The following is a 115,343-nucleotide window of genomic DNA, read 5'->3' on the forward strand; positions in this document are numbered from 1 at the left end:
ATACTTTATAGAATAACGTTTGCTTCGTCTATTTTTTCGCTATCTATATTTTATAGGCAGTTTAACATGAGCGGCTATCACGAGCGATACCGAATATCGCTGGCAGGAACAAATATACAGTAAATTACAGCAATGTTATGTTCTAGAGAGCTAAGCAGTAAAGCTTGGCACCTCAGAAGCGCTCAAAAATTCACAGATAGTATGCACTTTTATAGGGCTTGGACGCGTGACATGATACACTAGGGCGGTATTGTCTCCGCTTTTTTGACCTGCATAGCTTTTATTATTTGCTAGAAGTCGAAAAACGACAATTTTTTATTATTTTATCTTTGAATGAAGTCACCTAACAAAATATAGTTAGTAACTTTACATAGTTAGCAACTTTGCTAGGTATCAATCCGCTATGAATAATGATGCCATGACTACCCATTTATCACCGAATCAATCGCTAGAGACTGATTCATCAGCACAAGAGTCACCAATGCCAAATAACGTTTTAAATAATGACGAGCTTGACAATCAAGAAATGATGGATGAGCAGGAAATAATGGACGAGCACACTGATGCTTTTGATAACGACGACTTGCTCGAAGAAGATAGCGATATTGATGAAGCACTTGACGATGGCGACATGGATGAAGGCGACGACGATGAAGCGCCAGTAGCTGGCCAAGCAGTGCCAGTAGTGGTCGATATGACGCATATCGTCACAGAAGATGAGTCTGGCTTACGTATCGATAAAGTCGCTTCACAGGTGTTTGCAGACTTTTCGCGCGTGCAACTACAAGGTTGGATCACGGACGGTAGCTTACTTTATAACGGCAGTGTGCAAAAACCAAAGGTTCGTGTCAAAGCAGGTGATGTCCTACATCTATCAACGACGTTGCAGCAGCATAGTGAAGATCAACCAGAAAATATCGATATCGATGTGGTCTATGAAGATGATGATGTATTGGTGATCAACAAACCTGTCGGTATGGTGGTGCATCCAGGTGCGGGTAACCAGACAGGCACATTGGTCAATGCCTTGCTGTACCATTATCCACAGCAGCATCATTTGCCGCGTGCAGGATTGGTACACCGTATTGACAAAGACACCTCTGGACTACTGCTCATCGGTAAAACCAAACCGGCTCAAATGGCGCTGATGGAGCAGCTAAAAGACAAATCTGTTTATCGTCATTATCAGTGTGTGGTAGCAGGCGATCAAGCAAGCTTGCTGCGTCATCGCCGTATTGATGCGCCGATAGGGCGACATCGTACTCAGCGTACCAAAATGACAGTCATGACTGCCGGCCGTGAAGCGGTAACCCATCTATTAAATGTCACGCCACTGAATGACAACTACTGTCTGTTAGATGTCGGGCTTGAGACGGGTCGTACGCACCAGATTCGCGTGCATCTGAGCCATGTGACCTATCCGCTCGTAGGGGATCGCATCTACGGTGGTCGTCGTCAACTGCGTGCAGGTTTGACAGAAGCACAGCGCCAAGCCATTAACAACTTCCCGCGCCAAGCATTGCATGCTTATACTCTTGGGTTTGTGCATCCGGTAACTGGTGAGGATATTGAAGTGACAACACCTTTGCCAGAAGACATGCAACAGCTAATAGCCGTATTAAGCGACGGCTATGATGACGAGTAAACGCTATTGAGAAAAGCGGCTGTCTAAAGGTGTTTACGACAATTGCCAAGTTTGTAGTGATTTAGTGATGCCAATTTTTAAACAGTCAGTAGATAAAAGGATGGGGCAGTCGTGACAAACAAGCTTCCGATAATAGATAATTTTCCAATGACCATGCTCGCGCAAATGGATGACGTGGCTGTTTTCCAAACGGCTGCTTTTGCGCCGAATAATATTGACGAACCTGCTACCGTAAGCCAGCAAAGAGGGCTTGACAGTCAAGCAAACCATCAAGCAAATTATGGCGCGCTAAATCTAGGCCTGCATGTTAACGATGATGCGACAAAAGTATTGGGCAATCGCATGAGCCTGCTGACGGCTATCAATAAGCAATTAGCCTGTGCACCATCACAAAACGAGCAGAATACGGCTATCAGCAGCTTACATTGGGTCAGTCAGATTCATGGTAAACAGATCCATGATATTGATACGACGCCTTTGAGCATGGCACCAATGGCGGCTGACGCCATAATCAGCAAGCAAAGTGGTCGTGGACTGGCGATCATGACGGCAGATTGTGTGCCGATTGTCTTATACCAACCCGCCAGCGGTAAAATCGCCGCCATTCATGCAGGTTGGCAAGGATTGGCGTGCGGCGTGATTCGAGAGACTGCTCAGCGCTTTACCGATTCAGGGGCTATACAGGCTTGGATAGGGGTGTGTATCAGTCAGGCCAATTATGAAGTGGGTCATCAAGTTCGTGACCAATTACTGGCTGGTTGCTTAGATAATCAATTACTCACTGCGTCAGATAGTGATAATTTTGATGGTCTATATGTGATGCGCTCAGATAGTGGTCTTGAAAATCATAGCGATACTCAGCATTTACATAAGACAGTTGATAAACTATCGAATTGCGCTACAGTACACACGGATAAAGTTAAGCTAAACTTACCAAAACTGGCCGCTGATCAATTAACAGCCGCTGGCGTGTCGATAGATAGTAAAGAACCTATCAGCTGTAGCTATGCAGATCGGCATTACTATTCTTATCGTCGTCAAACGCATATGCAGCAGCCTGCAACGGGAAGAATGGCGCTTGTGATTGTGCGCCGCGCTGCTACGTAAATGTCAGATCACAACTAACAAACCTATTGAGTGCGCTGAGTCGTCTTGCACTCGTACACTATATTATTTTTATTTAACCATTATTGTCATTATTAGAGTCTGTATGAATACAACTAGCGAATCCTCAAAAATATCTCCTGATAGTACGCCTAACGTATCGATTGCTGTTATTTTTCATAGCAACTACGGTCATACTAAGCGTGTCGCTGAAGCGATTGTACAAGGCGCGCATCAGCAATTACCAGAGGCCCAAGCAAAAGCTGTCGATATTTATGATATTGACTGGGATTACTTAGATCAGGCAGATCTATTGGTTTTCGGTAGCGCGGTATATATGGGCAGTGTCACCGCTGAATTCAAAACCTTTATGGATGAAACCTCAAAGCGTTGGTATAACAGAAGCTGGGAAGGCAAATGGGCAGCCGCGTTTGCCAATTCAGGCGGTCTGAGCGGTGATAAACTTGCCGTGTTGCAGCAAATTTCTCTATATGCCATGCAGCATGGTATGAATTGGATTGGTCTGCCGCTTATGCCGACGGGTCATGAGGCGCACGATCTCAACCGTCTATCTAGCTTCTTAGGTTTGATGACGCAATCTCTTGACGGACCACCTGAAGAAACGCCAGGGAAAGGAGATATTGATACCGCTATTTGGTTTGGTGATCATTTGGCTAAAACCATCATTAAACATCAGCCAGCGGATAGTAAGCGTTAGATAACACAGTGGGTGACAGGCTACTCCAGTAAAAAAGCAGACACTATTGATGTCTGCTTTTTTTATGTCAATGTTATGGAGTAACCATTTTATGGAGCAACCAAATTAGTCGGTACAGGCTTAACAGGAATAGGGCTATCAACAAATTGGAAATGTTGACAACCAGTCAGCATTAGCGACGCTATCAGCAGACAAATAGAGGTAAGTGACTTCATAATAGTATCTCAGAGACGATATATTACCCAATAATATATCTTGTATGTCTATCTATCGTTAGAAGCGATGACAGTTAAAAGTAAGGTTTACTTTTAGGTATTATATATAAAAACAGGTCGGTTATATAACCTTAAAAAGGTACAAAGACTTGGCTTTGTTTTTAAAGAAATTATTTATTCAGTCATGACGTAACTTGTCTACTATGCGTTTGTATTAGCTATATCAATGACTAACATGACGAGTATTATAAACTATCTCTGCTGTTAGGATTGATAGCGGTTATCAGATAGCGGCTTGAGGGTCAATCATTTAGCAGTATCGACAGATGTTTGAATGGGTTGTGTTATAAATAAGAATAGTGATAATATGTTGAAAGCTGACCAAATAGTCAGGTATATAGCAGTACTAATTCTTGGCAAAAGCTCCTGATAATTACTGCTATTTATGGTCGATTTATTCGCTATAAAAGAATGTGCGATATCCTACTCATCGACATCCTGCAAATGCGACATAGAATAAATAGTAAGTATATTAAAAACTAAAAACGTACTTGCCGATAAACTTACTTGAGCGGTTGCAGCAAAATATAGATTAAGCGTTTACCTTTCGTACTCAAACCACTAATGCTTCTCAGTCTTATACTCACTTTCATTATTTTAGCCGAGCCTTGCTATGATTAGTTTTTATCTCAATGGAAAATACCATGAGCTAACCCAGCTTAACCCCAATACGACAGTGCTTGAGTATCTACGATTGCATGAAGGCCAAACGGATACGAAGGAAGGCTGCGGCAGTGGTGACTGCGGTGCTTGTACGGTAATGGCTCAACGCCTGCCTAGCACTAACCAGCAAACGCTTAATGATGAAAATGGCAACGAAAAAAATGCTACGCCTCCATTCTATACGATTAACTCCTGTATTACGCTAGTGTCGCTGATGGATGGTCATCACCTGATGACAGCGTCCTACTTGGCGGACAATCCTGGGCATCATCCAGAACGTGCTTTGCTGCATCCAGCACAGCAAGCACTGGTTGAATGTCACGGTTCACAGTGTGGTTTTTGTACCCCTGGGTTTGTCATGTCACTGGCTTGCGTTTACGAAAACAATCGTATGCAGACAAGTTCAGAAGCAGCAAGTCAGAGTGATGCTAAGAAGTTGAGCTATGATGAAGTGGTTGCGTCAATATCGGGTAATCTCTGCCGCTGTACAGGCTACAGGCCGATTATCGAGGCGGGCCTACGAATGAGTGACATCGGTCAACAAAGAGAAACAGAACAGTCAGCGGTGAAAGATTTAACCATCAGTCTAGCGACCGATGCGATGGCAACTAAAAAAGCAGCAGTGGTATCTAAAAATCCATCAGATGAAGCTGAGTCGGACAGTGTAGAGCCAAACGCTCTCAAGCCAGCATTGATGGATGCGGATCGACAGCTATATGCCCCAAAAACATTGGATGCACTCAACGAGCTATTGGCAGCTAATCCGCAGGCGACGATCTGGGCAGGTGGTACAGATTTAGGACTGAGTGTGACGCAGCATCTAATCGATCATGATGTCATTATTCAGCTCTCAGGTATTGAGGCGCTAAAGTCTTGGTCGCTATCAGATGCAAATAGTAACACATCGACTGACGAACAAACTCAAAGTCAGTCACTAGTGCTAGGGGCTGGTATGAGTTACAAGCAAATGCTCCCTGTGCTTGAGCAGTATTTTCCAAGTTTTGCGCAAGTGTTTGAGCGCATTGCCTCTCCGCAAATTCGCAATATGGGCACCATCGGCGGTAATATCGCCAACGCATCCCCGATTGGTGATTTGCCACCGATTCTCTTGGCATTAGATGCGTCAATTCATTTGCGTCATTGCGCGCCGAATCGTGAAGAGCCAAGTCATGCGTCTTATACGGATGAAATCATACCGTTATCAGCATTCTTCTTAGATTATAAAAAAACCAAGTTGCAAGCAGGCAGTTATATTGTCGCTATTCATATTCCTTTGATGCAAGATCATCAGCATTTATTTATCCATAAGATTAGCAAACGCTACGAAGATGATATCTCAGCGTGCTTGCTTGCGGCGCGGCTTGATGTGTCAGCAGATGGTGCAATTATCGACAATGTAAAGCTTGGGCTCGGCGGCATGGCAGCGATACCACTGCTTGCGGTGCACTGTCAGCAAGCGCTTATTGGTCAAGCTACTGATGTTGCAAGTTTTGAGCAGGCGGCACAGGTGTTATCTGCAGATGTCACACCGATGACGGATGTCAGAGCCAGCCGTGAATATCGCATGCATGTGGTGCAGCGTCTACTCGTGAAGTGCGGCAAACAATTAGTAGCAGAGATGCAGGCTGAGAGCGCTTGACTATCAGCGTAATTGAGTATCAATACTGCTTCATGAGTGTATTTGTCAGAAATAAAAAAGCGCATCAGTAAATGCGTACTAATAGAAGAGATTTGCTATGAGCCATCATTCGTCCTTATTTGACAGTTATAGTATCCGCCGCGTGCGTCCGCCAAAAAACAAGATCGGCACGTCAGCCAAACACGACAGTGCGATCACCCATGTCATGGGGACGGCAACTTATGTGGATGATATTACCAAACCACAAGGTACGCTACATCTGGCAGTGGGCAAAAGTAGTCACGCCCATGCACGGGTATTGAGTATGGATTTGAGTGCTGTCAGAGAGGCTAATGGGGTTGTTGATGTTTTAAGTTTTAAAGATTTACCGGCGCAGACGGATATCGGTGCGGTGTTTGATGGTGAGCCACTGATGGTGAACGACATCACAGAGTATGTGGGTCAGACACTCTTTTTGGTGGTGGCGACCAGTCATCGCGCTGCCAAAAAAGCCGCCACCAAGGCAGTAGTAGAATATGAGCCATTGCCAGCGGTACTTAGTATTGATAAAGCGCTAGAGCAAGAGTTATTTGTGCGTCCGAGTCATTTTATGAAGCGTGGTGATGCGGCGACGGCACTTGAGAATGCACCCGTTCGTATTGAAGGTCATATTCATATGCGCGGGCAAGAGCATTTTTATCTCGAAGGGCAAGTGTCTTATGTGGTGCCGTGTGACGATGGCGGGCTGGAAGTGTATACGTCGTCACAGCATCCAAGTGAAGTGCAGCAGCTCGTCGCCGAAGTGACGGATTTGCCCTTTCATGCGGTCAATACCGTGGTGCGCCGTATGGGTGGTGGTTTTGGTGGTAAAGAAACGCAAGCGGCGGCATGGGCGTGTCTGTGCGGTATCGTTGCCAAGCGCCATAACGTTCCTGTCAGTATGCGGTTAGATCGCCAAGATGACATGGTCGTGACCGGTAAGCGTCATGAGTTTGCCAATCGTTATGAGGTTGGCTTAGATAAGTCTGGGCGTATATTGGGCGTCGATATGCAACTGGCAGGTCTGTGCGGTTATGCGCCAGACCTGTCTGATGCTATCGTCGATAGAGCGATGTTCCACTGTGATAATGCCTATTACTATCCAGCGGCTCGTGTGGCGGGTCATCGCTGTAAGACGCATACCGTATCCAATACGGCCTATCGAGGATTTGGTGGTCCACAAGGGCTAATGACCGCTGAATATATGATGGATCATATTGCCTATACCTTGGGCCAAGATCCATTACAAGTGCGCCTAGCAAACTTATATCAAGATGGTCAAAGCACCCATTACGGTCAGACCATTGAGCATTTCGATTTAGCAAACATCATGAGCACACTGGCAGCGGATTGCGATTACGACAAGCGCCGTCAGCAAATTATAGAATTCAATCAAGAAGCCGCCGCTGAAGGTAGTGACAAGCGTTTGGGTCTTGCGTTAACACCAGTAAAATTCGGCATCTCATTTACGGTGCAGACGCTCAATCAGGCGGGTGCATTGGTACATATTTATACCGATGGCAGTATCCACCTCAATCATGGTGGGACGGAGATGGGGCAAGGGCTATATATCAAAATTGCCCAGATTGTCGCCAATGAGTTCGATGTGGATCTAGATACAGTAAAAGTATCAGCGACTCGTACGGATAAAGTACCTAATACCTCACCAACTGCCGCGTCATCAGGTACCGATATCAACGGTAAAGCAGCGCAAAATGCTTGCTTAAGTATTAAAGCGCGCATTGTTGAATTTGCTGCTGAGCATTTTGAGGTGTCACAAGAAGACATACGCTTTGAAAAAAACCATGTTTATATCGGTGATAAAAAGACACTAACCTTTGCCGAAATGATTCAGCTGTCGTATCAAAACCGTATCAGCCTATCGTCTACTGGCTACTATAAAACGCCGAAGATATTTTACGATCGCTCCAAAGCATGGGGACGTCCGTTCTTCTACTTTGCCTTGGGTGCTGCTTGTGCTGAGGTTGAGATTGATACGCTGACAGGTGAGTACAAAGTGCTGCGCTGTGATGTGCTGCATGATGCAGGACAATCGATCAACCCTGCCATTGACATCGGTCAGATTGAGGGCGGTTTTGTGCAAGGCATGGGCTGGCTCACAGCAGAAGAGCTGATCTGGAATGATAAAGGAAAGCTTGCATCCGATAGTCCTGCCAATTATAAAATTCCAACAGCGCATGACTTGCCTAAGCAGTGGAATGTCAAATTATACGACCGCAAAAACGAAGAACAAACGATTTATAACTCTAAAGCCGTTGGTGAGCCGCCGTTTATGCTGGCAGCTAGTGTCTGGTGCGCTCTCAATAACGCGGTGGCTAGCCTTGGAGACTACAAAAAAAATCCAGAGCTGACCATGCCTGCGACCCCAGAAGCCGTATTAAAAGCAGTTATGCGTATGGAAGGTTCGTCTTGGGATCTAGAGACCAAAGCGGACAAGGATACGATGGATAGCCTTGCCAAAGGCGTAGAAGAAAAGGGCGGTCTCTATAACGACAAAGTCATGCCGCAAGATGTGCGTCATGCCAAAGATATCGATCCAAAAGAGGTGGTAGGCAAGCAGACCGATGAGCAGCCAGAGGCGATAGAGCACCCAAATGTCGCAGGGGCAAGAGGTCCTGCGCACAGTGAGTGATTCATTAGCCCCGCCAGACATCTGGTATGAAGGTCTAGCGCGATATCAGCAGCGAGGTATCGCTCATGTGTTGGCAACGGTTGTGGCTGTGAATGGCTCGGCCCCGCGTGCGCTACAGGCAAAGATGATCGTCACGCAGGATGGTATCGTAGATACGCTGGGCGGCGGTGGTCTAGAGCACGATGTGATTACCACTGCTCGTCAGCTATTAAGTGGCGAGATATCCGCCACGGTATCCAAACAAGTCAAACCAAAAGTTTCTGAAGCTAATGAGACAAGCGCGTCAGCTCCTTCTAAAGCAGTACGCCGTGACGCGGTTTATACTAAGCATTACCCACTGGGTGCGAAATTGGCCCAATGCTGCGGCGGTAGCGTCACTGTTATGTTCGAATGCTTTAATGTGACACCGCCAATGTCAGTACTGGTATTTGGAGCAGGTCATGTGGCCTCAGCACTTATGACCATCCTTGCTGAACTACCATGTCAGGTAGATTGGGTAGACAGTCGCCCAGAGATGTTTGAGCGTTACTTAATGGATAAAACCAGCTCCAGTGAAACGGGCCAAGCAGGCAACAGTGCCTACCAAAACCCCACACCGAATCAATCACAACTCTATCAGCTACCAGTGCATATCCGTCCGCATATCGATGACGATCCTGTCGATTTTGTGCGTCCATTTATCGAGCAGGGTGGTCAGCGTTTTATTTTGGTTATGACGCATGACCATAGTGTGGATTTTGAGCTGGTGCGCGCAGCATTAGATACTATTTCTGATATCTGCTTAGCTGATGATAAGCGCTCAGATATCTCATTACCTTATGTTGGCTGTATTGCCTCATCCACCAAAGCCAAGCGTTTTAGAGACCGTTTGATTCAGCGTGGCTATAGTGAGCAACTAGTCAATCAGCTCACCATGCCAATCGGATTACCCATCAGCGGCAAAGAGCCAATGGCGGTGGCCGTGTCTATCGTAGCGCAGCTCTTACAACGTTATCATCAGGTTGCTCTTTGAAGGGACTAATTACTTCATGAAACCGTGTCATTTTTCATTAAATAATCAAAACGCTCAGTACTACTACGCCATTGTGAGACTACCAAATGACCCTACATATTTATCAAGCTCATTTATTACATTATATTAGCGAAGATGACCTTGCTAAGCGTACGGCTGCTGAATTATCCGATACTAGAATTCCTGAATTTTTCGTAAATCTGACCGTTGATAAAGATACAACGTTGCTTCCAGTAATTGCAGGCGTGCGTGTTTACCCTGAGTATATTGCCGACGGTGCACTTGTTATTGATGATGAGACTGGACTGATTATTAATTATGGCAGTCGAGAGGCGATGCTAGCAAATTATGTGCTGACCGCTACTAATGACAGTCAAGAACCAGTACAGATTCATGACCATCGGCACAAACTCATCATGCCGGGTTTTATCGATACCCATGTTCACTATCCGCAGATAGATATGATCGCCGCTTATGGTGAGCAACTGCTCGACTGGCTCAATAATTATACCTTTGTGACGGAAGCCAACTTTGGTGATCCAAAAATAGCGCATGATACCGCGCAGTTTTTTTTGAACCAACTACTTGCCAATGGCACGACCAGTGCGATGGTTTTTGCGACCAGTCATCCATTATCTGCCGAGGCGTTTTTTGCTGAAAGCCATAGGCTCAATACGCGTATGATCACGGGTAATGTCTTGATGGACCAAAATGCGCCTGAGGCGCTATGTGTGCCTGCTGAGCAAAGTATCCGTGACACTCAAAATATCATTGATAATTGGCATGAGCGCGGGCGTCAGCATGTGGCCATCACGCCGCGCTTTGCGATTACGTCGAGCCCTACACAATTACGTCTGGCAGGTGAGTTGTATGCCAGCCATGACAGTGTGTATTTGCAAACGCATCTGGCAGAAAACCGTGATGAGGTGGCTTTTGTGCAGGAGCTGTATCCCAACCATAAAGGCTACCTCGACGTCTATGATGATATGGGATTACTGGGCCGCCGTACCACTTTGGCACATGGTATTTATCTTGAGACACCAGAATACGAGCGTCTACGCGCGACTGGTACGCAAATATCACATTGTCCAACGTCCAATCTGTTTTTGGGTAGTGGGCTGTTCGATTTACCAAAGACGTTAAGTTATACCGGTGTTAGTATCGCCACCGACGTTGGAGCAGGGACGAGCTTATCGATGCTCACGACGTTATCAGAGGCGTACAAAGTCCAGCAACTACAAAGTAATCAATTATCAGCACACCAAGGGTTGTATCAGATCACTTTGGGCAATGCGCAGTCGCTACTATTGGATGATAAGATTGGTAACTTTATGCCCAGTAAAGAAGCGGACTTTGTCGTGATTGACATGAAGGCCACAGCATTGTTAGAGCGGCGTATGGCGCAGACCAAAACCCTTGAAGAGCAGTTATTTGTGCTGATGATGCTGGGTGATGATAGAGTGATTGAGGAGACGATAATTGCTGGTCAGAGCCGCTATCGAAAATCTGCAGTCTGATAAACTGGCGAAAAACATGAGTCACAAAAAAGCCCCGTTTATATATCATAAACGGGGCTTTTATCGGTTTGATCTGTTTCTTTTGTTATGTGCTTATGAGATAGCTTGGCGGCTTTTTTTAACTGACATTTTCTAATTGACGTCTTCTAATTCAATAGACACACCCCAGTCCGTAATGTGTATCTCATGGCAGTTGTTGCCTTCGCCATTGATACGATCAATCACCAAAAAATCACTATCGCGTCCAAGCGCCAATAAGGGATGATGCCAGACGTTGGCAGCATACTGTACGCCTTGATGCGACTTGGCATAAAACACGGCCAGATCATCAGGCGACTGCGGCGGCGTGCCTGCTTTGGCAACGACGATGACATAGTCCTGACCTTCCATCGACACAAATGCTTGTGTGCCAAACGGATGATACTCCATGACGGAGAGGGCAATCGGATTCTCACGTTTTTTGGCTCGAAAGATACTCATACCGACAGTGCCACCCTCAAGCTGACTCGCAGCAAGCGCATGATGGCGAACCGCATAGCCATTATTGATCTCGTAAGTGTTGTCAGCGGTTTGCTCCTCCTCACTATAGCGCTCGATAACCGAGCCGTAAGGGGCAAAGTCGGCTTTGGTCAGAGGCTGAGCGGTTAAGATAACACTCATTATTTGACCTCTGCATCAGCAGTAGTACCCGCCTGATCTGCTACTTTGCCAAACACGCGCACGCGGCTGATACCACCATCGGGGAAGATATTGACGCGAATGTGCGTGATAGGCTGGTCTATTAATAGCTTGTCGTGACCGAAGGTATGGACATCATCCGCATTGGTTTTTTGCGGCTCAAGCAACGTATCCCAAAACATACTTTGAGTGACCAAGGTTTGCTCTGGGGTGTCTGGCGAGTAGACGGCTTGAATGGATACTTTATCAGGGTAGTTGCCTTTAAAATGAGCGGTATCGATTTCGATAGAATCCACGATACCTGCTTGACCTAAGGCAATAATGCACCAGTCATTGCCTGGCTCACGGCGGCGACGCGTCTCCCAGCCATCCCCCATATTGGGCGCTTTGGTCGGTAACAGTAAGTTGCTGGCAGCGCCAAAATGTGCGTCGTTACTGGCGATTGCACGACCGCCATTTAACGCGCCTGCCAAGTCGAGCATTTCACCTTGATTGTTTAGGCTGGCATCAAGTTGGATATCACCATAGACACGCAATCGAGCCACGCCGCCATCTGGGTAAATATTCAAACGGATATGTGTGACCGTTTGCTCATCATTAATCTCAACAAACTCATGGTGATTGCCCTGTAGTGGAGTCATGCCGACAAGGGGCTGCCAGTTTTTACTGTCCCAGTCTTTTTTACTGAGACTAGTAAGCTCAGTTTCATCTTGCTGTAGTAGCTCTGGCGCGTATAAGCTATCGACACTGGCAGAAGAGGGGAAGTTACCCGTAAAGTGACTGGTATCGATATCGAGACCTGCGATTTTGGTCGGACGCGCCAGTTGGATGATTAAATAATCATATCCCAAATGACGCTTGCGGCGCGTCTCCCAGCCGTCCATCCATTTACCGTTATCATCAAATTTGCCGACCACAAAAATAGGCGCATCAGGATTTAGGATGCGGCTTTTATCCGCAAAAAAGTCATCAGTCGCAAATAGCGCTTTGGCACCCAAGCGACTGTCGGCTACGTTAGATCTTTTAGTAAAGGCTGGCAGGCTCTCAGGTAGATTATTTGCTGAGATGATTTGTCCCACTTCTGAAGTGTTTTGACTCATCATGATTCCTTTTGTTTAATATTAGGTTTGATTGATTGAGTGTCGCTTGTTTTATTTATTCGACACACTGCGATGTATTCAATGAGCGAGGCAATGGCAAAAGCTACATCCAGTTGGCAGTGTTGTCTGGTGTTGCTGGATGGTTGTCGTACCAGTGCTTCGCGATCTCATCACGGCGGCATATCCACACGTCAGGCTTATTGGTGATGTATTGCAAAAACTGCTTTAACGCTTTGATACGTCCTGCCCGTCCGATAATGCGACAATGTAAGCCAATGGTCAGCATTTTGGGGGTTTCTGCGCCTTCTTCATAAAGGGTGTCAAAGCTGTCTTTGAGGTATTGATAAAATGGCTCGGCATGGGTAAACCCTGGACTCGAAGAAAAGCGCATGTCATTGGTCTCTAAGCTATAAGGGATGACCAAATGCGGCTTGCGTGTGATTGTATTGCCATCTTGGGCTTTGACATTGAGCCAGTAAGGCAGCTCATCGCCATAGGAGTCAGAGTCATAGTGATAGCCACCTTGTTCGACGACCAACTCACGTGTGTTTGGGCTATCGCGTCCCGTATACCAGCCGAGTGGCTGCTTGCCGAGCATGCGCTCAAATATGTTGGTTGCACGGCGAATGTGCTTACGTTCCGTCTCGCGGTACATATATTGATAAGTAATCCAGCGTAGACCGTGACTGGCAATCTCATGACCGTCTTCTAATACGCGCTCGATAATATGCGGGGTTTTTTCGGCAGCGGCAGCACAAGTAAAAGTGGTGATAGGAGCGCCGTACTCTTTAAAAACATCCAACACCCGCCACACACCAACACGGCTACCGTATTCAAATGCAGACTCAATAGACTGGTGACGGTTGTTAAACTCGGGCGTACCCAAGATATCCGACAAGAAGCGCTCGGACTGTCCATCGCCGTGGATGACGCTATTTTCTGCCCCTTCTTCGATATTCAAGACAAACTGTACGGCGATTCTTGCACCGCCCGGCCAATTGGCTTTTGGTGGCTTGCCACCGTAGCCTTTTAGGTCGCGTGGGTATGTATTTTGATCAAAATCACTGATGATTTTTTTGCTCATTGTTTATGTTCCTATATCTCGTAGAGCCTTAAATATTTAATTGAATATTGCTCGCCAAGGAAAGTTTTCTATTGATAACAAACTACAGGGATGATGCGTACGCTACAAGCTGCTGACGTTCTATATCTGTTAACTGAGTGATATTACCAAGTGGCATATAGCCAGTTTGTACCGCAGTGACGATTTTTGCTTTATGGATTTTTAGATCTTCTGGTGTTTGCAAAATAATACCTGCTGGCGGGGCAGCAAAGCCTTGCTGTGTGGGCTGCGCTGCATGGCAAGTGCTACAGCGCGTATGTACAACATCCATCATAGCGTCATCTGCTGATGCGCTCACTGGTACTACTTCAGCAGCAGTGGCGGCATTATTGCTAACACTGCTATTATTAACGTTATCAGTATTAGTATTAGTATTAGTATTAGTATTAGTATTAGTATTAGTATTAGTAGTCGCGCTTGTAGCTGTTGGGGTGCTATTAGTTGTCGTAGGTGTTACGGAGGCAGTAGCAGGCATTGCAGGCGCTGGATCAATTGGTTCAGGTCGCATCCAAATAATCAACAATACGGTCAGTATGGCTGGGATAACCAAGTAGCGTGGTTTTTTATGCCCTAAATGTTTTTGATTAAAGTAATGACGTGCCGTTGCAGTAATAACGCCAACAAACACCAATACCAACCAACCTTTTTCATGAGCATACATCATCGGATAGTGGTTGCTAATCATGGTAAAGATGAGCGGCAGGGTAAAGTAGTTATTCATCAGTGAGCGGTTTTTGGCTTGCAGTGCCAATTCAGCGACTTCTTTGCCCGGTTTTTCACCGCGCCGCACACAGTCTACGAGCGCTCGCTGCGCTGGCATAATACCGAAGAATACGTTACCGACCATCACCGTGCCCAAAATCGCCCCGATATGAATGAATGAGGCGCGATCACTAAACAGCTGATAAGAGCCCCAGCTCGCGATGACCAGTAAAATAAAAATCAGGGTGCTAAAGATAAAGGCGTTTTTACCCAAATGACTGCGCACAATGACTTCGTAAATAAAGTAACTACCAAATAAAAACAGCAAGCTTGTCGCAATGGCACCGATACTGGTAAAAGGCACTTTGCTTGGATCGATCAGATAGGCAGTTGCATTGGCATAATAGACGATCGACATCATCGCCGCACCCGTCAGCCACGTGGTATAAGCTTCCCACTTAAACCAATGTAGCGTCTTTGGCATTTCCTCTGGTTCGAGTTTGTATTTGGCAATCTCATAAAACCCACCGCCATGGACAGCCCAAAGATCACCTGAGATGCCTTTGTCTGCTTTCCACTGTGGCGGCTTGCGTAGGCTCAGATCCAGCCACACAAAATAAAACGATGCACCAATCCATGCCACCCCTGCGATAACATGAAACCAGCGAAAAAATAAACTCAACCATTCGAGAAGATAGGCGCCCATGTGGTAAGTGTCCTTTAATATGACAGTGTCTTGATAAAATATTTGTGAGCGGATAACGATTTTCGCTCACAGTTTTTTGATAATAAGGTTCGGTTATGATCCGCGGTAGGTACTATAACCATGCGCACTCAGAAGTAATGGCACGTGATAGTGGCTTGCGTCTTTTATCACAAAGTCGATGACAACCTGCGGATAAAATGTCGTCAACTGCTGGGCGTCAAAATATGCCTGAGTATCAAACGTCACAGTATAGCGCCCCGTATCTAGCTGACGCTCAGTGCCATCAATGCTTGACTCAAACTGCCAAGCATCTGGTGTCACGCGGCCATCGTGATTGGTCGTCCCATGCGCAAGCAGTATCGTGTCACCTCTGTCTGGTACGCGGTGTAGGCGGACGGCGATATCAGCTGCAGGCGTGCCCAAATGAGTGTCTAAGATATGTGATGATAAGGTGGCAGACATAAGGCTTCCTTTGTATTTAGTAAAGACGTAAATAGAGTAATGATGCTAGCGTATTTGATAAGTAGAACGTCGGACAAACATTGATAGTAATAATGTGGTTTGATAGCTGTTGATCATCTAAGCATTACCTAATAGTTTGCTTAGACGTAAACGTGTGATTTTATTTTGTTCTGCGGCGGCATTGGCCAGCTCTGTGGCACGGTCGTTTGGCAGGCGCGCTAATAGCAGATCGAGCATTTGCGACGCGCTTTTGCCGGTTGCAAAGACAATAAAAATAAAACCAAATTTATCAAGATAATCTTGATTGCCTTTAGCGAGCGCTTCGAGTACATCGTCTGCCGCATCGTTAGCGCCAGACTGCTCATGTGCAGCGCTATCTTGTGTATTGCGATATTTCTCTTTTAAAGAAGCCACATTACCGATTTGTGGATGTCCATCGAACGCTTCTAGCAAGTTGGCCTCATTGGTTTGCACGTCATGCCAGATAGCATCGCTATTCGCTAAGAGCGCATCGAAATCTGCAAAAGGACGCGCATTGGCAAGCTTATTTGCCCAAACGCTACTGGTACAGCAGATTAAAAGCTGAGCAATGGCTACTTCCTGAGACAAATTATTAAATTGCGCTAAGGTTAAGCTCATGGTGATATCCTTTTTGTTGATATGACAGCCCATTATGTGGACTGGATAACTATTGTTTAATAAAGGTTTATACATGGTGGTTTTTTGCTTAGACTTAGCGATAGCAATCGATGTTTTTATGGTTCATTTTTTAGTTTTTCGACGTTTGCATTGTTATTTAAGCAAACCCACAGTGCGTATTTAAGTTGCTAGCTTTCTAATCATGATAAATTGACGATACAGAACGTATTTTTTGAGGAAATACTAATAGTTGAGCCGCAAAATGACATGGCAGTATAGTTTTGGTCGTAATACGTGTGATTTATAATCACCATTCTGCTAAAACCTGACTAATTGGTCAACTGTTTTATGAGAATTTTTTTATTTGGTGGTTCTTACTGCGAAAATCTGTGCATTGATATATAAAAACATTCAAAAATATAGCGACTATTTTGTCGAACCAGCCACTTGGAGTGAGATACCATTGTTATGACTCAAGATAATCAGCAAGAAGAAACCCTGACTACTGATGCGCCTTCGCATCGTAGTCAACAAGTTACGCGCGCGCACAATCAAGCGTTGATACTGGCAGCCGCTGAAGAGGAGTTCGTGCTCCAAAGCTATCGCGGTGCTACGATGCAAGGCATCGCTGATCGAGCAGGACTGCCTAAAGCCAACGTTCACTATTATTTTAAAAACAAAAAAAACCTATATATGGCTGTGCTACGCTCGATTATTGAAGAATGGAATGACGGCTTGGTGACCATGACAGTGGACAGCGATCCAAAAACCGTCATTGAAAAGTTTGTCCGTACCAAGCTGCATCAAGCTTTTGTCAATCCGAGTCGTCATAAGTTGTTTGCCATTGAGGTCATCGGCGGTGCGCCTCACTTGCACGAATTTATGTCAACAACGATGAAAGATTGGGTAAATGATAAAGCGCAAGTCATGAAAGAGTGGCATAAGCAAGGCAAGATTGGGATTACAGATCCCTTGCAACTACTAATTTTGATATGGGCGACGACCCAGCGTTACGCTGAATTTGAGATTGAAATTGTCGGCCTGATGGACAAAACAGCTTATGACGCAGAAGATGAAGCACGCGCAGCAGATTTTCTAGTGCCTTTTATTTTACGAGGCTGTGGACTTGAATGATTATATACAGTTAAGTCATTGTGATTAAGCGATCACAGTGGACGAGGTGCATAAACAAATTTTATGGCACCTCGTTTTACTTTTAGATAGGGCTAAATATTCAAATTTATACCACTTTTTGCGCTGTTTTTAAGCCATCTTCGGCATGTTGTTCCGCAGTATCAAATTCCACACCGTAGTTTTTTGGTAGGATCATATCAAGCGTGATTGCCACAATACCGGACATCGTCACCGCTGAGCCAAAGATGTTTTGGAAAAATTGCGGCGTCTGTGAGAGTACATCAGGAACGAATGCAATACCCGTTGCTAATCCTAGTGATGTGGCGATAATCAAGACATTACGATGGGTAAAATCCACGGTGGATAGTATACGAATACCCGCAGTTGCGACAGTGGCAAACATCAGTAGCGTGACCCCGCCTACGACAGGCTTGGGCAGCTGCGTGAAAATCGCACCGAGGATAGGAAATAGACCCATCAGGCACAAGATACCGCCAACATAAAAACCAACATAGCGACTGGCAATACCTGTCATTTGAATCACGCCATTATTTTGGCTAAAGGTTGTCACAGGAAAAGTGTTGAATACAGCCGCAATCAGCGAGTTGACACCATCACCCAACACACCACCTTTGATGCGCTTCTCATAGAGCGGGCCTTTGATCGGTTCGCCTGAAATCATAGAGGTAGCGGTCAAGTCGCCCGAGGTCTCAATACTGGTAATGATGTACATAAAGGCAATGGGAATAAATGCCTGCCAATCAAAACCAAAACCATATTTAAAGGGAATGGGAACGGTGAAAAACGCCGCTTCAGACACCAATGAAAAATCAATGCGCCCCATAAATACGGCAGCGAGCAAGCCTAACATCAGACCGATAAAGATAGCACTTGAGCGAATAACCTTATTGTTAATAATGCTAATGAGCACCACACTGACGAGTACGCCACCACCTAAGAGTAGGTTTGGAATACTACCGAAATCCTCAGCACCAAACCCACCTGCCAAATCAGTGAGACCTACCTTTGTTAGGGACAAACCAATCGTGACAATCACACAGCCAGTAACAATAGGGCTCATAAATGATTTGAGTTTGGTGATAAATTGACTCAAAAATATCTCAACAAATGCACCGAGAAACGACACGCCAAAGATAACGGATAAAATCTCTTCAGGACTACCACCGCGGTTTTTTACTACAAATCCTGCTGTCAATACTGCCGCCAAAAAACCAAAACTGGTGCCTTGCAGTGCCATAAGACCAGAGCCAATTGGCCCTACTTTTCTAGTTTGAATAAAAGTCGCTACCCCAGATACGATCAACGACATGCTAAGAAGATAAGGAATATGTTCCCCTAGGCCTAAAGTGCCACCGATGATTAATGAAGGGGTAATAATGCCAACGAAAGCAGCAAGTACGTGCTGTATGGCACCTAAGAATGCTTTGATAGGGTTGGGGCGGTCGTGCAGTCTATATAATAAATCAGTATTTGCTGGAACGTTTTCACTCATGGTGGTTTCCTCCTAGAATAACTGCTTAGCACCCAATTAACTGTATATATCAGACAACGTAACAAATCATTAGATAAAAATTAAAACCCAATCCTTGACCTGTTTTTTATCGATTCAAATAATAGGGGTAAGTTCCCGACCTTAAAATAGACAACAGCAATAGTTTATATTTGTTGGCCAATATCTAAATAACCTGACCAATTAGTCAGACCTATTTAGGATATAGGTAAAATGAAAGTTAATGCAATGTTTTTTTTGGTACTAACCGGTTTACGGGTATATTACTAACAATAAGGAAGAAAAATGAGTTCGAATGAAGGGTGCCTAAGAAGAGTGCATAAGACGGCGGGCAGGTTTTACTAAGTAGGCTTTATCACTTTTCTTCTAGCAGCTTATGACACAAAAAAGCCTTAATCATAATGAATATGATTGAGGCTTTTTGTATGAGTAAATTCTAACGTTGTGATTCAGTTGCCTAAATTACTTTGGACTTGATGACCATACGGGTGAGCGAATGATGCCTTGTCCTGATTTGCCGAACGCTTCGCCACCATTCAATGATTTAATCGTTAGTACACCTTTGCCGCCTTGGGTTGACGCATAGACCACGCGCTTGCCATTGGGTGAGAAGCTTGGGGCTTCATCGATACCTGTGTTACCAAGGTTGGTCGTTACTGCACCATTGCTATTCATAATCGCGGCTGATCGACCACTCAAAAAAGCAATTTGTGTACCGTCGCTGCTAAACTGCGGACTGGTTGCATAGCCACCATTAGATACTTTGGTGGTGCGTCCCGAGCCAAACTCATAACGATAGACTTGTGGTTTATTGAATCCAGTTTTGTCACTGACAAATACAAATGACTTGCCATCAGGAGCGTAGCTTGGCTGCACCTCACTGCTTGGCAAATTAGTGAGGCGTCTAGGCGTACCGCCACTGGCGCTTATCTCATAGATATCGGCGCTACCCTCAAAGCTACTAGAAAATAGGATTTTGCTGCCATCAGGGGAGAATGACGGACTCAAGTTACTACCAGAAAAAGGCGTTAGCACACTGGCGCCGCCGCCACTGACGTTTTGAATGTAGATGACGGGATATGATTTTTCACGTTGTACCGAGTAGGCAATGCGATTGCCGTCAGGTGACCATGCTGGTGAGAAGATAGACCCTGCTACCTCAGTGATGGTTTTGGCGTTTTCACCATCAGCATCCATCACTTTTAGACGAGAGACTTTTTGTTTGCCAGTGCCTGTTTCTTCTATATAAGCAATACGCCCTGAGAAATCCCCTGGAATGCCTGTAATCAGCTCATAGACTTTATCTGCGATGACGTGACCGGCGTAGCGCATGCTTTCTCTGTTATTGTCAGCGGTTAGGCTTTGCTTGCCTTCTATCACGCGACCAGATTTGACATCGATGACCTCGTAATCGGTGACGATTTTGCCGCGATTGGTACGAGTGCTGCCGACGACCAAATAAGGTATGCCCATACTTTGCCATACTGGCAGTGTGCCTGCCAGCTCGCTACTGCTGCGTGGCTGCTGCGGTAGGTTTTGGCTGGTGACTTTTAGTTCTGTATTATTCAAATCATTTAAAATAATAGGGGACAAAACAGAATCGCCTGCGAATGGTACAAACGCGACTTGGTTTTGTTGGACAGGAATCTCATAGTCCAATTCTAATACGACAGGGGCTGCGAGCACGCTTTGCGAGATAAGTAATGCTGAACTACCCGCAAGTAAAGAGGCTAGTAGTTTTTTATGAGTATACATGGGTCAATGGCGCTCCTAAAATTAATATGATAGTCATTTTTATAGTCGATGAGGCAAGTATTTAGATGAAAAAACGATGCGATAAAAGCCGCTTAACATCACGTTATCAATAATACAAGACGCTAGCAACTGATTAATTGCTACCTTTAAACTGTATGGTAAAGGTGGGGTATTTAGGGTCATCAGCATCGATTGGTAGGCTACCTGTGTTGAGCACTGCTTGTTTGGCAGCTTCATTGACGACGTTATCAGGACCAGACGCGCTAACATTGACCACGTCACCATTGGCATTGACGGTGATGGTTAAGGTGGCACGCTGGGTAGAGCCTTTCGCTGCGGTAGGCGGCGTATAGTTGCGCTTGATTAGATTGATGATTTCACTATTGCTGGCTCCGCGACTACCACTTGAGGCAGAGCGACTACTACCTTTGGAGGTGCTAGAGGTTGAGGTGTCGCCGGAGATGGTTGATTGACCATCTGAGAGACTAAAGGTTCGGCCTGCATTGCCAGAGCCATCTGTATCAATCTGTATATTGCGATCGTTAGCCGTGGGGCGTCTGATCTTGGGTGGGTTGTTTTGCTTTTGACGAAAATCTCCAAGCCTTTTTTGCTCTTCGATCATCTGCTCTCTTTTGTCTTGCTCTACTTGATCAAGCTCCTCTATCGCGGATTCGTCTAGCTGCGCTGCCCACTCAGCCATTCTGCGCTCATATTCTTGGTTTTGCTCGCGCAGGCGTTGATGTTGCTCTTCACTCATAAGCATAGGCTGACTGGCAGGCTCGTCAGATCGCGTAAACACAGGGACACGCTGGGAGTTCGGCTGGCTTGGATTTTGAGCGCTTGAGCTGCTACTATTTGAGGTTTCTTGTTGAGCGCTACTGGCTGAATCGCTGGTACTGCTGTCCATTTGCATGGCGCTGGCTGCTGCACGATTGGCCAATATCTGTCCTTGCATTTCAGCGAGCTGCTCAGGAGTTACCATGACCGTCTCGATGCTACCAGCAGTCTCAACCTCAGTGGTCTGATAGTTATAAACCAGTATGCCGATTATAAGACCATGTGCTAGCAAACTGAGTAACGTAGGCAGTGTTAGCCCGTTGCCTTCAGGTTCGGTGGGGACATAGACGGCGGGCGCATTATGCATGATATGGATACTCATGAACGTGGTTTATCGGATTGGCTGCTATGATGTGACATACCTATATAGAAGGTATAGCTATTGGAGTGATGGCGTCGGTAAAGGCGCACCAGTCAATAACCCTACTTTTTCAATACCTGCCTGCTGCAAAGTTGCCATGAGCGTCATGATAGCGCCATATTGGTTATTTTGATCAGCATTAATCATCACTTGCAATGGCTCAGTGTTGGTATTACCGCTCTGAGACTGTAAGTTGGATAAAGTGTTAATTAGCTCAGGCTCACTAATAGGCAAGTCGATATTATTTTCATAACTGATAAAAATCTCGCCCTTGTCAGTCAATGAGACAATGACGGGCAACTGGCTCTGACTCATGGTATTGGTTTGCTCTTTTGGCAAATCAACATCGACACCCGTAATGAGCATGGGTGCGGTCACCATAAATATCACCAATAGCACCAGCATAACGTCGATGTAGGGAACGACATTCATCTCTGCATTCAGCGCTTTTTTCTCACGGCGATAGGGGTTTGGTTTCATAGCCCATTCACCTGAGTGGCATTCACTTGCGTCTCTCTAGCAACGGGGATTTGCACACTGGTCTCGCGCTGTAGCATGCCTGTCATCTCGTCACAGAACAGTGCTCGTGAATCATAAAGACGGCTAGATTTTGCCGTAAAGTGATTGTATGCCAATACAGCAGGAATAGCGGCAAACAAGCCCATGGCTGTCGCAATCAGCGCCTCAGCAATACCAGGCGCGACAGAGGCTAGGGTGGCTTGCTCGGTTTGCGACAGTCCCAAAAACGCGTTCATGATGCCCCAAACGGTTCCAAACAGTCCAATGTAAGGAGCCACCGAGCCGATACTTGCTAGCGTCGTCAGTCCTGACTCGAGTAATTGCTGCTGACGGCCCAAGCCGACGCGCAGTTTACGTTCAACACCGTCGATGATGTCATCTTTAGGTTGACGCTTTTTATGCATTCTCAGGTACTCTGAAAATCCCACATAAAAAATCTGCTCAAGTCCTTGGCGATCAGGTGAGCCTTGTACGCCTTGATACAGCTTTGCTAAATCTTCGCCTGACCAAAACCAAGTCTCAAATTGTTGATCAAAGTTTTTGGCTGTACCGAGCCGCGCACTCATACGGAAAATAATGACCCAACTGAACAAAGAGGCTAATAGCAATAACGCCATCACAATCTGTACCAATAGACTGGCTTGGGTAATAAGATCAATAATATTTAATGATTCAGGCATGTAATGGACTCACGGATAATTGACAACAGCTGGTTTAAATAAAGACATCCAAACCAAACGAACCCTAAAAATAATACTCACGCTTTCTTGCTCAATTCTCAAGATAGTACTGATATCAAAAATCTTGTTTGATAAAGATCCTCTGATCATAAGTCCAACCACTGAGACATCAACATAATAACCTGTTAGTTTACTTCTAAATGAAAGAAACGTCATTATTAATGTGTTAACCAGACAAAAAGTACGATACATCAAATATTTTAACAATATGGTGGCAACTCATTACTAATATACATAAATGATTTGAGCTAGAGACTATAAGAAAATTCAAATTTGTATAGACTTTTTATCGTTATAAAAGTGGTGTTTTTAATTGTTTTTTTATACGAGTTAGACATTATCAGCGATTGAGTTTGTAAGATAACTCGTCTAATATGTTACGCTTTGTTACTACATTATTCTTACTGCGGCATCGCCATTTTGCTGAGGTCATGTTTAGTTTTAGGTAGTGGTGACTTTTTATTAGCCAGTCGGGGGCGACACTTATGAATGCAATTGAACGCTATTTTGGGATTAATGGTGACAATACCACAATCAAAACAGAAATCGTCGCTGGTATAACCACGTTTTTAACGATGGCTTATATCATCTTTGTTAACCCTAATGTCTTAGCCGATGCAGGTATGGATAAAGGGGCTGTATTTGTCGCAACCTGTGTGGCCGCAGCAGTCGGTTGTTTCATCATGGGTATCTATGCCCGACTACCAGTGGCATTAGCGCCAGGCATGGGACTTAATGCCTTCTTCACCTATGGCGTGGTCTTAGGTATGGGGTATGCATGGCAAACCGCGCTGGGTGCGGTGTTTTTGTCAGGTTGTATCTTTGTTCTATTAAGCCTCTTTAAGATTCGTGAGGCAATCATCAATGCGATTCCAAACTCTCTCAAAAACGGCGTGGTCGCTGGTATTGGTGCATTCTTGGCTTTTATTGCTTTGCAGAGTGCAGGTATCATCGTCAATCATGATGCGACCTTGGTTGCTCTTGGTGATATGACGTCATTTGGTCCTGTATTGGCATCTCTAGGTTTTGTCGTCATTATTGGTCTGTCTTATAAAAGAGTCCCAGGTGCGGTAACCATTGGTATTTTGCTGGTTGCTCTGATTAGTTTGCTAATGGGCTATACACAGTTTACCGGTATCATATCTGCACCACCTTCAATCGCGCCGACACTGATGCAGCTCGATATCGCTGGCGCATTTGATGTTGGTATGATCAGTGTGATCTTCGCTTTCTTATTTGTGGACTTATTTGATACTGCAGGTACGCTAATTGCGACCACTAGCCAAGCCAAGTTGACTGACAAAGATGGCAATATTCCTAATATGGGCAAGGCGCTATTAGCAGACTCAACAGCGACAGTTGCAGGCTCTTTACTTGGTACGTCATCGACAACCAGTTATATCGAAAGTATCTCTGGTATTGCCTCAGGTGGCCGTACAGGATTGATGGCAGTCACTGTTGGTGTGTTATTTTTACTAAGCATTTTCTTTTCTCCATTAGCCGGTATGATCCCAGCCTACGCGACGGCCGGTGCCATATTTTATGTTGCCGTACTGATGATGGGCACCCTAAAAGACATCGACTGGAGCGACTTAACAGAAGCGGCGCCTGTTGTGGTTGTATTGCTGTTCACGCCGCTGACATACTCTATCGCTGATGGCATTGCACTTGGTTTCATCACCTTTACCGCGGTCAAAGCAATCGCTGGCAAGTTCGCTGATATCAGCATTGCTGTATGGCTTTTGACTCTTGTGCTATTGGTTAAAATTATCTTCTTATAAGGCGTATTGCGCTAGGTATGAGACCTAATAATACAACCCTCTTTATCACTTGATGGTAAAGAGGGTTTTTATTATTTGGAGATGGTACTTAGCTTACTAGTGAGCCCAAAATTGGTACGATTAAAACCCAAAATTTTGGTAATAATTAATCAGTAATAGTAAACTAAAAAATATAACCAAAGCGTCATGACTGAAAAATTGCTTGTAAATATTTGTTTTTTAAAGAAAATTTAATTTTCAAAAATAAAAAAAGCGTTAGTTTGAATTTTTTTTTCATGATATTATAGCTGAGTTAAGCGCATCACCTCAATCAACGCCGTAGAGGTTTTTCTTACAGTGAATTTGCACATTTAAGATGGTATGTTTGGGCTTGTTTAAGTGATTTTTTATCACTTCATTCAAGCGATATTTGTCCATCACACTCCTTTCACTACTAACAAGAAGAAGGCACTAATGCCGCTTAATTTTTCGTTGTTGCCTTTGTATTGTTAACGTAGCCCGTTTAACAGTGGAACGACCTACTTAACCATCTCCAGCATGTGCTGGATTTTCTAGTTTTGTGATGGCGCCGTTTGGTCTTTTGATTATTGCTGTGAATATCCCTCCATAACCTCTATTTTGATAGCGGTTACGAGCAGTTATGCAGGACGATCAGACTTCCTAAAGCACCATTTATTATGGTTTTTAAACGATAGTTATGGAGTTGTTATGAACCCAGTAGACCAGTTTACCCCGCAAGAGCCGATTTTGTTCAATCCTGTTGATATGCTGTCGCCAGAGTATCTTGCCCAGCCAATAGAAGAGTTATATAAGCGTATTTCGCCACTATATAGCGTTGATGAACAGCGTTGGTTGGCTGATTTATTGCCACTTGCCAAGCCTAGTACCCAAGAGCGTGATGCTGCCGCTGAGCAGACACGCAGGCTAGTTGAGCATGTGCGTAACGATGGCAAAGCAGTCAAGATGGTTGACTCATTATTGCTTGAGTATAGCCTTGATACCCAAGAAGGTATCTTGCTCATGAGCTTGGCAGAAGCGTTGATTCGAGTGCCGGATAATTATACTGCTGATGCATTGATTCATGACAAAATGAGTGTGGCAGATTGGAAAAAGCACATCAAAAATGACAATGGTTTCATGGTTAATGCCTCTACTTGGGGCATGATGATGACAGGCCGTGTCGTCAGTATTGATAGCAGCACTACTGCATCAGGTTTCTTGGATCGCATGACCAAAAAGATGGGTGAGCCTGTCATTCGTAGTGCCATGCAAAAAGCCATGCGCATCATGGGCCATCAGTTTGTATTGGGCGAAACCATCGAAGACGCCAATAAAAACAGCCAGCCATATCGTAATAAAGGTTATACCTATTCATTCGATATGCTAGGTGAAGCGGCTATCACGCATAGAGATGCTGAAAAATACTTTAATGACTACTTGCATGCGATCAAAGCGACGGCCAACGTCAAAGTCAAAGAAGGTATGCCTAAGCCATCAGTATCTATCAAATTGTCTGCGCTGCATCCTCGCTATGAAGCGACACAAGAAGCTCAGGTCATGGGTCTATTGCGTCAACGCTGCTTGCTCCTTATTGAAGCGGCACGCGAGGTCAATGTTGATCTTAGTATTGATGCCGAAGAAGCGGATCGTCTTGAGATTTCTTTAAAACTGTTTGAGTCTCTATACCGTGATAACTCAACAGCTGGATGGGATGGCCTAGGTATCGTTGTACAAGGTTATTCTAAACGTGCTATTGCTGTATTGGCTTGGCTTGCTCGTTTGTCTTCTGAAGTAGGCGATCGCATTCCAGTACGTCTAGTAAAAGGCGCTTATTGGGATACTGAGATCAAACTTGCTCAGCAAAAAGGTCTATCAGGCTATCCAGTTTGGACACGCAAAGAAGGTACAGATACCGCATATCTTGCCAGTGCGCGTTTCTTATTATCAGACCATCTGCGCGGTCTTATTTGGCCACAGTTTGCGACGCATAATGCGCACACACTGTCTTCAATCATGACCATGAGTCAGCATAAAGAGTTTGAATTCCAGCGTTTGCACGGTATGGGTGATGCACTTTATGACCATATTTTGCAAGCTTATGAGATTCCTGTACGTATCTATGCACCAGTTGGCGCGCACAAAGACTTGCTACCATATTTGGTACGTCGTTTGTTAGAGAACGGTGCCAACAGCTCTTTTGTCCATCAGTTATTAGACAAGTCGTATCCGATTGAAAAACTAACTGTGCATCCATATGACAAGCTACTTGCCAACCCAACCTTGCACAACCCAGACATCCCGCTACCATTAGAGATTTATGGTTCGCGCCGTGCAAGTTTTGGCCCTAACATATTTGTAGAGTCACAGTGGTTGCCGTTTAAAGCAGCTATTGATAGCCATCTCAATAAAAAATGGTCAGCGACACCTATTATCAACGGCCAAGCAATTAATGAATATGAAGTAGATGGCGTCACCCATCAGCTTGATGCTCAGCCTGTACGTGCGCCTTGGAATCATGACGTAAGCGCTGGTGAAGTCAAATATGCCAATGCAGAATTGGCTCGTCAAGCAATTGATGTCGCTGTCGCTGGTCAAAGTACGTGGCAGAACGTGACAGTGGCCAAACGTGCGGCAATACTGCGTAAAATCGCTGAGCTATTTGAAGAAAACTACGCTGAGCTAATGGCACTATGCCAAGTCGAAGCTGGTAAGACTATGCAAGACAGCATCGATGAAATCAAAGAAGCCGTTGATTTCTGTCGTTTTTATGCTGATGAAGCAGAGCGTCTAGACGATGTTGTGCATGAGTTTACAGATTTGTCTGGTAAGCAATCGCGTCAAGTTTATAAACCACGTGGCACTTTTGTGTGTATTAGCCCATGGAACTTCCCATTGGCTATCTATACGGGTCAAATCGTGGCGGCACTGGCAGCAGGTAATACGGTAGTCGCTAAGCCTGCTGAACAAACCAGCTTGATTGCTCATTTTGGTGCGCAACTCATGTATCAAGCGGGTGTACCAGCAGAAGCACTACAATTGGTGACAGGTGCCGGTGATGTGGGCGGAGCGCTAACGGCTGCTGATAACATAGCAGGTGTGATATTTACTGGCTCAACCCAAACTGCTCAGCGTATCAATCAAAGCTTGAATGATCATGCACAAGCGAGTGGCGAGCTGCCTGTATTTATCGCTGAGACTGGCGGTCAGAACGCGATGATTGTTGATTCAACAGCACTGCCAGAGCAAGTCGTTAAAGACGCTGTTCTATCTGCATTTGGTTCAGCAGGTCAGCGTTGTTCAGCTTGCCGTATACTATGTGTACAGGAAGAGATGGCTGATGATTTGATCGAGCTATTGCAAGGCAATATGGCTGAGCTGTCTGTTGGCAACCCGCTATACGCAGCTACAGATGTAGGTCCAGTCATTGATGCTGATGCCAAAAATGGTCTTGAGGCGCATATCGCGCGTATGGATGCTGAGCCAACCGCTACTATCTTGGCTCAAACACCAATGAGCTCAAGCTCGGTTGTCAGCCAAGAAAACTCTACCTTTGTATTGCCAACCGCAATCGAGGTAAGTAGTATTGATGTGATTGGTGGTGAGCATTTTGGCCCAATTCTACATGTATTGCGCTATAAAGCACGTGATCTGAATAAGCTCATTGATTCTATCAATAACACAGGCTTTGGTTTGACGATGGGTATTCATAGCCGTATCGAAAAAACTGTTGAGCATATCGAGCGCCGTGCTTTTGTAGGTAACACTTATATCAACCGTAACCAAATCGGTGCGGTCGTAAACGTCCAGCCATTCGGTGGTTGTGGCCTGTCTGGTACTGGCCCGAAAGCAGGTGGCCCGCACTATGTTGCACGTCTGATGCAGCTTGAATCAGCATCAACAAGCAGCCAAACAAACAGCACTACCCAAACAACCACTCAAACAGAACTCGCATAAGGAGTAGCAACATGGCGACTGAATTCAAAAAAAATCATGCCCAGGTTTGTGAATCTTGGCGACTACTTGGCGCGGTCAATCGCGCAACGTACCTAGAGGCGGCAATTCCAAAGCTGTCTCTATTGACTGGTGATGCTAACAAAGCAAAGCGTTTATTCAATCATCTATTGAGCGCGGCTCCTAGTTTGGATGAGACGCATCGTATGACTGGTGCGACAGGTGAGTCAAACGACTTGTACGTCACTGGTCGTGGTAAGACAATGGTCGTTGGTGGCGAATCAGCCAGAGCAATGGCCGTACTAGGTCAGCTTGTGGCTGCATTATTGACTGGTAATGAAGTCATACTGCATTGCCCAAGCCAAAATGAGATGTGCAATGAAGCCGCTAAAATCCTGTACGATACGGGTATTAACGAAGATGTATTGAGCGTGGCTAATGACTCGCAAACCATCACGCTTTTATACATTGATCGTCTTGCCCAAGTAGCCGTTTCTGGTAACCACAGCGAAGTACAAGCCATCAGTCAAGAGCTTGCTAAGACAGACGGTATCTTGACGCAAGTGATTAGTGTCACTGATATGGAAGGCTTATCAGAAATGTTAACGCCTGATTATCTGCATCGTTTTGTTACTGAGCGTGTTAAGACGATTAACACCACAGCAATCGGTGGTAACGCGAGCTTGCTTGAGCTTGGTACAGAGTAATAGTATTAACGACCAACACGTTTAGTGTTTATAGTGGTTTTAATAAATACTAAGCGGCGTTTGATACATCATCATGAGTATTGAACGAGTAATTGTATAATATGCATAAGAAAAAACCGCTATCTGAGTAATTATCAGATAGCGGTTTTTTTATTTGCGTGATTTAACTGAAAACAATGACGCGGTCTCATTCAGCCATTTCAATCCATACCCAACCGTTCTCTAACCATTCGCTTAAATCATCTGCATCGATATCCTTCACATCATAATGTTGTAATGACTCTCCATCAGCCAAACGTACCAACACTGCTATTGCTGCATCATCAAGTCCATCGAGACGCTGCCCATTGGCATATAGCACAATGCCATTACCAGTTTTGTTATAGAGTAGGCGATTGCTATAATCTGCTTGTAGTGTCGCACCCTCAGACAATGCTTGCATGAGCGCTTCAGTATCCAATGTTTCCTCTGGCATCAGCGCATCATATTGACGCTTACCAACCACTTCAGAGACAGCTTGACGAATCATCTCGTCACCGCGCTCAGATTGCAGCATTTCTAGCAATTGCGCTTTGATCGCAGCGATGCTGTCCGCTTGCAGCTCCCCTGAGTTTTGCAACGCTTGTGGCAGTAGCATCGGGATAAATAACTGGCTGTCATTGGTTGCAATATCCGCCACACTGTCGATGATTTGCATCAGGTTTGGACGACGACAGCCAAAAGAGAAAGTCAGACAGTCATCTTGTGCTACCCCAAAGTGTGACAGCTTTGGTGGTACATAAAGCACATCACCCGCTTCTAGTATCTCATCGAAGATAAGCTCTCCCATATCATCGAATAAGCGTAAAGGCTCATCAGCGACAAACTCTGTCTGCTCATCACAAAACTTACCCAATTGCCAGCGCCTAGAACCATAGCCTTGTGCTAAAAACACATCGTAGTCGTCATAATGTTTACCGACCGATCCACCTGCTGGCGCATAAGAAACCATGATGTCATCGCGCTGCCACTGCGGAATAAAGTCAAACGCTTGCCACAACTGACCGAGCTCTGGCGACCACTGTTCTAGGTTTTGCACCAGTACAGTCCATTGTTCTGGCAGATTGTCAAAGTCCGTTTCATTCAAAGGGCTTTTTTTAAGTTGCCACTGTGCCTGACCTTCTTTTTTGCTGGCTGCTTGGGTCAGCAGTCTTGCGCTAGCATCTTCTTCAAGGGCAAGACCAATCATGTCATCTGGCTCAAACATGTCGATCAATTGTGGTAAGCCTTGCTTGATAAGTAAGGGTTTCTTTTGCCAGTATTCAGCCAAAAACTGCTCAGGCGTGATAGAGTCGGGTAGACAAAGAGGAATAGAAGTCATGGGTAAGTCCATATTTTAAATGCGTATGAGATTGATAGTAAGAGAGGCTTTATAGAAAGGTTTTAATCGTTTATGATGATCCTCTATCTGATGGCTATCATCAGAGCAGCCACCGAATCGTAGGAAAGTTATGAAAAAATTGCACTTTATCGTCATTATCGCTAGCGTGTTTTTATTGCAAGCCTGTGTCCATAAAATTGTCACCGTACCTGCCAAAATCGCTTACAAAACCACCAAAGGTGTGGTCAAAGGCACTGTTGCTGTTGGTAAAGCCATCATACCGGGCGACAGCGACGATGATAAAAAAGACGATTAATCACTTAATTAGATACCACTTGGTTTTGACGAGTTTTAAATAGCATAATACCTGCCGCAATTAGCCCACCGAGTAATGCTAAAGCCATATCTTTGTGGGCGTCCCATATATCACCCTGCTGACCGTTATACGCTTCAGCAGCTTCTGGTGATAACGTCATTGCAATGCTCCATTCGAGTAATTCGTAGAGCAGACTTGATGACATATTAATCATGAGAGCAAGTGCGATGAGTAGTTTGACAGATTGAACGTTAAAGATAGATTTTGAGACATCTACCATCGCATGGAACAGTAAAAGCCCGTAGCTAAAATGGACAAGACGATCGTACATATTGCGCTGCCAACCAAACAATTCGTCTAAACGTATACCGAATAGTTGCTGTGTCCAATCATTGTAGGGCACGTAAGAGTATAGATAACGCGCCCCTATGATGTGAATGACTAAAAATAGTGATGCGAGCACATAAGAGCGTGAGCTAACATAGTTATAGCGATAAGCGCCTAGCATTAATGCCAAGAAAAGTAGCGTACCGAGTTGATGTAACAGGTAGTTCGACCACTCTAGTGGGTTAATGCTTGCCAGTACCATGACGACAAATACCGCAATTGTACTAGCAAGCACAGACTTATTATCCTGACGCATAGTGCTCGATGGCTGCTATTAATCGTTAAAATTACAGCTTGGCAATCCACTCTTTAATAGCGCGTGCTTGTTCAGCGGCATTACCGATATAAGTAGCAGGCGTCAATGCACGTAGGCGTTCTTTATCCGCATCGCTAACAGCCGATAGCTCATCGCTTTCAACAAAGGTTAGCATGGCTTCACGAGTCATGGCATTACCGCGAGTCAAGGCTTTTAGTTTTTCATACGGGTTTTCAACGCGGTAGCGACGCATGACCGTTTGAATCGGCTCTGCCAACACTTCTTGCGCTTGATTCAAATCATCATTTAAACGCTGCGCATTTAGCTCAAGTTTACCCACGCCTTTTAGGCACGCATCAAACGCAATCATGCTCTGTGCTAAACCAACACCGATATTACGCAACACCGTTGAATCCGATAGGTCACGCTGCATACGTGAAATTGGTAACTTCTCACCCAAATGTGCCAGCATCGCATTGGCAACGCCTAAGTTACCTTCAGAGTTTTCAAAGTCAATTGGATTAACTTTATGCGGCATGGTAGAAGAGCCAACTTCACCGTCTTTTAGGCGCTGTTTAAAATAGCCTAAGCTAATATATTGCCAAATATCACGGTTAAAATCGATCAAGATGGTATTGAAGCGCTTAACAGCATCAAACAACTCAGCGATATAGTCGTGTGGCTCGATTTGAGTGGTATAAGGGTTAAATGTTAGCTCTAGACGCTGATTGATAAATGCTTCAGCATGGCTCTGCCAGTCGACGTCAGGATACGCTGAAAAATGCGCATTATAATTACCGACTGCACCGTTGATTTTACCTAACAGCTCTACTTGATTGATTTGCTTGATTTGACGGGCTAGGCGGTAGGCCACGTTTGCCATCTCTTTACCAAGTGTCGTTGGACTGGCTGTTTGACCATGTGTGCGTGATAACATTGGCTGATCAGCGTGAGCAATAGATAAGTCAACGATGCTATCAGTCACTTGCTGCATTTTGGCAACGACTAGCTCGCGGCTGTCTTTGAGCATCAACGCATACGATAGGTTATTGATGTCTTCACTGGTACAGGCAAAGTGAATAAACTCAAGTGAGTCAATCAAGGCATCCTGACCACGGAACTTGTCTTTGATAAAGTACTCAACCGCTTTTACATCATGATTGGTCGTCGCTTCGATATCTTTGATAGCTTGAGCATCTGCTTCGCTAAAATCATCAACGATTGCATTCAAAAAAGCGTTGGTCTGGTCATCAAATGCTGCTAATTCACCAATTGCGCTGTTGTCAGCCAAAGACTGCAACCAGCGAATCTCTACCGTAACGCGAGCTTTGATTAGACCAAATTCAGATAAATAAGGACGTAAGCTATCAGCTTTGCTGGCATAACGGCCATCGATTGGGGAGAGTGCGGTAAGTGGGGTCATGATATCGCCTTTGAGTGAACAGAAAGTGAATGAATGCTTACTACAGTAGTAAATTTTGGTGGCGCAATTATAGCAAAAACTGATAAAAAAAGTGAATGTTTACCCTATTTCGCGTTTATTGCTGGGAATAAAAAGGTAAGGCTAAAGGACAAACAGGGCATTGTTGATATTGCTAGAGGAATAATAATAATGTGATATACATATTTTTTATAAAAACCAATAATTTATATTTGTAACGGTATTGTTTTTCTAATGTAAAAGTGATTTAATGTTTCTTTTGTCGTCAATAGTTTACTAAATGGAAGTCAAAGTATGAATAAGTTCGTTAGCGTTCTAGTGTTAGGCTCGGCATTGGCGCTTAGCGCTTGCGGCGGTGATAGTGATAGCAGTGGTTCATATGGATCTTCTGAGCCTGTTCAGTTTCAAGGCTTATCAAATTGTGCAATCAGTGGCAATACCATTACAGTCAATGAGATTGGTAGAGGTTGTTTAGTTAAGAAATCTAATATCAACAATGGTAAGAAATTCTCATTAAGCTGTCAGATTGTAGGTACGCCACCTCGTGGCTATGCAAACTTTAGTATCATAACTACGAAAGATGGTGATGGTGATGAGATTAAGCGCGATATAGAAAGTGCTAATGGTAAATATGATTATGTTTGTAAACCTATGAGCAGTCAGTTTCCAACGAGTGGGCTCTCTGGTTAAAACAGGTGTTTTAAAATAAAAAAGCCGTTTTTATTAAAGATAAAAATGGCTTTTTTCATAAAAAATGAAAACATCTTAAAAGTAAAGGCTGTCCATATTAATAGCGCTTATTGAACCAAACTCTATTACTCAAGTATCTTATCTCTAGAATATAACTATGAAAGACAAAACTTTATTTTTCTCATCCATCCTTATTTCTTTTATCCTTGGTAGTCTAGGCACTTACTTATTGATGACTAAGCAACAGATGGATCAAGTTATGCAGGGCAGGCAGCAGCCTATATCATCGCTGCAAGATAATACTGATTCAGGGTTTGAGAAAAAAGAAAGTATGGTACCTGTAGAATTGCAAGCGCTTGAACATCAAAATGGTAGCAATATACCAGCGATAGGATCGCAACCAGTAGGTTCTATGCATGATTACTCAGAAGAACAAGCGATGGATATTGTTAATAAAATGCCAGACTATATGTTGGAACAATATATTGATAAATTCATGACTCAAGGTGCAGGTGAGGCGCTCTCTGATAAACGTCAATTTGCGCAGCGTGCAGTTGAGGAATTGTACAAAAAAAATGACAATCAGCCACTCGTCGGTGATGTTAAGTTGTCACTAACGCCTGTGATGCCATCGGTATCCATGGATACCTCAACAATAGAAAAAAATGCCACTATATTTGCGCATCTTGATACCGCAGGCAAAGTGCCAGCCAGTCCTTTTGTGTTTGTGAAATGGGTCAATAATCAGACAGGACAAGTATTACTGTTTGAGAAAAAAGATATTGTTGCTAACAGCAATCAAAATTGGGTTAGCTTTAAGCCAGACGATGGCTGGCTTAAAGGCAGTTATGACATTCGTTTTTATCAATTTACATCAGAGCTGCAGCCTGTTGCGCAGCTGACTTATCAAATATATACAGTTGATGATACTAATTCAAATACAGACGAGGGTATGACAAGCAGTACAGTAACGGTTACTACTTCCGCTGTCAAAAACTAAATTAATCCTCTCTAAAATCCACATGGTGCATCGATAGATTCAATCACGCCGCCGCCTAAACATACTTCATCGATATAAAATACCGCTGACTGACCAGGGGTGACGGCGCGCTGTGGCTCATCAAATACCACGCGCACCTCGCTGCCATCAGCATTGGTCGCAAATACGCGGCAGGCTTGATCTGGCTGGCGATAGCGAGACTTTGCCATACAGGCTAAGCCTTCGTCGCTAAACACATCCGCAGGTGGTAAACCATCAATCCAATCGAGTTTATAGGCTTTTAGCTCGTTGCTCATGAGCATGGGATGTTCATGCCCTTGACCGACGATTAAACGATTTTTCTCTAAATCTTTAGCAAGGACAAACCACGGCTCCTCGGGACGGTCTTTGACACCGCCAATGCCGATGCCGCCGCGCTGACCCAATGTGTAGTACATGAGGCCATCATGAGTACCGATGACTTTATTATCATCAGTAAGTATCTCGCCTTTTTGGGCAGGCAAGTACTGTTGTAGGAAATCTTTAAAACGGCGCTCACCAATAAAGCAAATACCCGTAGAGTCTTTTTTCTTAGCCGTCGCTAGGTCATGCTGTTCAGCGATTTGACGTACCACTGGCTTTTCAAGCTCGCCAACGGGGAATAGCGTTTTAGCGATTTTGTCACCGCCAACCGCATGCAAAAAGTAGCTTTGGTCTTTATTATTATCAAGACCGCGTAAGAGCTGCGCAACCTCGTCACCTTCGGCATTGATATAGTTCACACTGCGGCGCGTATAGTGACCGGTCGCGATATAATCTGCACCAAGCGTCAACGCGTAGTCCAAAAACGCCTTAAACTTAATTTCTTTGTTGCACAAAATATCAGGGTTAGGGGTGCGGCCGGCTTTATATTCTGCCAAAAAGTGCTCGAATACGCGATCCCAATATTCCATAGCAAAGTTGGCCGTGTGCAGCTTCATGCCAATTTTGTCACATACGGCTTGCGCGTCTGCGAGGTCATCCATTGCTGTACAGTATTCGGTGCCGTCATCTTCTTCCCAGTTCTTCATAAACAGGCCTTCAACCTTGAAGCCTGCCTGCTGAAGTAATACGGCTGATACAGAAGAATCGACCCCACCTGACATACCGACGATCACATGCTTGGAGCTAGGATTTTCGACATCAGCAAGTGTTAAAGGGCGATGAGCATTAAAAGACTCAGAAACGGGTGTGCTTGAAGTATCTTGTATGGCTGACATAAAACGGCTCAACTATTTATACGTTATCCAAAGCAAACAGTGACGCCAAAAATTATGCAGTCACTACAATACGTAGTGTCAGCAGAACAACGTCAGCTTGTCTTTTGGATCTGGTATTATGATAAAATAAACGTCATATTATACCAGTTAATTGAAACTAGTGGCGACCGATGGTGTCTGGCTACTCGTAAAACCACTTTGAAAATTCAGATAGTGGTTTTGAATTATTTTAATCACGTTTAATGCATCTTGGAATAATAATGATAAAAATTGGTCAAGGTATCGATGTTCATGCTTTTCATAATAATGGTCAGCAGCAACAATATGTCATTCTAGCGGGCGTGCCGATTGAGCATTCTCATAGTTTGCTCGCACACTCTGATGGGGATGTGGTCTTGCATGCATTGGCTGATGCGCTGCTAGGCGCACTTGCACTTGGCGATATTGGGCAGCATTTTCCTGATACCGATGCGGCACATGCTGGATTGGATTCAAGGATTTTGCTGCGTTATGTTTATAGTAAAGTGCAAGAGGCTGGTTATAGTCTAGGCAATGCTGATATTACGGTGATGTGTGAACGTCCAAAGCTGGCACCGCACAACAAAGCGATGCGCGCTAATATCGCGAGCGACTTACAAACGGATATTAGCAATATCAGTGTAAAAGCCACCACGACTGAAAAATTGGGATTTACGGGTCGTCAAGAGGGCATCATGGCCAATGCCGTGGTATTATTAGTCCCTAACGCTATCGAACCTACATAGATCGAAATTCGTGCTTGTAATACAGCGGCAGTCGCCCCATGTATCAGCCACGTCTTTACACAATTATTTTTATATAAATAATCATTTTAATGAACCGCTTTATCAATAGGAGCTTTTATGAGTGAGCAAACCCCAAACACTGCTGCAAACGACGTTGAACAATTGATCCGTGATCAAATCCGTGACAATAAAGTCATTATCTACATGAAAGGCACACCGCAATTTCCGCAGTGTGGTTTTTCAGCGCGCTCTATCGAAGTGTTGACTCAGATTGGTCGTCCATTTGCGTTTGTAAACATTTTAGAAAACCCAGAAATTCGTGCAACGTTACCAAAAATTGCGAACTGGCCAACGTTCCCACAATTATGGATTGATGGCGAGTTGATGGGCGGATCAGACATCATCTTGCAAATGTATCAATCAGGCGAGCTAAAGCCATTGATCGAAGCAAACAGCCCTGCTGCTTAATACTTAAAAGTGTGAATTGGATGGCTTTAATGTCCAATTAGCCTTTGTAAGATACGAGCACAGCAAACCCAAGTAGTCATTAATGGCTATTTGGGTTTTTTTATTATTGCTATTAGTGTCACTAATACTCTATCTATTCTTGTCCCTACTAGTATTTCCACGCGCCTATGTCATTAGGCTTCGTTGTTTTTATGGGATTTACCCCCATATAGTGTCCAAGATACCAGCGATATAAATAATAATTATCAGATAATTAAGAGAGCTTTATGAATAACCAAACCAGTGAACAGTTAAATGAGCAGAGAGAAGCGGCTGAGCAGGCGGCGATTGAAAAGCGTCGTGAGCGTTTAAAAAACGAATCTACGCGGATTATTGAGATTGCTAATAATGAATCATACTCAGCACTGAAGTGTATTCATCAGCTTAGTGTGGCGGGCGGTGCAACTGAAGCGACCTATATCGCTATTGAACAGCGCATTGTTGTGGACCAAGATCCAGCAGGTGCTTATCACTTGGCATTGTTGGCTCAAAACACGCCAGATTTGCCAATCGATGCTCGTCAACTTATCGAATTAGTAGTCAACAAGGGTGATAACCATCAGCGCTTGGCCTTGCTCAAAAACTTACCATTACCGCCAGTTGAGCTTATCAAAGCGCAGATTTTAGCGAGTGATGATGGTGAGGCGATTGGTCAAATGAATGCCTATCTACAGATAAACCCAGAAGGGTATGGTAGCCATCATATGCTGTCTAGCGGTCAATCGGATCAGATCGTACCCTTGAGCCGTGGAAACAGTAATAACTAAGAGATCATTACGAACTCAAAAGCTAACAACCAAAGTGATGCTGGCGTAAGTATCTTTGCGCTTAATTATAATAGTTTTTATCCTAGCGTTTTTTAAGCGTGAAAAAATTGTTATAATGATGGGTTATTCAACCAATTATGAACGACTTATCTGAGTCGTTATCTTTTTTATAAATACGACTGACGTTTATTTGCTGATGGTTTTCTTATTTGAACACAAGATACGTCAATCAGCAGCGTTATGAGTCAAGTGAGGCACACATGCAATACCCAAAACATTACGACGTGATAGTAATCGGCGGTGGTCATGCTGGTACAGAAGCTGCTCTGGCGGCTGCACGTATGGGCGCTCAGACCTTATTGTTGACCCATAATATCGAGACGCTTGGTCAGATGAGCTGTAATCCCGCGATTGGCGGTATCGGTAAATCGCATTTAGTGCGTGAGATTGACGCGTTAGGCGGCGCGATGGCGCTAGCAACGGACAAAGCAGGTATCCAGTTTCGTGTACTAAACAGCCGTAAAGGCGCTGCTGTGCGTGCCACACGTGCGCAAGCAGACCGTATCTTGTATAAAGCGGCTATTCGTCATACGTTAGAGAATCAACCAAACCTAGATATATTTCAGCAAGCCGCTGATGATATCTTGGTAGAGAATGGCCGTGCGACAGCTGTTGTGACCTCTACAGGTATTATTTTTAAGACCGAAACAGTCGTATTAACCTCAGGGACTTTCTTGGGCGGCGTCATTCATATTGGTCTAGAAAACTCAAATGGTGGCCGTGCAGGGGATCAGCCTTCTATCAAGCTCGCCGATCGTTTGCGTGAGCTTAAGCTACCAGTCGGTCGCCTAAAAACAGGTACGCCAGCACGTATCGACGCCCGTAGCGTTGATTTTAGCGTGATGACGGTACAGCCAGGTGATACGCCGCTGCCTGTCATGAGCTATATGGGTGATGTCTCTATGCATCCTGAGCAGGTCAACTGCTATATCACACATACCAATGCGCGTACTCATGACATCATCCGTGAAAATCTTAACCGCTCGCCAATGTTCTCTGGCAAAATCGAAGGCGTAGGCCCGCGTTATTGTCCGTCTATCGAAGATAAAATTCATCGTTTTGCGGATAAAGATAGCCATCAGATCTTTATTGAGCCAGAAGGTTTGACCACGCATGAGCTGTATCCAAACGGTATCTCAACGAGCTTGCCATTTGATGTGCAGTTAGACTTCATTCACAGTATGAAAGGCTTAGAGAACGCGCATATTACCCGTCCAGGCTATGCCATCGAGTATGATTATTTTGATCCACAAAACCTAAAGCCAACGCTTGAGACCAAATCGATTGATCGTCTGTACTTTGCCGGTCAAATTAACGGTACGACTGGCTACGAAGAAGCGGGCGTGCAGGGTTTGCTAGCAGGGACCAATGCCGCATTGGTCACGACCAACAACAGCGAGTTTGACACGTGGACGCCGCGCCGTGATGAAGCGTATCTTGGCGTACTTGTGGATGATTTGATCACCCATGGTACGACCGAGCCTTATCGTATGTTTACGAGCCGTGCAGAATATCGTTTATTGCTACGTGAAGACAATGCCGATCAGCGCTTAACTGAGACGGGTCGTAAATTAGGACTGGTGGATGATGTGCGCTGGCAGGCTTACCAAGAAAAAATGGAAGCGATCTCAACAGAAACGTCACGCCTAAAAGACATGTGGGCCACGCCTACCAACGCATTAGGTAAGCAAGTAACTGAGCAGACGGGTGAGGTACTCTCTAAAGAATCGACTGCCTTTGATTTGCTCAAGCGTCCGCAAATACATTTTGCTGATATCGCGGCTATTACTGACTCAACCGTTGATGCGCAAGTAGGAGAGCAGATCGAGATTTCTGTCAAGTACGCCGGCTATATCGATCGTCAGCAAGAAGATATTGATCAAATGAAGCGCTTAGAAAACACGGCGCTACCGCTAGATTTTGATTATAGTGTGGTATCAGGGCTATCAAACGAGATAGTACAAAAACTCACGCAAGTTCGTCCTGCGACGCTAGCTCAAGCTGGACGTGTCAGCGGTGTCACACCTGCGGCCATACAGTTATTGGCGATGACGGTTAAAAAACATAAAAAAGAAAAGGCTGCGCTTGACTCGTAACGGTAGTATGCTAAAGCCTTTTATAACAAAGCATCTATGATATAAAAAGCCCGTAATAATATTTTATTGCGGGCTTTTGTTTATTGAAAAACCACTCTATTATCGAAATAAAGTCTCATTCAAACTTGTCTTACTTGCTGCTTTGTCTCTATACTAGGTCGTAAAATCTGATTATTACTTATTAAATTTTCTTGTTGATGCTCATATCATGATGGGCTTGTCACCGAATTGAGCCTATTTATGATTGATGCTATTGTTTTTGCTATTACTATTGTATTCCCCAACCTTGCTTTGATGTGGTTGGGGTTTTTTATGCAAAGACGTGGCGAGGCGAGCCAAAGTTTCATTGACCAGGCATCCAGCTTTGTTTTTAACTACTGCCTGCCTTGCTTGCTATTCTTTAGCGTGGTCGATAGCGATGTTGATTATGGTCAGCAAGTTAAGCTAATTTTTGTTGGTATTTTGGTGACATTTGTCCTGTTCTTTGGGGCGGAGCTGTATGCCAAACGCTTCGTCAAACGTCCTGCCGACCAAGGCGTGTTCGTACAAGGTATTTTCCGTAGCAACATGGCTATTATTGGCCTCGCAACCGTTGCCAATGCTTATGGTGAGCGTGGTTTAAGTATTGGTGCCGTTTACATGGGCGTAGTCACCATATTGTTCAATATTTTAGCGGTCATTACGTTAAGTCGTGTCTCTAAAAGTGTGGATGATACTTTGATCAGTCGCAGTATTATGATCATCAAAAAGGTATTTACCAACCCACTTATTTTGGCATTGCTATCAGCATTTGCTTATAAGGCATTGCCATTGCCACCACTCACAGGTGTGATTCACACGACTGGTGATTTGTTGGCGGCGGTCGCACTGCCACTGGCACTGATTTGCGCTGGTGCTAGTATTGATTTGAAATCGATGCTGAGTGCCTCAGGGTTATCTATGCAGGCAAGTATTGGTCGGATTGTGATTGCGCCAATCATCGCCATTGCGATTGGCTTGGCATTTGGTTTATCAGGCGTCCATATGGGCGTACTATTTTTGATGGTGGCATCACCAGCCGCAGCGGCCAGTTATGTCATGGCAAAAGCGATGGGGGGTAATGACATATTGGCGGCCAATATCTTGGCGTTTACGACGGTGGTTGGTATGTTTGGCATGGCATTCGGTGCGGCAGCATTACGTGCGCTTGGCTTAATGTAGTAAAGAATCTAGGAAGAAGGTTCACTACATTTACTTTAACAGATACTACCATTTTTAATATATTAAGTCTTAATACGTTTTACCGCATTAAAAAAGCCCCTTTTTCAAAAAAGAGAAAGGGGCTGTTTTATATTAATTCAAATTGTCTTGATTGCGCCTTTCTTCTCGACGTTGCTTACGCTTAGGACTGGTACGGTAGGTCAGATACCCACCGATAGCCATGACTGCAAGAAATGCCAAGATATACATAAATATCGACGAGCCAATCATAAGTGATGCACCGATAACCGCAGTTGCTTCCATGCCAAAAATCCAGTTAAGGTTTGGCAATAATTATGCAAGTGTCTCATTTGATTGTAAAGTAAATAAGTTTAGCTCCGGTGTAAGTTCAAGTGAACGAATACGCGCTGCTTGATTATGTACATTAGCGGTTACAATCAATTCATCTGGTTGATGGGTTGCCAAAAACGCAGCCAATTTTGGTTTGACTGTCTCGACAGATCCAATAAATGAAACTGACAGCGCATTATCTACCATCATTTTTTCTGCTTGGCTCCAGATGCTGTCCATATCGTGCGTAGGTTTTGGCATTTGACCTGTCTCACCACGGCGCAAGCGTACAAAACTCTGCTGTGCTGAGGTAAAGTGATACTGAGCAGTCTCATCGTCGTCAGCTAGTAACAAGTTTGCAGCAAGCATGACATAAGGCTTATCTAAATAGGCAGACGGTTTGAACTGCTCACGATAGGCTTTAATTGCTTGTCCTAGCATTTGCGGTGCAAAATGTGAGGCAAACACATAGGGCAGTCCTAAATGTGCGGCTAAGGTCGCACCAAAAAGGGACGAGCCCAATATCCAAATAGGGACGCCTGATCTGGCACCAGGAAATGCTTGTACAGGGCTGCCATCTGTATCATTGCCCAAGAAGTACATCAGTTCTTGGACATCTTGCGGGAAACGCTCGGCGTCTTTCATTTGGCGGCGCAGTGCCTGAAACGTCGCCCCATCAGTGCCAGGTGCGCGTCCTAAACCCAAGTCAACACGGTCGCCATATAATGCTTGCAAAGTACCAAACTGCTCAGCAATTACCAAAGGCGCATGATTTGGTAGCATCACACCGCCTGCCCCAATACGGATGCGCTCGGTTTGGCTACCGATATGTGACAGTAGGACTGAGGTCGCTGCACTAGCGATACCTGGCATATTGTGATGTTCAGCCATCCAGTAACGGTTTAAGCCAGACTTCTCTGCTTGCTGCGCGGTTTGTACCGTTTGAGCAATACCTTCAGCGATGGTGTTGCCTTCAGGTACTGGTGCGAGATCTAAAAAAGATAAAGGGATTTTGTTATTCATAAATTATCCAGTAGAGTGATTAATTATTTTCTCTTGATATGCTTGTCACCATTACCGATTTCAAGCCGTGTTACAGAGTAGCAATAAATCATAACAAAGACAGATTATCGATGATTTAGGCACTTGGTGAGCAACAGCATCCGTTGATAAATAAGTCTATCATCATAAAAAGAATCGTATAATAAAAAGCGTCAGTACATAAAAAAGCAGGTAACCGAAGTTACCTGCTTTTTTGAAATGACATTATGTAAATGGTAAGTTTTTTAAATCACTTATTTGGCTTGATCGCCAAGCTTATAAGCGACCACATAATCACCAATCTTCGTACCTACTGAACCATGTCCACCAGCTACCAATACCACCATCTGCTCACCTTTAGAGTTCAAGTAGGTCATAGGTGTAGCCTGACCACCTGCTGGAATACGAACATTCCATAGCACATCGCCATTCTTTAGATCATAAGCTCGGAAGTTGTTTTCTGTTGCTGCTGACAAGAATGCGACGCCACCTTTAGTGATGATAGGTCCGCCGATACCAGGCACCCCCAATTCAAACTTGATTGGAATAGGAGATAAGTCCTGTACAGTACCGTTTTTGCGTTGATACGCAATCTCACCTGTGGCCAGATCAGCACCTGCGATCGTACCCCATGGTGGCTGCTGACAAGGTACACCAAGTGGTGATAAGAATGGTCCCATCTCTACCGCATAGTCTGCGCCTTCATTGGCATTCACACCTTGTTCACCTTTATTGGTCTCAACATCGCCAAGTGTGTCTTTAGGGATGAGTTTTGAGGTAAAGGCAAGGTAAGTTGGCATACCGAACATCACGCCATTTTCAGGATCGACAGCGAGTCCGCCCCAGTTAAAAGTACCAAAGTTACCAGGATAGACTAACGTACCGTTGGTTGATGGCGGCGTGTAGCGACCGTCGTAGTTGAGTTTGTTGAACTCAATACGGCACATCATCTGATCGATGAGACTTGCGCCCCACATATCTTTTTCAGTCAGTTTCTCAGGCGCAAAGCTCAAGCCAGAATAAGGTTGCGTCGGAGCAGCATGTTCACCAGCAATGAGGTAGCCTTGCGGTGCATCACGCTCTTTGATAGGTACAATAGGCTCGCCTGTTGCACGGTTCAAGACGTAGACATCGCCTTGTTTGGTCGGTATAACCAACGCAGGTTGGACACCATCAGCGGTATTTAAGTCAAGCAATGTTGGCTGAGCAGGCGTATCCATATCCCAAAGATCATGATGGACAAACTGCTGTACCCAGCGCGCTTCACCTGTTTTAAGATCTAGTGCGACCACAGAGGTTGCATACTTTTCTTCAGCAGCATTACGATAGCTACCGAGCTGATCGGGCGTGCGATTGCCCATTGGGAAGTAGGCCAAGCCAAGCTCTTCATCAGCACTGGCAGTCGACCATGAGTTTGGCGAGCTGGTGCGATAGACTTGAGTTGGATCATTGACATCAAAAGGTGCTGTGTTGTCAGGATCGCCTGAATCCCAGTTCCACATAAGCTCGCCAGTATTCACGTCATAAGCACGGATCACACCAGAGGGTGAGTTCACATCATAGTTATCATTGACGGCACCAGCAACAATAATAACCCCACCTGCTACGACGGGTGCAGACGTTGAGTAGTAGTAGCCTGCTTGCGGGAACGGCATGTTGTGCATGAGGTCTAATGCACCATCTTCACCAAAGTCTTGACAGCGTTGTCCCGTTTTTGGATCGAGGGCATATAGCTTGGCATCAGAGGTTGGGATAAATATCTTGGCATCACATTGCTTAGATGCGTTTTCAAAGGTATTACCCGCGATTTTTTGTACCATTGTATCGCTAGTCGCAGCCGGTTTATTAGCCGCTACTACGTTATTATCAGTGGTGTCACTGACGGCGCTATTGCTAGCTGTCTCGGTATTAGCATTAGCTGCTGGCGTAGTGCTGTTTGTACCAGCTTGACCAGCGTAATAAGAGACACCGCGACAGGTTTGATGCTGACGTTGGAGGTTTTCGCCAACCTTAGGATCAAACTTCCACAGTGTCTCACCAGAGTCGGCATCTAATGCCAATACCCAGTTATGCGGCGTACACATATACAAGGCGTTGCCGATTTTTAATGGTGTTGCTTGATAAGTGGTTTCGCCAACATCATTAGGACCTTTGACATCACCGGTTTGGATTTGCCAAGCGAGTTCTAAATCTTTGACATTATCAGTGTTGATCTGAGCCAGAGGAGAGTAGCGTTGTCCATAATCAGTACGACCATACGCGCTCCATTCGCCATCTGGTGTTTGCTCGCCATTTGATAATGGGTCGCCAAGGTTGGTAGAAGTGGTGTTTTGATCGCCGTCATCTTTGGCAGTTAAATCGAGCTCGCCCAATTTGTCGGTGGCATTATTGGCCATACTACCGAAAGAGAGCAGTGCGCCCACAACCACACTGGCCATTAGTCCCCAATAATAAAGAGGACTTTTCTTAACGTTGTTTGTGGTTGTTACTTGAGCGTGTTTCCCTTGCATTTTCTTAGAGACCCACGGTAAAAGCATTAATAAACCAAAGATTAGTGGGAAACCCAAGCGAGTTGCCAGCGCCCACCAATAAAATCCAGATTCCCACAGTGCCCAAACCATCGTTATGACGATGAAAAGAGCGTAGAGGCCGTAAGCACTCCAATGTTTTTTGAACAACAAAAAAGCGGTCGCAAGCATCGCTGCGCCAGCAAAAAGATAGTAAGGACTACCGCCTAAAGAGAGCAGATAAGCGCCGCCAATAATCAAGGGGACGGCAAAAACTGCCATAATGATCGCTACGAGTTTTTCCATGAGCGGTATCACCTGTTACATAGAAGCAAATGGACATGCAGTGGTCGACACCCAGTACAAATCAATATCTAGGCGTCCAGCAATACATGCAGAAATAAAAACGAAATCAAACGTTGAATAACGTTTGAGACTGTATTTTATCACTTATACATAAGCTCGGTAAAGGTGGGGTAAGATAAGACCAGCGGTTTAGACCCTTTGTTTTAGTTGTCGAATTGCTTCTGACAAAGCTCCATAAAGGCACGACCGTATTGGCGGATTTCCGCATCATCACGCACCGCCATCCAACTGGTGAAACGCCCGAAGTGATCGACTGGAATCGCGGTCAAGTTCTGATAGTGACTTGGTTCAAAGGCCATCTCGGCAATGATACCAATGCCTAAGCCAAGTCCTACATAGGTGCTAATCACATCCGCATCAAGTGCTGCTAACACAATATCTGGCTCCAAACCTGCGGCCTCAAAGGTATTATCAATCGCGCCGCGTCCAGTAAAGCCGCCGTGATAAGTCACAATGGGATAGCTTGCGAGGGTAGGCAAGTCGATAGAATCTTGCTTGGCAAGTTCGTGATCGCTTGGCACGATGACGCGATGCGTCCAGTCGTAATAGCGGTAGCATCTAAGATAGTTGTTGTGTAGCAAAGACTCCGTTGCGATACCGATATCAGCCTGACCACGAATGACCATCTGCGCGATGGTCTCAGGATCGGCCTGTTGCAAGATCAAATTGACTTTTGGAAATCGCTCTTTAAATTCTTTAACCACTTTCGGCAACACATAGCGTGCCTGCGTGTGGGTCGTCGCAATGGTCAATGTGCCGATATTAGGATTATTAAAATCAAGGCTTAGATTTTCAATGGTACGAATCTCGGCAAAGATAGATTCGATATGTGGCATGAGCGCCGTACCCATGGTGGTCAGCCCTGTCAGACGCTTTCCTTGACGAATAAATACTTCGGTCTTCAGTTGGTTTTCAAGTGCCGCGATATGCTTTGACAAGCTCGATTGGCTGGTGTGCAGTACAGTCGCTGCTTGACTTAAGTTATAGCCATTGATCACCGTATGCCAGACTGTTTCCAACTGTTTGAGCTGAATTTGCAAATGTCGCTGATTGACCACTACATCGATTGCCATCACTGAATCCTATTGTGTAACAATACAAACCTTACCTATATTTGAAAGATTTGTATATGAAAGTAAAAACTTACAAATGTGCCATAAGAGCGTAGTGTAAAACAAAGCTATTATTCTTGTATATAATAAATAGCTATCAATTTATGATAATTATGAATATAGGTTTTTTATAGTCCTCTTGCTTTTACGGTATTTCTTATAGTTAGTCGTTTGTTTTATTTAGATGGGGTGTGTAACTCAGAATATTTAAGACTGTTGAATATCTAAATTTTAGGCATAAAAAAACAGCTACCTTCTAAAAGATAGCTGTTCATGATTGATAGACTTACTCACTGTTCATTAATCTAATCAATAACGCTTACTCAGCAACGTCATAACGATCCGCATTCATGACTTTACTCCAAGCGCTAACGAAATCACGAACGAATTTCTCTAAGTTATCGTCCTGCGCATATAGCTCAGCATAAGCACGCAAGATAGAGTTTGAGCCAAATACCAAATCCACACGGCTGGCTTGCCATTTGGTATTACCAGTACTGCGCTCACGTATTTCGTAACTATTGACCGTGTTGCTTGGCTCGTCACCTGTTTTCATGGGATGCCACGTGTAGTTCATGTCGGTCAAGTTGACAAAGAAGTCATTGGTCAAGACTCCAGCACGGTCAGTGAAGACGCCTTGTTGGCTTTGACCATGGTTGGTATCAAGGACGCGCATACCGCCAATCAATACTACCATCTCAGGCGCTGTCAATCCCATTAGCTGCGTGCGATCGAGCAGCATCTCTTCAGGAGAGACCGCATAGTCTTCTTTGACCCAGTTGCGATAGCCGTCATGCAAAGGCTCTAAGTCTGCAAAAGATTCGGTATCGGTCATTGCCGCTTCTGCATCACCGCGACCTGCGGTAAATGGTACCGTAACCTCTGTGCCTGCATCGTTTGCTGCCTGCTCAATAGCAGTATTACCAGCAAGCACAATCAAATCGGCCAAGCTCACGTCTTTATCAAAGTCAGACTGAATGCGGGTTAACGCCTCAAGCACGCGTTGCAGCTGCACTGGCTCATTGCCTGCCCAGTCCTTTTGCGGGGCTAAGCGGATACGTGCGCCATTTGCACCGCCGCGATAGTCTGATGCGCGGAATGTACGTGCGCTGTCCCATGCCGTAACGATCAACTCACGGCGACTCAAATCACTGCCCAATATTTGCGATTTTAGCGTCGCAATGTCATCAGCATTCAAGTCTGCATTGCCTGCTGGAATAGGATCCTGCCAGATAAAGTCTTCACTCGGTACATCTGCCCCTAAGTAACGAGATTTAGGCCCTAGATCGCGGTGAGTTAGCTTGAACCATGCTTTGGCAAACACCTCATCAAAATACGCTGGGTCGTTATGGAATTTCTCTGAAATCTCGCGATAAACAGGATCTTTGATCAATGCCATGTCAGCATCAGTCATGATCGGATTACGGCGGACACTTGGATCATGAGCGTCTAATGGACGGTCTTCTTCTTTTATATCAGTCGGCTCCCACTGCCATGCACCTGCTGGACTTTTGGTTAATGCCCAGTTGTGATTCAATAGTAATTCAAAATAGCCATGATCCCATTGGGTTGGATTGGTTGTCCACGCGCCTTCAATACCACTTGAGACGGTATCACCTGCATTGCCATTACCTTTAGGATTGCGCCAGCCTAGGCCTTGCTCTTTGACATCCGCCGCTTCTGGCTCGTCTTCTAGTGTGGTCGCATCGCCATTACCGTGACACTTACCAACGGTATGACCACCCGCGGTCAAGGCAACCGTTTCTTCATCATTCATTGACATACGCGCAAACGTCGTACGCATATCTTGAGCGGTTTTCAATGGGTCAGGGTTGCCGTCGATGCCCTCAGGGTTGACATAGATTAAGCCCATTTGTACCGCTGCTAGTGGGTTTTCGAGGGATGCACGGTCTTTATCGCTATCGTAACGGTTTTCGGTCGGTGCCAGCCATTCGCGTTCAGAACCCCAGTAGATGTCTTTTTCTGGATGCCAAATATCAGCACGACCACCAGCAAAGCCTAGCGTTTTAAAGCCCATAGACTCATAAGCCATGTTGCCTGCCAAAATCATCAAATCAGCCCATGACAGTTTGTTGCCGTACTTTTTCTTGATGGGCCATAGTAGGCGGCGCGCTTTGTCTAGGTTGGCGTTATCCGGCCAGCTATTTAGTGGCGCAAAGCGTTGATTACCAGTATTAGAACCGCCGCGACCATCGGCACCGCGATATGTACCCGCTGAATGCCACGCCATACGAATCATCAAGCCACCATAATGACCCCAATCTGCTGGCCACCACTCTTGTGATTCGGTCATGAGGTTTTTCAAATCGGTTTTGACGGCTTCTAGATTAAGTTGTTTGAAAGCTTTAGCATAATCAAAGTCTGCTCCCATTGGATCAGTCTTTTTGTCTTGCTGATGCAATATGTCTAGGTTCAAGCTATTCGGCCACCAGTCAGTCGCAGCAGAGGCGGTGGTAGTATGCGCTTGATGCATGACGGGACAGCCGCCCATGCTAGGACGCTGCGGTGCGTGTGTTTGATCAACGTTTTCACTATGAATCGTCGGTCCCTTATCATCACCTTGATCATAAGTTGTATTGGTTGCGGTGTCGCTGTTACCTTGGTGGTTTATCGAGCAACCGGCAGTATCTTGCGTGGTGTTTTTGTCGGTTGGGGTGTTGGTAGAATCGGACATGGCAAAACTCCTAGGCTATGGTAATAGAAAGAACAAACCGTCAATTAAGATAATCATTGTTGATATAGAGAGCATAACGAAGTACTGTTTATTTATAAAACTAATATATAAAAATTATATGTTTTAAATTATTAATCATTAATTCTTGGTGTAGTACCTCATCCAGCTTGCTATTAAGGTCATTGCTCTTGCTACTAGGTAGGACAGTAATAAGCCGATCAAGTTTGTATTGATCCTACCTCTATCTACATATTACCGATAAATGAAAGCGTTGTTAGACATCTTTGATGAGAGTAAGTAGTAAGAAAACTAAGGACTGGTTTAACCATAGTGAAAGATTGCTATAATCTTCGTTACTGCAGCGAAATATAAGCCGTTATGAAAGTGCCAGAATCAATGAGTTAATGCAAAAACATCTAGTCAAGGTAGCGGTTCTCAAGTACCATAACTGAATTTTGTTGTAATAAACGCATTGGTGCAACGTAAAGCAATTTTTATCGATCTCTTGATGGATAACTGATTCTAAAGATTGATAAAAATTGTGCGCAGTTGTGTTATTTGTCTCAATTGTTGGTGAGTTATTATGTCTGCTGTCAAATCTGTACCACCCAAACCTCCCATCGCCAAAAAATCATGGGGCGAGGCGGCGAAAGCCTATCTTGATCGGCGTGCTATGATCATGCTGTTTTTGGGTTTTGCAGCTGGTATTCCTATTTTGCTTATTTTCTCCAGCCTATCGTTATGGCTGCGTGAGGCAGGGTTTGATCGTAGTGTAGTGACGACCTTTAGTTGGGCGGCATTGGGATATTCGTTCAAGTTCATTTGGGCGCCCCTAGTAGATGCGGTGCCGCTACCCATATTGACTAGATTGCTGGGCCGCCGTCGTAGTTGGATTTTGATTGCACAGCTCTTAATTATTTTGGCGATTTATATGATGGCCAGCATCAACCCGACGGATGAGAGCAGTTTGCACTATATGGCCATGGCAGCCGTGCTATTGGGCTTTTCGTCCGCCACGCAAGATATCGTGGTCGATGCCTATCGTATTGAGCTTGCCCCTGCGAGTTTTCAGTCAGTATTGTCGGCAATGTATACCGCAGGCTACCGTTTAGGGATGATTTTTGCAGGCGCAGGTGCGCTCTATTTAGCAGATTATTTTGGTTCGACCGAAGAGCTTTATAGTTACGAAGCGTGGCGCAACACCTACTGGATCATGGCAGCGGTGATGGGCGTAGGTGTGGTGACCACGTTGATAATTCGGGAGCCTGTGAGTGAGCAGATACGTATTGATCGTCCCGCCTCTGACTATGCTCGTTTGGTACTGGTGTTTGTATTGTCGGTCGCCGCTTTTATCATCGCTTTTGTCAATGTTGGTGCGTTACTGCCAGAGACAGACAGTGTGATGTTTGCTTTTTTATTTGAAGTTGTCCATCTGTTAACCAGCTTACTGGTGGCATCGGTTGTGGGTTACCTGTCTGTCAAAGTGGGCGTGGTCAAACAAGAAATGGCTTATACCACTTGGGTTGAACCAGTCGTTGATTTTTTCCGTCGTTATGGCAAAAAAGCATTATTGCTACTGGCCTTGATTGGGTTATACCGGATTTCTGATATCGTCGCAGGGGTCATCTCGAACGTCTTTTATCAAGACATGGGATTCAGTAAAACGGATATTGCCAATGCAGTGAAACTGGTTGGTGTCATCATGGTTATTGCAGGTGGCTTTTTGGGTGGTATTTTGGCTCAAAAACTGCGTATGATGCAGGCGATGATGGTCGGTGCCATCTTGGCTTGTGTGACGAATTTATTATTCGTCCTGCTCACTTACCATCCTGGTAGCTTGCCGCATATGTATATGGCTGTGATTTTTGATAATCTGGCGGCAGGCCTTGCCAGCGCTGTATTCATCGCGTTCTTGTCTGCCTTGACCTCGATTCGTTTTACCGCGGTACAGTATGCTATTTTCTCCTCATTAATGACGTTGCTACCTAAGGTGATGGGTGGCTACTCTGGAGCTATCGTTGACAATATGGGCTATCCATTTTTCTTTATTTTCACCTTTGCGATTGGTATGCCAATTTTGATCTTAATCTATCTGGTCGATAAACACATTGTGATTGGTGATAATGACGATATATACGGTGATAATGACAAATTAACAAAGGCAACTCCAAACCTGACCGATACCAATGAGCCACCGCGCGCTTCAGAGTAGCATTGGCAGTACTTTTATCTTTATTTACGATATCTTTAAGAGTGACTTATGACCGCATTGACCATTCGTCAAATAAAGCAGCAAATTGGCCAACTGACGAATGGTGAGACAAATCGTCAAATACCATCGTTTTGGCCAACGGATTGGCTGCTATATGTTATTGATAAACCTTCACTATTTTTGATTACTGACGAAGATTATCAGCTGACAGAGAGTGAGCTTGCACAGTTCAATGCTGGTGTAGCAAAGATGCAGCAAGGAATACCGCTTGCTTATCTGACTGGACAGCAGGAGTTTTGGTCGCTGAATTTTGTGGTCAATGAGCACACCTTGATCCCCAGACCCGATACCGAGGTATTGGTCGAGCAAGTATTGAAATGGATCAATGCTCAGCCAGTATCTAATCCTCATAAGCGCTTACTTGACTTGGGTACAGGCTCAGGTTGTATTGCTGCCAGTTTGGCTCATGAATTAAAAAAAGACAATTGGCAAGTGGTCGCCGTTGATTTGTCGCTTGAGGCGCTCGATATTGCTCGGCATAATGCGGATATTAATGGTGTCACTAATATTGAATTTATCCAAAGCAGTTGGTATCAAGCGTTACCTACTGAGGACGAATGTCGGTTTGATGTGATTGTCTCAAATCCGCCTTATATTGATGAGGCAGACGAGCATTTGGCGGGTCTAACCGCTGAACCGATCAGCGCGCTGAGTGCACCCAATCATGGTTTGGCTGATATCGAGCATATTGTCCAGCAGGCACCGTCTTATTTGTCCAAAAAAGGACTGCTGGCTATCGAGCATGGCCATGACCAAGGGGTTGCGGTTCGACGGTTATTTTTGGAGAATGGTTTTGAGTCAGTACACACGGTACAAGATTACGGTGGTAATGATCGTGTCACAGTAGGGCAATATCCATAAATAGGCTTTATGGATAGACATTTTTAATTATAGGTTGCAAAAAATATGGCAGACGATTTGGCACAGCTATCTGATGATGAGCTGCTCCGTTATGCACGGCAAATACTACTCGACGGTTGGGATATGGATGCTCAGCTGCGATTAAAGTCAGCACGCGTGGTGATAATAGGCGCAGGCGGCCTTGGTTGTCCAGCGTCTGAGACACTGGTGCGTGCAGGGGTTGGTTATGTGCATCTGATCGATGATGATGCGATCGAGGCAAGCAATCTGCAACGGCAAACGCTGTTTTTGCCAGAAGATATCGGTAAGCCCAAAGCGCTGACAGCAGCGGCTATGCTGGCACGCATCAACCCTTTGATAGAAGCTTACGGCACCGTGGCGCGGTTAGATGAAGACAATGCTTATGAATTGCTCAAGCTGGCCTCTGGTAAGCCAGACTTATTACTAGACTGTACGGATAATTTTGCGACTCGTGACGTCATTAATCGCATTAGCGTACGCTATCAAATTCCATTATTATCTGCTTCAGCAATTGCGATGCAAGGGCAGCTGGCGCTGTTTGAGCCACATCTAGACACAGGTTGCTATCATTGCGTGTTTGGCGCGCTTATGCATGATGAGGTTGCTGATGAGCGTACCTGTGCCAATTCAGGTGTGCTTGCGAGCACCACTGTGGTTATGGGTAACCTACAAGCCAATACCGCCTTGCAATATTTGGGATTAACCAAAAATCCACTGACAAATAAACTGCTTATATGGGATGGTAGGCAGATGCAGCAGCGGCTGATGGGTTACAGAAAAGATCCAGAATGCCCAGTCTGTAGCAGCCCTGATTGAATAATATGCCTTTGATATATTTTTAGTCTATTTTCGAAATTATCTATTTTCAAATCCTTTCTATTACCATAGTTGTTTTTTATGAAAATTCATCGTCCGCATTTGTTAAAGCATACCTTTAATGTCGTTAACCGTGTTCGCCAAACCGCGAGTGTCGCAGGTCTGTCTGCGCTAAGAGTCGCAAAAGGGGAAAAACCTGATGCAATGCTACTCAAAGAAACCTTTGAGCAGTTAGGCACGACTTATATCAAAATCGGTCAGTTTATCGCCAGTACACCCTCGCTGTTTCCACGTGACTATGTTACCGCTTTCCAGAGCTGCTTGGATCAAACCACGCCATTGTCTTATGCTTATATCGAGCAGGTGCTAAAAGAAGAGCTGGCGACTGAGGGTATGAGTCTTGATGATAAGTTTGCGCATATTGACTCAGAGCCGCTAGCATCAGCCTCTATCGCTCAAGTGCATGCTGCCCGTCTGCATAATGGTGATGAAGTGGTGCTAAAGGTACAAAAGCCTGGCGTCGAGACGATTATGCAGACCGATTTGGGCGTATTGCATGGCGTGACCAAGCTGCTTGAAATAGTGATGCCATCGATGAGATTCGCAAGTATCGCGCCAATTATCGATGAGATTCGCCTGCGTATGCTTGCTGAGACGGATTTTATCGCTGAAGCACAAAACATCCGCGATTTTCAGCAGTTCTTAACCGTCTCAGGTAATACTCGGGTAGTGGCACCAATAGTGTATGACGATCTGACCACCAAGCGTGTATTGACGATGAGCCGCCTATATGGGGTTTCTATGGTTGATGAGTCGCTCATGCGTCAGTATTGCAGCGATCCTGCGCAAATCATGGCAGATACATTAAACACCTGGTTTGCCAGTCTCATGCTGTGCAATAGCTTCCATGCTGACCTGCATGCGGGTAACTTGATGCTATTAACCGATGGACGTATTGGTTTCTTAGACTTTGGTATTGTCGGTAAACTCAAAGCCGAGAGCTGGCGTGCGTGCATGGGTATGATGCAAGCGATGCAAGACAGTGACTATCAAGCCATGGCACGTCATATGATTGACATGGAAATGACGCATGGTGGCAATAAAGTTGATGTGGTTGCCTTAGGTAATGATCTAGAGCGCATGATGATAACGATCATGGCAGAGGATAAGACCTTTACCAGCGGTGTGCCTTTTAACAGTAAAGAGCAAGCTGACGAGCTCAACAAAATGATGCTTGAGATTGTCGAAGTTGGCAAACGTCATGGTATCCATTTTCCACGCGACTTTGCTTTATTGACCAAGCAAATGTTATATTTTGATCGGTTTATGCGTACGCTAGCGCCTGATATGGATATGTTTAGCGATCAGCGTGTACAAATGCTAGGACAGGATACGATAGGGACAACCACGTTAGATGTATTGTAGGGTTTGTTTTTATTTTATGCCGTTTGAATAGCTCTAATAACTGTTTTACCCCTACTAGTTTTACTATTGCTTTTAATTATCTAATACAAAGGATTGTGTGCTAATTGCCACAAAAATGGCGCTGTCATGATGACTGCTATTAAAAGCCGTGTCGCTCCTACCATCACCAATGAAGCGGCCATTGCCTGTATCGGTATGTACTGTATGGCAGTTGTCATGGGCTATGGACGCTTTCTCTTTACCGCCACTCTACCTGATATTATGGTGCAATTGTCACTATCAACGACGATTGCTGGCTGGCTAGCATCAATCAACTATATCGGTTATTTTATCGGTGCCCTCATTGCTATGTTTGTGCCTCAGCGTGCGACATGGCAGGCGATGACGCTTTGGGCAATAATCAGTGTTGTCACAACAATGCTACTCGTTATACCAAGTATGTCGCTCACGTTATGGTATATCATTCGCCTAATCGCAGGCATTGCAAGCGGGGTAGCGATGATATTGAGCTCATCGTTTGTGATTCAAAACCTGAGCCCCGAGCGCCGTTCTATACTCTCGGCCATCCATTATGCAGGTATTGGTGTTGGTATTAGTGCCTCTGCTGTCGTGACATGGTGGCTTTTGATACTAGGCTATCATTTTGATGTGATTTGGCTGGTTGCAGGCTGTACCAGTTTACCGCTGATATGGCTCCTCTACGCGATAAAACCCAAACCAGTAGATAGTTTGGAGTCACAGTTGAACGATTCGAAACAGCACGTCTCAGTGCATCAGAGCTATTTGAGGTTCAAACGCTCTTTATATGAAGCGATTTCTGGACACCATAAAGCGCTTGCTTTGCTTTTTGTCAGTTATATATTGGCAGGATTTGGTTATATCAGCTCAGCAACTTTCCTGCCTGTTATGGCAGCGCAGCGCTTAACGACACAGACCTATGCTGGATTGATGATTTGGTTGGTCGTCGGTATTTTTGCGATGCTATCAAATCCGTTATGGGGTGCGCTTGCCAAACGTATCGGTGAGGTAAAAACCCTAATGGGTCTCACGGTATTACAAGCGTTTGGCATGTGTTTGCCTATATGGTTTGATGGTGCGCTTGGATTATACGGCAATGCTATTATTCTAGGGTTGACCTTTGTCGGTATGGTGGCGATGACCCTCACGTTGTTTAAAAACATCAATCCTGCTTATTCTAATTTACTGATTGCATTGGCGACGCTCGCCTACGCATTAGGGCAGTTCTTGGGACCTTTGGTGACGGTAGTATTGGCAGGAGAGGATGGCAATTTCAATGCAGGGTTACTGGTCGCTGCTATTGGATTGATGATTGGACTGATTTTGATAATAATGTTTCGTAGACAGTCACCAACGCTCGCTTAGCATTTTTAACGCCATGAGCGCTCTATACGACGCTACGGCTGAATACCTCCCGCAGCTCAAAACTGGTGTGGACTTGGGCAACGCCCTCAATACGATTGAGGCGATGCAATAAAAACTCCTCATAATGTGCCATATCGCGTACTCTCACCTTAATAAGATAGTCTTCTGTACGTCCTGTGACAATACTACAGCTCACGACTTCCTCAAAACTCTGAACGCTACGCTCAAATTGCTCAAAACGCTCAGCCGTATGACGATCCATACTGACGGCGATAAACACGGCGAGCGGATAGCCCAGTTTTTGCGCATCGGTTTTGGTATGGTAGCCTGTAATGATATTAGCGTCTTCTAAGCGTTTAATACGGCGGGCACAAGGGGTGGCAGAGAGATTGACACGCTCAGCAAGCTCCGTGATACTCATACGTGCCTGCGTCTGTAACAAGCGCAATAATTGCTTATCGATGTCATCTATATCTATTGTGCCCGTACTTCCAAAATGACTTTCTGGCATTTTTAGCGCCTCAATAGTGAATTTAGTTGATTGTAACTACTAAATTGGGTTTTTTCACTAAAATCATAGAAAATAAAGTAAAAAATAGGAGGTTTCTATTTGCTAAACTTTGCTATTATTACGGTGTAACTACTCGTTACCTCGTATGATAAATACAATTCTAAACAACAGCTAATCATCTAGCTAAACATACAAATAACCATATCATCTAAGGATTGATTATGTCTGACCAAACCACGCCTACGGCAGTCGCAAAGACTGCAAAGATCACACCAAAAAATGCCGCTTTTGACTTTCGTAAATACCGTCCATTTGCCTTTGCGCCATCGCTGCCAGATCGTACGTGGCCGAGCAAAACAATTGAGAAGTCGCCAGTATGGGCAAGTGTAGATCTGCGTGATGGTAATCAGGCACTGATTGATCCAATGACGATTGAACAAAAAATGCGCTTTTTTAAGACCTTAGTAGAGGTGGGTTTTAAAGAGATTGAGATTGGTTTCCCGTCAGCGGCGCAGGTTGAATTTGACTTTACCCGTAAACTTATCGAAGAAAACCACGTACCGGATGATGTGACGCTACAAGTATTGGTACAGGCGCGTGAGCATTTGATCGCCCGTACTTTTGAATCGCTAAAAGGCGTCAAACGCGCCGTCGTCCATGTCTACAACTCAACCAGCCGTGTGCAACGTGAAAAAGTCTATGCCAAAAACAAAGACGAAATTAAAGAAATTGCTATCACTGGCGCCAAACTATTGAAAGAGTATGCGGCCAAATACCCTGAGACTGAGTGGGTGTTTCAGTACTCGCCAGAGAGCTTTAGTCAAACAGAGACTGAGTACGCAGTAGAGGTTTGTGATGCGGTTTGTGATGTGTGGCAACCACAACAAGGCCAAGAGGTGATTTTTAACTTGCCAGCGACTGTTGAAGCCTCTATGCCGAATGTCTTTGCGGATCAAGTAGAGTATTTCTGCCGCAATCTTCCTCAGCGTGAGCATGTCATTATTAGTCTTCATACTCATAATGATCGTGGCTGTGCTGTAGCCGCCGCCGAATTGGGTGTTTTGGCAGGTGCAGATCGTATCGAGGGCACGTTGCTTGGTAATGGCGAGCGTACAGGTAACATGGACATTATGGTCATGGCCATGAACTTGTTTAGCCAAGGTATCGATCCCGAGCTTGATTTTAGCAACATGAGTGAAATCGTACAGGTTGTGAGCGAGTGCAATAACTTACCGCTACACCCGCGCCATCCTTATGTGGGTGAATTGGTCTTTACCGCCTTTAGCGGCTCACATCAAGATGCCATCAAAAAATCACTCGATTACAACGAAAACAACCAAACTGAGACTGACAACGTTTGGGATGTGGCTTATTTGCCAATCGATCCTGCGCACATTGGTCGTAGCTATCAAGATGTGGTACGTATCAATAGCCAGTCGGGCAAAGGTGGTGTTGCGTATATCTTACAGCGTAATTATGGCTTTAACCTACCACGTTGGATGCAGATTGACTTTAGCCGTGTGGTACAAAAGCAAGCGGAAGCGGTTGCCCGTGAATTACAAAATGATGAAATTTTACAAACCTTTGAAAATACCTACTTGCAGCAAGGTAAGTTTGAGTTACTAGATTATAGTGTCAGTAACAAAGGCGGTGAGGTGTATTTCAGCGGCCAAGTCCAGATGAATAACGACACCATTGATATCGATGGTACGGGTAATGGTCCATTATCATCGTTTATCGACGGTCTTGCACAGCATACGGGTAAATCATTGCATATTATTAACTATGCAGAGCATGCCATTAACCCGCATCATAATAGTGGTAACGGTATCGATGATGATACCAATAGTGATAATAAAACGAATGCAAATGCCGCCGCTTATATTCAGCTGAATGTAGATGGTGAAGTGTACTCTGGCATCGGTACGTGTAGCAGTACAGTATCAGCGATGCTAAAAGGGGCGTTATCAGCTTTTGCTCAAGCATTGAATGTAGAAGCTGCTTAGTATTAGATAACTATATCGTAATACTTTACTGGTCTTGATTTCATAAATATATAACACCGTAGCTCCTTGTACTCAACAAGCAAAGCTACGGTGTCATTTTTTTATGAGTAGAAAGCGACTAGATTATCGGGCATTATCTTACTTCAACGTCACTACTGACTAAGGTTTTGCTTATCGTTTGGATTAAGGTATTTTGCCCAATAGCATAATGTTACTTGTGTTTTTGGTGTCTACGACTTACGCTAATGTATATAAAATATTATAAATAAAAGGTTAATCATGGAACCTATATCATTTGCTTCATTTACATTGGCATCTATTCTGGCTTCATTGCCAGTGAATGGTGAGACAGTTACTGAGCCGACAATCACTACGCATATTAGTCCAGACATTGCAGGACAGTGGGAGATAGATTTAAACAGTTCTATCACCATGACCAAAGACGCGAAAGCTCAGCAAGCGGCATCATCGAATAGTCTGCAAAAAAACAGTTCAGAGCCTAAGATGGTAGCTGATATGGACGGTGGCATAATCACTCAAAGTGAAGCGCGCATACTAAACATTAAGCCGACTACCAGTAAAAACTTAATGGCGTCAGTCAACAAGTCGAATCAGTGCCGTGAGCTATATAATTTTGGTGCGGACAATGAGATGTGGGCGGTCAGTGGTAAAGAGTGGACATACGGTCGCTATCTAGTCACACATCGTGAAGAAGGCCTGCCCGTCATCGCTATCAAGACGATCTATGATAATAACGAAGTAGATTGCTCAGGCAACCAAGTGGATCAAAGTGACGAAGCGTTGATTGCGTTTTTATACCATGATGGCAATCAGATGCAGTGGTGTGCTGATCCTGATGGTACAGAGTGCTTTATGACTTTTAATAGAGTATTGCCATAATAAGTGGCTTGTATCATATTGCACGAGTTATTCGACATCTACTAAGCATAAAAAAGCCGCTATATCGATAGCGGCTTTTTTATGCTTAGCTTTTGGTAATGCTATTCAAATAAGAGTTGATAAACTTTTTACGATTTATAATCGTTTTGTTCTACGCCTCTTTCTTAGCTTTATTGGCAGTCAACATTTCTCGCTCAAGATAGTGAATATTTTGTGCTTCTTTGGCAAAATTCTCATCTGCCAAAATCACATCACGATGTAGCGGTATATTGGTTTTGATACCTTCAATGATCAACTCATCAAGTGCGTGTATGGTCTTAGCAACGGCTTGCTGGCGAGTCTGACCATGGCAGATAAGCTTACCAATGAGTGAATCATAGTAAGTCGGTATCTCGTAGCCAGGGTATAGATGCGAATCGAATCGAACACCTGCGCCACTTGGCGCAAATAGTTGATTGACAGTACCAGGGCAAGGAACAAAAGTTGCTGGATCTTCAGCATTGATACGGCACTCAATCGCGTGGCCTTGGATTTCAATCTCACTTTGACGATAAGATAAACCATAGCCGGCTGCAATTTTTAGTTGCTCAACCACGACATCTATACCAGTAATCATCTCGGTTACTGGATGTTCGACCTGTACGCGCGTATTCATCTCAATAAAGAAAAATTCATTATTTTCAAACAAAAACTCAAACGTACCAGCGCCGCGGTATTTCACAAGCTCACAGGCTTTCACACAGGCTTTTAAGATAGGTTCGCGGACATCATCTGGGATATCTGGCGCAGGCGCTTCTTCTAGTACCTTTTGATGACGACGCTGCAATGAGCAATCACGGTCATATAGGTGGATGGCATTACCATTACCATCACCCAGTACCTGTACTTCTACGTGGCGCGGGTTTTGAAGATAGCGCTCCATATAGACAGTATCATCACCGAACCAAAGCTCAGCTTCTTGCTTCGCCGCTTGGACTTGACCGACCAGCTCGTCAAAGCGCTCAACGACGCGCATACCGCGTCCACCGCCGCCAGAAGCCGCTTTAATCAATAGCGGAAAACCGATATTGCGCGCTTGTTCTTCAGCATTGTGTAGCGTAACGGCACCCACAGAGCCAGGCACGGTTGGTACGCCCGCTTTTTTCATGGCGTTGATCGCAGAGACTTTATTACCCATCAAGCGAATGTGATCTGCATTAGGGCCAACGAAAGTCAATCCTGCTTCTTCTACGCGCTCAGCAAACTCAGCATTTTCAGACAAAAAACCATAACCCGGATGAATAGCATCCGCGCCAGTGATTTCAGCGGCAGTTAAGATAGTATTAATATCAAGATAACTTTGATTGGCATTAGGCTTACCAATACAAATTGCCTCATCAACAAAGCGCAGGTGCATCAAGTTGGCATCAGCAGTAGAGTAGACGCCTACCGTTTCGATACCTAGCGCTTTGCAAGCTCGAACGATACGCAGGGCAATCTCACCTCTATTGGCAATGAGCAATTTTTTTATCATGGGTTCATCCTTGTCGATGCATCAGTTATTGACCAAGTTTTGATATCTAGCATCCTGTTATTTGACTTTGATGCGATATGTATATCAAAAACCAGCCATAATGAAATTAAGTATGGCAAATATCGTTACGCTTTATAGCGTATGACAGGTTGGCCGAACTGTACGACTTCAGAGTTATCTACCAAGATTTCGTCAACAATACCACTTTGAGTCGCTTCAAGAGGGTTCATTATTTTCATCGCTTCGATAATACCTAGGGTATCACCCGCTTGAACTTTTTGACCAACTTTTACAAATGGTGGGTCGTTAGGACTTGGCGCTGAATAGAAAACACCAACCATTGGCGAGTTTTCGACGCTACCCGCTTTTTCCGCAGGTTTTCCTTCAGCAGCAATAGGCGCTGCGCTAGCAGTTGGCGCTGCCATCATGGCTGGTGCAGGCGCATCATAGTGACGAGTCAAGCTAATATGCTCATCGTCTGAACTGATTTCTAAATTAACCAGTTCACTTTCTTCCATAAGGGCGATGAGGGTGCGTATTTTTTCAATATCCATAGTTTTTATCTGACCTTGTACTAAATTCGAAAAATAGTGTAACTAAATATTGTCTAATTAGTTGCTAATGATACCTAGATTCATGGCAATGAGCAATCAATGTACAGTTGTTAACTGAGATTTTTTACATATTTTGACGTAAGCCATCTTTTTAGCAAGAAAACGTCTACGATTTATCATAGTCCATGTGACCATATATCGCTAGCAATGGTTATGAGGTGTGACGTTTTAATCAATCAGTTTCAACCCCATAGCGCTGTTAAACGTCTTTGCTGATAGCGCAAACGAAGGGTCAATAGAATAGAAGATAAGAATAGGCCAGTGATTAATGCCATCCAAAAGCCTTGAGCGCCAACATCAGTGAAACGCACTAAATAGATACCCAGTGGTAGGGCTACTAACCAATAGCAAAAAAGCGTGACCCACATCGGTATGGTGGTGTCTTGCATGCCGCGTAATATACCAGCGACATTGACCTGCCAGCCATCAAATAACTGATAGGCAAGGGCAAAGATAAGCAAATGCATAGACTCCGCTCTAACCGCTGGATTATCGGTAAATGCTGCTGCCAACTCTGGTCTAAATAGCCATATACCAAGCATACAAGTGAGCGCAATCAATACTGTCCAGACAAGTCCAGTTGCTTGTACTTGACGTAAGGCTAAGAGGTTTTTTTGCCCATAACGATTTGAGACCATAATGGTGAGTGCCATCGCAACAGATATCGGTATCATAAACAGCTGTGACGTCACTGATAACGCTACTTGGTGTGAGGCTGTTGCAAGCTCTCCGAGCGGGCTGATAACAAGAGCGCCCAAACTAAATAAACTGGCCTCAAAAAAGATAGAGACACCAATAGGAATCCCCAATTTTAGAAGTTTTTTGATCTGTGTGCGATTTGGACTCGCAAATCCATAAAAAAAGCGAGTGCTGGCAAATTCCCGCCGCTTGGTGACGCTGGTATAAGCCGCCAGTAACAACACATTTATCCACAATACTAGTGCTGTTGCCACACCGCAGCCTGCGCCGCCCATCTCGGGCATGCCAAATAGACCATGAATAAAAATATAGTTCAGAGGAATATCTGCGAGTAGACCGACAATGCTAATAACCGTCACTGGCTCAGGTCGACCAAGCGCTTCGCAATAACTGCGTAACACAGCATAGACAGCTAATGCAGGGAAACCAAAAGACACACCATGCAAATATTGTGTTGCTATAGGCTGAATATTCTCAGGCACACCCATGATGCCAAGGACATTGGGTGCCAAATTGACAACAATAAAACCAATAAGGCCAAGAGCGCCTGCTGTCCACAAGGACTGCTGAGTAATATGAGGAACCTGATGATGCTGGTCTTGACCGACAGCCTCACCAATGAGAGGGGTAGTGGCAATCAACACACCTGTTGCTAACAAAAACAGCGGTAGCCAAATGCCAGATCCAACTGCCACGGCCGCCAAATCAAGCGCAGATACTTGACCTGCCATGATGGCGTCCACAACCCCAAGCGCTGCTTGGCAAAACTGAGTAATCAAGATAGGTAGGGCGAGTACCCCTAAGCGTAAACTGTAGCTTTTAAAGTCTCTGAAAGATAATGGAAAAACCATGGTAAGCAACTTTTTATTCTTTGCGATAATTGTTATTAATCATATTAATAAGCAAATACGGTCATCGCTCTCAGAGCGATGTGGTAAGAGGAGAGTCGTGCCGACGATGATACTCCGATAAATAATATGAGCAAGCTTATACAGACGGAGTCAGAAAATAAAAGTGAAGGCACTAAAATAAAAATAACCCGTCAATCCAAGCAGTAGATTGACAGGTCATATACACATAAGATGGTAAAGAAGCCAGACTATGATGTCAACGATTTAGAAGCGCTATATGAATATTCATCTTAGGCTTGTTTTACCTTGGTATTGATAATCAGTAGATAGAGGGTCGAGCTAATCGGTGTGTTCTGGCAGTAGTTCGAGTGTCTCGGCCATGTCCATAATCGCGCGCCAGTGTTTGGGCTCTAATGGAATGACCGTTAATTGCTCGCAGCCCTTTCTCAGCAGTAATGAGTCCTCAAGCGCAGGCAAAAATTTCAGCTCTGATAACGGCAACACCTCTGTAAAAGCTTGCTCAAAAGTGAGATCCACCATATACCAGCGTGGTTCTTCTTCGGTTGCAATAGGATCATAGTGACGATGCTCGGGGTGGAATTGAGTGGGGTCAGGGTAGCCCGCTTGACTGACTGTCATAATGCCAGCCACACCAGAGGGTCTTGCGCTAGAATGATAAAAGAACACTTTATCACCGACTTTCATATCATCACGCATAAAGTTGCGAGCGCGGTAGTTGCGGACACCATCCCAGCTATCTGTACCGAGCCGTTGTAAATCGTGAATACCAAAAAACTTTGGGTTTGATTTCATTAGCCAATAAGCCATATGTCTTATCCTTTGCTTCATGTTTAAATTTAATATTATCAGGGTGGTTTTTTATTAACCAGCTTTCAAGCGCGCCGCAAATGTAATGGTTATATTCTGAATACAGAGCTGCGCTTTGGATGCTGTACTGGTAATATCTCTTTATATACTGCCTGCAAGTTACCATGGTGAATAGGGAATTTGTGCGTGGCTTTATGCGTGGCTTTGTTAATAGTTTTACGTTAGTTAGGCTTTTCTTTATATCATCTAGCCGTTATCCTAGCGATACTTTTGATACTGATCATTATTGCCCATTACACAATAAGTTTATTTATGTCCAAAATGAATGCTGATAGCTCGCCAAATAACCTTGATACGTTACAACTCACAGAAAAGATGACAGAGACTAGCGTTGTAGAGGTGACGAGCATTCCACTGTCGCTCTATATCCATATCCCGTGGTGTGTGAAAAAATGTCCTTACTGCGATTTTAATTCGCATGAGCTGCCTATAGACAGTCAGTTGTCTATGTATGATGACTATGTCGATGCATTGTTATTAGATGCAGCGATGCAGCGGCCATTGGCGCAAGGCCGTAAAATCATCTCAATATTTATCGGCGGCGGCACACCATCACTATTGCCAATTGCTCAGTATCAGCGACTGTTCTCTGGTTTGCGGTCATGTTTTGAATTTGCAGAGGATATTGAGATTACGATGGAGGCCAATCCAGGGACACTCGAGCATGCGCCATTTGCTCAGTATCTAGAGGTTGGTATCAATCGATTGTCTATCGGTGTGCAGAGTTTTGACGCTGATAAGCTCAAAGTGCTTGGACGTATCCATGATCCTGTACAAGCGTTATCAGCGATACGCGCTGCTAAGGCTGCTGGGTTTGCGCGAGTCAATGTCGATCTTATGCATGGTCTGCCGCAGCAAACCATGAACGAAGCATTAAATGATATTCAAATGGCGCACGATGCTGGCGCAACGCATATCTCTTGGTATCAATTGACGATTGAGCCCAACACGGTGTTTTATCGTAGCCAGCCTATTTTACCCGATGAAGACAACTTGGCAGATATCGAACAAGCGGGGCAAGCGTTATTGCAGCAACTGGGGTACAGCAATTATGAGGTGTCTGCGTGGGCGGGCGAGTCAGATAAGCCTTGCCGTCACAATATCAACTATTGGCAGTTTGGCGACTATCTAGCAATAGGTGCTGGTGCACATGGTAAAGTGACGATTGATTGTCACGCAGACAGGGGTAGCGCGCCGTCAAAGGAAAGTGATAAATCAGAAAACGATTTGTTAGCAGAATCTGGCATCTATCGTTTTAGCAAATCACGTTTGCCAAAAGATTATGTAGGAGATATAGAGACGGAAACATCTAAGAGCACTCAAAACGTACCAAAAATGGTTGGTTGGCAAGCAATCGATACAGATGAGCTGGTTAGCGAGTTTATGTTAAATGTACTGCGCTTACATGGCGGTGTCGCTTGGGCGTTGTTTGAGCAGAGAACAGGGCTTAAGCTTGAAAGCGTTACCACACAAGTAGACAAGTTGATTAAGCAAGGGCTACTGATAGATAGTAAAAATCAGTTACAACCAACATTGTTAGGTCAGCGTTATCTCAATCAAATACTGCGTGCTTTTTTATAGCATCTGATAAAGTGTATGTGCAGTAACTACTTAGGATAAAGAATTTGTGACCAAAAAAAAGGACTTACAAAATAGTAAGTCCCTCAAAAAATCTAAAAAAAGCAGACCTTAGATTTTATCTTGTACGTCTTGTGCGCCGCCAGTTACAGCATTTCCGGCGCTTGATACGTCTTGGCCAAGGCCTTTAAACGTGTTGCAACCAGTTAGAACAAACATAGCAGATAAAGATGCGATGATTACTTTTTTCATAATAGTATCCTCAAAGATAAATGAATGGTTATAAATAACAACAGTGACGCTAAGTATCTTGCTCAAGCTTCACTGAAGGGGTATTGGATGAGACAGTCATACATAAATGCTATCGCGCTATCCATTACAGACATCATAATGAAAGTTAAAAACGCTGCACAGTATCAAAATGTAATTATTGGCAGTAAACTGTAACTTTTAATTACCTATCGCTCATAAATTTAAATAATAGAGCATCGACTAGTTGTGGAGTAAACAAACATGACCGTTCATATCGTGTTGGTCGCCCCAAAAATGCCGAGTAATACTGGCAATATCATTCGACTGTGTGCCAACAGCGGCGCGCAGCTGCATTTAGTCAGACCGTTAGGGTTTGAGCTTGATGACAAAAAACTACGCCGCGCCGGTTTGGATTATCATGAATACGCGCATTTGCAGGTTCATGAAGATTGGGCTGCAGCGAGGCAAGCCTTGCAATCAGCGGACTGCCACATTGTCACCGCATTGACCACCAAACTCAGTAAACCGTTCTATGAGTATGATTTTGGCGGGCAAGCAGACAGTGAAAAATCTGACAATGACATGCCCAATATCGCGCTGGTATTCGGTTCTGAGACAGCAGGTCTGGCAGATGATATACGAGAAGATATCGGTGCTGATAATTGGCTAAGATTACCAATGTTGGCTGATTCGCGCAGTCTGAATTTATCCAATAGTGTCGCCATATGTTTGTATGAAATATGGCGACAGCAAGGATTCTTGGGTGATGAAGGACGAAGTGTCGGTTATGAAACGCTGACAGTCTACGATCCGAAATAGCGATGTACCAAATGAGTCGATGATATGACTCATTCATCAGTGCTCACTTGGTAAGCAGCTACAGTTAAAAAAGACACTTTTATAGGCAATTGGGCGGCTTGGGTAGTCCAGCTAGACGGTTGACATGGCGCGCAACCAATCCTGTATTAAATAGCTGCTGTAGTTTTTGATTGCTAATATCGTGCTCAGGCAAAGTTTGCTGTAGCCATTTAATCAATGGGCGAGTCGCTGGCGCATGATTAAATTTGACAAAAAACGCGCGCACTTGCTGCAAAATCTGCAAATGCTCACTCGTTAGGCTGACATCTAGCGTGTCTGCCAGTTGTTGTGCGATATCAGGTGTCCAAATCGTATGGTCACACAAATGCCCATCTTGATCTAATGCAATATCGGTCGATGCTGTGGCAGTATGAGTTGTCGCAGAGGTATGAGTCGTCATAAGGCAATCGTCACCACTTTATCAAACTGGCTATCCTGAGATAGGCTAATCCATTCTTCATCCGTTAAAATATCAGTCAATTTGCTCTCTAAATTTAGCTTGCCAGTTGTATTCGCCGTCAGCTGCGATATATCATCCGCTAATGCATAAATACCTGCAATACTATCTATTTCACTATCATTCAAATAAGCATTGAGCCAGTCGATAAAAGCGGCTGTGGTACCAAGTAAGATAATACTGTCGCCAGTGCGCCAAGTGCGAGACATCTCTTCAGCACTGCGCCTGAGGGTATTCATCGTGCTGTGTAATTGATATAAAGTTGCCATAACAGTGTCCAAGTGTGTACTTTATTATTTTATAAGTCTGATTATATTGCCAATTAAAAAGTTAAAATCTGCTCAAAATCTTGCGAGCGGATCATTTCTGGCACCAGCATGAGCTGTGAAGTCAGATCTACTGGCATCATCCCAATCACCCAACCACTAAAGACATCATCAGGTAGCCAAGCCGCTGGCATGTCGTAAAGATCAAGCGACTGAATCATACCGTGCAAACGTGATTCAGGCTGCATCAATAAGCCAAAAACAGGTGCATCCAAGTACAGCTGCACTTCATGACCGAATGTCGCTAATGTCAGTGCCAGAGCGCAGCCTTCATAGCTTGCTGCTTCGGTGGGTGTATGCAGCTGGATTAATAATCTCATCATGTATTCCTAAATATATTTATCGCAGGCTAATGTCGTAATGGATACGCTATCAAAACTGTATTAAGCGGCAGCCATCCTGCATCATCAGAGCGAGCTCACTGAGTCCCACCAACGTAAATCCTGTCGCTAGATTGTCACCATCAAGCTGATGGCGGGTACTGTTATCTGTGTCACTCACACCGCGGCTAAGAGCTGTGCTAACACAAACAGGCAGTGGTAACTGATATTGTTCAGCCAACATTTGCCATTCTTTGGTCAAATTCATTTGATCAGCGGACTGCCAGCGTAGCCGATTCGCCAGATGTGCCGAGTCCCCATAAAAAAAGACATTGAGCAATGGCCGTTTGGTGATAGGATTGTCGATGTCTTCTTTATTGACGATATCGTCTGCATGACTATCGATATTATGATCAGCTGATGCGCTCTTAAGATACGCGCGCGCATAACGTAATGCTAAATGCGCTAATGGGTGACTAGGATCAGCGGTAATGAGTAGTAGCGGGGTAGTAGTCATAGGGGACAGTATCACATATTATAAATAAGCGTTTAGAGAGTGTTATAGGGGTGAGACAATATTATTGAAAGGCTATAAATGTTTTGTGTAAAGTAATCTAATCGATTTATAGTCGAACTTTAATATTTCTTAATACCATTGAGTCAAAACGCTATTTTTATTGAGTATAAAGGTGCGCTGCAATGAAGCTATCTCAAAGCATTTTGATTAAAGATGTTTATGCTACCATAAAGCGACTCAAAGCAAATAGAGTCACTGTTACTAAACAGGGCTTTATGTTTTGTAATGATATATTGAGTGTGTTCATCTGATGCTGTGACTGTCTCGTAAGAAAAAACAATAAACTTATGAGTTGGGTTCACGTAGTCTTACCATTCTATGTAAGGAGTTTTTGTCACTATGTTACCTGCTATGCCCTCACGTATGAACAGTGGTACAGATTATCAGCCGACAGCAGAGCAACTGCAAGTACTGCAAACAGCCAGTGAGTTTGCTTATCAAATTTGGGAGAGCCGAACGGTTTCCTGCCAAACATTTTTGCGTAGCTACCCACTGAACAGTACGCTGACTCGTCAGCAAATCGATGATCTGATACAAGATTATACGCTAGATGAAAACTATCAACTCGCCGATGAAACGAAAGTCATGAGTGGCTTACGTCATTTGCGTAAGCTGTTAATGATGCGCTGGATTTGGCAAGATGCCTTGCAGATGATTAGTCTTGAGCAATTGACTGATGAGCTATCAGAGTTTGCAGGCGGTTGTATCTCCTTTGCCAAGGACTATACCTATCAGCATTTGATTGCTAAATACGGTGAACCAACCTTTATCAATGAACAAGGCAATGTGCAGATCGATGATATGGCCATCATGGCCATGGGTAAGCTTGGTGCTCAGGAACTCAATTTATCAAGTGATATTGACCTAATATTTGTACATCAAGCGCGCGGCGAAACCAATGGTGACAAGGCAAAGGGCACGCGTAGCATAGACAATAAACGTTTTATGACTCGTCTGGGTCAAGGGATTATTAAGCTGCTTGATCATAAAACCGCTGATGGTTTTGTCTTTCGGGTTGATATGCGCTTGCGTCCATGGGGTGATGGCAGTGATTTGGCCATCCATCTCTCAGCGTTACAAAAATATTTTGCCTTACATGGACGCGCGTGGGAGCGTTTTGCTTGGCTAAAAGCACGAGTCGTTGGGCAGATAGATCAGCCATTTTATGAGGCAATTCAGGCGCTAATCAAACCGTTTGTCTTTCGCTATTATGTGGATTACAGCGCGTTTTCAGCACTCAGGGAGATGAAGTCGCTCATTCAAAATCAAGTTGCACAGCGTGAAGATCTAGACAATATTAAGCTTGGCGCTGGCGGTATCAGAGATATTGAGTTTATTGTACAAGCGTTTCAGCTGATCTATGGTGGTCGGCATCCTCAGCTACAGGTAAAGCCTTGTTTGGAGGCGATGCAAGTGTTGCGTGAGCTTGGATATCTAGAGCAGATTACCTACGATAACTTACAAGCCGCGTATCGGTTTTTGCGTCGACTTGAGCATGCGATTCAAGCCATTAACGATCAGCAAACCCAAAGACTGCCGCATGATGCTTATTGGCAGCATAATCTTGCAGTGACGCTTGGGTTTAATGATTGGCAGGCATTACTGACCCAATTAAATGCTCATCGAGACAATGTTAATGTGCCATTTGAACGTATGGTGACAGAGCGTCAAGTACCTGACAATGATGATACCGATCTAGAGCCTGAGCATTTAGAAGCGCAAATTGCGCGTTTAAATGAGGTACTAACAGAAGAAAATCGCGAGTTATTGCAGAATTTTTGGCAATCAAAGATGGTTGCCAACCTCAGCGAGGAGGCCCGAGAGCGCTTAGATGATGCGTATCCTGTTATTGTCCACGCGCTATTAGCCCATCAAGAGCAGCAAAAACTTGCCAATGCTGCCTTACCGCGATTGATTGCATTGCTTGAAGCCATTTGCCGACGTTCAATCTACTTGGTCATGATTGCAGAAAACCCCAATGCAACGATTGAGCTGATTCCGATGCTATCGGCGAGCCCATGGATTGCAAAAGAGTTGGCACAGTATCCTGTACTGTTAGACACCTTTTTACAGCAACACTATCGCCACCTGCCAGATAAGCCTGAGCTGCGTGACATCCTGCGCCAACAGCTATTGCGTGTCGAACCCAATGACGAAGAAGAGCTGCTAAGCGTATTACGACTGTTCAAGAAAAACCAAGTGTTGGCTGTGGCTGCCAGCGATGTGTTGGCTGAGCGTCCAATCATGAAAGTCTCAGACTCACTGACCTATATTGCTGAGGTGGTACTAGAAGCCGCGCTAGAGCGAGCGTTTGCCGAAATCGTTAATCGTTATGGCTATCCTATCGGTCAAGATGGCGATCCAGTCACTGAGGCTGACTGTGGTTTTGCGATTATCGGTTATGGCAAGCTTGGTGGACTAGAGCTCTCGTATTCTTCCGACTTGGATTTGGTATTCTTACATAAGATAAAAGAGCAGGGCATGACCACTGGTGAAAAGTCAGTCAGTGGCATGAAGTTTGCCGCACGTCTGGTACAAAAGCTGATGAATTATCTCAATACCCAAACGCGAGATGGTAGGGCATATGAGATTGACATGCGTCTGCGTCCGTCGGGCAACGCTGGCATGATGGTGGTATCTTGTCATGCCTTTGAAACTTATCAAATGGACAAAGCGTGGTCATGGGAGCATCAAGCACTGGTGCGCGCTCGGGCGATTTGTGGTGACAGACGAGTGACTGCACGCTTCTGTGACATTCGCCGAGATGTGCTGGCGCTGCCGCGGACGTTAGAGCAAGTACGCTCTGAGGTCACTAGCATGCGCATAAAAATGCAGAAGCACTTAGGCACCAGCCAGTGGCAACAGCAAGCGGGCAAGTTTCAACTCAAACAAGATGCAGGCGGTATTGTAGACATTGAATTCTTAGCACAGTTTGCGGTATTGGCCTATTCACATGAGCATCCAAGCTTGACCAAATGGAGCGACAATGTCCGTATTTTTGAAGAAGTTGCTTCACTTGGTATTTGGGAGGAGCAAGTTTGTCAGGAGTTGACCGATGCTTATCTTAGAATACGTGCTGCTACCCATCAACTGGCACTATCAGAGCAATCATTATTGGTCGATGAGTCGCTTTGGCAAGAGACACGCGCACTGGTACAAGCACAGTGGCAGCATCTAATGGGCGTAGAATCTAACGAAGAATAATTATGAGATTTGTTTTTATTAAGGCCTTGCCGATAGCCAAAGAGGCGCTTAAACTGTAAGGCTTCATACTAGCTGGGAGCCGTAATTAAAAACTATAGGGTCTCAAACCAAAAGATTTCATTTGCCAATACGGCCAGTGATATAATCGATCACACATCATCTTAATACTGTTAGCTGTTCGTCATAATGAAGCGGTATTTGAGCAATAAAAATGAACGCTGCAGTATTATCACACGATGTTGATCACTACTGTTAAATAAAACCTACCTAAAAAAGTTAGACGTTAGCGCTAGCATAAGGACTATAAAATGAATATGGCAACACAAGATGGTAAGCTTTGGATGAATGGCACGATGATTGAACAGCCAGATGCCAACGTTCATGTGCTTACCCATAGCTTGCATTATGGCATGGCTGTGTTTGAAGGCGTGCGTGCTTACCAAACCGCTGATAATCGCACGGCTATTTTTCGCCTAAAGGAGCACACTGAACGTCTACTTGGTTCGGCAAAAATCTTTCAAATGGACGTGCCGTTTGATGCGGCCACGCTAGAGCAAGCACATAAAGATGTGGTCAAGCAAAATAACTTAGCAGAAGCCTATATTCGTCCGCTTATTTGGGTAGGTGCAGAAAAGCTTGGCTTATCTTCGCGTGACAACAGCATCAATGCCATGGTTGCCGCTTGGCACTGGGGCGCATATCTTGGTGAGGAAGGTATCAAAAATGGTATCCGCGTAAAAACCTCTTCATTCACGCATCATCTACCAAATGTCACTATGTGTAAGGCAAAAGCGTCAAGCAATTACCCAGTGTCTATCATGGCAAACCAAGAAGTGACACGTAACGGCTATGATGAAGCCATTTTGATGGATCCGCAAGGGTATGTGTGCCAAGGTGCGGGTGAAAACTTATTCTTGGTAAAAGACGGGGTGCTGCACACGCCAGACTTGGCAGGCGGGGCACTAGACGGTATCACTCGTCGTACTATCCTTCAGTTCGCGGCTGATCTAGACATCAAAGTTGTTGAACGCCGTATCACTCGTGATGAGTTCTACTTAGCAGACGAGATCTTTATGACAGGCACCGCTGCTGAAGTGACACCTATCCGCGAATACGATGATCGTACTATCGGAAATGGCGGCCGCGGACCATTGACCGAAAAACTACAGACCCTATACTTTGATGTTGTTCATGGTCGTAATGAGAAATATATGGATTGGTTAAGCTTTATTGATTAATAAAGTCGTTAGTTTAAAGACCAAAAAGGCTGAACATAATTGTTCAGTCTTTTTTTTATGCTAATATAGCCATCATATTTATTCTTAAGATTAAAGTGAGCAGTCCATGCCAATAGATTCTAGTACAGCAGATAATAAAAATATCAAACAAATTATTTGTATTAAATGGGGTACAAAGTACGGGGCTGATTATGCCAATAAACTGTATGGCATGGTATCTCGCAATATTACGCCACCGTTTCGTTTCGTCTGTTTTACCGATGATACCACCGATGTACGTCCAGAAATCGAATGTCAAGAATTGCCACCATTAGATGTCACCATGCCAACCAACACACTTGGCAAGTGGCCAAAATCACGTTTGTGGGGTGAGAAGTTAGGTGATTTGACAGGAACAGTATTATTTGTAGATTTGGATGTGATTATAGTAGATAGCCTCGATCCTTTCTTTGAGTATGGCGAGCCAGACGATGTTATTTTGTCTTATAACCCAAGTAACCCGCTAGAGCGCCTCGGCCAGACTTCTTGCTTCCGCTTTCAGGTAGGGTCGCTTGTCTCACTACAAGAAAAATTCAAAGCTGATCCACAAGGTATCGCTGATGAATATCGTTTTGAGCAGCGTTTTGTGACTCGTAATGCCCCAGGCGGGGTTAAGTTATTTCCAAAAGCATGGGTTGCGCACTTTAGACGCAAATGTCGTCAACCGTTCCCACTTAACTACATCAAAGAGCCAAAGATTCCTAAAGGTGCTAGAATTGTTATTTTCCCTGGCGACTTATATCCTACACATGCGATCGAAGGTAGATATAATAAAAATGCTGCTAACAATGCCAAAGATCACTTAAAAAGATTAACTGAGCCCAAAAATCTAAAAAGACCGCTACGTCACTTGCGTCATTTTATCTTGCCAGTAGGGTGGATCGAAAAGTACTGGAAAGAATAGGTCCCATTATATATTTGAGTATTATCGCATTGCATTAGCAAAGATAAATATTAGTCAGTGAACGGATAAAATTATGAATACAGAAGATACTATTAAAGTCTTTGTTGGTTGTGACCCAAATAACTGTGATCTAGAGCAGATGATGGTATTAGATTATAGTATTCATAAACATACCAGTGTACCCGTTGAGATAGTATGGATGCAGCTGTCACGTGATCCTAATAGCTATTGGTATTCTAATCCTGAGACTGGAGAGGGTTGGAATACCACTAAATGGTCAACGCCTTTTTCAGGCTTTCGCTGGGCAATTCCAGAGTACTGTCAATACTCTGGTCGTGCCATCTACATGGACGCTGATGTCATTATTTTAGATGATTTGGCAAAGCTGTGGCACCATCCTATTGAAGGTCAGTCTGTTGTAGCTGCTAAGACTAATGCGGATATGACTCGATTGTGTACATGCGTTTGGGATTGCAAGGCGGCGAAAAACACTGTCCTGCCAATTCAAAAACTCAGGAAAGATCCTAAAAGCCATAAAGAAATGATGGCTGTATTCAAAAATAATAATCAGCTCATTGAGCCTTATCAGGATAGTTACAACTGTATAGATGGCGAAAACTTAGCGTTAGAAGATATTAGAATTTTGCATTATTCAGATATGGGTACGCAATTTAGCCATAAATATGCGTTATCAAGAGTGAATGAAGAAGGGATTGAGCATTGGTTTGATGGTGAAGTGATGCCGCACCCAAGAGAGGATTTGTCCGAGATTTTTGATATTTATTATAACGAAGCACTTGCTGCTGGATACGATTTAGACAGTTATAGGGTAGAACCTTTCGGTCATTTTCCTAAAAAATCTCAAGAAGGTTATACCGGTAATAAGGTGACTCGTCCACACGCTTCTAAATCATTTTTTTCGAAGCTATTTAAACGCTAGTTTTTTAATGAAGCAATGATAAGCCTTTTTAAGAAGGTGAAAACTTACTCCATAGGTTATCGTGTATGAAACAGCGTAAAAAAACAGTGTTACTCGTTATTAATTGTCTACAAGGCGGCGGTGCGGAACGTGTCGTATTAACATTGGGGCAAGGGTTTTATGAATTGGGCTATGAAGTACATATTCTAAGATTTAAGCCGTTAGTACAGTATGACTTAAGTCCGAATCTTAACTACCATGTACTTAAGTTTAAGCCGTATAAACTGATACCAGGGGCACAAAGACGTGACCATATTTTTGCACGTGCTGTTGATAAATACGTGTCGAAAAATATCGGTCAGCCTGACATCATACTGTCCAACCTAGATCGTGCCGATAGCATTTTAAGTAATAGTAAACTGCCTAATATCACTTATATTATTCATAACACAGTATCACTACTCTATAAATTTAATAAAAATCACGACGCTGAGCAGTTAAAGCAAAGAATGATAGATATATATGCCAAGCATCCTTGTGTGTGCGTCAGTGAAGGCGCTCAAAAAGACTTTATCAAAAGCTTTGGTCATATTACGCCAACCACCGCCATTCACAATCCAATTGATAAAAACAGTATTCAACAACAAGCCGATGCTTTTGTCCCTGACTACCAGAACTATATTATTCATGTCGGGAGTTTTAAAGATGCCAAGCGTCATGATGTATTGGTAAATGCTTATGCAAAAACAGATCAATCTATGCCTTTACTGCTCTTGGGTCAAGGGAAGCATAGAAGTGAAACAGAGCGACTGGTAACAGAGTTAAGCCTAGAAGACAAAGTAATATTTTTAGGATTTCGTGATAATCCCTTTCCTTATATCAAAAATGCGCAGTTTAAGATATTGACCTCTGACTGGGAAGGGTTTGCTCTGGTCATTGCCGAAGCTCTCGTGCTAGGTACTCCTGTTATCAGTACCAACTGTCCGTCAGGCCCAAGTGAATTACTACCAGAACATAACTTAATGCCGATGGGTGATATTGATGCCATTGCCGCAAAAATGCAGCAAGCGATGAGTAATCCGCAAGCGTTTCATGCGCCATTCGATGAAGCGCTGTTACCAGCCAAAATAGCAGAAAAATACGTAGAATTTACACAAAATCTTTAGCTGGCAAAACAGTTGGGCCACTACATCTCTAAGTCTAAATATTTATTTTTAAGAATACTTAATAAATGATTGATAATACTATAGAAAAAAAAGAAAATTCGAATAGTAAAGAAAAAGTGCTATTGGTTATTAACTGCTTGCAAGGTGGCGGTGCAGAGCGTTCGGTCTTGACGCTGGGACAAGGTTTTCACGAGTTAGGTTATGATGTCCATATTTTACGCTTCAAATCTAAAGTAGCTTATGAGCTCAGTAATGATATTTCTTATCATCAACTGGACCTAAATGATTATAACTCTATACCTACGAAACGTCTTAGGTACTGGTATTTTGCAAAAGTATTAGACAGATACGTGCGCAAAGAGATTGGTACTCCAATATTGACGCTAGCGAATTTAGATAAAGCCGATATGGTCTTGCGCCATAGTAGTCTGCCCAATATCGCACACGTAATTAGAAATACTATTTCTAAAAAAATTGAATTGTTTAGAAGCCAAGGCAAAAAAGCAAATGATAAAAGATTAAGCAATATATATTCTCGGCATCCTTGTATATGTATTAGTAAAGGAGTCGAAAAAGACTTTCAAGCTACATTGGGTGTGATGAATACAACGACAATATACAACCCGATTGACCAAAGACAGATTGTGCAATTGGCATCAGAGTTTGAGCCACAGTTTGACAGTTACATTATTCACGTTGGTAGTTTTAAGACTCAAAAAGCTCATGAAGTATTGATTAGAAGTTATGCAAAGACTCGGAAAACATTGCCACTTCTATTATTGGGTGAAGGTGTATTGCTGGCGTCAATGAAAGAGCTGGTTACTTCTTTAGGTTTGGATAACCGTGTACATTTTTTAGGTTTTCAAAAAAATCCATATCCTTATATCCAAAAAGCACAGTTTATGGTTTTGTCATCAGTCTTTGAGGGATTTGGACGGGTTATTGCTGAATCACTGGCTTTAGGGACACCTGTTATCAGTACAGACTGCCCATCGGGTCCAAGTGAGTTGCTACCACCACACAACCTCGTCCCTGTGGGAGATATTGATACATTAGCTAAGAAGATGGATGAAGCAATGGAGAAGGCTGATACATATCAGTCCTCGTTTGACAAAGAGTTATCACCAATTAATATTGCTCAACAATATATAGATTTTATGAGAACTAATGGTTAGACATTACTCGGTTGCAGCCTTGATAAAAGGTGTAGGGTGTAGTCGTGTAGTAATATATGAGATAGACTAATCCAACCACCATTTAGACCAATCATCTCTGTGCAACTGCCGTAGAGTAGCAAAAGCACTGTCATTATTCTGCAGTTTTTCAAACACTGCCAGTAACATAGTCGTGGCCAATTTATCAACTTTCTGAAATTTATTATAGCGTTTTCGCATATTTCTCAAGCTATCATCGGTGCCGATACGAAAATAAGTAAGACCATCGTACAGAGGCAAGTCACCAGCATAAAGCATATCGGTTTTTTCAGTTAGCAATGGCATAGATTCAGCATTAGTGGATAACTGCAGAAAGTTTTTGGTTTCATAAGTACGTAAAGTATTCATTAGAGTTACGACATTCATTAAGATAGCTGCTCTATGAGTATTGTTTGAATGATCAATAAACGTATCGCAAGCAGAGACAATCCAGCGCAACGATAGATGTGTCAATAAATAGTCGCTCTCTGCTTCCCATAGTCTTTCAAATTCAGCGAATGTTTTATCTATTTTGTACTTACGGCGCATTAGTATAATAAGCGTGTTGTGATAAAAGCAGAGCTCAGACTCACCAAGCGATTTGTATTTCAAGTTATTCAAATGGTTTTCTAAATCTGTGCTTTTACGCTCATTAGTTAAGGCTTCAATATCACACATTGATTCAGTAATGGTTGTTGCTTTCATCTCATCAAAGCTTCTATCATTATAGGTTTTGATAATCTTACCCGCATTCAATCTTTTTTCGCTTCGAAAGATCAATATCAATTTTCTCTGCCAACTTGAAGGTATAGCCATGTTATCAAAATCCTTTAAAAATATATAAAGATATTAGCGCCTTAATCTCTATGATATAAGCCTTAGAGATCATTGTTATTTGTTTAAACTGAATAATATTGTCTATACCAATCGACAAATTGTTTGATACCTTCTTCGATACTGGTTTCAGGTTTGAATCCGATATCATCTACCAATTCATCTATGTCGGCGTAAGTAATCGGTACGTCGCCTGCTTGCATGGGCAATAAGTTTTCCTGTGCCTTTTTACCACAAGCATCTTCAATGGCGGTAATAAAACGGCGCAAAGTGACAGGCTGATTATTACCAATGTTGTAAATCTTATAGGGAGCAGCTGCAGTCGTAATAGTAGAATGCTGGGGCGAAGGCGCTTTATTAATAATGCGAATGATACCGTTGACGATATCATCAATGTAGGTAAAGTCACGCTGCATATCACCATTATTAAATACATTAATTGGCTCGCCAGCTAGAATTTTCTTTGTGAACGAAAAATATGCCATATCAGGTCGACCGTAAGGACCATAAACAGTGAAGAACCTTAATCCTGTCGTAGGAATATTATATAAATGGCTATAGCTATGTGCCATCAGCTCGTTGGATTTTTTGGTAGCGGCATATAGGCTGATAGGAAAATCAACACAGTCAGACGTCGTGAATGGCTGCTTAATATTCATACCGTAGACAGAACTGGAGCTGGCATAGATCAGATGCTTGATATCATGATGGCGGCAGCCTTCTAGAATATTAACAAAGCCAACCACATTTGAGTCGATATACGCATTAGGGTTTTCGATAGAATAGCGCACACCTGCTTGGGCACCTAAATTAACAACTGTATCAAATTGATAGGTTGCAAAAAGCTCAGACATGGCTTCACGATCAGCCAGATCTAACTTAATAAATGTAAAAATTTCTGGATCTGATATCTCACCTAATATTCTCAAACGCGCTTCTTTTAGATCTATATCATAATAGTCGTTGATATTGTCGATACCAACGATACAGTAATCCTTAGCAGATAGATCTGTTTCTAGTATTGCCTTGATTAAATGAAAACCAATAAAACCTGCCGCACCAGTGACCAGTATTTTCATTAATCGCTCCCAAATAGATCTCGAGTGAATACTTTATCCGCCACATCTTTTATCTCATCAGATAGGCGGTTTGCGACAATGACATCACTCATTGATTTGAAGGTGTCTAAGTCTTGAATCACACGCGAATTAAAGAAATTGTCTTCTTTTAGCACAGGCTCGTAGACAATGACTTCTATACCTTTTGCCTTGATACGTTTCATGATGCCTTGTATGGCAGATGCTCTAAAGTTATCTGACCCACTTTTCATTACTAGGCGATGTATTCCCACGATTTTTGGCTGTCTTTCGATGATTTTATCGGCAATAAAGTCTTTGCGGGTTCTATTAGAATCGACAATGGCCTTTATTAGGTTGCTTGGCACTTCATCGTAATTTGCTAATAACTGCTTAGTATCTTTGGGCAGACAGTAGCCGCCATAGCCAAATGAAGGGTTATTATAATGATTGCCAATACGAGGGTCTAAGCCAATCCCTTCGATGATTTGTTTGGTCTCAAGTCCAAAAGTTTGCGCATAAGTATCAAGCTCATTAAAGTAGGCCACACGCATGGCCAAATAGGTATTAGAGAATAACTTAATCGCTTCAGCCTCAGTGGATTCTACAAATAAGAGGGGCACATCTTTTTTGATTGCGCCTTCAAGTAATAAATTGGCAAATATTCGAGCCTGCTCAGTCTGTGCGCCTACAATGATACGTGAAGGATAAAGATTGTCATGTAGTGCCTTACCTTCTCGCAAAAACTCAGGCGAAAAAATAATGCGATCAGTCGCATAACGTCCTTTGATACTGGTTGTGTAACCTACTGGCACTGTAGACTTAATAATAATGGTTGCTTGTTGATTCACTAACAGCACTTGCTCAATGACGGCTTCTACTGTGGAGGTATTGAAATAATTGGTCTTGGTATCATAATCAGTCGGCGTGGCAACGATGATGAAATCTGCACCTTTATAAGCTTCTTTGGCATCCAGCGTTGCAGAAAAATTGAGCTCTTTGTTCAATAAAAAATTGTCGATATCTGTATCTTCGATAGGGGATTGCTTATTATTTAGCAATTCTACCTTTTCAGCGACAATGTCGACAGCAACGACTTCATTATGCTGTGCTAACAGCATTGCATTCGATAAGCCTACGTAGCCTGTACCTACTACTGCTATTTTCATAATATATCCAAGTGATTTTTGAGCTTTTATTGGTTTAAATCAAGAATGAGTGATCATAATTATAGTTCAAGCTTAGTCTGAATTCATTTAGGCTCATTATTTGTGGTATCTCACACGGAATTAGGCAAATAAGCCAAGAATTTGTGCCTCATAGCTTGACTGATTTTTTTATATAAGTCTGACTCAAGAAGATCCAAACTTTGAATACAGCCATATTTAATAGTTTTATCTTCTAAGGCAAGAATAAAATCTTCTACGCTATTCTCATTTTTTAAATAGTTGATAGAGGTGTTAGGTTTTAAACTTGCTTCGCCTTTTTGAATTTTTAGATGATTCATTAGCGTTATAGGATTCACTTGGGCCACATCTCTAAATTTATATTTTATCTGCTCGGTCAATAATTGCGGATGATTCAACAAATGGGACTTTAAGATATTTTTATCGACAATATGAGGGTAGTGATGAATTTCAAAAAACTGATTCATGCCCAGTATTTTAGCACTTAACATTTGCGCGATAGTATGCCTTGGCTGTATTGGTGTGCCAAACAATTTAAAGCGTGATTTTCGAAAATTGAGCTTGGCATTCAAAGCAGCACTTTTACGCCACTCACCATGAATGATTAGCTTTTCATTGTCTAAAAAATCATCTATCGTCACTGGTTGATTAAAAAAGAAATCATCGTTCATATAGATAAAATAGTCAGACAATCCTTGGATATTCCAAATCATCGTCTCAATTGATCGAGTGTTGAAGGTCGGTAAAAATTCTTCATAACCCGAAAATATTTCCTTGTGATCGACAATACGTATTTTATCTGCTGCACAGATGTTTTGCTTAGCAAATTCATCAATGAATGCTGGCCGTTGCTGGTCGGTCACAACATAAATATGACGACAAAAAGGCACGTATTTGATGATAGAGGCAATATTATAGTATATCTCATCATCACTTGCGAAACGGGTGGCAGTTATGGCATCTGACGCCACTGCTTTGCCTGATTTATGGTTTTCTCTTTTTTGTTTGAGTATAGGATCTGCGCCATCCACCCAAGCGATGACAACGTCTACTGTTTTCTCGTCAGGTTGTTGCATGATTGATCCTGTTTTTTTTCAATAGGTGTCTTTAGTGGCTATACATTCTATTTAAATGTTGATTCTACTTAGATCAGCTATGATATTTATTGATACCTGTATTAGCAAGGGTTAACTGATTTATAAAATCAACAATATTCATGATTTTTTACGCGTCAGTTGATAAGCCTAGCTTATACTGTAGTGAATAAAAGTAGATGAGACTAGCATAAAGAACCAAAATCCTGCAATCATTGTGAACATGGATGCCTTGTATGACTATCATTCAAAAAACCAAGTTGAGATATCAATGCCCATCATTCTATTTATTTTAAAAGCGCTTGAAGGCCGCGGTGCTGAGCGGATGGTCACAACGTTAGCAAGCGCTTATGCAAAAATGGGTCATAGTGTTCATATTCTATGTCTAGAAGAAACACAGGATATGCCGCTAGATGCTGACGTTCACTATCATATCGTGCCATACGATGAGGTTTTTTCTGAGCAAGATATTGAGCCAAACTCTAAACAGGCACAGGCTTACGAGGCAGTCGCTAAGCGTATTGATGAGTATGTGCTTAGCCAAATAGGGAGGCCAAATCTGATATTGGCTAATATTTATAAAGTGAATTGGATTATGGCGTACAGCCAATTACCCAACATCGTGAATGTGCTGCATACAGCGCTATCTAAGCAGTTTCAACAGCAATTATCTAATCAGCCACTACAGAAGATAAATCATTTACGTATGGTCTACGGCGCTCATCCGTGTAGCTGTGTAAGCGACGGCGCTCGCAAGGACTTAAACTCGCTTTTAGGAGACATCACTAAAACCACCACAATTTATAATCCTTGCGATACTACTTGGATCCAAAGTAAAGCGTCACAAAAACCACATATCGAACAGTTTGGCTTAATAGACAAACACTATATGATTCATGTCGCCTCATTCGATACCATGAAAGGTCATCGAGACTTGCTACAAGCCTATGCGAAAACAGAGCGGAAGCTGCCATTAGTATTGGTCGGTAAAGGCAAGCTTGAAGCAGAGATTAAAGCGCTAGCGTTTCAACTTAAGATTAGTGACTGTGTTAGGTTTTTAGGCTTTCAGAGTAATCCTTATCCGATCATTGTCTCAGCGGCATTGATGGTGCTTACCTCTAAGTTTGAGGGTTTTGGCTATGTCATTGTAGAGGCGCAAGCACTTGGCGTACCAGTGATCAGTACCGATTGTCCATTTGGTCCAAGAGAGTTGTTACCTGCCAAAAGCTTGATACCCGTCGGTGATATTGAGGGACTGGCGATGCTCATCGATCAAGCAGTAGACAATCTGACGAATTACATAGTGCCGCTAAATCAGCAGCTACTGCCAAATCATATCGCGCAGCAATATTTAGAGTTCGGTGTAGCGTTGAATTCATCAGATAAGAATGACTAAAGATCATTAAATAGAGATTTGGAGACAGGAGAGTGATTGATGACATCGACACCATGTGCCTTGTAGCTCCTACTCAATAAATTGAAAGAAGGCACAATGCGCTCGTTCATGACTTTATTTAGCGTTGTTGGGACACGGTTGTGGTTGTTTTCATAAAACCGTGGTTGATCGCTATTGAGTAAGTCAATCCCATATAGGTGAATGGTCGCTGCATGGCGTGAGAAAGCCAGCTGTGTGGCTACATAAGCAACCGTACCCGCCTCGACAAATCCATGAGTAACATTGAGTGAGACGCCGATCTCAGTTGCGCTGTCTGTATCAATAACAAAATTCGGATGATTGATAAAGTAGGATAAAGGCATTTTCTTATTCAGGCGTTTTTTCTTAAATATGAGCTTATTGAATGATAGCTTATTTGATTTGACGCCCCAGGGTCTGTCTACTGGATACAATACCCGCATGGCGTGATGATACGTACGCACGATATCAGGGTGAGTCGTGGCCATCGCATCAAAGACGGCTAATGTTGCATACAAAGGTTGACCTGTATAATGCTGCCGTAGAATTTCAGGCTGATGATTGATAAAGCGCGCATCACTAATGACATAGCCGACGACATGAGTAAATTGATGCTGTCCGGTAAGGCTAATACTACCATTAACAAAAATAGTGGGCGTGTCTAATAGTTCTGACAATGCTAATTGTTGTACAGATGGGCCTGAGGCAATAATATTGACGTCTTGTCCAAGCAAACTTTGCTCTGCTTCATTGGCATTAAAAGCACTAATAACGATGAGCTCGTTATCAATGTTGAACCCAGCGGTAGCAGGTAACCTCAAATATAACGCCATACTATGTTCCAGTCGTTGACCTCAAATAACTTGTATCCTAATGCATTGCCTGCAAATTGTTTGGACTATTGGTGAACTATATACACATGGTTCATGGCTATATATTTACTGCCAGTATTGCTTTAACCATGGGCTTGGTTTCACATGTCGATACCATTTACCGCCGCTACCAGCAATGGCATCGGGCGGGTTAATCTCACCATGGAAAATAACAATTTTTGCATTATCTGGCAGTGTAGGGGTCCGCACAAAGTTAAAAGGGATGGGCGCGATACATTGATACTTGAAGCTCACGCACCATGTCTTATCCCAGTACTCTAGGTGATGATGCTCGCGCAAATAGTTAGAGAGGTAAGCCTGCTCGTGACGCACTTGGGTGCGAATAGTTTCAAAATTGCGCTCAAAGTTTGCCAGCAAATCAGGATAGGTATTCATGCCAACATTGAAGCGATATACGGAGCTATTACCAATCATACGCCACGGCTTTTTCCAGTCGCGGATAATGACCACACTGTCTTCATGCTTCGCTTGATAAGTGAAAAACGCATCAATATTATCGACAATCACAATATCAATATCTAAGAATAGTGCCACACCTTTTAAATCATATAGCTCAGGTTTAAAGGTCGTGAGCTTTTTCCAGCCACGTTCAGGACCTGCTGGTAGATCCATGTCAGGTATGGGATAACAAGCAATCGCAGGATCAATACCTGTGCTGTCATCAGTTAGGCAAACCATTTGAAAATCTAAGCTCAGATGACGGCTCACCATATTGTACAAACGATTGACGTATTCAGGACCGTATTTATCACCCCATTTCATACAAATGATATAACGCTGTTCAGCAGTATGGTTTTGTGTTGGTTCTATAGGTAAGGTTTTAGTTACGTCAGATGTCATAATGCACTCGTAGTGAGATAATAGTGAGGTAAATGAAGGGCTAATAGAAATTAGAGGGTACAGAACTTAGCCAATATTAGCATAACTGTGATTGATGATATGTCTAAATCAGTAAACGATAGTACAGTTATTACTTGCGATTATCGATGTTAGTGTCATCAGTAAAAGAACCACTTACATCGTTACCAGAACGACTACCAGTAGCGTGATGAGACCGAATAAAGGCTGCTAAAGTGGCTTTATCTTTTCGGTAAGGATTGCCTAGATTTGGTATGCGCTTAAAACGTCGATAGCCCCACATATAGTGACTATAGTTGTCTTTAATCATATGCTCCATGGCTTGATTGAGTGCGTGAGTCGCTACTTCGGTATTGCGATCATATAGCGCTGGATCGTCGAGCTTATAGCAGTAAATATCAAAACCGCGTCCATCATTACGACGAATACAAGACAAGCCAACTAAGGCACATTTGGTTTTGCTCGCCAGTTTTGAGGCAAGTGTACTGGTTAATGTTTTGATACCAAAGAAAGGAACGACTACGCCGCCTGACGGATCTGGGACGTGGTCTGGTAATACAATACTAAAGCCGCCTTGCTTGAGGGTTTTAAACACGGCTTTAACACCGCTACCATCGGTAGGCACCAACGTTGCATTGAGACGCGCACGACCTTGCAAGATAAATTCATTAGCGAATCTGCCGTCTACAGGCTTGTACATAATAGTTGGCGAACCAAACTGATTGAGCCACGCGTTCATCATCTCCCATGTACCGAGATGAGGGACGATAGCAAGCATGCCATTGGGATTGGCAAGACCTTCTAGTAGAATATCTTTATTATGGACGTCACGAATCTGGGCAATACTCCATTCAGGTGGCATTGCCCAGCTTTTTATAGATTCGATACTGCTCAGACATTGATGATAGATGATGTCTTTGGTCAGCGCTCGTTTTTGCGGCTCAGACAATTTGTCCGTAATCAGCGCCATATTAATATGAATGGTACGCCTGATGCTGAGACTTGGTATCTTGACGATAACCCAAGCGACAAAACGTGCCAGCATCTGTAGTACAGACAATGGCACGAATTTGAAAACATGATACGGATTCATAACCACTCACATGGCGATGAATCGCGTAACAAGCACTGTAGACAGCAATAGTACATCATCAAATGTTTTATTGAGCAGGTTTGTTGGTGTCAGCCTGTGCTTTTTCACGCACACGGATACCAAGATCACGTAGCTGCTTACTATCCACTCCAGCAGGTGCTTGAGTTAGGGGGCACTCAGCAGTTTTGGTTTTCGGGAATGCGATCACATCACGGATAGAGTCAGCGCCTACCATAAGCATAATCAAGCGATCCAAACCAAACGCCAAACCGCCGTGCGGCGGTGCACCAAATTTTAGGGCATCAAGTAAGAAACCAAACTTGTCTTCTGCCTCTTGCTCGCCGATACCCAAGGCTTCAAGGACGGCTTGCTGCATATCATAAGTATTGATACGTAAGCTACCACCACCAATCTCAGTACCGTTCAACACCATATCGTAAGCGATAGATAGCGCAGACTCTGGGTTGTTTTTCAGCTCCTCAACAGAGCCTCTAGGCTTGGTAAATGGATGATGCATTGACGTCCATTGACCGTCATCGGTTTGCTCAAACATCGGGAAGTCAGTCACCCATAGCGGCGCCCACTCACAAGTTGTCATTTCAAGGTCTAGACCGATTTTCTGGCGTAATGCGCCGATTGCGTCATTCACGATACTGGCTTTATCTGCACCAAAGAAGATAATATCGCCATCTTCTGCAGCAGTACGCTCGATCAAGCTCACAAGTACATCATCAGTCATGTTTTTGATGATTGGTGATTGTAGGCCAGACTCTTTATCCACACCATTATTGATGCTGCTTGCGTCATTGACTTTGATATAAGCCAAACCGCGTGCACCATAGATACCGACGAATTTGGTATAAGCATCGATTTGCTTACGGCTTAATGAAGCGCCACCAGGAATGCGAAGGGCAGCGACGCGACCTTTAGGATCGTTAGCAGGACCGGCAAATACTTTGAAATCAACGTCTTTCATCAAATCGGCAACGTCAACCAGTTTCAATGGAATACGTAAGTCAGGCTTGTCTGATGCATAGTCGCGCATTGCTTCAGCGTACGTCATGCGAGGGAATTGCTCGAACTCAACATCCATCATGGTCTTGAACAAATGCTTGATCAGACCCTCATTGATGTTCATGATCTCTTCTTCGTTCAAGAAAGACGTCTCGATATCCACCTGAGTGAACTCAGGCTGACGATCGGCACGTAAATCTTCATCACGGAAGCATTTCGCGATTTGATAATAACGATCAAAACCTGACACCATCAATAATTGCTTAAACAGCTGTGGTGACTGCGGTAGAGCAAAGAAGTTACCAGGACGGGTACGTGATGGTACAAGATAATCACGCGCACCTTCAGGCGTTGCACGAGTCAAAATAGGCGTCTCTACATCCAAGAAACCATGATCATCTAAATAACGACGAATCGCTGACGTTGCCTTGGCACGGAATACCATACGCTCTTGCATTTGCGGACGACGCATATCGAGATAGCGATATTTTAGACGTAAGTCTTCTGACACAGTCGTTTTTTCGTCATTCAATGGGAATGGCGGAGTTTCAGATTTGGCCAGTACTTCAATCTCTTTGCCCAATAGCTCAATTTGGCCACTGGTCATATTGTTATTTTCAGTACCTTCATAACGACGACGTACGCGGCCAGTGATTTTTAGTACGTATTCAGGACGTACCGCATCGGCCGTTGCAAAAGCTTCTGGTGTATCAGGATCGACAACCACCTGCAAGATACCCGCGCGGTCACGCATGTCTAAGAAAATCACGCCACCGTGATCGCGACGACGATGTACCCAGCCTACGATACTAATGGTTTGCTCAAGCAAGCTCTCGGTTACAGCTCCGCAATACTCGTCTCGGTATTCGCTTTGCGTCATAGTGCTTTGCGTCATAATATTGTTATCCAGTTATCAGCCCAATTCGAAGTACAATAATGCAGCCATTGCTGTGCGTTTCAAGCGATTTGCCAAAAAAACACGCAAACAACGCGATCAAGACAAAGGGTCATCACGTTGGCTGCAGAGAATTTGATATAAACGCATATTATGCCTAATCTACCTTTGTTATACAACCGGCTGAGTTCAATCAAAGCGCAGCCATGCATTGGTATCGGCTGTATTTATTGAGCGATATCTATATTAGGTTAAATATTGTCATTTTGCTTGAAAATACCAGCGAGCGTGCGCATATCAACCGTACCTGAATAAAAACATCTATATTGATATACCTACTGACTTGAGGATTTGTAATCATGCTATTTCATCCACCAAAAAACCCGGTTGAGCTAAAAGTAAGACATTTAAATGAAGCGCAAAAACAGCGCCGTGAAGACTTAATGGAAGCCACCCAAGGCAAAGCTGCGCTTAAAGCATTCAAAAAAACAATGGCAAAAAAAGCCAAGCAGGCGCTAAAAGCAAAAAGTAAACAGCAGAAAAAAAATACTGACAATGCCTCGCAAGTTTTTGTTTTGGATTTTGAAGGTGATATCAAAGCCACTGCCGTTAAGCATCTGCGCGAAGAAATCAGCACCTTAATCAGTACGGCTAACAAAGGCGATGAAGTGATTGTACGCCTCGAATCAGGTGGCGGTTTGGTGCATGGTTATGGATTGGCAGCCGCGCAATTGGTTCGTCTAAAGGATGCTGGCCTAAAGCTCACAGTATGCGTCGATAAAGTGGCGGCAAGTGGTGGCTACATGATGGCGTGCGTGGCAGACAACGTCGTAGCAGCGCCATTTGCGATTATTGGCTCAATCGGCGTGGTGTCACAATTGCCAAACTTTCATAAATGGCTCAAAAATCATGATGTCGATTATGAGATGTTTACGGCTGGCGACTATAAACGCACGGTGACTGTGTTTGGCGAAAACGATGCAGAAGATCGTGCCAAATACCAAGAAGAGTTAGAGCAGACGCACGAGTTATTCAAGCACTTTGTCAATACTTATCGTCCAACGTTGGATGTTGCCAAAGTAGCAACAGGTGAGCACTGGTATGGCGAAGATGCCTTAAAGCTTAACCTGATTGACAGCTTGCAAACCTCTGACAGCTACATTCTAGAGCGTATGGAAAACAGCGAAGTGTATGCATTACATTCACGTCAGAAACCGACGCTGGCAGAGAAGCTGGGCCTTGCGCAAGCCGCAGAAGCGACGCTCAGTATGGCAGTGGATAAACTGCCAGATGCGCTCGCACGTTTTGAGTCAAACAGCCGCTTGAATATTCTAAAATAGTGTTAGATATCATTATGATGCCTGATAGCTAGTATCTTAGCGGTCATATGTTCAGCAATACACTGTTTGTATTTTGTAAAAGGCGTGCCCTAACGGGTCGCGCCTTTTTGCTGTTTAATCATAATTGCTGTGTTATAAATGTAGGATACAGAAAACAGTATACGTCCGTACACTAAGGCTCGCATTAAAGATCTAGCAGAGCTTTTTGTCAAAACCCGATTTAGACAATCAATAAAGAAAAGGAAGTCATTTATGTCTAGCGACAATTTAATGTTTACCGCAACGGAACATGGTCAAGCCATGCATGCCAAAGTCAAAGCGTTCATTGAAACGCATATTGAACCCATCGAAGCCCAATTCTGGGAAGAATGTCATAAGAAAAACCCTGATGGAAATTGGGAAAACTGGGAATGGCCAGACGCTTATGACAACCTACGCAAACAAGCACGTGAAGCGGGTTTATGGAACTTATTCTTACCTGACGACACCTTAGGTGCAGGGCTTTCAGTCACTGACTATGCACCGATTGCAGAGCTGACGGGTCGCAGTTTGCTCGCGCCGCATGTGTTTAACTGCAATGCGCCTGACAGCGGCAATATGGAGCTATTATGGCGCTATGGTACGCAAGAACAGCAAGACAAATGGCTCACGCCGCTATTAGAAGGTGAGACCCGCTCAGTGTTTTGTATGACTGAGCCTGATGTGGCCTCAAGCGATGCCACCAATATGCAAGCAACTGCTGTGGTCGATGGTGATGAAATTGTCATTAACGGTAGCAAATGGTGGTCATCGGGCCTTGGCGATCCTGCGGTTGATATTTTGATTGTTATGGCCTATACCGCGGATGAAAGCGTAGATCGTCATCATCAGCACTCGATGGTACTGGTACCAGTCAATACTGCGGGTGTGAATATCAAACGTATGCTTAAAGTGTTTGGCGATTATGATGCGCCGCACGGTCATGGTGAGATCAGCTTTGATAATGTACGTGTGCCCGTCAGTCATTTTATTGGTGGGCCGGGTAAGGGTTTTGAGATTGCGCAAGGTCGCTTGGGGCCAGGTCGTATTCATCACTGCATGCGTTGTATCGGCGCGGCTGAGAAGTCTTTAGAGCTGGCGGTGAAACGCGGCATGTCGCGCACGGCCTTTGGTAAGCCGCTACTACAATTGGGCGGAAACTTTGAGCGTATCTCTGAGGCGCGTATCAAAATTGATCAAGCGCGCTTGCTAACCCTTTATGCGGCGCAAAAAATGGATGCTCAAGGAACCAAAGCGGCATTGACGGAAATCTCTGCGATCAAAGTGGTTGCGCCAACGGTGCTACAAGAAGTGGTTGATATGGCGATTCAGATTCATGGTGGCATGGGTGTGTGCCAAGACACATTGTTACCAAATTTCTATGCGCAAGCTCGTGTGCTACGGTTGGCAGATGGTCCTGATGAAGTACATAAAACCATGATTGCCAAGCTAGAGCTAAAGCGTCAGGGCTTTAGCCGTTCTAAGTCTAACAAAGCCTAATATTAATCAATGGGTGTGAGTAAACCTTAAGTTGCTCACGTCACTATTGCTGAAAATAAAAAATTGGAAATTCACTATTAACGATTTAGTAATGAATTTTTCATCACTATGACTGTTTTTTACTACTAATTTTTTACTACTATAAGTATAAGTTATAAAAATAACTGATCACATGATAAGGAATGTCACATGTCAACTGACCATAGAGTATTAGATAAAGGCGGCGCGGTGCGTGAGGGTGAGGAGCTTGATACCCAAGCTATCAGCGCATGGCTACGTAGCCAAGGTGTCGATGTCGTAGGCGAGCCTACAGTCACTCAGTTCTCAGGCGGGGCTTCTAACTGGACGTATCGCTTACAATATGAAGGCGATGATAAAAACCAAGATCTTATCTTACGCCGTCCACCAAAAGGTACCAAGGCAAAATCTGCGCACGACATGGTACGCGAATATACCGTTCAAAAAGCATTAAAAGATGCTTATCCTTATGTGCCCGAGATGATTGCGCTATGTACAGATGAATCTGTCATAGGTGCTGATTTTTATGTGATGGAGCGTATGGAAGGGATCATTCCCCGTGCCAATTTACCAAAAGGGGTCGATCTAGATCCTGAACAAATCCGTCAGCTTTGCACCAATGTTTTGGACGCCTTGGTAGAGCTGCATCAAATAGATTATACAGAGCATCCTGATTTGGTTGATTTGGGTCGCGGTGATGGCTACTGCGCGCGCCAAATTAGTGGCTGGGACAAGCGTTATATCAAAGCAAAGACACCCAACGTCCCAAGCTTTGCCTTGGTCAGACAGTGGCTCAAAAAGCATACCCCTGCTGATAGCAAAACGTGCATTATTCACAATGACTGGCGCTTTGACAACGTCATACTCGATGCAGACGAGCCGACTAAAGTTATCGGAGTCCTCGATTGGGAGATGGCAACCCTTGGCGATCCACTAATGGACTTGGGTAGTGCGTTGGCTTACTGGATTGAGGAAGACGACAATATTGTCATGCAGCAGTTTCGTCGCCAGCCAACTCACTTAGAAGGTATGATGACGCGTGACGAAGTGGTTGCTTATTATCTAGAAAAGTCTGGACTACAGATAGATAACTGGACCTTTTATGAAGTGTTTGGGCTGTTTCGTCTATCAGGTATCATTCAGCAAATCTACTATCGCTACTATCATAAACAAACCACCAATCCAGCATTTAAAAACGCGTGGCTTGCCATACATGTCATGCATGCCAAATGTCTCAAACTGATTGCACAATATGAAGGCGAAGCGCTGTTCAATACACACGTTCAGCCATATTTAGAAGACAGAGGAGTCGATGCGGCGACAATTGAGAAATTGCCAGACCCTGTACAAAAAGTAGTGAAAGGCATTTTACCAAAAGGCTATTTTGCTAAGCCCTCTGATTCAGCTGAAGTATAAGAAAAATCGCAATTTGGACAATATAATAAAAGGCAGTATTTTATGACAACCATACTTTTAGCCCGTCATGGTCAGGCTTCTTTTGGTCAAGAAAACTATGATCGGCTGTCAGAGCTAGGTGAAATCCAAGCAAAAATGCTGGGTCAACACTATGCAAATACCCAGCGCCGTATCGATGCGATATTTACGGGTAATCTGGTCAGGCAACAAGACTCTGCTCGCCATTTTTGGCAAGGGTATCAACCGTTTGCTCAGGCCAATAATGACGACATGGCCATTGCGACAGCCACCAACTTTGATGAGCCTGAAAGCTATATTTTGCCGCAATTTGACGAGTTCAATCACAAAGATGTGTTTGTGAAATCCGCTGGTGATTTTGATAACCAAGCTGAGATATCCGCTGAAATTGCCAATGCTCAATCACCAAATCGGCGTCTTGCTGAGCTGTTTGATCAAGCGATGCAGCGCTGGCATGGTGGCAACAATGATCAGGATTATATTGAAAGCTGGCCGCAGTTCAATGAGCGAGCGCAGCAAGCGCTTGAACAAGTACGTACAAAGATAGCCGATATGCGCTTAGACCAAAATAGCACTGTATTGGTCTTTACCTCAGGCGGTGTCATCGCTGCCATTACCGCACAGCTACTGAGCCAAGGCAGTCAAACCGCTTATCAGTTAAATAAGAGCTTAGTCAATACGGGCGTGACATCGATCACCCTAAAGAGTCAGCGCGCGCATTTATTGTCTTTAAATGAATACAGTCATCTATTTTCTGAAGGCAAGCAGTTTGTGACGTGGCGATAATTGAGTCAATGGGTTTGGATGCGCTTTTATACACAATCGCCACGTATTTGTAGAGCATTAGCCATTACAATAAACGATTTTAGTCAACCAGTTTTTGTCGTTGGTACAGAGAATCTATAAAACTGGAGTGTCATTTAGAGTCGATACAAGGGAGGGCTTATGCAACACAAACTGCTTAATTTAGTCACTAAAAGCGCCAAAAAAAGTAAAGCTCAGGTATTTAGCGCCGTTCAGCCATCACGCTATCTAAAAGACCTAAACAAACAGCAGGTTGGTCAAGGCAAAACCGTCCTGATCACAGGAGCAAGCTCAGGATTGGGCGAGGGTATGGCAAGATTGTTTGCTAAGCTTGGTTACAACCTCGCCATCTGTGCGCGCCGTACTGATCGTTTAGAGCGCTTGCAGTCAGAGCTGGTAGCAGCATATCCTAATATACGCGTTGAATACCAAGCGTTAGATGTCAGTGATTATGATGCTGTTTTTAAGGTATTTGACGCATTTGCTGCTGACTTTGGCACTATTGATCGTATCGTGGTCAATGCAGGGATTGGTGATAGTCGCCGTATTGGTAAAGGACGTTTTGATACCAATCGCCGTACCGTTGAGATTAATTTCATCTCGGCATTGGCACAATGCGAAGCGGCGATGAATATCTTTCGGGCTCAAAACAGTGGTCATCTGGTCGTCATGTCGAGCATGTCAGCGATGCGTGGCCTGCCTAAGCACCTGACAGCTTATGGCGCGAGTAAAGCAGGTTTGGCACATCTTGCAGAAGGGATTCGTGCTGATATGCTATTGACTAAGTTGCCTATTAAGGTCTCTACTATTTATCCCGGTTACATCCGTACTGAGATTAATACGAATGCCAAGCCATTGCTGTTTGAAGTCGATACTGAGACAGGTACCAAAGCGATCGTTGCCGCGATTGAGGCCGAGGTAGAAGAGGCGTGCGTACCGAGCTTACCATGGTCAATCGTGGGACAGGCGATGAAGCGTTTGCCGCTGCAAGTGATGAGTCGATTGAGCTGATGCAACACGCTCGTGCAATAAAAACAAAAAGCCCACTCTAATAACAGTGGGCTTTTTTGTCTATATGGCTAAATAATCATGTACAGATTATAGTGTTTGCGGGTTGTCTGATATGTGCTGCTCACGTAGCTTTTGACGCAATACTTTACCGACATTACTTTTTGGTAGTTCGCTGACAAACTCGATATGACGCGGGCACTTATAACCCGTTAAATTGTCTAATGCAAACTCTTTGATGTCTTCTTTGGTGACATTGTTGTCTGCAGGCACAATATAGATTTTGACGGCTTCACCTTGGTTTTCATCAGGGATACCAATCACGGCGCAATCGACGATACCTTCATGGTCAAGCATGACCGCTTCAATCTCATTTGGAAATACATTGAATCCTGACACCAAAATCATATCTTTTTTACGGTCTAGTAAAGTCAAGTAGCCTTTTTCATCCATGCTCACAATATCGCCAGTACGGAAGTAACCATCGCTTGTGAAATCATTGGTATTGTCTCGATTGAAATAGCCTGACATGACGTTTGGACCTTTGATGCACATCTCACCTGCCTCATGCATGGCGACACGTTCACCATTTTCGTCGACGACGATGATATCGACACTAGGAACTGGTATGCCGATTGTACCGTTGAACTTACGATCAGTAATGACGTTGGCGGTACCCGCTGCAACACCTTCAGTCATACCCCAACCTTCAACCATCGGACAGCCAGTAACTTCTAACCAACGGGCTGCTGTTTGTTCTGTTGCTGCCATACCACCGGCTTGCGTGATACGCAATGAGCTAAAGTCCAAATCTTTGAAATTTGGCTGATCAAGTAAACCTTTAAACAAAGTGTTTACCGCAGGGAAAATATGGAACGGTTGTTTTGATAGCGTTTTGATAAACCCTGGCATATCACGCGGATTGGGTACTAGAATAAAAGTGTAGCCTGAACGCATACCAAGTAAGCTGAGCATAAACGCAAAAATATGATAGAGCGGCAATGCCATTACCATATTGATATATACCTCATTGATATCTGAGGTCACTGGACGATACCATGCTTCTGATTGCATCGCCGCTGCGACGACATTACGCTGCGTCAAAACAGCACCCTTAGACAGACCCGTTGTGCCGCCTGTGTACTGTAGAATCGCTTTTTGCTGCAAGGTGGCTTTAGGTGCTTGAATAGGAAGGTTCTTACCTTTCTTAAGCACTTCAGGAAACTTGGTAACGTGGTATTTAGGATCGTTAAGGTTGTATTTAGGCACTAAGCGTTTCACTTGACGGATAACGGTATTTACCAAAATACCTTTTAAGCCCATCATATCGCCCATTTTTGAGAGTACAATACGCTTGATATTGGTCTCTTCAATGACTTGCTCTAGCGCTTGAGCAAAGTTATCCACCACAAAAATCACCTGAGCGCCTGAGTCATTCAATTGATGACGCAGCTCGCGACCTGTATATAGTGGGTTGATCGGGGTACAGACGTAACCTGCGCGTAAGATACCAATCATGATTGGTAAATATTGAGGGACGTTTGGCATCATGAGTGCCACGACGCTGCCTTTAGGTAAGTCTTGAGCTTGTAACCATGCTGCTACTGCCAATGATGCTTTGTCAACGTCATCATAAGTATGAGTCACACCCATGCAGATAGTCATCGGATGCATACGAAAACGGTTGAAGCACTCTTCATACAACTCTATGAGGCTTTCATATTGATCAGGGTTAATGGTCTTGGGTACGTTTTCTGGGTATTGAGCAAGCCAAGGTTTATCTACTGTCATGCCAAGCGTCCTTAAATTAAGATAAGTTAAGGGTCTATAAAAAAGTAGTCACATCCATGTCGACGATATACATCAGTGCTCTTTGAGCGATGAATTGTCGAGTGCTATCCTTTGTTTTCACATACTGCTAACGTACAGAGTCCTCTATAAAATTTGATTTAACTACCAAGAATGAGCTACTAAAAAATAAGCATCTGAGTAGATCAAATAACGGGTTACTGTTTCTAAAATTGAAATACCTTTCAAATCAACAGTTTTGACGTGTCTAAAGTCAATATTCGATTAATCTAAATCGACAGAAAACTTAGTGACACATTGCGGGCTTACATTAACATAACTACAACTAAACTCGTTACAGGCATACGAGAACTTGATAGTTTATATTTGGGTTTGATATAGGAAAAAATATATGTTGGAGAGTGAAGGGTATTCAGAATTGATCAGAGTAGATAAAAATTTGTGCTCGATACATTTATCTTTCAATGAGATATTAAAAGCAAATAGGCGCAACAAAAAAGCGCCCTATTATTGATATAGGGCGCTTTTTTCAAGAGAAGTTACTTATTGTTGAGGGTGGTCTGCATGATGTTTCTCACGCAGTTTTTGACGTAATACTTTACCTACATTACTCTTTGGCAGATCACTCACAAATTCAATATAGCGCGGACATTTATAACCCGTCAGATTGTCTAATGCAAAATCTGTAATCACTTCCTTAGTCACGTTATTGTCTGCAGGAACCACATAGATTTTGACTGCCTCACCTTGACGCTCATCAGGAATGCCAATCACAGCGCAGTCAATCACCCCGTCACAGTCTAGCATCACAGATTCAACCTCACTTGGGAATACATTGAAGCCTGAAACCAATATCATGTCTTTTTTACGGTCTAATAAGGTAAAGTAACCTTTTTCATCCATACTCGCGATATCGCCAGTGCGGAAATAACCGTCGCTTGTGAAATCATTAGTGCTGTCTCTATTATAGTATCCAGAGGTTACATTAGGACCTTTGATACACATCTCACCTGCTTGGTGCGTGCCCACACGCTCACCATTTTCGTCAATAAGAATGATGTCAACATTGGGGACAGGTATCCCAATTGTACCGTTGAATTTGTCATCGGTGACGAGGTTCGCTGTACCGCCTGCGACCCCTTCTGTCATACCCCAGCCTTCAACCATAGGGCAGCCTGTCACCTCCAACCAGCGCTCGGCTGTTTGTTTGGTGGCCGCCATACCACCAGCTTGAGAGATGCGTAATGGCGCAAAATTCAAATTTTTAAAAGAGGGTGTATCAAGCAGCCCCTTAAACAACGTATTGACCGCAGGGAAAATATGGAACGGCTGTTTTGACAAGGTTTTGACAAACCCTGGCATATCACGCGGATTCGGTACCAATATAAAGGTGTAGCCTGAGCGCATACCGAGTAGGCTCAGCGAAAACGCAAAAATATGATAGAGCGGCAATGCCATGACCATATTGATATACACTTCATTGATGTCTGAGGTCACCGGACGATACCAAGCTTCTGCCATCAATGCTGCAGCCACGATATTGCGCTGGGTCAGTATCGTGCCTTTAGACAGACCCGTTGTGCCACCTGTGTACTGCAAAATCGCTAATTGATCTAAAGTCATTTTGGGTGCATGAAAAGGCAGAGTTTTGCCTTGCTTGAGCACATCCGGGAATTTAGTAACTTCATGCTTTGGATCGTTGAGCTTGTATTTGGGTATCAAGCGTTTGACTTGACGGACGATGGTATTCACCAGCATACCCTTAAGTCCCATCATATCGCCAAGTTTAGATAAGACGATACGTTTGATGGCAGTCTCATCGACGACTTGCTCAAGAGCTTGGGCAAAATTATCCACCACAAAAATCACTTGAGCGCCTGAATCATTTAGCTGATGGCGTAGCTCACGACCTGTATAGAGTGGGTTGATGGGGGTACAGACGTAGCCTGCACGCAAGATGCCAATCATCGTTGGTAGATATTGCGGTAGGTTTGGCATCATCAATGCAACGATACTACCTTTAGGTAGTCCTTGCGCTTGTAACCATGCGGCGATGGCAAGAGAAGCATTATTGACATCATTATAAGTATGCGTAACACCCATGCATATACTCATTGGATGCCCGCTAAAACGCTCAAAGCACTCCTCGTACAACTCCATCACGCTGCCGTAAGTATCAGGATTAATCGTCTTTGGTACACTTGCCGGATATTGGTCAAGCCAAGGTTTGTTTGGCATCATAGTCAGCGTCCTTGCAGTTTGATATAGGTGAATGTTTTTTAAGAAAGCAGTCATATGCATGTCAATATCACAAATCAGCATCAATGTGATTAACCTGCTATTGGATGCAATAACGTCCGTGTCTGCTTGCTTTTGTTGCTGTTGCTCAATGCTAATTAACTACTGATGGGTGAGTTAAATGAATCAAACAATTAGATAATCCAATAACAGAAATAATATGTATTTCAAATAGATATTATCTAGTTTTTGCAACTGCGGTATCAAAAAAACGATACATTTAAGCAATAGAGTAGCATGAATAATGTTGAAGACAATAATAGAAAGCAAGACTGAGCAGTACATAGATAAAGCTGAACAATTTGATACATGTATGATGTTTAAGGAATGAGCCATAGTAAGGTGTATTTTTGAGCTGGTAATGAATATAAAGACAAGGCAGGCTATTTATTAATGATGAGCAAAGTAATTGACTGTTTAGATGAGTTAACGAGCTTATGTATAGTCGAACCACTATTAAAGTGTTACAGCGTTAGACTCGTTTAGCCTACTACTTTAGTACTTGCACTCGTCTGCCTTGCACCACTTTTAATATTGATTGACTATAGATAAACAACGGTCTGGTCCTTTAGAATGATAACGCTTGATCGTCAACCCAAGAGATAAGATCAAAGGAGAAACTAACGAGGTAAAATAAACTGCTTGTTTTTATTAAAAAAGCGTCGATAAATGAGCAGCGCGCTGATGGTACAGCCAAGTGTGCTACTCACACAGATCAAAAACATCGTGATTATCTGATAGCGGACCGCTTGTGTGGGGTCGGCACCAGCCAATATTTGCCCCGTCATCATACCGGGCAAGCTGACAATACCGACGACCAACATGGAGTTGAGTGTTGGGGTCATGCCATTTGTGATTGCGGCACGAATCTGCTCATGGACGGCCTCAAATGGTCGAGCAGAAAGACTCAGCATCATCTCGATACGCCCTTGCTGCTCATGAAAAGCTTCGATCAACTGATTGCTCGTTAATGAGATGGCAGTCAAAGAATTGCCCAATATCAGCCCCAATATAGGAATAATGAATTGCGGCGTATACCAAGGCTGTACTCTTAGGATAACGATCATCGCTACCGCAGTGACCAGTGTCGCTGAGGTGCCGACGGCTATTAGCGTATCGCTTAGCAACCCTTTATAGCTGCGTTTGACACGATTTTTGGCAGCACTTCCTGCAATCAGGGTCATAATGGTCAAAATCAGCAGGACCTCATACCACTGCTCACGGGCAAAAATCCATGCCAGTATCAGACCGATAAAGCTCAGCTGCACGATAGTACGAACAGCGGCCATTAAGAGTGTGCTCGTCAGCTTCAAACGCAGTTGCCATGAGATGAGTAATACGATGACAATCATACAACTGGCAAGCGCAATATCACTGTAAGTTAAAAATACTTGCATATGATTCATACCGTTGATGGGGCTCATTATAAAGGAAGGCAGTAATGTCATGAGCACGATGTAATGAAGGTTCCGAGCAAGTTTTTGAGCATCATATCGTGCCCTAGAGCGCTTCAGTTAGTACACCTGCTTGCATATGCCAATGTCTACTGGCCAATGACATAATCTCTTTGGTATCGTGAGTTACCCATAATAACGAGCACTGCCTGTTGGCCTGCAACCATCTCATCAGCAAGCTGACCAACTGCGCTGAGGTGTCGATATCTAGCGCGGCGGTTGGCTCATCTAGTAATAGTACTCGCGGATTGAGTTGTAGTAGGCGTAAGGTATTGACCAGCTGACGCTCACCACCCGATAAGTGGTTGGCCTCTTGTTGCAAAAAGTCTGCATTTTTATTCAAAGACGCAAGTTGGGTCAAATGCCAGTTTATATCAAAATTTTGGGTCTGATGCGCGGCTAAAGCATAAGGCATCTTTAAATTATCAAGGACATTGCCCTCTAACAGCTGTGGCTGTTGAGCAAGCAGCGCCACTTGCTTGCGCCAAGTAATTGGCGATGTGGCGTGAATGCTTTCATCTCGCTGATGTGGCGTGGCATCACTACGCAAATGAATATCACCAGTGCTCATCGGCAACAATCCTGCCAGCACCCGCAAGAGAACAGATTTGCCACTACCAGAAGCCCCTGTCAACACGGTGGTTTGTCCTGACAAAAGCTCACCGCTCACGCCCTTTATCAGCGTTCGGTGGGGCGATGATAGCTCCTTGACTGACACACGTTTTTGACGTTTGTTCGACCAGCTTTGATAAAGACGATACGGAGCAAAGCCTTTTGCTTGTTCACCATTGTGACGCTCAGAATGATGCATGTTGCCTGTCCGTCTGCTGTGTACCCAGAGGTCGTCAAATCGAAACAAAGGCTTTTTGGTATCAATGCTCATAAAGGAGTTAGTGATTCATCTGCTCGCTAATGGCCTGTTCAATGGCATTGCGTAGCTCTTTTGGTACACGGATAGGACGCATTGGTGCAGTATCAGCTTGAACATGATTTGTATTATTATTTGTCATCGGCTCTGGTTTGACGAGGTTTTGTACACAAGCAATGACGATCTTGGTGCTACTTAATATCTGGCTAGTGGTTTTGTCTGTAGCACTATTATCTGATGTGCTACGGCGAATGCTTTGATAGAATATGATGCTGGCAGGTTTTAGCTCCACTTTATCAATACATACAGTAATGATTTCATCTAAGAGAATGGCTCTTTTGTATTGTAAGTCTGCCTGACTCACGACAAAATGCTGTATGTCACCATCGTCAGTTTGCAAAAAATAACCGTTTAGACCCAGCTTGGTAAACCAATCACGGCGGCAGTTCTCAAAGAACACCAGATGATTGGCATGATAAACGATACCGCCTGCATCCGTATGATTGATGTAGACGCTATAATTTTTAGCAAATAGTGGTTCAATTAGTGGTTCAATGTCATTATTTACGGCTGTATTTGTATTTTTGTGCTCAGTTGTTGTCATAACGGGCTCAGTATTTTGAGTAAATGTTGTTGAGTAAAGGCGGCGTACGGACTTATGCCAATAAAAAATAGCCATTATATTTTTAATAATAGCTACTCTAGCTCAAGATATAAGGGCATGCAACAGCTAGCGCCGCTCAGGTCTGTTATCATAGGCCTTTGTATCAGACTCATTATATCAGCACAGTCTTTTAATTAATCAGTATAGGACAGTTTATGACCCGTTTTGTCAGTTTTAATATCAATGGTATCCGCGCGCGTCAGCATCAGCTTGAGGCGGTGCGTGAGGTAATCGATCCTGATGTCATGGGTCTACAAGAGACCAAAGTTCATGATGATCAATTCCCCCTTGATAGTATGGATGCTCTGGGATACCACGTAGAGTATTTTGGGCAAAAAGGACATTATGGTGTGGCACTACTGTCAAAAGTTGCGCCTATATTTGTACAAAAAGGCTTTCCTGGTGAGGATGAAGAAGCACAGAAGCGCTTTATACATGCGCGCTATGAGTTTGACGGGCGTGAGGTTGATGTGCTGAATGGTTATTTTCCGCAAGGAGAGAGCCAAGATCACCCAACCAAGTTTCCAATGAAGCGTGCGTATTATGCAGATTTGACGGCTTATATTGACACACTAAAGGCAGAAGGTCGTTCGATCATTGTCATGGGTGATATGAATATTGCGCCAGAGGACATCGATATCGGTATCGGTGAGGTCAATGCCAAGCGCTGGTTAAAAAATAGAAAAACCTCGTTTTTGCCAGAGGAGCGTGAATGGTATTCAGCGCTCATGTCGCGTGAGCTGACCGATACGTACCGTTTGCATTACCCAGAGAGTACAGAGTTATATAGTTGGTTTGATTATCGCAGCCGCGGCTTCAATGATGACCCTAAGCGCGGTTTACGTATCGATCATATTTTATGCACCTCTGATCTTGTAGAAGAATGCATTGGTGCTGGCATCAGCTATGAGCTACGTGCTATGGAAAAACCCTCTGACCATGCACCCATTTGGTCAGCATTCGATCTAAAAAAACCGTAATATTTATATGATGTTTATCACACTACCTCTAAAAACAACGATAAAAATTAACAAGTAAGGATTTTATTATGGCTGTTGGAAACGTAGCAGTACCTAACACAATCTATCCCATTGATGGCGTCAAGCTTAGCGCAACCGCAGCAGGGGTACGCTACAAAAACCGTGATGATTTGGTGGTTATCGAAATCAATGAGCAGGCGACGACCGCGGTTGTCACGACCAAAAACACATTCTGTGCTGCGCCTGTACGTATATTACGTGAGCACTTTGCTAAAGCTGGTCCGCGTTATTTGGTGACCAATACAGGTAATGCAAACGCTGGCACGGGCGTTGATGGTAAACGCCGCGCTAATGAAATCTGTATTGCCTTGGCTGAAAAAGCTGGCGTAGAGGCTAATACAGTACTGCCATTTTCTACTGGCGTGATTGGCGAGCCATTAAATAGTGACGCGGTCATTGCAGGTTTAGACGATGCGTTAGCAAACTTAGCCTCTGATAACTGGTTGGCTGCTGCTAACGGTATCCGAACGACAGATACTATCCCTAAGCTTGCAAGCCAAAAAGTCGACGTTGCAGGTACTAGCTATCATATCACTGGCATGTCAAAAGGCTCAGGCATGATACGTCCAAATATGGCGACTATGCTGGGTTATGTCGCAACCGATGCCAATATCGCCGCCGACTTATTGCAAGAGATGCTAAGCGCTATCAATGAGCAGTCGTTTAACCGTATTACCGTTGATGGGGATACATCGACCAACGACTGCTGCGTATTGATTGCGACAGGTGCTGCCAGCTCAGAGGTGATTGATAGTCCAGCGCATCCGCATTATCAGGCCGTTTTTGATGCACTGCGCGACGTGTTTGTACGTTTAGCACAGCTCATTGTCCGTGACGGTGAAGGCGCTACTAAATTCATGACCGTCAAAGTGACTGGCGGGCAGACCACGCAAGAGTGCTGCGATGTGGCTTATGCTGTGGCGCATTCGCCGCTGGTAAAAACCGCATTCTTTGCGAGTGATGCAAACTGGGGGCGCATCTTGGCGGCAGTCGGTTATGCTGGTATTGACGACCTAGACACCGAGCAAGTTGATGTGTATTTAGATGAGGTGATGATTTGTCAAAATGGCGGTGTCGCGCCCAGCTATACAGAAGAAGCAGGTAAAAAAGTCATGAGCCGCGCTGAGATTACCATTCACATTGATCTTGCTCGTGGTGATGCTAGCGATACGGTGTATACCTGCGATTTGTCATACGACTATGTCAAAATAAACGCTGACTATCGCAGTTAGAAATGGTCTTAAAAGTTTCAATCTTGACAGATTTTTTAAATCTATTTATAAAAAGCCAGAGTAATTATTGCTCTGGCTTTTTTGTGTCTAATACTAAGCTGTTATCAAATTACTCTGCTATTCAATACGCTTTATTAACATCAGTTGCAAAAGCTGACGTTACTTTACAAAGCAGTCATAGAGAGTAAGGTGAGTTGCGACCTATACTTGCTGGGGTGAACAGATGATATTCACTACAACGCTAGTAAAGCTGGCTAGAGATTTCAATTAGCGTGACTCTAAATATCATCATGGTAGAAAGAAGCTTTGTTGTATGAAGAAATGCAGTAGAGTTTTTAAAATAATAAATTTAGATAGAAAATGAAGAATTATTACCAATTATCTGAGGATTGAATAATGAAAAGATTAGCACTTGCAGCATTGATGACAACTTTTGCTCTTACTGGTTGTTCTACTATGGACATGGACAATGAGCGTACAATGGTTGTAGAAGGACAGCCTATGAACGTCAAAGTGGTAAATATTCCAAGTTTTGAAGTAGAAATCGCACCGCGTAAAGCAGTTTGTGACCTGACTGCAACAGACGGTACGATGGTTGAATCACAGTGCCTACAGTATCGCCAAACTTATCAGAAAAACTACACCACTTTAAGTGGTAACATTCAAGGCTTCACTTATGAGCCAAACTACCGTTATGTATTAGATGTACGCCAAGAAGCAGTCACTGCTGAAGGATCTAATGTGGTCAAACCAGTTTGGATTTTAAACGAAGTCGTTTCAAAAACTGCTGAATAGTACAGCTTGAAAGTATACAACTAATAAAAAGGCCGCTAATATATAGCGGCTTTTTTATTGATACGATATCTGCTGCTATGATGAGATAGCGTGGTTAAAGGTAACATTTATCAATTACATTAACATTGACTGTAGTTAACACTAACGCCGCGCGTCGCAGTAGGAATTCTATTATCAGCATAGACAGCTAGGCCACCACGAGCGGTCTCTTTATATTTATCAGACATATCAGCACCTGTCTGCTTCATGGTTTCTATAGCCTTATCCAAAGAGACGAAGTGCTGGCCATTTCCTCTACAGGCTAGACGTGCTGCGTTGATAGCTTTGACCGCCCCCATGGCATTGCGTTCGATACAAGGCACCTGCACTAGACCACCAATAGGGTCGCAGGTTAGACCTAAATTATGCTCAATACCAATTTCTGCCGCATTTAAGCATTTAGCTGGTGTCCCATTCATGATCTCTGCTAATGCAGAACCTGCCATCGCACATGCCGATCCAACCTCGCCTTGGCAGCCGACTTCAGCACCAGAGATTGAGGCGTTTTGCTTGATTAGGCTACCGATAGCGGTGGCGTTCAATAAAAATTTGCGGACACCATCTTGGCTATAGTTAGGTAAAAAATCACGATAGTAGTGCAATACTGCAGGAATGATACCTGCTGCACCATTGGTGGGTGCGGTCACAACTTTGCCGCCATTGGCGTTTTCTTCATTGACGGCGAGCGCGTACAAGTCTACCCAATCCATGGCGGCTAATTTATCAGTTTTGGTGATAGGTTGGTCTTTTTCCGCAGACAATTGCCTGTGCAAATCTTGTGCGCGGCGTTTGACATCCAAGCCGCCTGGCAAAATACCGCCATTTTCACAGCCTTGCTTAACACAATCTTGCATGACCTCCCAAATGCTATCTAGGTAGGCAAATACTTCTTCTTTGTCATGGAAGTGGCATTCATTGGCCAGTACTAATTCGCTGATGCTCAAATCATACTGACGACATTGTTCTAGTAGTTCTGCTGCATTATTAAAAGGATAAGGAACGCTATCGATCGTTGGGCTGGCATGATCTTCATCTGGATCGGTGGCATCTTCTTCATTGATGACAAAACCACCACCAATCGAATAGTAGGTCTGCTGATAACGAGTACCGTCAGTCGATATAGCACGGAGCGTCAGTGCGTTAGGGTGATAGGGCAGGACAGTATCGTCGTACCAATAAATATCCTGCTCTGTATCAAATGCAATCGTGTGAATACCTGACACATTTAATGTCTTGCCAGAAAAAATAGGAGAAAGATAGCTGCTGGTCATACGTGTATCGATGGTGCTAGGTGTATGACCAAGTAACCCTAACAATATGGCAGTATCTGTTGCGTGCCCTTTTCCTGTCGCCGCCAAAGAGCCATAAAGCTCGATTTCAATCTTTGCGATAGCCGTCAGTTCCATTTGCTTGGTCAATGAGGCTAAAAATAAATTGGCTGCCACCATTGGTCCCACTGTATGTGAGCTCGATGGACCAATGCCGATTTTAAATAAATCAAAAATACTAATCATAATGAGTTACCGAAAATTCAAAGGCTTGAACAATTGTGATAATTGCCTTGAGCGCTTTTATTGAAAATATAATAGGCAGTCGTCACTCTCAAGGCCCACTACAGAAGACTTGTGAGCGACCGTCTATAAAAATATTGCTATTAAAGAGTACAGATGGTGACTGAATAATCACTTTTATTTGTTTTGAAACTCCGCTATCATGCTCGGAGTCAACGACTATGTAACATCCTGTAAGTCAATATCGCTATTAAATAGGCTGGTTGGTAGAAGAGCAAACGTACTTTTGATCATACAGTATCTTTGGTTATACATAGTGATCTAATACAACCAGCCAAGAACTGGCTATCATACCAAATAATACTTTTGGTTTGTCATATTACAACATAAATGAATGAATTGGGATGACATATTATCGATAGAAGACGATAGTGCTTATTTATATTGTTTACGACTTCTATCGCGTTCGCTACTATCCTCCCAATTTCGCACCATTTTTACTTTTTCCATTATTTTAGCCTATTACCTCAGCTCACATAGGACACGCGCGCATGCCATCTCAAAAAGACCCATCATCAGCTTCAGACAACAGCGCTCAAAATCAGTCAGCTCACAATGCATTGGAAGCTGCAGGTATTGATTCAGCAGCCATCAGTTATCCGCACAATCCAGATTTTGAAAATGGTCGCTGGTTTCCGACATGGCGACCTTACAAAGGTGATTTGGATCGTGATCCAGTGGGTATCAATGATTATCTGCCACCGTCAAAGAGTGTATTACTTGGTATACAACATACATTTGCCATGTTTGGTGCGACCGTCCTTGCGCCATTATTGATGGGATTTGACCCTAACTTAGCCATTTTGATGTCTGGTATCTGTACGGTGATGTTTTTTATGATCACTGGTGGGCGTATGCCAAGCTACTTGGGATCAAGCTTTGCTTTTATTGGTCCAGTGATTGCGGTAACTGCGTATGCAGGGGCAGGGTTCAATGCCAATTTGAATGTCGCGCTAGGCGGTATCATGGCCTGCGGTATCATTTATGCGCTGATTGGCCTGCTGGTGATGAAAACAGGCACTGGCTGGATTGAGCGCTTGATGCCGCCTATCGTCACCGGTGCTATTGTCATGATTATTGGTCTTAATTTGGCACCAGTCACTATTCAGGGCGTATCTGCCAATCAGTTTGATGCTTGGATGGCTACGTTGACCGTACTACTCATCAGTGGAGTGGCGGTATTTACCCGTGGCATGTTACGTCGTTTGCTGCTACTCGTGGGTTTGGTATTATCATACATCGCTTATTTTGTGATGACCAATATCCTAGGTTTTGGGACGGCAATTGATTTTAGCGCAGTCGCTGCGGCTGCATGGTTTGGTCTGCCCAGCATCCATACCCCACGCTTTGAGATGAGCGCTATTATTCTCATTGCGCCTGTCGCCTTTATTTTGGTCGCTGAAAACTTAGGTCACTTTAAGGCAGTGGAAGGTATGACTAAGTCTCGCGTGACCCCTTATATGGGCCGAGCATTTTTTGCCGATGGCTTGGCAACGACTTTCTCAGCAGGATTTGGCGGTACAGGTGTGACTACCTATGCTGAAAACATCGGGGTGATGGCGGTCACCAAAGTATATAGCACAACGATATTTGTCGTCGCAGGTATGGTCGCTATTATATTAGGGTTATCACCAAAATTTGGTGCCATTATCCAAACGATACCAGCGGCTTTATTGGGCGGCGCTTCTATCGTCGTTTTCGGTCTGATCACGATCGCTGGGATAAAAATCTGGATCGACAGCCACATTGATTTTAGTAAAAACAGCAATCTGATCATCGCGGCAGTGACCGTAATCATGGGTACAGGTAACTTTAGCTTGCACTTAGGTGGTTTTGATTTGGGTGGTATTGGTACTGCCACTTTAGCCGCTATCGTGTTGAATGCTTTATTTAATAAAAGTTCTGACGTTAAATAAGTAATGCTGATAAGATTAAAGTTTGAGTCTATCGAATAAAAATAGTAAAAGCATATATCCTTTAAAAAAAAGCGCCCATGCTATCTGTAGCATGGGCGCTTTTTGTTGAATGGCAGTTTAAGTAATCGTATCAATATTACTTAATTACTTATAGTCTCGCTTATAAAACCTTGAAAAAAATTGATAGCGGCGTAGGGCGCGTGGTTTTGGTTTTAGTGACCCTAAATAAATAGCAAACATGGTTAACAAGGCGCCGCCCCATTGTAAGCCATTGATAGGTTTGTCCAGCCAGCTATAGTCAATAACCAAAGCGGCGATGGGTTCAGTTAACAATAACAGACCCGTCAATGCCAGAGACAACTTAGGAATAGAATAAGCAATCAGACCCCATGCCAAACACTGCATCACTGTGCCGTAGATAAGCACCCAACCAATCTCAGACCATGTGTTGGGCAAGATATGACCTGTATCGAATATAAACATAGGCACAATCATGGCTAAGACGCCACCGATACTAATCAGCTGCATCAGCATAAATATCGGTGTCGGTTCGGTATCATGTGTCTTTCGAATAAAAGTCATCGACGCGGCTAGCATTGCTCCTGACACAATACCCGTGATAAATCCCCAAGTGGCCGCTGAATTGTGTGCAAATTCAGGACTGCCTATCATTGCAACGCCCAGCATCGCTAAAAATAAACTGATGATCTGCACGATAGATTGGCGCTCATTGAAATATAAAAAACCAATGGCAGCTAAAAAGAAGATTTGTAAGCTATTGAGTAGGGTCGAAATACCAGGACCCACAGCGTAAATGCTCTCGTGCCAAAGCGCCAAGTCTAATCCTAAAAATGCACCTGACAATAAACCATAAAAAATAGCACGTTTTGATTGTGGCATCTGTTGGCGCATCACCTTGGCTAAAATCGCAAAGACAATACCTGAAATGGCCAGTCGCCAAAATGACATCGCCCAGCCACCGATATCGACGTGAGCGACAATCAGACTGCCCAGCCCGAAGATAATACAACCGATAACTAGGCCAATAGGGGCAGCGCGTGAAGAAGCAGTCGCCATAAAACGTCCTTATATTATTATTCTTATGGTCCTAGACCAATGTGAGGGTTAGCCAAAGCCCTATTGTCGTGGTTTTAAGCAAAAAATAAAATGGCAAAACCAAAATTTATTCTGGTTATTAGATAGATCGTTGCTGTAGATAATTTATTAAACCAAATAGTAAGAAAAAGTCTCGTAGGCAGTAGAACCATCTTGTGACCTTACTCACACAATAATGCTTGTACAACAGCGCTTATATAATCGAGTCACATCCTTACAGGAATGATATTGGCTCTGATATTGCAATTTGTTAGTCTAGTACTCATAAAATCACCAGTCATCAACCGCTATATCAAACAATCTATATTATTTGCCTAGGTTTGCTTATGCTCCGACATTTTATGTCAAAAATACAACCAAATGTGACCTCTTGTTTGCCTCTAAAAATATCGCAATTTAGCTTTGCGATAGGTATCGTCTCTAGTGCATTTTTTTTAATGCCTAGCGCACAAGCGGCCAGTTGCAAGCTCCCCAAAAGCTACTATAAAAACGTCTCTTGTACGTCTACTAGCGGCTATTTTTTAGCAATCAAAGATTTTGGTGCGCCAGTCGCTCTGATTGACAGCAAAGGTAAAAGGGTCGTTGATTTATCACGCTATCAGAAAGTCGATGCCGACAAGATATCGGGCGGGCTACTACCTGTATTGCGCAACAGTCGGGTCGGTTATCTCAATATGCAGGGACGCGAAGTCGTGCCTGCAATGTACGATATGCTCACAGGAAATCAAGGGTGGGCGCGTCCAGTATCTGAAGGACGTATCGTCGTAAAAAAAGATGGTAACTACGGTGTTATCAATACCTCCAACAGCACGGTTGTCTCGTTTTCAGCATCGATTGACGATATCGATGATTATCGTAATGGGAGAGCGCGCGTCCGTAAAAACAGTGCGATAAGTTGGTTAGATAAAAATGGTAATGCAACGCGTGATCCAAATGCTCAGGATAGTAGTCAATCGGCTAAAAAATCCACAGCTTCTACTAACAATACGTCATCACAATCAAGACAACCTGCACCTACACGTTTTACGACATTACAATCACGTCAGCAAGATAGAAAATGGGGCTTCGTTGACGACAACGACGTCACGATGATTACCTATTCGTTCGATGAAGTCCGTCCATTCTCTGAAGGATTAGCGGGCGTTCGTATCGGAGAGGAGTGGGGCTTTGTTAATCTGGGCGGTGAGCTAGTGATTCCTTTTCGCTTCACTAGTGATGGGGTATTAACTGATGATAATTATAAGGGTCAACCCTCATTTGTATTTACAGGTGGTAAGGCATGGATCGGCAATTTAAAAAACGGCAATAAAATGTGTATCAATAAAGAAGGCACAGGTGTCAGCTGCGATTAGCGTTATATCCATAATCTATAATTGGTATACAACGAAAAAGAGTGTAAACCCTATTCGTTATCGATAGGGTTTACACTCTTTTTTATGGCTAGTGTGACTATAGGCGAATAGCTATTTTTCTAACAAATGATTGCTAATCAAATCGACCATATAAGGCTGATAATATTCTGGAATATCATGCGCCATACCTTCGATTAAATGAAACTTGGCATTAGGAATGGTTTTTGCCACCACTCGACCTTGTGACGCCGGTAGTAGTCCGTCAGCGCTACCATGTAAGACAATCGTTGGTGCTTTGACTTGCTTACTAAAGCGACTGATAGAGCCTGACGCCAAGATAGCATTGAGCTGCTGCACCGTACCGAGTGGGTGAAAATTGCGTTGATAGCGAATTTTGGCAATTTCACGCACCATGCGCACATTGACGTGACCTGGTGTGCCAACCGTTTTCATAAACCAGACACTATGGCGTACGATATCACGCTCAGAGTGGCTCTCTGGACGATTGATAAGGGTGTATAGCTGCTTAGGTCTTGGCGGTTTTAAAAATGCTCGATTGGTCGTGGTAAACATAAGCGCCATACGCTGCACCAAGCTTGGATAACGTGCCGCCACAATTTGAGCAATCATCCCGCCCATAGAGGCACCAAGCAGATGCGTTTTGCCAAGCTTGAGCGCCTTGATCAACCGGGCGGTGTCTTCTGCCATGTCAGTCAAGTTATAAGCCACCTGAGTGCTTTTGTTCGATAGACCCGTTTGTAGGCGTACCATCATTTTGAGCTGGTTGATACGCGGTAGGCCCTCGATCTGTACTTTAGAAGACAGGCCGATATCACGATTGTCAAAACGGATCACAAAAAAACCAGCATCAATAAAGCGCTTAATAAAATTGTCTGGCCAAAATATCATTTGCGAACCTAGTCCCATGATCATCAGTAGGGGCGGATTATTAGGGTTGCCACCCGCTTCGACACACAACTCTATACCATCACCAATATCAATCATCGCTTGATGAAGGTGTTGGCTAAGATCGGAGCCGCGCCACTGATGCTCCCCAAACCGTCGCCATTCAGGAGTAGGGTAAAAGTCTAGAGTATTGTCTAAACTGGTATCTGACGTTTCCGGCAATTTGGCACTATTAATGTCATTCGATGTTGTCATGAAGTGTCCTAATTAGAGAGTCAACGACTACAGCTCAAGCATCTCAAAATCAAGCTTGCCGACACCGCACTCAGGGCAGGTCCAGTCATCAGGGATGTCTTCCCATTTGGTGCCAGGGGCAATACCTTCTTCAGGGCAGCCAAGCGCTTCGTCATAGATCCAGCCGCAGACAATACATTCATAACGTTTCATAAATAGTCCTATCGATCATTACCAGTGTCACAGTGCGTCATAAACGCTTATATTTCGTATTACAGTCATTATATTAGACGGTAAAAGCGCACGTAGTTTAGCATATAACCGTTATTTTCATAGTTAAGTTTACACTTGTATATTGAGATGAAATTGGCTTTTATCAAGTCCATCATCTATACCATTGTACCGAAGCGAAGTACGATCTTGGGCTATAAGCCGCCACAAAAAAGCCAATCATGCTATAATAACGGTCGCTAAATTGACACTGTTAGCCATAATTGCCTGCTGATCTATCAGTGTCTAATTATTGTCCAAGCCATATAACATATACAAGCTAAGGGTTTTCATGAGTATTAACGCCGCCACATCTGCCACTACCGAAAATGAGACGACTCCAATGCTCAATACTGACCATCCGTTTTGGCAGATTATTCGCACAGTACCAGACTTTCCAAAAGTCGGCATTGATTTTTATGATATTACTCCGTTACTGCGCAGTCATATTGATGCTGTCATTGATGCGCTGCTTGCTGCATTGCCAGAGGGGCTGATGGATGAGGTGGATTGCTTAGGGGCTGTTGAGGCGCGCGGGTTTGTATTTGCCAGTATGCTGGCAGGACGTTTGGGTAAGGGTATGATTTTACTACGTAAACCAGGTAAGCTACCACCACCTGTCGCTAATAAAGCATATGCGCTTGAGTATGGCAAAGACACGCTTGAGATGCAAAACAACTTGCCACCTGAACGCGTACTACTGGTCGATGATATCTTGGCGACTGGAGGCACATTGACGACCGCTTATGAGTTATGCCAGTCAGCCGATCATACTGTGGTCGGCGCATTAGTTTTATTAGATTTGGTTGAGCTACATGGCGAGTTCCCAGTACCTGTCTATACGGTACTAAAGGCGTAAGTCTGATCGTTCAAGAAAATTTATAGAATATAAAAAAGCGCCCTGAAAATAATCAGGGCGCTTTTTTTGTGGTGAGTCTAATGATACTACGATTTGTTTTGCTCATAGCTTTTACAGGCATATTCGATCAGCGTGCGACCAACGGTCTTTGGTGTGGTGATCTTAAAGTCTTTGGTGGTCAGTATAGGCTTTTCTGATTGCCACGACTTAATGACTTTATTATCAGCGCTATAATCGACGTAAGCTCTTTTATAGTAACTGAAATCTTTACAAGAAATCAGTAATTGCTGATCGCTATGATGGATGGGTTTTTCTTTCACTGTGCTCTTATCTTTTTGCGTAGGATAGGTTCTTAGCAAAGAGACAGTGATGTTTTCGACGTCTTTTTCGTCTATGATGCTGATGTCAGAATGTTCGATAGAGTCTACATCTAAGCTAAACGTCGATCCAGAGTCGCTCTCGGTTACCTCGACCCAATTGACCGCATGGGCGCTGGTCACTAAAACACTGCCTGCCAATAACATTGATAGCCGTTTCATACTTAAGCCTTGCTTCTTGTTATCTAAAGTCGCTCATGATAGCCAACTTACTGTGGGCAGGCAAATATCTTTTGTGCCAGATGAGTGCTTATCGTGCCTCGTTTATTGCCCGCGAATGGCCGCTAGCGTCTTCGCCAGCTCATCACGTGCCCCAATAAAACCATCAATACCTTTTGGTAATAGGTCTTGTGTGACTGTGTCTTGCTGATAGGCCGCGCTGAACTCTTCATGCGTCAAGCTCACTTGGCTCATCGCTTGCATATCCATGGCTATGCTCGGCGATAACTGACGAGGCACATCAATATCCATGGCTGCCAGCTCATCGATTAGGTTGGGTGCAATGGTCAACAAATCGCAACCTGCGAGTGCCAATATCTGCTCAGTTGAGCGGAAACTCGCCCCCATGACTTGCGTATGATAGCCATGCTGCTTGTAGTATTGGTAAATAAGTTTGACAGATTGTACGCCCATATCCTCAGGAGCCGGTACATTTTGGCGGTTTTGCTGGCGTTTTTGCCAATCTAAAATACGCCCTACAAAAGGAGAGATGAGCGTCACGCCCGCATCTGCGCAGGCGATTGCTTGATGCTGACCAAATAATAGGGTCAAATTGCAGTGGATGCCTTGAGTTTCAAGATAACGCGCCGCTTCAATTCCCTGCCAAGTTGCTGCCATTTTGATCAATACTCGCTCTGAGTCGATGCCAGCTTTTTGATAAGCGTCCATAAACTCAAGGGCCTTATCGATCGTCGCCCCAGTATCGTAAGACAAACGCGCATCGACTTCGGTAGAAACGCGCCCTTCAATAAGCGCCAAAATATCACAACCAACTTGAATGGTCAGGGCGTCAATCACTGCATCTACATCGCCATTATGGCGGCTCATTGTTTCTGATAGCATACCTTGGTTATCAGGATGAATGAGGGCTTTGGTGATGAGGCTTGGATTGGTGGTCGCATCGATAGGTTTTAGTCGGGCAATAGCAGCAAGGTCGCCAGTATCAGCGACAATGGTCGTCATGGTACGTAATTGTTGTAATGCGCTCATTAGATATCCTTTTTCTTATTAATGATGTGGTGCTCCTCTTATATATCGCAGGGTAGGGAGCTGAATGGAAACTGTAACACAGTTTTCTACGTGTGTTTGCTCATAGTTGTGCTATGCGCCACTGTCATATCACTTAACTGTGATAATATTAATAATAATTTGCTGGCTTATCACTATTTACGAATGGGCACTGACCTTAGTTTTTGCTATAGTAGAGCCGGTCATCCGTTGGTCTTATGTACTTGGCGACCAATATAGCAGTAATACCAGAGAACGCCAATGACGCGCGATGTTTCTGATAGACTGTTTTTGGATGATGGTCAAAATAGTTTTGGTCATTGACCGCTATTTACCAATGACTTCATAATGACACTCTTAAGCACTATCGGTATATAGAGATAGTCGAAGCATTTAAAAAACACAGTAAAATTTAGCAGATATTCATATCTAAATATTAGTAATACCTAACAGTGATAAAATCTAAAAAGGATGGGCGGTAATGAGCGAGCAGTCACCAGAACAAACCATGGATAATCTAAATCAAACCGCCGCAGGCGCTAGCGACACCGCAACTGAAAAAGAATTTTTAGATAATATTCGCCAAAACATTGATGCGGTCGACTGCGAAATCCAAATACTCATCAATAACCGTGCCAAGCTGGCGCAACAAGTGGCAGCGGTAAAGAAAAACCACACGGCTGCTGATGACAATATCAATCCTATCTTTTATCGTCCTGAGCGTGAAGCACAGGTGCTAAAAGCGGTCATGGAGCGCAATACGGGTCCAATCGCTGACGAAAAGATGGCACGTTTGTTCCGTGAGATTATGTCGGTATGTTTAGACTTAGAAGCGCCGCAGCGTATTGCCTTTTTAGGACCAGTTGGCACCTTTACCCATGCCGCTGCATTAAAGCATTTTGGTAAAGCTGCTGATACCGTGCCAATGACGACCATTACCGA

At 43.9% G+C, this 115,343-nt stretch carries 96 protein-coding genes (1 of these 96 only partly in view); 47 read left to right on the forward strand and 49 right to left on the reverse strand.

All coding sequences use genetic code 11. The features are described 5' to 3' along the window. Positions 1 to 547: 547 nt before the first annotated feature. The 7 genes from BTW00_RS02755 to guaD all read left to right on the forward strand — a co-directional run bounded on the left by BTW00_RS02755 (position 548) and on the right by guaD (position 11,244). A complete protein-coding gene (locus BTW00_RS02755; protein WP_075106220.1) occupies positions 548 to 1,645 on the forward strand; it encodes an RluA family pseudouridine synthase in 1,098 nt (365 codons plus the stop codon). A 111-nt stretch (positions 1,646 to 1,756) separates the two neighbouring features. Continuing rightward, positions 1,757 to 2,752, forward strand: a complete 996-nt coding sequence (locus BTW00_RS02760) for a polyphenol oxidase family protein (RefSeq protein ID WP_256713977.1) — start codon at positions 1,757 to 1,759, stop codon at positions 2,750 to 2,752. A gap of 103 nt (positions 2,753 to 2,855) precedes the next feature. Beyond that, positions 2,856 to 3,467: a flavodoxin family protein gene (locus BTW00_RS02765; RefSeq protein ID WP_075106122.1), complete on the forward strand. Its 612-nt coding sequence runs from the start codon at positions 2,856 to 2,858 to the stop codon at positions 3,465 to 3,467. A gap of 888 nt (positions 3,468 to 4,355) precedes the next feature. Continuing rightward, complete coding sequence (locus tag BTW00_RS02770) at positions 4,356 to 6,044, forward strand: xanthine dehydrogenase small subunit (RefSeq protein ID WP_075106123.1); 1,689 nt, start codon at positions 4,356 to 4,358, stop codon at positions 6,042 to 6,044. Positions 6,045 to 6,141: 97 nt separating this feature from the next. Then, positions 6,142 to 8,715, forward strand: a complete 2,574-nt coding sequence (gene xdhB, locus BTW00_RS02775) for a xanthine dehydrogenase molybdopterin binding subunit (protein ID WP_075106124.1) — start codon at positions 6,142 to 6,144, stop codon at positions 8,713 to 8,715. Continuing rightward, positions 8,708 to 9,727, forward strand: coding sequence for an XdhC family protein (locus BTW00_RS02780; RefSeq protein ID WP_075106222.1), 1,020 nt, complete (start codon positions 8,708 to 8,710; stop codon positions 9,725 to 9,727). The genes xdhB and BTW00_RS02780 overlap by 8 nt, the downstream gene beginning before the upstream one ends. Before the next feature lie 86 nt (positions 9,728 to 9,813). Then, a complete protein-coding gene (gene guaD, locus BTW00_RS02785; protein WP_083603546.1) occupies positions 9,814 to 11,244 on the forward strand; it encodes a guanine deaminase in 1,431 nt (476 codons plus the stop codon). A 132-nt stretch (positions 11,245 to 11,376) separates the two neighbouring features. Here the strand turns inward: guaD and BTW00_RS02790 are convergent, their stop codons facing one another. From BTW00_RS02790 to uraD, 6 genes are all read right to left on the reverse strand, one after another. Next, on the reverse strand, positions 11,377 to 11,904 hold the full coding sequence (locus BTW00_RS02790) for an ureidoglycolate lyase (protein ID WP_075106125.1): 528 nt from the start codon (positions 11,902 to 11,904) through the stop codon (positions 11,377 to 11,379). Continuing rightward, the gene (gene alc, locus BTW00_RS02795) at positions 11,904 to 13,022 is read right to left on the reverse strand and encodes an allantoicase (RefSeq protein WP_075106126.1); all 1,119 of its coding nucleotides are present in this window, start codon (positions 13,020 to 13,022) and stop codon (positions 11,904 to 11,906) included. Before alc ends, BTW00_RS02790 begins: the two co-directional genes overlap by 1 nt. Before the next feature lie 103 nt (positions 13,023 to 13,125). Further along, positions 13,126 to 14,106, reverse strand: a complete 981-nt coding sequence (puuE, locus tag BTW00_RS02800) for an allantoinase PuuE (protein ID WP_075106127.1) — start codon at positions 14,104 to 14,106, stop codon at positions 13,126 to 13,128. Positions 14,107 to 14,188: 82 nt separating this feature from the next. After that, positions 14,189 to 15,553, reverse strand: coding sequence for a urate hydroxylase PuuD (locus BTW00_RS02805; protein ID WP_075106128.1), 1,365 nt, complete (start codon positions 15,551 to 15,553; stop codon positions 14,189 to 14,191). Between the two features lie 93 nt (positions 15,554 to 15,646). After that, positions 15,647 to 16,015 (reverse strand): hydroxyisourate hydrolase, encoded by a 369-nt coding sequence (uraH, locus tag BTW00_RS02810; protein ID WP_075106129.1) that lies wholly within the window; start codon positions 16,013 to 16,015, stop codon positions 15,647 to 15,649. 117 nt (positions 16,016 to 16,132) lie between these two features. Next, the gene (gene uraD, locus BTW00_RS02815) at positions 16,133 to 16,654 is read right to left on the reverse strand and encodes a 2-oxo-4-hydroxy-4-carboxy-5-ureidoimidazoline decarboxylase (protein ID WP_075106130.1); all 522 of its coding nucleotides are present in this window, start codon (positions 16,652 to 16,654) and stop codon (positions 16,133 to 16,135) included. Between the two features lie 468 nt (positions 16,655 to 17,122). Between uraD and BTW00_RS02820 the strand changes: the two genes are divergently transcribed. After that, positions 17,123 to 17,788, forward strand: coding sequence for a TetR/AcrR family transcriptional regulator (locus tag BTW00_RS02820; protein WP_075106131.1), 666 nt, complete (start codon positions 17,123 to 17,125; stop codon positions 17,786 to 17,788). Between the two features lie 106 nt (positions 17,789 to 17,894). On the opposite strand, the gene BTW00_RS02825 is transcribed toward BTW00_RS02820, so the two are convergent. From BTW00_RS02825 to tolQ, 5 genes are all read right to left on the reverse strand, one after another. After that, a complete protein-coding gene (locus BTW00_RS02825; RefSeq protein ID WP_075106132.1) occupies positions 17,895 to 19,301 on the reverse strand; it encodes a nucleobase:cation symporter-2 family protein in 1,407 nt (468 codons plus the stop codon). A 480-nt stretch (positions 19,302 to 19,781) separates the two neighbouring features. After that, entirely contained in the window at positions 19,782 to 21,074 is a 1,293-nt protein-coding gene (locus tag BTW00_RS02830) for a PD40 domain-containing protein (RefSeq protein WP_075106133.1), read from the reverse strand. A gap of 133 nt (positions 21,075 to 21,207) precedes the next feature. Beyond that, the gene (locus BTW00_RS02835) at positions 21,208 to 22,233 is read right to left on the reverse strand and encodes a cell envelope integrity protein TolA (protein WP_256713978.1); all 1,026 of its coding nucleotides are present in this window, start codon (positions 22,231 to 22,233) and stop codon (positions 21,208 to 21,210) included. Between the two features lie 57 nt (positions 22,234 to 22,290). Then, complete coding sequence (tolR, locus tag BTW00_RS02840; protein ID WP_058025343.1) at positions 22,291 to 22,752, reverse strand: protein TolR; 462 nt, start codon at positions 22,750 to 22,752, stop codon at positions 22,291 to 22,293. Beyond that, complete coding sequence (gene tolQ, locus BTW00_RS02845) at positions 22,749 to 23,471, reverse strand: protein TolQ (protein ID WP_075106135.1); 723 nt, start codon at positions 23,469 to 23,471, stop codon at positions 22,749 to 22,751. Before tolQ ends, tolR begins: the two co-directional genes overlap by 4 nt. A gap of 545 nt (positions 23,472 to 24,016) precedes the next feature. On the opposite strand from tolQ, the gene BTW00_RS02850 reads away from it, so the two are divergent. The 3 genes from BTW00_RS02850 to BTW00_RS02860 all read left to right on the forward strand — a co-directional run bounded on the left by BTW00_RS02850 (position 24,017) and on the right by BTW00_RS02860 (position 29,970). Continuing rightward, positions 24,017 to 25,312 carry an NCS2 family permease gene (locus BTW00_RS02850; RefSeq protein WP_058025341.1) on the forward strand — a complete coding sequence of 432 codons (1,296 nt, stop codon included), beginning with the start codon at positions 24,017 to 24,019 and terminating at the stop codon, positions 25,310 to 25,312. Between the two features lie 708 nt (positions 25,313 to 26,020). After that, positions 26,021 to 29,266, forward strand: coding sequence for a bifunctional proline dehydrogenase/L-glutamate gamma-semialdehyde dehydrogenase PutA (gene putA, locus BTW00_RS02855; protein WP_075106136.1), 3,246 nt, complete (start codon positions 26,021 to 26,023; stop codon positions 29,264 to 29,266). An 11-nt stretch (positions 29,267 to 29,277) separates the two neighbouring features. After that, complete coding sequence (locus BTW00_RS02860) at positions 29,278 to 29,970, forward strand: 1-pyrroline-5-carboxylate dehydrogenase (RefSeq protein WP_075106137.1); 693 nt, start codon at positions 29,278 to 29,280, stop codon at positions 29,968 to 29,970. Positions 29,971 to 30,157: 187 nt separating this feature from the next. Here BTW00_RS02860 and BTW00_RS02865 read toward each other — a convergent pair whose 3' ends face one another. Next, entirely contained in the window at positions 30,158 to 31,330 is a 1,173-nt protein-coding gene (locus BTW00_RS02865; RefSeq protein WP_075106138.1) for a cupin domain-containing protein, read from the reverse strand. A gap of 130 nt (positions 31,331 to 31,460) precedes the next feature. On the opposite strand from BTW00_RS02865, the gene BTW00_RS02870 reads away from it, so the two are divergent. Further along, entirely contained in the window at positions 31,461 to 31,646 is a 186-nt protein-coding gene (locus BTW00_RS02870) for an NF038104 family lipoprotein (protein ID WP_058025337.1), read from the forward strand. Between the two features lie 4 nt (positions 31,647 to 31,650). On the opposite strand, the gene BTW00_RS02875 is transcribed toward BTW00_RS02870, so the two are convergent. Together BTW00_RS02875 and purB are read right to left on the reverse strand one after the other, a co-directional pair. Beyond that, positions 31,651 to 32,289 carry a DUF2238 domain-containing protein gene (locus tag BTW00_RS02875; protein WP_075106139.1) on the reverse strand — a complete coding sequence of 213 codons (639 nt, stop codon included), beginning with the start codon at positions 32,287 to 32,289 and terminating at the stop codon, positions 31,651 to 31,653. Positions 32,290 to 32,320: 31 nt separating this feature from the next. Next, positions 32,321 to 33,712, reverse strand: coding sequence for an adenylosuccinate lyase (purB, locus tag BTW00_RS02880; RefSeq protein WP_057759636.1), 1,392 nt, complete (start codon positions 33,710 to 33,712; stop codon positions 32,321 to 32,323). Positions 33,713 to 34,024: 312 nt separating this feature from the next. On the opposite strand from purB, the gene BTW00_RS02885 reads away from it, so the two are divergent. Together BTW00_RS02885 and BTW00_RS02890 are read left to right on the forward strand one after the other, a co-directional pair. Beyond that, positions 34,025 to 34,420: a hypothetical protein gene (locus BTW00_RS02885; RefSeq protein WP_075106140.1), complete on the forward strand. Its 396-nt coding sequence runs from the start codon at positions 34,025 to 34,027 to the stop codon at positions 34,418 to 34,420. 157 nt (positions 34,421 to 34,577) lie between these two features. Next, a complete protein-coding gene (locus BTW00_RS02890; protein ID WP_075106141.1) occupies positions 34,578 to 35,420 on the forward strand; it encodes a hypothetical protein in 843 nt (280 codons plus the stop codon). Positions 35,421 to 35,431: 11 nt separating this feature from the next. Here the strand turns inward: BTW00_RS02890 and mnmA are convergent, their stop codons facing one another. Next, a complete protein-coding gene (gene mnmA, locus BTW00_RS02895; RefSeq protein WP_075106142.1) occupies positions 35,432 to 36,658 on the reverse strand; it encodes a tRNA 2-thiouridine(34) synthase MnmA in 1,227 nt (408 codons plus the stop codon). Positions 36,659 to 36,918: 260 nt separating this feature from the next. On the opposite strand from mnmA, the gene ispF reads away from it, so the two are divergent. The 5 genes from ispF (at position 36,919) to BTW00_RS02920 (ending at position 42,052) form a co-directional block, all read left to right on the forward strand. After that, positions 36,919 to 37,422, forward strand: a complete 504-nt coding sequence (gene ispF / locus BTW00_RS02900; RefSeq protein ID WP_075106143.1) for a 2-C-methyl-D-erythritol 2,4-cyclodiphosphate synthase — start codon at positions 36,919 to 36,921, stop codon at positions 37,420 to 37,422. A 117-nt stretch (positions 37,423 to 37,539) separates the two neighbouring features. Next, positions 37,540 to 37,890 carry a Grx4 family monothiol glutaredoxin gene (gene grxD, locus BTW00_RS02905; RefSeq protein ID WP_075106144.1) on the forward strand — a complete coding sequence of 117 codons (351 nt, stop codon included), beginning with the start codon at positions 37,540 to 37,542 and terminating at the stop codon, positions 37,888 to 37,890. A 266-nt stretch (positions 37,891 to 38,156) separates the two neighbouring features. Then, the gene (locus tag BTW00_RS02910; RefSeq protein ID WP_075106145.1) at positions 38,157 to 38,696 is read left to right on the forward strand and encodes a hypothetical protein; all 540 of its coding nucleotides are present in this window, start codon (positions 38,157 to 38,159) and stop codon (positions 38,694 to 38,696) included. Between the two features lie 260 nt (positions 38,697 to 38,956). After that, the gene (gene mnmG / locus BTW00_RS02915) at positions 38,957 to 40,852 is read left to right on the forward strand and encodes a tRNA uridine-5-carboxymethylaminomethyl(34) synthesis enzyme MnmG (RefSeq protein ID WP_075106146.1); all 1,896 of its coding nucleotides are present in this window, start codon (positions 38,957 to 38,959) and stop codon (positions 40,850 to 40,852) included. A gap of 240 nt (positions 40,853 to 41,092) precedes the next feature. Then, on the forward strand, positions 41,093 to 42,052 hold the full coding sequence (locus BTW00_RS02920; RefSeq protein WP_058023886.1) for an AEC family transporter: 960 nt from the start codon (positions 41,093 to 41,095) through the stop codon (positions 42,050 to 42,052). 132 nt (positions 42,053 to 42,184) lie between these two features. Here BTW00_RS02920 and BTW00_RS14030 read toward each other — a convergent pair whose 3' ends face one another. From BTW00_RS14030 to katG, 5 genes are all read right to left on the reverse strand, one after another. After that, a complete protein-coding gene (locus tag BTW00_RS14030) occupies positions 42,185 to 42,355 on the reverse strand; it encodes a hypothetical protein (protein ID WP_178379241.1) in 171 nt (56 codons plus the stop codon). A 30-nt stretch (positions 42,356 to 42,385) separates the two neighbouring features. After that, positions 42,386 to 43,405 carry an LLM class flavin-dependent oxidoreductase gene (locus tag BTW00_RS02925; RefSeq protein WP_058023885.1) on the reverse strand — a complete coding sequence of 340 codons (1,020 nt, stop codon included), beginning with the start codon at positions 43,403 to 43,405 and terminating at the stop codon, positions 42,386 to 42,388. Between the two features lie 272 nt (positions 43,406 to 43,677). Then, positions 43,678 to 46,236, reverse strand: a complete 2,559-nt coding sequence (locus BTW00_RS02930) for a membrane-bound PQQ-dependent dehydrogenase, glucose/quinate/shikimate family (protein WP_075106147.1) — start codon at positions 46,234 to 46,236, stop codon at positions 43,678 to 43,680. A 203-nt stretch (positions 46,237 to 46,439) separates the two neighbouring features. After that, positions 46,440 to 47,369: a LysR substrate-binding domain-containing protein gene (locus tag BTW00_RS02935; RefSeq protein WP_075106148.1), complete on the reverse strand. Its 930-nt coding sequence runs from the start codon at positions 47,367 to 47,369 to the stop codon at positions 46,440 to 46,442. 358 nt (positions 47,370 to 47,727) lie between these two features. Further along, positions 47,728 to 49,920, reverse strand: coding sequence for a catalase/peroxidase HPI (gene katG / locus BTW00_RS02940; protein WP_075106224.1), 2,193 nt, complete (start codon positions 49,918 to 49,920; stop codon positions 47,728 to 47,730). 766 nt (positions 49,921 to 50,686) lie between these two features. Between katG and BTW00_RS02945 the strand changes: the two genes are divergently transcribed. The 5 genes from BTW00_RS02945 (at position 50,687) to BTW00_RS02965 (ending at position 56,881) form a co-directional block, all read left to right on the forward strand. Continuing rightward, positions 50,687 to 52,315 (forward strand): MFS transporter, encoded by a 1,629-nt coding sequence (locus BTW00_RS02945; RefSeq protein ID WP_075106149.1) that lies wholly within the window; start codon positions 50,687 to 50,689, stop codon positions 52,313 to 52,315. A 48-nt stretch (positions 52,316 to 52,363) separates the two neighbouring features. Next, complete coding sequence (prmC, locus tag BTW00_RS02950) at positions 52,364 to 53,236, forward strand: peptide chain release factor N(5)-glutamine methyltransferase (RefSeq protein WP_075106150.1); 873 nt, start codon at positions 52,364 to 52,366, stop codon at positions 53,234 to 53,236. 45 nt (positions 53,237 to 53,281) lie between these two features. Next, positions 53,282 to 54,073 carry a HesA/MoeB/ThiF family protein gene (locus BTW00_RS02955; RefSeq protein WP_075106151.1) on the forward strand — a complete coding sequence of 264 codons (792 nt, stop codon included), beginning with the start codon at positions 53,282 to 53,284 and terminating at the stop codon, positions 54,071 to 54,073. Positions 54,074 to 54,154: 81 nt separating this feature from the next. Then, positions 54,155 to 55,498: an AarF/ABC1/UbiB kinase family protein gene (locus BTW00_RS02960; protein ID WP_075106152.1), complete on the forward strand. Its 1,344-nt coding sequence runs from the start codon at positions 54,155 to 54,157 to the stop codon at positions 55,496 to 55,498. A gap of 126 nt (positions 55,499 to 55,624) precedes the next feature. Continuing rightward, positions 55,625 to 56,881 (forward strand): YbfB/YjiJ family MFS transporter, encoded by a 1,257-nt coding sequence (locus BTW00_RS02965; protein WP_075106153.1) that lies wholly within the window; start codon positions 55,625 to 55,627, stop codon positions 56,879 to 56,881. A gap of 22 nt (positions 56,882 to 56,903) precedes the next feature. Here BTW00_RS02965 and BTW00_RS02970 read toward each other — a convergent pair whose 3' ends face one another. Beyond that, positions 56,904 to 57,392 carry an Lrp/AsnC family transcriptional regulator gene (locus BTW00_RS02970; protein WP_058023877.1) on the reverse strand — a complete coding sequence of 163 codons (489 nt, stop codon included), beginning with the start codon at positions 57,390 to 57,392 and terminating at the stop codon, positions 56,904 to 56,906. 221 nt (positions 57,393 to 57,613) lie between these two features. Here BTW00_RS02970 and leuA point away from each other — a divergent pair, with 221 nt between their 5' ends. After that, positions 57,614 to 59,398, forward strand: coding sequence for a 2-isopropylmalate synthase (gene leuA / locus BTW00_RS02975; RefSeq protein WP_075106154.1), 1,785 nt, complete (start codon positions 57,614 to 57,616; stop codon positions 59,396 to 59,398). Between the two features lie 279 nt (positions 59,399 to 59,677). Beyond that, entirely contained in the window at positions 59,678 to 60,298 is a 621-nt protein-coding gene (locus BTW00_RS02980; protein ID WP_075106155.1) for a hypothetical protein, read from the forward strand. A gap of 151 nt (positions 60,299 to 60,449) precedes the next feature. Here the strand turns inward: BTW00_RS02980 and accC are convergent, their stop codons facing one another. The 4 genes from accC to BTW00_RS03000 all read right to left on the reverse strand — a co-directional run bounded on the left by accC (position 60,450) and on the right by BTW00_RS03000 (position 64,803). Beyond that, complete coding sequence (gene accC / locus BTW00_RS02985) at positions 60,450 to 61,811, reverse strand: acetyl-CoA carboxylase biotin carboxylase subunit (protein WP_075106156.1); 1,362 nt, start codon at positions 61,809 to 61,811, stop codon at positions 60,450 to 60,452. A gap of 125 nt (positions 61,812 to 61,936) precedes the next feature. Further along, positions 61,937 to 62,365 carry an acetyl-CoA carboxylase biotin carboxyl carrier protein gene (gene accB, locus BTW00_RS02990; RefSeq protein ID WP_075106157.1) on the reverse strand — a complete coding sequence of 143 codons (429 nt, stop codon included), beginning with the start codon at positions 62,363 to 62,365 and terminating at the stop codon, positions 61,937 to 61,939. Between the two features lie 242 nt (positions 62,366 to 62,607). After that, positions 62,608 to 63,975 carry an MATE family efflux transporter gene (locus BTW00_RS02995; protein ID WP_075106158.1) on the reverse strand — a complete coding sequence of 456 codons (1,368 nt, stop codon included), beginning with the start codon at positions 63,973 to 63,975 and terminating at the stop codon, positions 62,608 to 62,610. A 339-nt stretch (positions 63,976 to 64,314) separates the two neighbouring features. Next, a complete protein-coding gene (locus BTW00_RS03000; RefSeq protein WP_075106159.1) occupies positions 64,315 to 64,803 on the reverse strand; it encodes an EVE domain-containing protein in 489 nt (162 codons plus the stop codon). Between the two features lie 375 nt (positions 64,804 to 65,178). Here BTW00_RS03000 and hemW point away from each other — a divergent pair, with 375 nt between their 5' ends. Further along, a complete protein-coding gene (gene hemW / locus BTW00_RS03005) occupies positions 65,179 to 66,444 on the forward strand; it encodes a radical SAM family heme chaperone HemW (protein WP_075106225.1) in 1,266 nt (421 codons plus the stop codon). A 108-nt stretch (positions 66,445 to 66,552) separates the two neighbouring features. Here hemW and BTW00_RS03010 read toward each other — a convergent pair whose 3' ends face one another. Then, complete coding sequence (locus BTW00_RS03010; RefSeq protein WP_075106160.1) at positions 66,553 to 66,693, reverse strand: entericidin A/B family lipoprotein; 141 nt, start codon at positions 66,691 to 66,693, stop codon at positions 66,553 to 66,555. 261 nt (positions 66,694 to 66,954) lie between these two features. On the opposite strand from BTW00_RS03010, the gene BTW00_RS03015 reads away from it, so the two are divergent. Further along, the gene (locus BTW00_RS03015; protein ID WP_075106161.1) at positions 66,955 to 67,512 is read left to right on the forward strand and encodes a tRNA (cytidine(34)-2'-O)-methyltransferase; all 558 of its coding nucleotides are present in this window, start codon (positions 66,955 to 66,957) and stop codon (positions 67,510 to 67,512) included. A 79-nt stretch (positions 67,513 to 67,591) separates the two neighbouring features. On the opposite strand, the gene BTW00_RS03020 is transcribed toward BTW00_RS03015, so the two are convergent. Genes BTW00_RS03020 through tusD form a run of 4 tightly spaced genes read right to left on the reverse strand, consistent with a single transcriptional unit; the run spans position 67,592 to position 69,171 of the window. Further along, positions 67,592 to 67,951, reverse strand: coding sequence for a TusE/DsrC/DsvC family sulfur relay protein (locus BTW00_RS03020; RefSeq protein ID WP_075106162.1), 360 nt, complete (start codon positions 67,949 to 67,951; stop codon positions 67,592 to 67,594). Then, positions 67,948 to 68,277, reverse strand: coding sequence for a hypothetical protein (locus tag BTW00_RS03025; protein WP_075106163.1), 330 nt, complete (start codon positions 68,275 to 68,277; stop codon positions 67,948 to 67,950). Before BTW00_RS03025 ends, BTW00_RS03020 begins: the two co-directional genes overlap by 4 nt. A gap of 53 nt (positions 68,278 to 68,330) precedes the next feature. Then, the gene (locus tag BTW00_RS03030; protein ID WP_075106164.1) at positions 68,331 to 68,654 is read right to left on the reverse strand and encodes a hypothetical protein; all 324 of its coding nucleotides are present in this window, start codon (positions 68,652 to 68,654) and stop codon (positions 68,331 to 68,333) included. A gap of 52 nt (positions 68,655 to 68,706) precedes the next feature. Then, complete coding sequence (gene tusD / locus BTW00_RS03035; RefSeq protein WP_058023865.1) at positions 68,707 to 69,171, reverse strand: sulfurtransferase complex subunit TusD; 465 nt, start codon at positions 69,169 to 69,171, stop codon at positions 68,707 to 68,709. A 399-nt stretch (positions 69,172 to 69,570) separates the two neighbouring features. On the opposite strand from tusD, the gene glnE reads away from it, so the two are divergent. The 6 genes from glnE to BTW00_RS03065 all read left to right on the forward strand — a co-directional run bounded on the left by glnE (position 69,571) and on the right by BTW00_RS03065 (position 77,876). Further along, positions 69,571 to 72,435, forward strand: a complete 2,865-nt coding sequence (gene glnE, locus BTW00_RS03040; RefSeq protein ID WP_143506501.1) for a bifunctional [glutamate--ammonia ligase]-adenylyl-L-tyrosine phosphorylase/[glutamate--ammonia-ligase] adenylyltransferase — start codon at positions 69,571 to 69,573, stop codon at positions 72,433 to 72,435. Between the two features lie 308 nt (positions 72,436 to 72,743). After that, the gene (locus tag BTW00_RS03045) at positions 72,744 to 73,673 is read left to right on the forward strand and encodes a branched-chain amino acid transaminase (RefSeq protein WP_075106165.1); all 930 of its coding nucleotides are present in this window, start codon (positions 72,744 to 72,746) and stop codon (positions 73,671 to 73,673) included. Positions 73,674 to 73,779: 106 nt separating this feature from the next. Continuing rightward, positions 73,780 to 74,616, forward strand: a complete 837-nt coding sequence (locus tag BTW00_RS03050) for a glycosyl transferase (protein ID WP_075106166.1) — start codon at positions 73,780 to 73,782, stop codon at positions 74,614 to 74,616. A 73-nt stretch (positions 74,617 to 74,689) separates the two neighbouring features. Next, positions 74,690 to 75,556: a glycosyltransferase gene (locus tag BTW00_RS03055; protein ID WP_075106167.1), complete on the forward strand. Its 867-nt coding sequence runs from the start codon at positions 74,690 to 74,692 to the stop codon at positions 75,554 to 75,556. Positions 75,557 to 75,621: 65 nt separating this feature from the next. After that, positions 75,622 to 76,701, forward strand: coding sequence for a glycosyltransferase (locus BTW00_RS03060; RefSeq protein ID WP_075106168.1), 1,080 nt, complete (start codon positions 75,622 to 75,624; stop codon positions 76,699 to 76,701). A gap of 65 nt (positions 76,702 to 76,766) precedes the next feature. Then, complete coding sequence (locus BTW00_RS03065; protein WP_075106169.1) at positions 76,767 to 77,876, forward strand: glycosyltransferase; 1,110 nt, start codon at positions 76,767 to 76,769, stop codon at positions 77,874 to 77,876. A 66-nt stretch (positions 77,877 to 77,942) separates the two neighbouring features. Here BTW00_RS03065 and BTW00_RS03070 read toward each other — a convergent pair whose 3' ends face one another. From BTW00_RS03070 to BTW00_RS03085, 4 genes are all read right to left on the reverse strand, one after another. Continuing rightward, entirely contained in the window at positions 77,943 to 78,710 is a 768-nt protein-coding gene (locus BTW00_RS03070; RefSeq protein WP_075106170.1) for a hypothetical protein, read from the reverse strand. An 83-nt stretch (positions 78,711 to 78,793) separates the two neighbouring features. Beyond that, entirely contained in the window at positions 78,794 to 79,807 is a 1,014-nt protein-coding gene (locus BTW00_RS03075; RefSeq protein WP_075106171.1) for an NAD-dependent epimerase, read from the reverse strand. After that, entirely contained in the window at positions 79,807 to 80,973 is a 1,167-nt protein-coding gene (locus BTW00_RS03080; RefSeq protein ID WP_075106172.1) for a nucleotide sugar dehydrogenase, read from the reverse strand. The genes BTW00_RS03075 and BTW00_RS03080 overlap by 1 nt, the downstream gene beginning before the upstream one ends. 110 nt (positions 80,974 to 81,083) lie before the next feature. After that, complete coding sequence (locus BTW00_RS03085) at positions 81,084 to 82,067, reverse strand: capsular polysaccharide biosynthesis protein (protein WP_075106173.1); 984 nt, start codon at positions 82,065 to 82,067, stop codon at positions 81,084 to 81,086. A 289-nt stretch (positions 82,068 to 82,356) separates the two neighbouring features. Here BTW00_RS03085 and BTW00_RS03090 point away from each other — a divergent pair, with 289 nt between their 5' ends. Next, complete coding sequence (locus tag BTW00_RS03090) at positions 82,357 to 83,481, forward strand: glycosyltransferase (protein WP_256713981.1); 1,125 nt, start codon at positions 82,357 to 82,359, stop codon at positions 83,479 to 83,481. Here BTW00_RS03090 and BTW00_RS03095 read toward each other — a convergent pair. From BTW00_RS03095 to aspS, 4 genes are all read right to left on the reverse strand, one after another. Further along, positions 83,478 to 84,332 (reverse strand): hypothetical protein, encoded by an 855-nt coding sequence (locus BTW00_RS03095; protein ID WP_075106175.1) that lies wholly within the window; start codon positions 84,330 to 84,332, stop codon positions 83,478 to 83,480. The two genes, BTW00_RS03090 and BTW00_RS03095, sit on opposite strands and share 4 nt — an antisense overlap. Before the next feature lie 105 nt (positions 84,333 to 84,437). Continuing rightward, a complete protein-coding gene (locus tag BTW00_RS03100) occupies positions 84,438 to 85,232 on the reverse strand; it encodes a glycosyltransferase (RefSeq protein WP_075106176.1) in 795 nt (264 codons plus the stop codon). Positions 85,233 to 85,362: 130 nt separating this feature from the next. Beyond that, entirely contained in the window at positions 85,363 to 86,343 is a 981-nt protein-coding gene (locus tag BTW00_RS03105; RefSeq protein ID WP_075106177.1) for a lysophospholipid acyltransferase family protein, read from the reverse strand. Positions 86,344 to 86,410: 67 nt separating this feature from the next. Then, on the reverse strand, positions 86,411 to 88,237 hold the full coding sequence (aspS, locus tag BTW00_RS03110) for an aspartate--tRNA ligase (protein WP_058023888.1): 1,827 nt from the start codon (positions 88,235 to 88,237) through the stop codon (positions 86,411 to 86,413). 374 nt (positions 88,238 to 88,611) lie between these two features. Here aspS and sohB point away from each other — a divergent pair, with 374 nt between their 5' ends. From sohB to BTW00_RS03135, 5 genes are all read left to right on the forward strand, one after another. After that, positions 88,612 to 89,592, forward strand: coding sequence for a protease SohB (sohB, locus tag BTW00_RS03115; RefSeq protein WP_075106178.1), 981 nt, complete (start codon positions 88,612 to 88,614; stop codon positions 89,590 to 89,592). Positions 89,593 to 89,862: 270 nt separating this feature from the next. After that, on the forward strand, positions 89,863 to 91,110 hold the full coding sequence (locus BTW00_RS03120) for an acyl-CoA dehydrogenase family protein (RefSeq protein ID WP_075106227.1): 1,248 nt from the start codon (positions 89,863 to 89,865) through the stop codon (positions 91,108 to 91,110). Between the two features lie 189 nt (positions 91,111 to 91,299). Then, complete coding sequence (locus BTW00_RS03125; RefSeq protein ID WP_075106179.1) at positions 91,300 to 92,544, forward strand: phosphotransferase family protein; 1,245 nt, start codon at positions 91,300 to 91,302, stop codon at positions 92,542 to 92,544. 42 nt (positions 92,545 to 92,586) lie between these two features. Then, complete coding sequence (locus BTW00_RS03130) at positions 92,587 to 93,348, forward strand: histidine phosphatase family protein (protein ID WP_075106180.1); 762 nt, start codon at positions 92,587 to 92,589, stop codon at positions 93,346 to 93,348. Between the two features lie 159 nt (positions 93,349 to 93,507). Beyond that, positions 93,508 to 94,377, forward strand: a complete 870-nt coding sequence (locus BTW00_RS03135; protein WP_075106181.1) for an SDR family oxidoreductase — start codon at positions 93,508 to 93,510, stop codon at positions 94,375 to 94,377. A gap of 87 nt (positions 94,378 to 94,464) precedes the next feature. Here BTW00_RS03135 and BTW00_RS03140 read toward each other — a convergent pair whose 3' ends face one another. The 5 genes from BTW00_RS03140 to BTW00_RS03160 form a co-directional block, all read right to left on the reverse strand. Next, positions 94,465 to 96,165 (reverse strand): AMP-binding protein, encoded by a 1,701-nt coding sequence (locus BTW00_RS03140; RefSeq protein ID WP_075106182.1) that lies wholly within the window; start codon positions 96,163 to 96,165, stop codon positions 94,465 to 94,467. A gap of 561 nt (positions 96,166 to 96,726) precedes the next feature. After that, positions 96,727 to 98,424, reverse strand: a complete 1,698-nt coding sequence (locus BTW00_RS03145; protein ID WP_058023847.1) for an AMP-binding protein — start codon at positions 98,422 to 98,424, stop codon at positions 96,727 to 96,729. 677 nt (positions 98,425 to 99,101) lie between these two features. Continuing rightward, a complete protein-coding gene (gene fetB, locus BTW00_RS03150; protein WP_075106228.1) occupies positions 99,102 to 99,878 on the reverse strand; it encodes an iron export ABC transporter permease subunit FetB in 777 nt (258 codons plus the stop codon). Positions 99,879 to 99,981: 103 nt separating this feature from the next. Next, complete coding sequence (locus BTW00_RS03155) at positions 99,982 to 100,746, reverse strand: ATP-binding cassette domain-containing protein (protein ID WP_178379242.1); 765 nt, start codon at positions 100,744 to 100,746, stop codon at positions 99,982 to 99,984. A 79-nt stretch (positions 100,747 to 100,825) separates the two neighbouring features. Continuing rightward, on the reverse strand, positions 100,826 to 101,407 hold the full coding sequence (locus BTW00_RS03160; protein ID WP_075106183.1) for a hotdog domain-containing protein: 582 nt from the start codon (positions 101,405 to 101,407) through the stop codon (positions 100,826 to 100,828). A 215-nt stretch (positions 101,408 to 101,622) separates the two neighbouring features. Here BTW00_RS03160 and xthA point away from each other — a divergent pair, with 215 nt between their 5' ends. The 3 genes from xthA (at position 101,623) to BTW00_RS03175 (ending at position 104,534) form a co-directional block, all read left to right on the forward strand. After that, positions 101,623 to 102,447 carry an exodeoxyribonuclease III gene (gene xthA / locus BTW00_RS03165; RefSeq protein ID WP_075106184.1) on the forward strand — a complete coding sequence of 275 codons (825 nt, stop codon included), beginning with the start codon at positions 101,623 to 101,625 and terminating at the stop codon, positions 102,445 to 102,447. Between the two features lie 68 nt (positions 102,448 to 102,515). Continuing rightward, positions 102,516 to 103,739: a bifunctional glutamate N-acetyltransferase/amino-acid acetyltransferase ArgJ gene (gene argJ, locus BTW00_RS03170; RefSeq protein WP_075106185.1), complete on the forward strand. Its 1,224-nt coding sequence runs from the start codon at positions 102,516 to 102,518 to the stop codon at positions 103,737 to 103,739. Positions 103,740 to 104,135: 396 nt separating this feature from the next. Further along, positions 104,136 to 104,534 (forward strand): DUF4377 domain-containing protein, encoded by a 399-nt coding sequence (locus BTW00_RS03175; protein ID WP_058024290.1) that lies wholly within the window; start codon positions 104,136 to 104,138, stop codon positions 104,532 to 104,534. Between the two features lie 119 nt (positions 104,535 to 104,653). Here BTW00_RS03175 and BTW00_RS03180 read toward each other — a convergent pair whose 3' ends face one another. Next, positions 104,654 to 106,087, reverse strand: a complete 1,434-nt coding sequence (locus BTW00_RS03180; protein ID WP_058024289.1) for an L-serine ammonia-lyase — start codon at positions 106,085 to 106,087, stop codon at positions 104,654 to 104,656. Positions 106,088 to 106,635: 548 nt separating this feature from the next. Here BTW00_RS03180 and BTW00_RS03185 point away from each other — a divergent pair. After that, on the forward strand, positions 106,636 to 108,060 hold the full coding sequence (locus BTW00_RS03185) for a solute carrier family 23 protein (RefSeq protein ID WP_075106186.1): 1,425 nt from the start codon (positions 106,636 to 106,638) through the stop codon (positions 108,058 to 108,060). A gap of 144 nt (positions 108,061 to 108,204) precedes the next feature. Here BTW00_RS03185 and BTW00_RS03190 read toward each other — a convergent pair whose 3' ends face one another. Next, a complete protein-coding gene (locus BTW00_RS03190; RefSeq protein WP_075106187.1) occupies positions 108,205 to 109,137 on the reverse strand; it encodes a DMT family transporter in 933 nt (310 codons plus the stop codon). A 380-nt stretch (positions 109,138 to 109,517) separates the two neighbouring features. Between BTW00_RS03190 and BTW00_RS03195 the strand changes: the two genes are divergently transcribed. Next, positions 109,518 to 110,528, forward strand: a complete 1,011-nt coding sequence (locus tag BTW00_RS03195; protein ID WP_256713982.1) for a WG repeat-containing protein — start codon at positions 109,518 to 109,520, stop codon at positions 110,526 to 110,528. A gap of 111 nt (positions 110,529 to 110,639) precedes the next feature. Here BTW00_RS03195 and BTW00_RS03200 read toward each other — a convergent pair whose 3' ends face one another. Next, positions 110,640 to 111,689, reverse strand: coding sequence for an alpha/beta fold hydrolase (locus BTW00_RS03200; RefSeq protein WP_075106189.1), 1,050 nt, complete (start codon positions 111,687 to 111,689; stop codon positions 110,640 to 110,642). 27 nt (positions 111,690 to 111,716) lie between these two features. Continuing rightward, a complete protein-coding gene (locus tag BTW00_RS03205) occupies positions 111,717 to 111,881 on the reverse strand; it encodes a rubredoxin (RefSeq protein WP_057759803.1) in 165 nt (54 codons plus the stop codon). 349 nt (positions 111,882 to 112,230) lie between these two features. Here BTW00_RS03205 and BTW00_RS03210 point away from each other — a divergent pair, with 349 nt between their 5' ends. Continuing rightward, the gene (locus tag BTW00_RS03210; protein ID WP_083328800.1) at positions 112,231 to 112,797 is read left to right on the forward strand and encodes an adenine phosphoribosyltransferase; all 567 of its coding nucleotides are present in this window, start codon (positions 112,231 to 112,233) and stop codon (positions 112,795 to 112,797) included. An 86-nt stretch (positions 112,798 to 112,883) separates the two neighbouring features. Here BTW00_RS03210 and BTW00_RS03215 read toward each other — a convergent pair whose 3' ends face one another. Together BTW00_RS03215 and BTW00_RS03220 are read right to left on the reverse strand one after the other, a co-directional pair. Then, entirely contained in the window at positions 112,884 to 113,336 is a 453-nt protein-coding gene (locus tag BTW00_RS03215) for a surface-adhesin E family protein (RefSeq protein ID WP_075106190.1), read from the reverse strand. 102 nt (positions 113,337 to 113,438) lie between these two features. Continuing rightward, a complete protein-coding gene (locus BTW00_RS03220; protein WP_075106191.1) occupies positions 113,439 to 114,383 on the reverse strand; it encodes a transaldolase in 945 nt (314 codons plus the stop codon). A gap of 499 nt (positions 114,384 to 114,882) precedes the next feature. On the opposite strand from BTW00_RS03220, the gene pheA reads away from it, so the two are divergent. After that, positions 114,883 to 115,343, forward strand: the start of a protein-coding gene (gene pheA, locus BTW00_RS03225; RefSeq protein ID WP_075106192.1) for a prephenate dehydratase. The gene runs 712 nt beyond the window's last position; only the first 461 of its 1,173 coding nucleotides appear in the window; the start codon lies at positions 114,883 to 114,885; the stop codon falls past the right edge of the window.

Origin of the sequence: Psychrobacter sp. C 20.9 (genome assembly GCF_001921765.1) — a bacterium.
In the GTDB taxonomy this organism is placed as follows: Bacteria; Pseudomonadota; Gammaproteobacteria; order Pseudomonadales; family Moraxellaceae; genus Psychrobacter; species Psychrobacter piscatorii_B.

What these genes read in the sequence shown, in the direction of transcription:
- BTW00_RS02755 (WP_075106220.1), top strand. Translation starts at nt 548, where the DNA reads ATGGACGAGCACACTGATGCTTTTGATAACGACGACTTGCTCGAAGAA.
- BTW00_RS02765 (WP_075106122.1), top strand. Translation starts at nt 2,856, where the DNA reads ATGAATACAACTAGCGAATCCTCAAAAATATCTCCTGATAGTACGCCT.
- BTW00_RS02770 (WP_075106123.1), top strand. Translation starts at nt 4,356, where the DNA reads ATGATTAGTTTTTATCTCAATGGAAAATACCATGAGCTAACCCAGCTT.
- xdhB (WP_075106124.1), top strand. Translation starts at nt 6,142, where the DNA reads ATGAGCCATCATTCGTCCTTATTTGACAGTTATAGTATCCGCCGCGTG.
- guaD (WP_083603546.1), top strand. Translation starts at nt 9,814, where the DNA reads ATGACCCTACATATTTATCAAGCTCATTTATTACATTATATTAGCGAA.
- BTW00_RS02790 (WP_075106125.1), bottom strand. Translation starts at nt 11,904, where the DNA reads ATGAGTGTTATCTTAACCGCTCAGCCTCTGACCAAAGCCGACTTTGCC.
- alc (WP_075106126.1), bottom strand. Translation starts at nt 13,022, where the DNA reads ATGAGTCAAAACACTTCAGAAGTGGGACAAATCATCTCAGCAAATAAT.
- puuE (WP_075106127.1), bottom strand. Translation starts at nt 14,106, where the DNA reads ATGAGCAAAAAAATCATCAGTGATTTTGATCAAAATACATACCCACGC.
- BTW00_RS02805 (WP_075106128.1), bottom strand. Translation starts at nt 15,553, where the DNA reads ATGGGCGCCTATCTTCTCGAATGGTTGAGTTTATTTTTTCGCTGGTTT.
- uraH (WP_075106129.1), bottom strand. Translation starts at nt 16,015, where the DNA reads ATGTCTGCCACCTTATCATCACATATCTTAGACACTCATTTGGGCACG.
- uraD (WP_075106130.1), bottom strand. Translation starts at nt 16,654, where the DNA reads ATGAGCTTAACCTTAGCGCAATTTAATAATTTGTCTCAGGAAGTAGCC.
- BTW00_RS02820 (WP_075106131.1), top strand. Translation starts at nt 17,123, where the DNA reads ATGACTCAAGATAATCAGCAAGAAGAAACCCTGACTACTGATGCGCCT.
- BTW00_RS02825 (WP_075106132.1), bottom strand. Translation starts at nt 19,301, where the DNA reads ATGAGTGAAAACGTTCCAGCAAATACTGATTTATTATATAGACTGCAC.
- BTW00_RS02830 (WP_075106133.1), bottom strand. Translation starts at nt 21,074, where the DNA reads ATGTATACTCATAAAAAACTACTAGCCTCTTTACTTGCGGGTAGTTCA.
- BTW00_RS02835 (WP_256713978.1), bottom strand. Translation starts at nt 22,233, where the DNA reads ATGAGTATCCATATCATGCATAATGCGCCCGCCGTCTATGTCCCCACC.
- tolR (WP_058025343.1), bottom strand. Translation starts at nt 22,752, where the DNA reads ATGAAACCAAACCCCTATCGCCGTGAGAAAAAAGCGCTGAATGCAGAG.
- tolQ (WP_075106135.1), bottom strand. Translation starts at nt 23,471, where the DNA reads ATGCCTGAATCATTAAATATTATTGATCTTATTACCCAAGCCAGTCTA.
- BTW00_RS02850 (WP_058025341.1), top strand. Translation starts at nt 24,017, where the DNA reads ATGAATGCAATTGAACGCTATTTTGGGATTAATGGTGACAATACCACA.
- putA (WP_075106136.1), top strand. Translation starts at nt 26,021, where the DNA reads ATGAACCCAGTAGACCAGTTTACCCCGCAAGAGCCGATTTTGTTCAAT.
- BTW00_RS02860 (WP_075106137.1), top strand. Translation starts at nt 29,278, where the DNA reads ATGGCGACTGAATTCAAAAAAAATCATGCCCAGGTTTGTGAATCTTGG.
- BTW00_RS02865 (WP_075106138.1), bottom strand. Translation starts at nt 31,330, where the DNA reads ATGACTTCTATTCCTCTTTGTCTACCCGACTCTATCACGCCTGAGCAG.
- BTW00_RS02870 (WP_058025337.1), top strand. Translation starts at nt 31,461, where the DNA reads ATGAAAAAATTGCACTTTATCGTCATTATCGCTAGCGTGTTTTTATTG.
- BTW00_RS02875 (WP_075106139.1), bottom strand. Translation starts at nt 32,289, where the DNA reads ATGCGTCAGGATAATAAGTCTGTGCTTGCTAGTACAATTGCGGTATTT.
- purB (WP_057759636.1), bottom strand. Translation starts at nt 33,712, where the DNA reads ATGACCCCACTTACCGCACTCTCCCCAATCGATGGCCGTTATGCCAGC.
- BTW00_RS02885 (WP_075106140.1), top strand. Translation starts at nt 34,025, where the DNA reads ATGAATAAGTTCGTTAGCGTTCTAGTGTTAGGCTCGGCATTGGCGCTT.
- BTW00_RS02890 (WP_075106141.1), top strand. Translation starts at nt 34,578, where the DNA reads ATGAAAGACAAAACTTTATTTTTCTCATCCATCCTTATTTCTTTTATC.
- mnmA (WP_075106142.1), bottom strand. Translation starts at nt 36,658, where the DNA reads ATGTCAGCCATACAAGATACTTCAAGCACACCCGTTTCTGAGTCTTTT.
- ispF (WP_075106143.1), top strand. Translation starts at nt 36,919, where the DNA reads ATGATAAAAATTGGTCAAGGTATCGATGTTCATGCTTTTCATAATAAT.
- grxD (WP_075106144.1), top strand. Translation starts at nt 37,540, where the DNA reads ATGAGTGAGCAAACCCCAAACACTGCTGCAAACGACGTTGAACAATTG.
- BTW00_RS02910 (WP_075106145.1), top strand. Translation starts at nt 38,157, where the DNA reads ATGAATAACCAAACCAGTGAACAGTTAAATGAGCAGAGAGAAGCGGCT.
- mnmG (WP_075106146.1), top strand. Translation starts at nt 38,957, where the DNA reads ATGCAATACCCAAAACATTACGACGTGATAGTAATCGGCGGTGGTCAT.
- BTW00_RS02920 (WP_058023886.1), top strand. Translation starts at nt 41,093, where the DNA reads ATGATTGATGCTATTGTTTTTGCTATTACTATTGTATTCCCCAACCTT.
- BTW00_RS14030 (WP_178379241.1), bottom strand. Translation starts at nt 42,355, where the DNA reads ATGGAAGCAACTGCGGTTATCGGTGCATCACTTATGATTGGCTCGTCG.
- BTW00_RS02925 (WP_058023885.1), bottom strand. Translation starts at nt 43,405, where the DNA reads ATGAATAACAAAATCCCTTTATCTTTTTTAGATCTCGCACCAGTACCT.
- BTW00_RS02930 (WP_075106147.1), bottom strand. Translation starts at nt 46,236, where the DNA reads ATGGAAAAACTCGTAGCGATCATTATGGCAGTTTTTGCCGTCCCCTTG.
- BTW00_RS02935 (WP_075106148.1), bottom strand. Translation starts at nt 47,369, where the DNA reads ATGGCAATCGATGTAGTGGTCAATCAGCGACATTTGCAAATTCAGCTC.
- katG (WP_075106224.1), bottom strand. Translation starts at nt 49,920, where the DNA reads ATGGGCGGCTGTCCCGTCATGCATCAAGCGCATACTACCACCGCCTCT.
- BTW00_RS02945 (WP_075106149.1), top strand. Translation starts at nt 50,687, where the DNA reads ATGTCTGCTGTCAAATCTGTACCACCCAAACCTCCCATCGCCAAAAAA.
- prmC (WP_075106150.1), top strand. Translation starts at nt 52,364, where the DNA reads ATGACCGCATTGACCATTCGTCAAATAAAGCAGCAAATTGGCCAACTG.
- BTW00_RS02955 (WP_075106151.1), top strand. Translation starts at nt 53,282, where the DNA reads ATGGCAGACGATTTGGCACAGCTATCTGATGATGAGCTGCTCCGTTAT.
- BTW00_RS02960 (WP_075106152.1), top strand. Translation starts at nt 54,155, where the DNA reads ATGAAAATTCATCGTCCGCATTTGTTAAAGCATACCTTTAATGTCGTT.
- BTW00_RS02965 (WP_075106153.1), top strand. Translation starts at nt 55,625, where the DNA reads ATGATGACTGCTATTAAAAGCCGTGTCGCTCCTACCATCACCAATGAA.
- BTW00_RS02970 (WP_058023877.1), bottom strand. Translation starts at nt 57,392, where the DNA reads ATGCCAGAAAGTCATTTTGGAAGTACGGGCACAATAGATATAGATGAC.
- leuA (WP_075106154.1), top strand. Translation starts at nt 57,614, where the DNA reads ATGTCTGACCAAACCACGCCTACGGCAGTCGCAAAGACTGCAAAGATC.
- BTW00_RS02980 (WP_075106155.1), top strand. Translation starts at nt 59,678, where the DNA reads ATGGAACCTATATCATTTGCTTCATTTACATTGGCATCTATTCTGGCT.
- accC (WP_075106156.1), bottom strand. Translation starts at nt 61,811, where the DNA reads ATGATAAAAAAATTGCTCATTGCCAATAGAGGTGAGATTGCCCTGCGT.
- accB (WP_075106157.1), bottom strand. Translation starts at nt 62,365, where the DNA reads ATGGATATTGAAAAAATACGCACCCTCATCGCCCTTATGGAAGAAAGT.
- BTW00_RS02995 (WP_075106158.1), bottom strand. Translation starts at nt 63,975, where the DNA reads ATGGTTTTTCCATTATCTTTCAGAGACTTTAAAAGCTACAGTTTACGC.
- BTW00_RS03000 (WP_075106159.1), bottom strand. Translation starts at nt 64,803, where the DNA reads ATGGCTTATTGGCTAATGAAATCAAACCCAAAGTTTTTTGGTATTCAC.
- hemW (WP_075106225.1), top strand. Translation starts at nt 65,179, where the DNA reads ATGACAGAGACTAGCGTTGTAGAGGTGACGAGCATTCCACTGTCGCTC.
- BTW00_RS03010 (WP_075106160.1), bottom strand. Translation starts at nt 66,693, where the DNA reads ATGAAAAAAGTAATCATCGCATCTTTATCTGCTATGTTTGTTCTAACT.
- BTW00_RS03015 (WP_075106161.1), top strand. Translation starts at nt 66,955, where the DNA reads ATGACCGTTCATATCGTGTTGGTCGCCCCAAAAATGCCGAGTAATACT.
- BTW00_RS03020 (WP_075106162.1), bottom strand. Translation starts at nt 67,951, where the DNA reads ATGACGACTCATACCTCTGCGACAACTCATACTGCCACAGCATCGACC.
- BTW00_RS03025 (WP_075106163.1), bottom strand. Translation starts at nt 68,277, where the DNA reads ATGGCAACTTTATATCAATTACACAGCACGATGAATACCCTCAGGCGC.
- BTW00_RS03030 (WP_075106164.1), bottom strand. Translation starts at nt 68,654, where the DNA reads ATGAGATTATTAATCCAGCTGCATACACCCACCGAAGCAGCAAGCTAT.
- tusD (WP_058023865.1), bottom strand. Translation starts at nt 69,171, where the DNA reads ATGACTACTACCCCGCTACTACTCATTACCGCTGATCCTAGTCACCCA.
- glnE (WP_143506501.1), top strand. Translation starts at nt 69,571, where the DNA reads ATGTTACCTGCTATGCCCTCACGTATGAACAGTGGTACAGATTATCAG.
- BTW00_RS03045 (WP_075106165.1), top strand. Translation starts at nt 72,744, where the DNA reads ATGAATATGGCAACACAAGATGGTAAGCTTTGGATGAATGGCACGATG.
- BTW00_RS03050 (WP_075106166.1), top strand. Translation starts at nt 73,780, where the DNA reads ATGCCAATAGATTCTAGTACAGCAGATAATAAAAATATCAAACAAATT.
- BTW00_RS03055 (WP_075106167.1), top strand. Translation starts at nt 74,690, where the DNA reads ATGAATACAGAAGATACTATTAAAGTCTTTGTTGGTTGTGACCCAAAT.
- BTW00_RS03060 (WP_075106168.1), top strand. Translation starts at nt 75,622, where the DNA reads ATGAAACAGCGTAAAAAAACAGTGTTACTCGTTATTAATTGTCTACAA.
- BTW00_RS03065 (WP_075106169.1), top strand. Translation starts at nt 76,767, where the DNA reads ATGATTGATAATACTATAGAAAAAAAAGAAAATTCGAATAGTAAAGAA.
- BTW00_RS03070 (WP_075106170.1), bottom strand. Translation starts at nt 78,710, where the DNA reads ATGGCTATACCTTCAAGTTGGCAGAGAAAATTGATATTGATCTTTCGA.
- BTW00_RS03075 (WP_075106171.1), bottom strand. Translation starts at nt 79,807, where the DNA reads ATGAAAATACTGGTCACTGGTGCGGCAGGTTTTATTGGTTTTCATTTA.
- BTW00_RS03080 (WP_075106172.1), bottom strand. Translation starts at nt 80,973, where the DNA reads ATGAAAATAGCAGTAGTAGGTACAGGCTACGTAGGCTTATCGAATGCA.
- BTW00_RS03085 (WP_075106173.1), bottom strand. Translation starts at nt 82,067, where the DNA reads ATGCAACAACCTGACGAGAAAACAGTAGACGTTGTCATCGCTTGGGTG.
- BTW00_RS03090 (WP_256713981.1), top strand. Translation starts at nt 82,357, where the DNA reads ATGCCCATCATTCTATTTATTTTAAAAGCGCTTGAAGGCCGCGGTGCT.
- BTW00_RS03095 (WP_075106175.1), bottom strand. Translation starts at nt 84,332, where the DNA reads ATGGCGTTATATTTGAGGTTACCTGCTACCGCTGGGTTCAACATTGAT.
- BTW00_RS03100 (WP_075106176.1), bottom strand. Translation starts at nt 85,232, where the DNA reads ATGACATCTGACGTAACTAAAACCTTACCTATAGAACCAACACAAAAC.
- BTW00_RS03105 (WP_075106177.1), bottom strand. Translation starts at nt 86,343, where the DNA reads ATGAATCCGTATCATGTTTTCAAATTCGTGCCATTGTCTGTACTACAG.
- aspS (WP_058023888.1), bottom strand. Translation starts at nt 88,237, where the DNA reads ATGACGCAAAGCGAATACCGAGACGAGTATTGCGGAGCTGTAACCGAG.
- sohB (WP_075106178.1), top strand. Translation starts at nt 88,612, where the DNA reads ATGCTATTTCATCCACCAAAAAACCCGGTTGAGCTAAAAGTAAGACAT.
- BTW00_RS03120 (WP_075106227.1), top strand. Translation starts at nt 89,863, where the DNA reads ATGTTTACCGCAACGGAACATGGTCAAGCCATGCATGCCAAAGTCAAA.
- BTW00_RS03125 (WP_075106179.1), top strand. Translation starts at nt 91,300, where the DNA reads ATGTCAACTGACCATAGAGTATTAGATAAAGGCGGCGCGGTGCGTGAG.
- BTW00_RS03130 (WP_075106180.1), top strand. Translation starts at nt 92,587, where the DNA reads ATGACAACCATACTTTTAGCCCGTCATGGTCAGGCTTCTTTTGGTCAA.
- BTW00_RS03135 (WP_075106181.1), top strand. Translation starts at nt 93,508, where the DNA reads ATGCAACACAAACTGCTTAATTTAGTCACTAAAAGCGCCAAAAAAAGT.
- BTW00_RS03140 (WP_075106182.1), bottom strand. Translation starts at nt 96,165, where the DNA reads ATGACAGTAGATAAACCTTGGCTTGCTCAATACCCAGAAAACGTACCC.
- BTW00_RS03145 (WP_058023847.1), bottom strand. Translation starts at nt 98,424, where the DNA reads ATGATGCCAAACAAACCTTGGCTTGACCAATATCCGGCAAGTGTACCA.
- fetB (WP_075106228.1), bottom strand. Translation starts at nt 99,878, where the DNA reads ATGCAAGTATTTTTAACTTACAGTGATATTGCGCTTGCCAGTTGTATG.
- BTW00_RS03155 (WP_178379242.1), bottom strand. Translation starts at nt 100,746, where the DNA reads ATGCATCATTCTGAGCGTCACAATGGTGAACAAGCAAAAGGCTTTGCT.
- BTW00_RS03160 (WP_075106183.1), bottom strand. Translation starts at nt 101,407, where the DNA reads ATGACAACAACTGAGCACAAAAATACAAATACAGCCGTAAATAATGAC.
- xthA (WP_075106184.1), top strand. Translation starts at nt 101,623, where the DNA reads ATGACCCGTTTTGTCAGTTTTAATATCAATGGTATCCGCGCGCGTCAG.
- argJ (WP_075106185.1), top strand. Translation starts at nt 102,516, where the DNA reads ATGGCTGTTGGAAACGTAGCAGTACCTAACACAATCTATCCCATTGAT.
- BTW00_RS03175 (WP_058024290.1), top strand. Translation starts at nt 104,136, where the DNA reads ATGAAAAGATTAGCACTTGCAGCATTGATGACAACTTTTGCTCTTACT.
- BTW00_RS03180 (WP_058024289.1), bottom strand. Translation starts at nt 106,087, where the DNA reads ATGATTAGTATTTTTGATTTATTTAAAATCGGCATTGGTCCATCGAGC.
- BTW00_RS03185 (WP_075106186.1), top strand. Translation starts at nt 106,636, where the DNA reads ATGCCATCTCAAAAAGACCCATCATCAGCTTCAGACAACAGCGCTCAA.
- BTW00_RS03190 (WP_075106187.1), bottom strand. Translation starts at nt 109,137, where the DNA reads ATGGCGACTGCTTCTTCACGCGCTGCCCCTATTGGCCTAGTTATCGGT.
- BTW00_RS03195 (WP_256713982.1), top strand. Translation starts at nt 109,518, where the DNA reads ATGTCAAAAATACAACCAAATGTGACCTCTTGTTTGCCTCTAAAAATA.
- BTW00_RS03200 (WP_075106189.1), bottom strand. Translation starts at nt 111,689, where the DNA reads ATGACAACATCGAATGACATTAATAGTGCCAAATTGCCGGAAACGTCA.
- BTW00_RS03205 (WP_057759803.1), bottom strand. Translation starts at nt 111,881, where the DNA reads ATGAAACGTTATGAATGTATTGTCTGCGGCTGGATCTATGACGAAGCG.
- BTW00_RS03210 (WP_083328800.1), top strand. Translation starts at nt 112,231, where the DNA reads ATGAGTATTAACGCCGCCACATCTGCCACTACCGAAAATGAGACGACT.
- BTW00_RS03215 (WP_075106190.1), bottom strand. Translation starts at nt 113,336, where the DNA reads ATGAAACGGCTATCAATGTTATTGGCAGGCAGTGTTTTAGTGACCAGC.
- BTW00_RS03220 (WP_075106191.1), bottom strand. Translation starts at nt 114,383, where the DNA reads ATGAGCGCATTACAACAATTACGTACCATGACGACCATTGTCGCTGAT.